Source organism: Ruegeria sp. CDSA221 (assembly GCF_059611825.1).
On record NZ_JBXWPK010000001.1, the window covers coordinates 170821 to 286163 of the forward strand.

The 115343-nt window shown below is 56.0% G+C and carries 100 protein-coding genes and 1 tRNA gene (2 of these 101 only partly in view); 58 read left to right on the plus strand and 43 right to left on the minus strand.

The window, feature by feature from the left end; translation table 11 throughout:
* The 5 genes in view from paaB to AC2FJ5_RS00845 are tightly spaced (at most 13 nt apart) and all read left to right on the plus strand, a layout consistent with a single transcriptional unit that may run on beyond the window.
* On the plus strand, positions 1 to 5 hold the 3' portion of the coding sequence (paaB, locus tag AC2FJ5_RS00825) for a 1,2-phenylacetyl-CoA epoxidase subunit PaaB (protein ID WP_142639870.1). The gene continues 280 nt to the left of window position 1, outside the view; only the last 5 of its 285 coding nucleotides appear in the window; its start codon lies beyond the left edge, outside the window; it ends in the stop codon at positions 3 to 5.
* On the plus strand, positions 5 to 763 hold the full coding sequence (gene paaC / locus AC2FJ5_RS00830; protein ID WP_496792055.1) for a 1,2-phenylacetyl-CoA epoxidase subunit PaaC: 759 nt from the start codon (positions 5 to 7) through the stop codon (positions 761 to 763). The genes paaB and paaC overlap by 1 nt, the downstream gene beginning before the upstream one ends.
* Positions 764 to 768: 5 nt before the next feature.
* Complete coding sequence (gene paaD, locus AC2FJ5_RS00835) at positions 769 to 1230, plus strand: 1,2-phenylacetyl-CoA epoxidase subunit PaaD (protein ID WP_142639942.1); 462 nt, start codon at positions 769 to 771, stop codon at positions 1228 to 1230.
* Between the two features lie 13 nt (positions 1231 to 1243).
* A complete protein-coding gene (locus tag AC2FJ5_RS00840; RefSeq protein ID WP_496792057.1) occupies positions 1244 to 2317 on the plus strand; it encodes a 2Fe-2S iron-sulfur cluster-binding protein in 1074 nt (357 codons plus the stop codon).
* Positions 2318 to 2330: 13 nt separating this feature from the next.
* Positions 2331 to 3092 carry a Phenylacetic acid catabolic protein gene (locus AC2FJ5_RS00845; RefSeq protein WP_271949049.1) on the plus strand — a complete coding sequence of 254 codons (762 nt, stop codon included), beginning with the start codon at positions 2331 to 2333 and terminating at the stop codon, positions 3090 to 3092.
* Between the two features lie 33 nt (positions 3093 to 3125).
* Here AC2FJ5_RS00845 and AC2FJ5_RS00850 read toward each other — a convergent pair whose 3' ends face one another.
* From AC2FJ5_RS00850 to AC2FJ5_RS00865, 4 genes are all read right to left on the minus strand, one after another.
* Positions 3126 to 3866, minus strand: a complete 741-nt coding sequence (locus AC2FJ5_RS00850) for a maleate cis-trans isomerase family protein (RefSeq protein WP_271949047.1) — start codon at positions 3864 to 3866, stop codon at positions 3126 to 3128.
* Between the two features lie 8 nt (positions 3867 to 3874).
* Positions 3875 to 5038: a M24 family metallopeptidase gene (locus tag AC2FJ5_RS00855; protein ID WP_496792058.1), complete on the minus strand. Its 1164-nt coding sequence runs from the start codon at positions 5036 to 5038 to the stop codon at positions 3875 to 3877.
* The gene (locus AC2FJ5_RS00860) at positions 5035 to 6189 is read right to left on the minus strand and encodes an amidohydrolase (RefSeq protein WP_496792059.1); all 1155 of its coding nucleotides are present in this window, start codon (positions 6187 to 6189) and stop codon (positions 5035 to 5037) included. The genes AC2FJ5_RS00855 and AC2FJ5_RS00860 overlap by 4 nt, the downstream gene beginning before the upstream one ends.
* Before the next feature lie 105 nt (positions 6190 to 6294).
* Positions 6295 to 6759, minus strand: a complete 465-nt coding sequence (locus tag AC2FJ5_RS00865; RefSeq protein WP_271949042.1) for an Lrp/AsnC family transcriptional regulator — start codon at positions 6757 to 6759, stop codon at positions 6295 to 6297.
* 101 nt (positions 6760 to 6860) lie between these two features.
* Here AC2FJ5_RS00865 and AC2FJ5_RS00870 point away from each other — a divergent pair, with 101 nt between their 5' ends.
* The 4 genes from AC2FJ5_RS00870 to AC2FJ5_RS00885 all read left to right on the plus strand — a co-directional run bounded on the left by AC2FJ5_RS00870 (position 6861) and on the right by AC2FJ5_RS00885 (position 10984).
* The gene (locus tag AC2FJ5_RS00870) at positions 6861 to 7934 is read left to right on the plus strand and encodes a pyridoxal-phosphate dependent enzyme (protein WP_496792061.1); all 1074 of its coding nucleotides are present in this window, start codon (positions 6861 to 6863) and stop codon (positions 7932 to 7934) included.
* A 23-nt stretch (positions 7935 to 7957) separates the two neighbouring features.
* Entirely contained in the window at positions 7958 to 9010 is a 1053-nt protein-coding gene (locus tag AC2FJ5_RS00875) for a TRAP transporter substrate-binding protein (protein WP_496792062.1), read from the plus strand.
* 92 nt (positions 9011 to 9102) lie between these two features.
* Positions 9103 to 9639 carry a TRAP transporter small permease gene (locus AC2FJ5_RS00880; protein WP_271949035.1) on the plus strand — a complete coding sequence of 179 codons (537 nt, stop codon included), beginning with the start codon at positions 9103 to 9105 and terminating at the stop codon, positions 9637 to 9639.
* A gap of 61 nt (positions 9640 to 9700) precedes the next feature.
* Entirely contained in the window at positions 9701 to 10984 is a 1284-nt protein-coding gene (locus tag AC2FJ5_RS00885; protein ID WP_416383921.1) for a TRAP transporter large permease, read from the plus strand.
* 59 nt (positions 10985 to 11043) lie between these two features.
* Here the strand turns inward: AC2FJ5_RS00885 and AC2FJ5_RS00890 are convergent, their stop codons facing one another.
* Positions 11044 to 12348 (minus strand): UDP-glucose dehydrogenase family protein, encoded by a 1305-nt coding sequence (locus AC2FJ5_RS00890; protein WP_142639848.1) that lies wholly within the window; start codon positions 12346 to 12348, stop codon positions 11044 to 11046.
* Positions 12349 to 12508: 160 nt separating this feature from the next.
* Here AC2FJ5_RS00890 and gmd point away from each other — a divergent pair, with 160 nt between their 5' ends.
* Together gmd and fcl are read left to right on the plus strand one after the other, a co-directional pair.
* Positions 12509 to 13633, plus strand: a complete 1125-nt coding sequence (gene gmd / locus AC2FJ5_RS00895) for a GDP-mannose 4,6-dehydratase (protein ID WP_142639846.1) — start codon at positions 12509 to 12511, stop codon at positions 13631 to 13633.
* 10 nt (positions 13634 to 13643) lie between these two features.
* Entirely contained in the window at positions 13644 to 14621 is a 978-nt protein-coding gene (fcl, locus tag AC2FJ5_RS00900; protein WP_496792063.1) for a GDP-L-fucose synthase, read from the plus strand.
* 32 nt (positions 14622 to 14653) lie between these two features.
* On the opposite strand, the gene AC2FJ5_RS00905 is transcribed toward fcl, so the two are convergent.
* From AC2FJ5_RS00905 to AC2FJ5_RS00940, 8 genes are all read right to left on the minus strand, one after another.
* Positions 14654 to 15730 (minus strand): DUF2793 domain-containing protein, encoded by a 1077-nt coding sequence (locus AC2FJ5_RS00905; RefSeq protein WP_281972868.1) that lies wholly within the window; start codon positions 15728 to 15730, stop codon positions 14654 to 14656.
* Between the two features lie 207 nt (positions 15731 to 15937).
* Positions 15938 to 17374 carry a mannose-1-phosphate guanylyltransferase/mannose-6-phosphate isomerase gene (locus AC2FJ5_RS00910; RefSeq protein WP_281972869.1) on the minus strand — a complete coding sequence of 479 codons (1437 nt, stop codon included), beginning with the start codon at positions 17372 to 17374 and terminating at the stop codon, positions 15938 to 15940.
* Positions 17375 to 17440: 66 nt separating this feature from the next.
* Positions 17441 to 18334 (minus strand): UTP--glucose-1-phosphate uridylyltransferase GalU, encoded by an 894-nt coding sequence (gene galU / locus AC2FJ5_RS00915; RefSeq protein ID WP_142639838.1) that lies wholly within the window; start codon positions 18332 to 18334, stop codon positions 17441 to 17443.
* Positions 18335 to 18645: 311 nt separating this feature from the next.
* Positions 18646 to 20451 carry an ABC transporter ATP-binding protein gene (locus AC2FJ5_RS00920; RefSeq protein WP_496786244.1) on the minus strand — a complete coding sequence of 602 codons (1806 nt, stop codon included), beginning with the start codon at positions 20449 to 20451 and terminating at the stop codon, positions 18646 to 18648.
* A 1-nt stretch (position 20452) separates the two neighbouring features.
* Positions 20453 to 21382, minus strand: coding sequence for an ABC transporter permease subunit (locus AC2FJ5_RS00925; protein ID WP_142639834.1), 930 nt, complete (start codon positions 21380 to 21382; stop codon positions 20453 to 20455).
* Positions 21383 to 21392: 10 nt separating this feature from the next.
* Positions 21393 to 22316, minus strand: a complete 924-nt coding sequence (oppB, locus tag AC2FJ5_RS00930; RefSeq protein ID WP_142639832.1) for an oligopeptide ABC transporter permease OppB — start codon at positions 22314 to 22316, stop codon at positions 21393 to 21395.
* Between the two features lie 65 nt (positions 22317 to 22381).
* Positions 22382 to 24010, minus strand: a complete 1629-nt coding sequence (locus AC2FJ5_RS00935) for a peptide ABC transporter substrate-binding protein (protein ID WP_496676879.1) — start codon at positions 24008 to 24010, stop codon at positions 22382 to 22384.
* A gap of 401 nt (positions 24011 to 24411) precedes the next feature.
* Positions 24412 to 25647 carry a lytic murein transglycosylase gene (locus AC2FJ5_RS00940; RefSeq protein ID WP_496792064.1) on the minus strand — a complete coding sequence of 412 codons (1236 nt, stop codon included), beginning with the start codon at positions 25645 to 25647 and terminating at the stop codon, positions 24412 to 24414.
* Between the two features lie 183 nt (positions 25648 to 25830).
* Here AC2FJ5_RS00940 and AC2FJ5_RS00945 point away from each other — a divergent pair, with 183 nt between their 5' ends.
* From AC2FJ5_RS00945 to AC2FJ5_RS00960, 4 genes are read left to right on the plus strand one after another with little or no spacing between them, the layout of a single operon-like run.
* On the plus strand, positions 25831 to 26793 hold the full coding sequence (locus tag AC2FJ5_RS00945) for a cytochrome ubiquinol oxidase subunit II family protein (protein WP_496749862.1): 963 nt from the start codon (positions 25831 to 25833) through the stop codon (positions 26791 to 26793).
* Positions 26790 to 28880 (plus strand): cbb3-type cytochrome c oxidase subunit I, encoded by a 2091-nt coding sequence (locus AC2FJ5_RS00950; protein ID WP_496792066.1) that lies wholly within the window; start codon positions 26790 to 26792, stop codon positions 28878 to 28880. Before AC2FJ5_RS00945 ends, AC2FJ5_RS00950 begins: the two co-directional genes overlap by 4 nt.
* Positions 28877 to 29509 (plus strand): cytochrome c oxidase subunit 3, encoded by a 633-nt coding sequence (locus tag AC2FJ5_RS00955; protein WP_142639822.1) that lies wholly within the window; start codon positions 28877 to 28879, stop codon positions 29507 to 29509. Before AC2FJ5_RS00950 ends, AC2FJ5_RS00955 begins: the two co-directional genes overlap by 4 nt.
* Positions 29502 to 29828: a cytochrome o ubiquinol oxidase subunit IV gene (locus AC2FJ5_RS00960; RefSeq protein ID WP_496792067.1), complete on the plus strand. Its 327-nt coding sequence runs from the start codon at positions 29502 to 29504 to the stop codon at positions 29826 to 29828. Before AC2FJ5_RS00955 ends, AC2FJ5_RS00960 begins: the two co-directional genes overlap by 8 nt.
* A gap of 16 nt (positions 29829 to 29844) precedes the next feature.
* Here the strand turns inward: AC2FJ5_RS00960 and AC2FJ5_RS00965 are convergent, their stop codons facing one another.
* Together AC2FJ5_RS00965 and AC2FJ5_RS00970 are read right to left on the minus strand one after the other, a co-directional pair.
* Positions 29845 to 30207: a fluoride efflux transporter FluC gene (locus tag AC2FJ5_RS00965; protein WP_496698343.1), complete on the minus strand. Its 363-nt coding sequence runs from the start codon at positions 30205 to 30207 to the stop codon at positions 29845 to 29847.
* Positions 30204 to 30701 (minus strand): fluoride efflux transporter FluC, encoded by a 498-nt coding sequence (locus AC2FJ5_RS00970; protein WP_496792068.1) that lies wholly within the window; start codon positions 30699 to 30701, stop codon positions 30204 to 30206. The genes AC2FJ5_RS00965 and AC2FJ5_RS00970 overlap by 4 nt, the downstream gene beginning before the upstream one ends.
* 87 nt (positions 30702 to 30788) lie before the next feature.
* Here AC2FJ5_RS00970 and AC2FJ5_RS00975 point away from each other — a divergent pair, with 87 nt between their 5' ends.
* From AC2FJ5_RS00975 to AC2FJ5_RS00985, 3 genes are all read left to right on the plus strand, one after another.
* Positions 30789 to 32369, plus strand: coding sequence for an FMN-binding glutamate synthase family protein (locus AC2FJ5_RS00975; protein WP_496792070.1), 1581 nt, complete (start codon positions 30789 to 30791; stop codon positions 32367 to 32369).
* A gap of 61 nt (positions 32370 to 32430) precedes the next feature.
* Complete coding sequence (locus AC2FJ5_RS00980) at positions 32431 to 32970, plus strand: RNA polymerase sigma factor (RefSeq protein ID WP_496702421.1); 540 nt, start codon at positions 32431 to 32433, stop codon at positions 32968 to 32970.
* A complete protein-coding gene (locus AC2FJ5_RS00985; protein ID WP_496705039.1) occupies positions 32967 to 34904 on the plus strand; it encodes a vWA domain-containing protein in 1938 nt (645 codons plus the stop codon). Before AC2FJ5_RS00980 ends, AC2FJ5_RS00985 begins: the two co-directional genes overlap by 4 nt.
* 19 nt (positions 34905 to 34923) lie before the next feature.
* On the opposite strand, the gene AC2FJ5_RS00990 is transcribed toward AC2FJ5_RS00985, so the two are convergent.
* Genes AC2FJ5_RS00990 through AC2FJ5_RS01005 form a run of 4 tightly spaced genes read right to left on the minus strand, consistent with a single transcriptional unit; the run spans position 34924 to position 38834 of the window.
* Entirely contained in the window at positions 34924 to 35556 is a 633-nt protein-coding gene (locus tag AC2FJ5_RS00990) for an ABC-type transport auxiliary lipoprotein family protein (protein ID WP_246097221.1), read from the minus strand.
* Between the two features lie 14 nt (positions 35557 to 35570).
* Positions 35571 to 36887, minus strand: coding sequence for an MlaD family protein (locus AC2FJ5_RS00995; RefSeq protein WP_271949005.1), 1317 nt, complete (start codon positions 36885 to 36887; stop codon positions 35571 to 35573).
* 5 nt (positions 36888 to 36892) lie between these two features.
* Positions 36893 to 37708, minus strand: coding sequence for an ABC transporter ATP-binding protein (locus tag AC2FJ5_RS01000; RefSeq protein WP_271949003.1), 816 nt, complete (start codon positions 37706 to 37708; stop codon positions 36893 to 36895).
* A gap of 1 nt (position 37709) precedes the next feature.
* Positions 37710 to 38834, minus strand: coding sequence for an MlaE family lipid ABC transporter permease subunit (locus AC2FJ5_RS01005; protein WP_496691555.1), 1125 nt, complete (start codon positions 38832 to 38834; stop codon positions 37710 to 37712).
* Positions 38835 to 39025: 191 nt separating this feature from the next.
* Between AC2FJ5_RS01005 and AC2FJ5_RS01010 the strand changes: the two genes are divergently transcribed.
* The 7 genes from AC2FJ5_RS01010 (at position 39026) to AC2FJ5_RS01040 (ending at position 47731) form a co-directional block, all read left to right on the plus strand.
* Entirely contained in the window at positions 39026 to 39430 is a 405-nt protein-coding gene (locus tag AC2FJ5_RS01010; RefSeq protein WP_496792071.1) for an SxtJ family membrane protein, read from the plus strand.
* A 16-nt stretch (positions 39431 to 39446) separates the two neighbouring features.
* Positions 39447 to 39596, plus strand: coding sequence for a DUF5989 family protein (locus AC2FJ5_RS01015; protein ID WP_142636421.1), 150 nt, complete (start codon positions 39447 to 39449; stop codon positions 39594 to 39596).
* Positions 39597 to 39600: 4 nt separating this feature from the next.
* Complete coding sequence (locus tag AC2FJ5_RS01020) at positions 39601 to 41436, plus strand: carbamoyltransferase family protein (protein WP_142636420.1); 1836 nt, start codon at positions 39601 to 39603, stop codon at positions 41434 to 41436.
* A gap of 72 nt (positions 41437 to 41508) precedes the next feature.
* A complete protein-coding gene (locus AC2FJ5_RS01025) occupies positions 41509 to 43041 on the plus strand; it encodes a sulfatase-like hydrolase/transferase (RefSeq protein WP_496792072.1) in 1533 nt (510 codons plus the stop codon).
* 104 nt (positions 43042 to 43145) lie between these two features.
* Positions 43146 to 45011: a PAS-domain containing protein gene (locus AC2FJ5_RS01030; protein WP_496698397.1), complete on the plus strand. Its 1866-nt coding sequence runs from the start codon at positions 43146 to 43148 to the stop codon at positions 45009 to 45011.
* A complete protein-coding gene (locus AC2FJ5_RS01035) occupies positions 45011 to 45712 on the plus strand; it encodes a response regulator transcription factor (RefSeq protein ID WP_142636417.1) in 702 nt (233 codons plus the stop codon). The genes AC2FJ5_RS01030 and AC2FJ5_RS01035 overlap by 1 nt, the downstream gene beginning before the upstream one ends.
* A 252-nt stretch (positions 45713 to 45964) precedes the next feature.
* Complete coding sequence (locus AC2FJ5_RS01040; protein WP_496792074.1) at positions 45965 to 47731, plus strand: ABC transporter ATP-binding protein; 1767 nt, start codon at positions 45965 to 45967, stop codon at positions 47729 to 47731.
* A gap of 77 nt (positions 47732 to 47808) precedes the next feature.
* Here AC2FJ5_RS01040 and AC2FJ5_RS01045 read toward each other — a convergent pair whose 3' ends face one another.
* Genes AC2FJ5_RS01045 through AC2FJ5_RS01065 form a run of 5 tightly spaced genes read right to left on the minus strand, consistent with a single transcriptional unit; the run spans position 47809 to position 57293 of the window.
* Positions 47809 to 49119, minus strand: coding sequence for an HlyD family type I secretion periplasmic adaptor subunit (locus tag AC2FJ5_RS01045; protein ID WP_496792075.1), 1311 nt, complete (start codon positions 49117 to 49119; stop codon positions 47809 to 47811).
* The gene (locus tag AC2FJ5_RS01050; protein ID WP_496749852.1) at positions 49103 to 51250 is read right to left on the minus strand and encodes a type I secretion system permease/ATPase; all 2148 of its coding nucleotides are present in this window, start codon (positions 51248 to 51250) and stop codon (positions 49103 to 49105) included. The genes AC2FJ5_RS01045 and AC2FJ5_RS01050 overlap by 17 nt, the downstream gene beginning before the upstream one ends.
* Entirely contained in the window at positions 51247 to 52569 is a 1323-nt protein-coding gene (locus tag AC2FJ5_RS01055; protein ID WP_496792076.1) for a TolC family protein, read from the minus strand. Before AC2FJ5_RS01055 ends, AC2FJ5_RS01050 begins: the two co-directional genes overlap by 4 nt.
* Before the next feature lie 38 nt (positions 52570 to 52607).
* Positions 52608 to 53402, minus strand: a complete 795-nt coding sequence (locus tag AC2FJ5_RS01060; protein WP_496792077.1) for a SapC family protein — start codon at positions 53400 to 53402, stop codon at positions 52608 to 52610.
* A gap of 60 nt (positions 53403 to 53462) precedes the next feature.
* Positions 53463 to 57293, minus strand: a complete 3831-nt coding sequence (locus AC2FJ5_RS01065; protein ID WP_496792079.1) for a beta strand repeat-containing protein — start codon at positions 57291 to 57293, stop codon at positions 53463 to 53465.
* Between the two features lie 212 nt (positions 57294 to 57505).
* Here AC2FJ5_RS01065 and AC2FJ5_RS01070 point away from each other — a divergent pair, with 212 nt between their 5' ends.
* Positions 57506 to 59557 carry a dockerin type I domain-containing protein gene (locus AC2FJ5_RS01070; RefSeq protein ID WP_496792080.1) on the plus strand — a complete coding sequence of 684 codons (2052 nt, stop codon included), beginning with the start codon at positions 57506 to 57508 and terminating at the stop codon, positions 59555 to 59557.
* A 12-nt stretch (positions 59558 to 59569) separates the two neighbouring features.
* Here AC2FJ5_RS01070 and AC2FJ5_RS01075 read toward each other — a convergent pair whose 3' ends face one another.
* Entirely contained in the window at positions 59570 to 60886 is a 1317-nt protein-coding gene (locus AC2FJ5_RS01075; RefSeq protein ID WP_496792081.1) for an HlyD family type I secretion periplasmic adaptor subunit, read from the minus strand.
* Positions 60886 to 62625, minus strand: coding sequence for a type I secretion system permease/ATPase (locus tag AC2FJ5_RS01080; RefSeq protein WP_416383920.1), 1740 nt, complete (start codon positions 62623 to 62625; stop codon positions 60886 to 60888). Before AC2FJ5_RS01080 ends, AC2FJ5_RS01075 begins: the two co-directional genes overlap by 1 nt.
* A 426-nt stretch (positions 62626 to 63051) precedes the next feature.
* On the opposite strand from AC2FJ5_RS01080, the gene AC2FJ5_RS01085 reads away from it, so the two are divergent.
* From AC2FJ5_RS01085 to AC2FJ5_RS01130, 10 genes are all read left to right on the plus strand, one after another.
* Positions 63052 to 64458 carry a YfcC family protein gene (locus AC2FJ5_RS01085; protein WP_496792083.1) on the plus strand — a complete coding sequence of 469 codons (1407 nt, stop codon included), beginning with the start codon at positions 63052 to 63054 and terminating at the stop codon, positions 64456 to 64458.
* Between the two features lie 9 nt (positions 64459 to 64467).
* Positions 64468 to 65805 carry an amino acid permease gene (locus AC2FJ5_RS01090; protein ID WP_496792084.1) on the plus strand — a complete coding sequence of 446 codons (1338 nt, stop codon included), beginning with the start codon at positions 64468 to 64470 and terminating at the stop codon, positions 65803 to 65805.
* Positions 65802 to 67031, plus strand: coding sequence for an arginine deiminase (locus AC2FJ5_RS01095; protein ID WP_496792085.1), 1230 nt, complete (start codon positions 65802 to 65804; stop codon positions 67029 to 67031). Before AC2FJ5_RS01090 ends, AC2FJ5_RS01095 begins: the two co-directional genes overlap by 4 nt.
* 29 nt (positions 67032 to 67060) lie before the next feature.
* Positions 67061 to 68062, plus strand: coding sequence for an ornithine carbamoyltransferase (gene argF, locus AC2FJ5_RS01100; RefSeq protein ID WP_496792087.1), 1002 nt, complete (start codon positions 67061 to 67063; stop codon positions 68060 to 68062).
* Between the two features lie 3 nt (positions 68063 to 68065).
* On the plus strand, positions 68066 to 68998 hold the full coding sequence (gene arcC, locus AC2FJ5_RS01105) for a carbamate kinase (RefSeq protein WP_496792088.1): 933 nt from the start codon (positions 68066 to 68068) through the stop codon (positions 68996 to 68998).
* A gap of 171 nt (positions 68999 to 69169) precedes the next feature.
* Complete coding sequence (locus tag AC2FJ5_RS01110) at positions 69170 to 69784, plus strand: DUF4178 domain-containing protein (RefSeq protein ID WP_496792089.1); 615 nt, start codon at positions 69170 to 69172, stop codon at positions 69782 to 69784.
* Positions 69781 to 71082 carry a DUF4178 domain-containing protein gene (locus tag AC2FJ5_RS01115; protein WP_496792090.1) on the plus strand — a complete coding sequence of 434 codons (1302 nt, stop codon included), beginning with the start codon at positions 69781 to 69783 and terminating at the stop codon, positions 71080 to 71082. The genes AC2FJ5_RS01110 and AC2FJ5_RS01115 overlap by 4 nt, the downstream gene beginning before the upstream one ends.
* A 1-nt stretch (position 71083) precedes the next feature.
* Complete coding sequence (locus AC2FJ5_RS01120; protein WP_496689284.1) at positions 71084 to 71248, plus strand: hypothetical protein; 165 nt, start codon at positions 71084 to 71086, stop codon at positions 71246 to 71248.
* A gap of 10 nt (positions 71249 to 71258) precedes the next feature.
* The gene (locus tag AC2FJ5_RS01125) at positions 71259 to 71483 is read left to right on the plus strand and encodes a DUF350 domain-containing protein (protein ID WP_142636390.1); all 225 of its coding nucleotides are present in this window, start codon (positions 71259 to 71261) and stop codon (positions 71481 to 71483) included.
* Positions 71480 to 73021, plus strand: a complete 1542-nt coding sequence (locus AC2FJ5_RS01130) for a polyamine aminopropyltransferase (protein ID WP_496792092.1) — start codon at positions 71480 to 71482, stop codon at positions 73019 to 73021. The genes AC2FJ5_RS01125 and AC2FJ5_RS01130 overlap by 4 nt, the downstream gene beginning before the upstream one ends.
* On the opposite strand, the gene speD is transcribed toward AC2FJ5_RS01130, so the two are convergent.
* Positions 72992 to 73393: an adenosylmethionine decarboxylase gene (gene speD / locus AC2FJ5_RS01135; RefSeq protein ID WP_281995110.1), complete on the minus strand. Its 402-nt coding sequence runs from the start codon at positions 73391 to 73393 to the stop codon at positions 72992 to 72994. The genes AC2FJ5_RS01130 and speD overlap by 30 nt on opposite strands.
* Positions 73394 to 73718: 325 nt before the next feature.
* Here speD and AC2FJ5_RS01140 point away from each other — a divergent pair, with 325 nt between their 5' ends.
* A complete protein-coding gene (locus tag AC2FJ5_RS01140; RefSeq protein WP_496792093.1) occupies positions 73719 to 74891 on the plus strand; it encodes an ATP-binding protein in 1173 nt (390 codons plus the stop codon).
* 410 nt (positions 74892 to 75301) lie between these two features.
* Positions 75302 to 77323 carry a DEAD/DEAH box helicase gene (locus AC2FJ5_RS01145; RefSeq protein ID WP_496792094.1) on the plus strand — a complete coding sequence of 674 codons (2022 nt, stop codon included), beginning with the start codon at positions 75302 to 75304 and terminating at the stop codon, positions 77321 to 77323.
* A gap of 382 nt (positions 77324 to 77705) precedes the next feature.
* Here the strand turns inward: AC2FJ5_RS01145 and AC2FJ5_RS01150 are convergent, their stop codons facing one another.
* The gene (locus tag AC2FJ5_RS01150; RefSeq protein WP_496698393.1) at positions 77706 to 79307 is read right to left on the minus strand and encodes a BCCT family transporter; all 1602 of its coding nucleotides are present in this window, start codon (positions 79305 to 79307) and stop codon (positions 77706 to 77708) included.
* Positions 79308 to 79336: 29 nt separating this feature from the next.
* A complete protein-coding gene (locus AC2FJ5_RS01155) occupies positions 79337 to 80416 on the minus strand; it encodes an extracellular solute-binding protein (protein WP_185956670.1) in 1080 nt (359 codons plus the stop codon).
* A gap of 189 nt (positions 80417 to 80605) precedes the next feature.
* Here AC2FJ5_RS01155 and AC2FJ5_RS01160 point away from each other — a divergent pair, with 189 nt between their 5' ends.
* Positions 80606 to 81163, plus strand: a complete 558-nt coding sequence (locus AC2FJ5_RS01160; protein WP_496792096.1) for a hypothetical protein — start codon at positions 80606 to 80608, stop codon at positions 81161 to 81163.
* 190 nt (positions 81164 to 81353) lie between these two features.
* On the opposite strand, the gene AC2FJ5_RS01165 is transcribed toward AC2FJ5_RS01160, so the two are convergent.
* From AC2FJ5_RS01165 to AC2FJ5_RS01175, 3 genes are all read right to left on the minus strand, one after another.
* Complete coding sequence (locus AC2FJ5_RS01165; RefSeq protein ID WP_496792097.1) at positions 81354 to 82076, minus strand: hypothetical protein; 723 nt, start codon at positions 82074 to 82076, stop codon at positions 81354 to 81356.
* Between the two features lie 198 nt (positions 82077 to 82274).
* Positions 82275 to 82351: transfer RNA gene (locus AC2FJ5_RS01170), tRNA-Pro, on the minus strand.
* Positions 82352 to 82466: 115 nt separating this feature from the next.
* Positions 82467 to 83582, minus strand: a complete 1116-nt coding sequence (locus tag AC2FJ5_RS01175; protein WP_496792098.1) for a THUMP domain-containing class I SAM-dependent RNA methyltransferase — start codon at positions 83580 to 83582, stop codon at positions 82467 to 82469.
* Positions 83583 to 83858: 276 nt separating this feature from the next.
* Here AC2FJ5_RS01175 and AC2FJ5_RS01180 point away from each other — a divergent pair, with 276 nt between their 5' ends.
* Genes AC2FJ5_RS01180 through nqrF form a run of 6 tightly spaced genes read left to right on the plus strand, consistent with a single transcriptional unit; the run spans position 83859 to position 89719 of the window.
* A complete protein-coding gene (locus AC2FJ5_RS01180) occupies positions 83859 to 85202 on the plus strand; it encodes a Na(+)-translocating NADH-quinone reductase subunit A (protein WP_496792100.1) in 1344 nt (447 codons plus the stop codon).
* A 5-nt stretch (positions 85203 to 85207) separates the two neighbouring features.
* Positions 85208 to 86416, plus strand: a complete 1209-nt coding sequence (locus AC2FJ5_RS01185; protein WP_496701836.1) for an NADH:ubiquinone reductase (Na(+)-transporting) subunit B — start codon at positions 85208 to 85210, stop codon at positions 86414 to 86416.
* Positions 86409 to 87224 carry a Na(+)-translocating NADH-quinone reductase subunit C gene (locus AC2FJ5_RS01190; RefSeq protein WP_496691579.1) on the plus strand — a complete coding sequence of 272 codons (816 nt, stop codon included), beginning with the start codon at positions 86409 to 86411 and terminating at the stop codon, positions 87222 to 87224. The genes AC2FJ5_RS01185 and AC2FJ5_RS01190 overlap by 8 nt, the downstream gene beginning before the upstream one ends.
* A complete protein-coding gene (locus AC2FJ5_RS01195; RefSeq protein ID WP_142636378.1) occupies positions 87224 to 87877 on the plus strand; it encodes an NADH:ubiquinone reductase (Na(+)-transporting) subunit D in 654 nt (217 codons plus the stop codon). The genes AC2FJ5_RS01190 and AC2FJ5_RS01195 overlap by 1 nt, the downstream gene beginning before the upstream one ends.
* On the plus strand, positions 87877 to 88485 hold the full coding sequence (gene nqrE / locus AC2FJ5_RS01200; RefSeq protein WP_142636377.1) for an NADH:ubiquinone reductase (Na(+)-transporting) subunit E: 609 nt from the start codon (positions 87877 to 87879) through the stop codon (positions 88483 to 88485). The genes AC2FJ5_RS01195 and nqrE overlap by 1 nt, the downstream gene beginning before the upstream one ends.
* 10 nt (positions 88486 to 88495) lie before the next feature.
* The gene (gene nqrF / locus AC2FJ5_RS01205; protein WP_496701842.1) at positions 88496 to 89719 is read left to right on the plus strand and encodes an NADH:ubiquinone reductase (Na(+)-transporting) subunit F; all 1224 of its coding nucleotides are present in this window, start codon (positions 88496 to 88498) and stop codon (positions 89717 to 89719) included.
* 53 nt (positions 89720 to 89772) lie between these two features.
* Here nqrF and tviB read toward each other — a convergent pair whose 3' ends face one another.
* Both tviB and AC2FJ5_RS01215 read right to left on the minus strand, forming a co-directional pair.
* A complete protein-coding gene (tviB, locus tag AC2FJ5_RS01210) occupies positions 89773 to 91056 on the minus strand; it encodes a Vi polysaccharide biosynthesis UDP-N-acetylglucosamine C-6 dehydrogenase TviB (protein ID WP_496701843.1) in 1284 nt (427 codons plus the stop codon).
* Between the two features lie 5 nt (positions 91057 to 91061).
* Entirely contained in the window at positions 91062 to 92075 is a 1014-nt protein-coding gene (locus tag AC2FJ5_RS01215) for a GDP-mannose 4,6-dehydratase (protein ID WP_496792101.1), read from the minus strand.
* Between the two features lie 159 nt (positions 92076 to 92234).
* Here AC2FJ5_RS01215 and AC2FJ5_RS01220 point away from each other — a divergent pair, with 159 nt between their 5' ends.
* On the plus strand, positions 92235 to 93005 hold the full coding sequence (locus tag AC2FJ5_RS01220; protein ID WP_496792103.1) for a metallophosphoesterase family protein: 771 nt from the start codon (positions 92235 to 92237) through the stop codon (positions 93003 to 93005).
* A 3-nt stretch (positions 93006 to 93008) separates the two neighbouring features.
* On the opposite strand, the gene AC2FJ5_RS01225 is transcribed toward AC2FJ5_RS01220, so the two are convergent.
* Entirely contained in the window at positions 93009 to 93533 is a 525-nt protein-coding gene (locus tag AC2FJ5_RS01225; RefSeq protein WP_142636370.1) for a CBS domain-containing protein, read from the minus strand.
* Positions 93534 to 93896: 363 nt separating this feature from the next.
* On the opposite strand from AC2FJ5_RS01225, the gene AC2FJ5_RS01230 reads away from it, so the two are divergent.
* From AC2FJ5_RS01230 to AC2FJ5_RS01255, 6 genes are all read left to right on the plus strand, one after another.
* The gene (locus tag AC2FJ5_RS01230) at positions 93897 to 94922 is read left to right on the plus strand and encodes an FAD:protein FMN transferase (protein WP_496792105.1); all 1026 of its coding nucleotides are present in this window, start codon (positions 93897 to 93899) and stop codon (positions 94920 to 94922) included.
* Between the two features lie 14 nt (positions 94923 to 94936).
* Positions 94937 to 95173 carry a (Na+)-NQR maturation NqrM gene (gene nqrM, locus AC2FJ5_RS01235; protein WP_271948901.1) on the plus strand — a complete coding sequence of 79 codons (237 nt, stop codon included), beginning with the start codon at positions 94937 to 94939 and terminating at the stop codon, positions 95171 to 95173.
* A gap of 66 nt (positions 95174 to 95239) precedes the next feature.
* Complete coding sequence (locus AC2FJ5_RS01240; protein WP_496749828.1) at positions 95240 to 96913, plus strand: sulfatase-like hydrolase/transferase; 1674 nt, start codon at positions 95240 to 95242, stop codon at positions 96911 to 96913.
* A 104-nt stretch (positions 96914 to 97017) separates the two neighbouring features.
* Positions 97018 to 98535 carry a 2,3-bisphosphoglycerate-independent phosphoglycerate mutase gene (gene gpmI, locus AC2FJ5_RS01245; RefSeq protein WP_496792107.1) on the plus strand — a complete coding sequence of 506 codons (1518 nt, stop codon included), beginning with the start codon at positions 97018 to 97020 and terminating at the stop codon, positions 98533 to 98535.
* A complete protein-coding gene (locus AC2FJ5_RS01250) occupies positions 98532 to 99662 on the plus strand; it encodes a murein hydrolase activator EnvC family protein (protein WP_496792109.1) in 1131 nt (376 codons plus the stop codon). Before gpmI ends, AC2FJ5_RS01250 begins: the two co-directional genes overlap by 4 nt.
* Positions 99663 to 99668: 6 nt before the next feature.
* Positions 99669 to 101009: a S41 family peptidase gene (locus AC2FJ5_RS01255; protein WP_142636359.1), complete on the plus strand. Its 1341-nt coding sequence runs from the start codon at positions 99669 to 99671 to the stop codon at positions 101007 to 101009.
* Between the two features lie 125 nt (positions 101010 to 101134).
* Here AC2FJ5_RS01255 and AC2FJ5_RS01260 read toward each other — a convergent pair whose 3' ends face one another.
* Positions 101135 to 101491, minus strand: coding sequence for a VOC family protein (locus AC2FJ5_RS01260; protein WP_496792111.1), 357 nt, complete (start codon positions 101489 to 101491; stop codon positions 101135 to 101137).
* 133 nt (positions 101492 to 101624) lie between these two features.
* Between AC2FJ5_RS01260 and AC2FJ5_RS01265 the strand changes: the two genes are divergently transcribed.
* On the plus strand, positions 101625 to 102323 hold the full coding sequence (locus AC2FJ5_RS01265) for a helix-turn-helix transcriptional regulator (protein WP_496701850.1): 699 nt from the start codon (positions 101625 to 101627) through the stop codon (positions 102321 to 102323).
* A gap of 74 nt (positions 102324 to 102397) precedes the next feature.
* Here AC2FJ5_RS01265 and AC2FJ5_RS01270 read toward each other — a convergent pair whose 3' ends face one another.
* Both AC2FJ5_RS01270 and AC2FJ5_RS01275 read right to left on the minus strand, forming a co-directional pair.
* A complete protein-coding gene (locus AC2FJ5_RS01270; RefSeq protein ID WP_496689313.1) occupies positions 102398 to 102745 on the minus strand; it encodes a hypothetical protein in 348 nt (115 codons plus the stop codon).
* A 10-nt stretch (positions 102746 to 102755) separates the two neighbouring features.
* Positions 102756 to 103517 (minus strand): DUF6478 family protein, encoded by a 762-nt coding sequence (locus AC2FJ5_RS01275; protein ID WP_496701852.1) that lies wholly within the window; start codon positions 103515 to 103517, stop codon positions 102756 to 102758.
* Positions 103518 to 103763: 246 nt separating this feature from the next.
* Between AC2FJ5_RS01275 and AC2FJ5_RS01280 the strand changes: the two genes are divergently transcribed.
* From AC2FJ5_RS01280 to AC2FJ5_RS01295, 4 genes are read left to right on the plus strand one after another with little or no spacing between them, the layout of a single operon-like run.
* Positions 103764 to 106862 (plus strand): ABC transporter transmembrane domain-containing protein, encoded by a 3099-nt coding sequence (locus AC2FJ5_RS01280; protein WP_496792113.1) that lies wholly within the window; start codon positions 103764 to 103766, stop codon positions 106860 to 106862.
* The gene (locus AC2FJ5_RS01285; RefSeq protein ID WP_496701856.1) at positions 106855 to 107751 is read left to right on the plus strand and encodes a CPBP family intramembrane glutamic endopeptidase; all 897 of its coding nucleotides are present in this window, start codon (positions 106855 to 106857) and stop codon (positions 107749 to 107751) included. The genes AC2FJ5_RS01280 and AC2FJ5_RS01285 overlap by 8 nt, the downstream gene beginning before the upstream one ends.
* Positions 107752 to 107810: 59 nt before the next feature.
* On the plus strand, positions 107811 to 108728 hold the full coding sequence (gene accD, locus AC2FJ5_RS01290; RefSeq protein WP_142636339.1) for an acetyl-CoA carboxylase, carboxyltransferase subunit beta: 918 nt from the start codon (positions 107811 to 107813) through the stop codon (positions 108726 to 108728).
* Positions 108725 to 109999: a bifunctional folylpolyglutamate synthase/dihydrofolate synthase gene (locus AC2FJ5_RS01295; protein ID WP_496792115.1), complete on the plus strand. Its 1275-nt coding sequence runs from the start codon at positions 108725 to 108727 to the stop codon at positions 109997 to 109999. The genes accD and AC2FJ5_RS01295 overlap by 4 nt, the downstream gene beginning before the upstream one ends.
* Positions 110000 to 110058: 59 nt before the next feature.
* On the opposite strand, the gene zapE is transcribed toward AC2FJ5_RS01295, so the two are convergent.
* Positions 110059 to 111117 (minus strand): cell division protein ZapE, encoded by a 1059-nt coding sequence (gene zapE / locus AC2FJ5_RS01300; protein ID WP_496703209.1) that lies wholly within the window; start codon positions 111115 to 111117, stop codon positions 110059 to 110061.
* 146 nt (positions 111118 to 111263) lie between these two features.
* On the opposite strand from zapE, the gene AC2FJ5_RS01305 reads away from it, so the two are divergent.
* Positions 111264 to 112502: an MFS transporter gene (locus AC2FJ5_RS01305; protein ID WP_496703207.1), complete on the plus strand. Its 1239-nt coding sequence runs from the start codon at positions 111264 to 111266 to the stop codon at positions 112500 to 112502.
* Position 112503: 1 nt separating this feature from the next.
* Here the strand turns inward: AC2FJ5_RS01305 and AC2FJ5_RS01310 are convergent, their stop codons facing one another.
* From AC2FJ5_RS01310 to fghA, 4 genes are all read right to left on the minus strand, one after another.
* Complete coding sequence (locus tag AC2FJ5_RS01310) at positions 112504 to 113124, minus strand: HAD family hydrolase (protein WP_496703206.1); 621 nt, start codon at positions 113122 to 113124, stop codon at positions 112504 to 112506.
* A gap of 142 nt (positions 113125 to 113266) precedes the next feature.
* Positions 113267 to 113722 (minus strand): YaiI/YqxD family protein, encoded by a 456-nt coding sequence (locus tag AC2FJ5_RS01315; RefSeq protein ID WP_281972917.1) that lies wholly within the window; start codon positions 113720 to 113722, stop codon positions 113267 to 113269.
* The gene (gene sthA / locus AC2FJ5_RS01320) at positions 113719 to 115167 is read right to left on the minus strand and encodes a Si-specific NAD(P)(+) transhydrogenase (RefSeq protein ID WP_142636327.1); all 1449 of its coding nucleotides are present in this window, start codon (positions 115165 to 115167) and stop codon (positions 113719 to 113721) included. Before sthA ends, AC2FJ5_RS01315 begins: the two co-directional genes overlap by 4 nt.
* 3 nt (positions 115168 to 115170) lie before the next feature.
* Positions 115171 to 115343 carry the 3' end of an S-formylglutathione hydrolase gene (fghA, locus tag AC2FJ5_RS01325; protein WP_142636325.1) on the minus strand. It continues 661 nt past the right edge of the window, so the window shows 173 of its 834 coding nt (coding positions 662-834); its start codon lies beyond the right edge, outside the window — the gene reads right to left on this strand; its stop codon occupies positions 115171 to 115173.

Here is a 115343-nt window from a genome sequence, read left to right on the forward strand (position 1 = left end):
TGTGATGGACCGGGACACGGCATTTGTACAATTCCTTCTACGGATGGGCGACAACGACCTGGTCCTTGGCCATCGCGTCAGTGAATGGTGCGGCCATGCGCCGGTGCTGGAAGAGGATATCGCACTGGCCAACACGGCCTTGGACCTGATCGGGCAGACTCAGATGTGGTTGGGTCTGGCGGGGGAAATCCAAGGCGGCAAAACCGCTGACGATCTGGCCTTCCTGCGCGATGCCTGGGATTTCCGCAATGTGCTGCTGGTCGAGGTTCCCAATGGGGATTTTGGCCGGACCCTGATGCGCCAGTTCCTGTTCGATGCATGGCATTCCATCATGCTGGGACGCTTGCTCAACTCTACGGATGACCGTGTCGCGGCCATTGCCGCGAAAGCCAGCAAAGAGGTAGCATATCACCTGGAACGCTCGGGCGACACGGTGGTTGGTCTGGGGGACGGAACAGCGGAAAGCCACGCCCGGATGCAGTCGGCTCTGGACTACCTGTGGCCGTATGTCGGCGAGATGTTCACCAGCGACGAAGTTGACGCCGAGATGGTCGCGGCGGGCATTGCGCCGAACCCCGCGGATCTGCGCGCGGAGTTTGACACTTTGGTGCAGCGGATCCTGACCGAGGCGACCTTGACGATCCCGGAAGGCGGCTTTGCCCATAAAGGTGGGCGTGAGGGGCGGATGCATACGGAACATCTGGGTCATCTGTTGACACAGATGCAGTGGCTGCAACGCGCCTATCCCGAAGCAAGCTGGTAACGCCGATGGATCGGGCATCGACCAAACAAATATGGGAATGGCTGGATGCTGTTCCTGACCCTGAAATTCCGGTGATTTCGGTGGTCGATCTTGGCATTGTGCGCGATGTGCAGTGGCAGGACGAGACGTTGAAGGTGACGGTCACTCCGACCTATTCCGGCTGTCCGGCAACATCTATTATCAGCCTGGATATCGAAACCGCCTTGCACGATCGCGGGATCAGTGACGTGCAGATCGAGACCAGCATCGCCCCGGCTTGGACCACCGACTGGCTCAGTGAAAAGGGCCGGGCACGGCTGGAAGACTATGGCATTGCCCCACCACAACCGGCAGGCGGCCCGGATCGCTGCCCGCGCTGCGGCAGCAAAGCGGTCGAGAAGGTCAGCCAGTTCGGTTCGACCCCTTGCAAGGCGCATTGGCGATGCACCGACTGCCTGGAACCATTTGACTATTTCAAGTGCATCTGAGGAGGACCACCGGATGGCACGTTTCCACGACCTGAAAGTCACAGATATCCACAAAACCATTCGCGATGCGGTGGTGGTGACACTGGAACCTGTGAACGGCGCTGCAGATCAGTTCGATTTCACCGCCGGTCAATATCTGACATTTCGTCGCGAATTTGAGGGCGAAGAACTGCGCCGGTCCTACTCGATCTGCGCGGGCAAGGATGAAGGCGTGCTGCAGGTTGGCATCAAACGTGTTGAAGGCGGCGCCTTTTCCGGATGGGCGAATACTGAACTGAATGTCGGCGACATCGTCGAGGCCATGCCGCCGATGGGCAGCTTTCATACTCCGATAGATGCGGGTGCGGAAAAGCAATATCTGGGCTTTGCCGGGGGCTCGGGGATTACTCCGGTCCTGTCGATCCTCAAAACGACCCTCGCACAGGAACCGCAATCACGCTTTACCCTTATCTATGCCAATAAGGGCATCAACACGATCATGTTCCGCGAGGATCTCGAAGACCTCAAGAACCTCTATATGGGTCGCCTCAACGTGATCCACGTTCTTGAGACGGATTCACAAGAGATCGAGCTGTTCACTGGTTTGGTGACCCAGGAAAAATGCGCAGAGTTGTTCAAACTTTGGGTCGATATCGGCCATGTCGACACCGCATTTATCTGCGGCCCGGAACCGATGATGTTGGGCATTGCCGCCGCATTGCGCGAACACGGACTGGATGACAGCCAGATCAAGTTTGAACTGTTTGCCAGCGCCCAGCCCGGACGGGCCAAGGTTAAGCCAATTTCGGCAGAAACGGGTACGCAGGGCAATCAGAGCAGTGCGTCGATCACGCTGGATGGATCCACCCAGACCGTAACCATACCCAAGGACCAATCCATTCTTGAGGCGGCCCTGGCAAACGCTATGGATGCCCCGTTTGCCTGCAAGGCGGGTGTCTGTTCGACCTGCCGCTGCAAGGTGCTTGAGGGTGAGGTCGAGATGCTCGCCAATCACGCGCTGGAAGATTACGAAGTGGAAAAAGGCTATGTGCTAAGCTGCCAGGCCTATCCGGTAACAGACCGCGTGGTCGTCGATTACGACCGGTAGAAAGGGGGCAGATATGTCCGATTCAATGACACTCGACAGCTATCTGGCCGCAGGCGGTGTTCTGACCAACCCATCGAATGTGCCGCCTCGCTATCGGGCCGAGCTGATGAAGCTGATGGCGACATTTGTCGACAGTGAACTGGCCGGGGCTGCCGGGTTTGCCGACATCATCAATCAGGGGCCGGGGATCAAAGAACGGATCGCCGCCGCAAAGATCGTGCTGGAAAAGTCAGATCACGCAAATTGTGTTCTCAGCATCATGGGCGAATTTGGCGCAGATACCGAACGCTATGCCAATCACCATCCTTGGACCATGCGCTTGTCGCGGGATGCGGATATCGGGGCCACCCGGTCCGAGCATGACATGCGTCTGGCGGTGTTCAACTATCCGCTGTCCGGCTGGACAGACGCTGTGGTCATGAATCTGCTGATGAGCCGCGCGGTGGCCGAACAACTGGCCGAGTATTCCACCATCTCGTATCAGCCTCTGGCCGAAGCCTTCCGATCCATCGCCCCGGTCGAGGCGCATCATGGCGAGCTGGCGTTGGAAGGGGCGGTCAAATTGATCGAGAACGGTGCGGCGGACGACATGCAGAACTCGGTCACTTACTGGTGGCCTCGGGTTGCGGTGTCCTTCGGCGGCGATGACCCGAAACGGTTCGAGCTGTTGAAATCAATGGGCCTGCGTCGCAACACAAACAGCGCATTGCAGGACCGTTGGGGCCAGACAATGGCTGCAACTCTGGCAACGCTTGGCCTCAAATCGCCTGCTTGAACGAAAGCGCCCTAGGCGGACACCCTTCTCGCTCTATCCAAAGAGCCGTCCGAACTGAGGGTTGAGGTCCTCAATGCCGGCCAATCGAAGCATATGCCAGGCAAGCGCCTGATTGCTGGAAATGACTGGAATCCCGATCTTTTCTTCTGCCTGAACAATGACGTCAAGGCATCGCAGGTTCGTGCAAGAGACAATAACAGCATCGCAGGGCGCTTGAGCCGCGACCTTTTCAATAGCGTCAAGGATCGACCCTTCTGTGATCCGCGCAACAACGCGATCATTTCCTTCCTCGAACGACCCGAAACCTGCGATTTCGAAACCGGCCTGTTCCAGCTTTGTGCGCATCCCAGCGGAAACTTCGGGAATATAGGGGGTGACGAAGCCCAATCGTCGGGCTCCTAAATGCTGACCGGCAGCGATGATTGCCGCCAACGGATCTGTCACACGTGCATCCGGGCAGACCGTCTTTATCACCTTGGCCACATTCTCGGACCCGATCACGGTCGAGGCCGAGGTACAGCCAAATCCGATTGCATCAAAGCTGAGCGATGGTGGCAAAAGCCGTGCCGTCGCAGGCAGGTCCTGTTCCATCCGCGCCAGTGTGTCGGGTCGGATTTCGGGCACCATCGGAATCCGGCTGTGATAGAGCGCGACACCAGCTAGGCGCATGATCCGAGAGAATTCGTTCTCTAACGTCTCGTCAGTCTCAAGAACAATCACACCTAGATTGGCGCGGGTGCCAATGCCTTCGTCTGTTTCGAAATCAAGCTTCATGATTGGCCTCAGATGATTGGTAGTTCGGGCGCGGCGCGTTTGGTCAAAAGCTCTGCCCCACTTGCACGTATGACGATGTTCTCTTCGTGCACCATGACCCGACCGTCGCCATAGCCAAGCGATGGTTCAAGGGTCAGTACCATATTTTCGGTGATCTCAGTTGTATCCCAACTGGTGTGCGAGGGCCATTCGGTCAGCTGCATGCCAAGCCCATGACCCAGCCTGCCGACGTCACCACCCTGATCGTCGAGCTCAGCGATCACCTTCTGCATCGCTTGAAACAATTCTCGGCAAGTCGCTCCGGGGCGAGCTGCGGCGATCCCGGCCTCAGTCGCGCGCCAAAGAACATCATATGCACGGCGTGAGGCGTCATCGGCGCGGCCAATGGCCCAATTACGATCGAAGTCGCAAAAATACCCGTCCCAGTTGGCCCCCGTGTCGAGCATCAGCACATCGCCGCGCGCTAGCGGGCGGCGCGACGGGGGCGAGATGACGTCGTGATAGCCACCCGTATCCGCACCGCCGACCAAATACGGAACATCATCGGCACCCTGCGCCAGCCCTTCGCGCCGAAAGGAGCGGAAAACATCCTCAAGCGGCTGCCCTTCGCGGGCGATTTCGGGCACCCGCTCAAATGTGCGCGACCCGATGGCGCAGATATAGGTGAGTTTTTCGATCTCGGCATCGGATTTCACCATTCGCAAGCCTCGGACGATCTCGGTCGCGTCAGTGATCTTTAGCCCATTCAGGCCCGAGATCAGCCGCTCATAATCGCCAAGGGGCATCCGTAAATGGGTTTCGTGGCCCTTCATCAGGCCAACAGTCTCGCCGCGGCTGGCAAGCGGCGCCAGCAGATCGGTCAACAGCCCGATACCGTCATCCTTTGGTGCAGGTGCGCCCCAGGTGCGGATATCTGTGACCCAGGTTCGCCGCATAAGGTCTGCGCCGATCTCAGGGATGATTGCGATGGGCTTGCCGGTTGCCGGGATGAACAGGAACCATGGGCGGGTCGGGCTTTGCCAAAACAGTGTGTGGAACCCGCTGAAATAGCGCACATCCGGTTCAGTTGTCAGCAATATGCCCGCCATACCGGTTTCGGCCATCTTTGTCTGCGCCGCTGCGGTACGCGTTGCGAATTCTTGTTGGTCAAAACCACGTCGTGGGGCGTTCATGACTTTTGATCCTTTCGCAGGGGCAACCGGTCCTGAACCAATCGGACCCAGAATTCAGCTCCGATCGGCAGCAGTTCATCATTGAAATCATAGTCAGAAGCATGAAGCGGTTGGCCATGTGGCCCGGTCTCGCCATTGCCCAGCAAAAGGAAACATCCTGGCACGGCGGCCGAAAACTGGGCGAAATCCTCTGAAAAACTCATCGGTGCCCGATCTTTGATCAGGTCACAACCGGCGGCTTCGGCGGCGCGATATACCGCAAGGGCCGGGGTGGGGGCGTTGATGGTCTCGACGAACTGCGTATCAAAGCTGACCGAGGCCTGAATGCCATGTGCTGCCGCAATCCCTTCGGTGATCTGGCGCATGAAACCTTCGATGGCGTTGCGGTCCTCGGGCGATCTGGCGCGAAAATCTCCTTTGAGAGTGGCGTTGCCCGGCAATACATTTCGCTGGCCGTCCGTCAGGAATTCGGTCACGGACACTACCGCGCCAGAGGCGGGCGCAAGCTTTCGTGCCACCACGGTCTGCAATGCCACCACAATCTCGGACCCTACGGTAATTGCATCAACGCCGGTTTGTGGCATCGAGGCATGACCGCCCTGGCCTTTAACCGTGATCTCGAACAGGGTTTCACTGTTACAGATAATACCGGCGCGGGTCGAAATCTGACCGGTTGGAGCGCCTGGCAAATTGTGGATTGCATAGATTTCTTCGACCGGAAATTGCTCTAGCACACCGTCGTCGATCATCGCGCGCGCGCCCAGGCCGTGCTCTTCGTTTGGCTGGAATAGAAAAACAACCGTACCGTCAAAGGTAGGTTCTTTCGCTAGACGCTCTGCCGCCCCAAGCAGCATGGTTGTATGTCCATCGTGGCCACAAGCATGCATCACACCGGGTGAGGTCGAGACATAGTCATGGGACGAGGTTTCGGTGATTGGAAGCGCATCCATGTCAGCACGCAGGCCAATGGCTTTGTTGCCACCGCCGGATCGAAGCACACCGACAACGCCTGCGCCTTCGTGCACTTCGATCCCAAGGGCGCGCAGCCGTTCAGCGACAACCGACTTGGTCCGCGCCTCTTGAAAGCCCAGTTCCGGGTGCCTGTGCAAATCCCGCCGAAGCGCGATCATACGGTTCTCTAAATCGCTCATTTCTTCATCCGCGTGTGAGTTGCATCGGTTCTACAGGATAGGGCTGCGTGTTTCGCATCAAATTTCCGACCCTAAAGCAGAAAAAATTGCACAAAAGCGCCAAGTTCAGATCGGAAGTTCCAGACCAATCTTTGTACGGTCCATCGCGACGGATGTGCGAAATCTGCGGACATTCGAGTTATCGAAAAACAAGCGATGGGTCAGGTCCTCGAAATCCTCCATGTCCTGCGCGACGCAGATAAGAACAAAGTCGGCATCACCGGTCACATAATAGCATTGCTGAACTTGCGGCTCGTTCCTGGCGCGTTTTCGGAACAGATCGAGTTGCTGAAGCGATTCCCGGTCAAGTTCGACCAGAACGATGAAGGTCATCTTATAGTCAAAGCGCGACGGGTTGAGCACCGCGACCTCTTTCAGGATCAGCCCGGAATCTCGCAGCCGCTTGAGCCGCCGCTGCACCGAGGGAACTGAAAGACTGCATTCTTGCGCCAGCTGTTCCAACCCGATTCGACAATCCCTTTGCAGGGTTCTGAGGATTATCGTGTCTGCATCATCAAGTTGTTGGTTCATGAAAAATCCTCGCGATGGAAGAGGCAGGTTTGAAACATATTATCGAGATTAGGGTCAAATACGATAAATAGAAATAGGTCGGTCATGCACAATCTCTGCACATGGAAAAAGCGGATGAAAAATACATGATAGCGACCGACGACCTAAGCTTCGCCCCGGATTTCGTCCGTGCGCAGGAGTTTTTTCAGGGGCAAGAGACCTATGCTGTATCGCCGCTGATTGAAATCACGGGGCCGGATGGTCAGAGCATTCTGGCCAAGAACGAGACAGAGCGTATGGGGCTTGGCGCCTTCAAAGCTTTGGGGGCACCCTATGCGGTTGCACGCCTTCTCGAGGATGCATGGCACGAGAATACAGGTGAAACGCTCTCCTTCACGCGGATGAAGGATGCCGATTTTCGAGAATTCGCATCTAGCCACACATTCGTCTGCGCAAGTGCAGGCAACCACGGAATGGGCGTTGCGGCGGGGGCGCGGGCGATGGGTGCAAAGGCGCGAATTCATCTGGCGCAGACCGTACCGCAAGGGTTCGGCGACCGTCTTAGAACCTTCGGTGCCGAGGTTGTCCGTTCGGGCGATGTTTATGACGAAAGCGTCGCCGCCGCTATTGCTGACGCCAAAACCACCGGTGCCACGCTTTTGGCCGACGGAACCTGGCCTGGTTACACCGAGATTCCGAAACTGGTGATGGAGGGCTATTGCGTCATCGCCGAAGAGTTGCGCGCGCGGTTCGAGGCCTCGGGGCAGTGGCCTACGCATGTCTATCTGCAGGCCGGTGTCGGTGGGTTGGCCGCTGCAATGTCGCATATGATCCGTCTGAACTGGGCGGAACAACCTGAACTGATCGTTGTCGAACCCGGCGCTGCGTCCTGTTTGCGGGCCAGTCACTTGGCCGGACGGGCCACCCGCAGCGATGGGCCGGATTCGAATATGGGTCGGCTTGACTGCAAGGCACCGTCGATCGTGGCCTGGGATGTGCTCGAGCGCTGCGGCGTGAGCTACGAAACCCTTTCCGAAGAAGAAGGCCAGGCAGCCGCAGAAGCTGTCACAGCACTTGGAATCGCGACCACGCCGTCAGGCGCGGCCGGTTACGGCGCCCTGTGCAAGAGAACCAACCAACAGGCGAGGACGCAGGAATTACGTCCTCTTGTCATCATCTCAGAAGGGCTCGCATGAGCGGGCAAGAAAGGACTAACAGAATGACATCCATTTTTAGCAAGCTGATAACCTCGGCGGTTTTCGCGGCAGGTCTGTCGACTGCTGCCTTTGCGGACACCTGGAAATTCGCCTCGGAAGAGGACAAAGGCGACGTACAGGATATCTTTGCACAGGCCTTCGCCGAAAGTGTCAAAGAGCAGTCCGATGGCGACATCAAAGTGCGTATCTACTACTACGGTCAGTTGGGTACCGAGAACGATATTGTCGAGCTGACATCTAAGGGTACGGTCCAGTTCGTATCTGTTGGCACCGGTCATCTTGGATCTTATGTGCCCGAGGCACAGGTTCTTGATCTGCCCTATGTTCTGGGCGGTGATATCGACGTGATCCGCGAGGTTCTGACCACCAGCCCGACCATCTATGAAGACCTCAGCGAGAAATTCGAGAAGGTGAACCTCAAGCTGCTCACTATGATCTCGGAAGGCGACATGGCCTGGGGCGCCAACAAGGCGATCCGCAGCCCGGCGGATTTTGAAGGCCAGAAAATCCGTACCTTCACCTCGACCATTCCGGTGGAAACCTTCAAGGCGTTTGGCGCTAACCCGACTCCTTTGTCCTGGGGCGAGGTCTATGGCGCGCTGCAGTTGAAGACCGTCGATGGCATGGTGAACCCGATCTATTTCATCTACAACGCCAAGTGGCATGAGGTTCAGGATTACCTGATCTTCCCGGGCCAGCTTCCTTACGTCGGCACCGTTTCCACCAACAGTGAATGGTTCAACGGTCTGCCCGCGGATCAGCAAGAGATGGTCAAGAACGCCATCGCCGAGGGCGAGCAGGCTGCGCATGATTATCAGATCAAGATCAATCTGGAAAACATGGACAAGATCAAGGCCGAGCGCCCCGATCTGCAGGTCATCGTCTTGACTGAGGACGAGCGCGCTGTCTTTGAAGCCCAAAGCGCCACATTGCATAAAACATTCTTCGATGTGGTCGAAAACGCCTATGACGACGCCGAGAAACCTGCGGCCCGCGCGCAAGCCCAGAAGATCCTCGACGGCCTGCTTAACGAGGTGAGCGATGCGTCGCAATAAGAGCTGACATCACTGAAAGGCGCGGCGTCTCATTCAGGCGTCGCGTCTTTCATTTACGGAACGCTGACTGGCGGGCCGAGGGAGGGAAAATCATGAAAAGCGCATTGGTCGCCCTGAGTAGGGGCACCGAGTTCATCGAGAAATTCGTTATCATTCTGGCCATATTGTTGATGATGGTGAATTCGACCGCTAACGCCATTGGCCGCTACGCCTTTGGCAAAAGCCTGTTCTTCTCGGAAGAGCTGAACCAGTTTCTGATTGTCAGCGTGACCTTTTTTGGATTTGCCTATGCGGTTCGGAAAGGTCGGAACATTCGGATGACGGCGGTTTATGACACGCTGTCCCGCCGGTCCAAGAAAGTGATCCTGACGCTGATTTCGATCACGACCAGCATGCTGCTGGCCTTTTTGGCCTATAAGTCCGTGTTCTACGTGCTTGAGATCAAAGAGCTGAACCGTCTGAGCCCGGCGCTGCAGTTTCCGGTCTATATCATCTACTCGGTGATCCCGGTCGGCCTGTTTATGGCCAGCCTGCAATATCTGATCGCATTCATCATGAATGTCACTCATGTCGGCATCTGGCACTCGTACGAGGTCGAGGACAATGACGCAGTGGATGTAGGAGTCTGAGATGCCCGGATTCCTTGATTTCTTTGGCGATGTCATAGCTGGTGAGCTGGATATCTATGTAATCACCTTTGCTCTGGTCGTGGCGATGGTGGTTCTGCTGTTCCTCAGCTACCCGATGGTTGTTCCGCTAGCGGTTGCCACGCTGATTGGCCTTGTTCATTTCTCGCAAAGCGATACTGGCGTCATCATCCAGCAGATGGTCACCGGCATTTCGCCAAACGCGCTGATCGCTGTGCCGATGTTCATATTCGCCGCCGATATCATGGCGAGAGGTCATACGGCCAACAATCTGCTGGGGCTGATCGAAGCCTTTGTCGGTCACCGCCGGGCCGGATTGCCGATCACGGCCTGCATCAGTTGCACATTGTTCGGCTCGGTTTCGGGTTCGACTCAGGCTACCGTGGTTTCGATTGGTCAGATCATGCGGCCAAAGCTGCTGAAGGCCGGTTACAAGGACAGTTTTGTCATGGCGTTGATCATCAATGCCAGCGACATCGCCTTCCTTATCCCTCCAAGCATCGGGATGATCCTATATGGCACGCTGGCCAATACCAGCGTGGGCGAACTGTTCATTGCAGGAATTGGTCCGGGCGTTGTTCTGGCGCTGATGTTTTCGGTCTATTGCTATTTCTACAGCGTCCTGCAGGGCGATCTGATCGCGCGGGTGCCAAAGAAATCCGGGGCCGAGCGGCGCGCAGCGTTTCGCAAGGCCATACTGCCGCTTGGTTTCCCGGTCCTGATCGTCGGCGGTATCTACACCGGCGCAGTGACCCCGACCGAAGCAGCCTCGTTTTCGGTGCTTTATGCGCTGATCGTCGAATGCGTGATTTATCGGGAACTGAAACTCAACGACGTTTTGGATTCCGCTCTCAGCACAGGATTGATTACGGCGGTTGTGTTCATCCTTGTCGGGATCGGTCAGGCGTTCTCCTGGTATATTTCCTTCGAACAGATCCCACAGGGCTTGTTAGAGCCGCTGAACCTGGAAGGCGCGTCGCAGGAATACATCCTGTTCATCATCGCGCTGTGCTTCTTCGTGGGATGTATGTTCGTCGACTCGCTGGTCGTGCTTGTCATCCTTACGCCAATCTTCGTTCCGATCGTGGATGCCTCGGGGATTGATCCGGTTCTTGTCGGGGTTATGGTGACGCTGCAGATGGCCATCGGATCAGCAACACCGCCGTTTGGCTGCGATATCTTCACCGCAATCGCGATTTTCAACAGACCTTATCTTGAGGTGATCCGGGGCACTTTGCCGTTCTTCGCGATCCTGGCGCTGATGACGGCTATGCTGATCTACTTCCCGGGTATCGCGCTGTTCCTCAGGGATCTGGCGGCGTTTTGACAAAATGAATGACGGATGGCCGGTTGTTTTGAATCGGCCATCCAAACTTGATCCGAAGATCAGCGCCCAATACCGACGTAACTATCGAAGCCGGATTTCTTGACGGCGGGTTCGGAATAGATATTGCGCAGATCGACCATTCGGGGGGATTTCATCGTGCCAGCTAGTTCGCTCAGATTGAGCGCACGGAACTCGTTCCATTCGGTCAACAGCACAACGACATCCGCATCAGCAGCAGCAGCATAGGGGTCTTCGCACCATTCGACGCCGGGCAGCAGGGCCTCACCTTCGGAACGCCCCTGAGGGTCGACAACCCGCACCGTTGCCCCACCACCGATCAGTGCAGGCACGATAGTTAACGAGGGCGCATCACGCATATCGTCGGTATTGGGTTTGAAGGTCACGCCCAGAACAGCGATCGTTTTTCCATTGAAACTGTCGTCGCAGACATCTCGGATTTTCTGGATCATCCGTTTCTTGACCTCGTCATTCACCCGGATGACGGTTTCGGTGATCTGCATCGGGTGGGCATGTTCCTGACCGATCCGGGCCAGAGCGGCGGTGTCTTTTGGAAAGCACGATCCGCCATATCCCGGACCTGCATGTAGGAATTTATTGCCAATGCGTCCATCCAGACCGATGCCTCGGGCGACCTCTTTCACGTCGCCGCCAACACGTTCGCACAGGCCTGCGATCTCATTTATAAAGGTGATCTTGGTCGCAAGAAACGCGTTAGCGGCGTATTTGATCATCTCTGCGCTTTCCAGATCGGTGGTCAGGATCGGGAAGTCCCGCAGGTAAAGCGGGCGGTATATTTCCGCCATGACATCGGCGGCGCGGTCTGATTCAACGCCGACAACCACACGATCCGGGCGCATGAAATCATCAATGGCGGCCCCTTCGCGCAAGAATTCAGGGTTCGAGGCGACGTCGAATTCGGCCTTCGGGTTGGCGGCAGAAATGACCTGATGCACCTTGCGATTGGTGCCAACTGGAACGGTCGATTTGGTTACCACCACAGTGTAGCCCGTAATCGCATGCGCAATTTCTTCTGCGGCGGCCATCACATAAGTCAGATCGGCGTGACCGTCCCCGCGACGTGTGGGCGTGCCCACGGCAATAAAAACAGCATCCGCACCATCCACTGCTGCGGCCAGGTCCGTGGAAAAGCTGAGCCGACCAGCGGCTACGTTTTTGGCCATCAGGACGTCAAGCCCGGGCTCATATATCGGGACTTCGCCAGCCTGCAGCATCTCAATTTTCTGTTCGGCCTTGTCGACGCAAATGACATCATGGCCGAAATCGGAAAAACATACCCCGGACACCAAACCTACATAGCCGGTTCCGATCATCGCAATACGCATACTAAAATACCCTTCTTAACAAATACCGCCTTTGGCGCGCACACATTCGAAGAAAGTTCCGCCGGTTTCAATGCCTGTCAGCGTGCTTGGGTTGCATTCCGGGGATTCTTGCTGTTTTTGGGTCGGCAATCATACACATTTGTTTTCGTAGGGCGGAACTATGACAAAAACGGCATTAATCACCGGGATTACCGGACAAGACGGATCGTATCTAGCCGAGTTTTTGTTGGAAAAAGGTTATGAAGTTCACGGTATTAAGCGCCGCGCGTCCTCATTCAACACGCAACGCATCGACCACATCTATCAGGATCCACACGTTCCCAATCCCAAACTGCACCTGCACTATGGAGATCTGAGCGATACGTCTAACCTGACGCGAATCATTCGCGAAGTGCAGCCGGACGAGGTCTATAACCTTGGCGCACAGTCCCATGTGGCCGTCAGTTTTGAATCCCCGGAATACACTGCGGATGTGGATGCCATTGGTACTTTGCGTTTGCTGGAAGCGATACGTTTTCTCGGGCTCGAGAAAAAGACACGCTTCTATCAGGCCTCGACCTCGGAACTCTACGGTCTGGTGCAAGAGACCCCGCAACGCGAAACCACCCCGTTCCACCCACGGTCACCTTATGCGGTTGCCAAACTTTATTCGTACTGGATCACGGTCAATTACCGTGAGGCCTATGGCATGTATGCCTGTAACGGGATCCTGTTTAACCACGAAAGCCCGCGCCGGGGCGAAACTTTTGTTACCCGCAAGATCACACGCGGTTTGGCAAATATTGCGCAAGGGCTGGAAAGCTGCCTGTACATGGGCAATATCGACAGTCTGCGGGATTGGGGCCACGCGAAGGACTATGTGCGGATGCAATGGCTGATGCTGCAGCAGGACAATCCTGAGGATTTCGTGATTGCGACCGGGGTTCAGTATTCGGTACGTCAGTTCATTGAATGGTCGGCAGCCGAGCTTGGCGTTTCACTGGAATTCACCGGGTCAGGCGTTGACGAAACCGCGACTGTCGTCTCGATCGAGGGGGACAAAGCCCCGGGATTGAAACCCGGTGACGTCGTGATGCGGATAGACCCGCAATATTTTCGCCCGGCCGAGGTCGAGACCCTTCTGGGCGATCCCTCAAACGCCAAGAACAAACTGGGTTGGGTACCAGAACTGACCGTGCAGGAAATGTGCGCTGAGATGGTGACCGAAGACCTGAAGACGGCCAAACGTCACGCGCTTTTGAAAGAGCACGGGTTTGAGCTGCCAATGAGCCTGGAAAACGGCTGAGGAGGCCCTCATGCGTAAGATCTATGTTGCCGGGCATCGTGGTATGGTTGGCGGCGCAATCCTGCGCCGTTTGCAAAACCGCAAGGACGAAGGCGAAGCGCTGGAGTTGATCACGCGCAGGCATTCCGAACTGGATCTGACCAATCAATCCGCCGTGCGTGATTTTATGCAGACCGAGCGTCCGGATATGGTGATCCTAGCCGCGGCCAAGGTTGGTGGGATTCACGCAAATAACACCTACCCCGCAGATTTCATTTACGAAAACCTGATGATTGAATGCAACGTGATCCATCAGGCTTTTGCAGCGGGGGTAAAGCATTTGCTGCAACTGGGCAGCTCGTGCATTTACCCACGGGCTGTGCCTCAGCCCATGCGTGAAGACGCTTTGCTGACCGGCGTGCTGGAACCCACCAACGAACCCTATGCCGTTGCAAAGATCGCCGGGATCAAGCTGTGTGAAAGCTATAATCGCCAACATGGCGTCGATTACCGGTCGGTTATGCCAACCAATCTTTACGGACCCGGAGACAATTTTCACCCCGAAAACAGCCATGTCCTGCCGGCCCTGATCCGCAGATTCCACGAGGCACAGCGCGACGGGCTGGAAGAAGTGGTGATTTGGGGCACAGGAAAACCGCGGCGCGAGTTTTTGCATGTCGATGATATGGCCGAGGCGTCCTTGTTTGTGCTCGACTTACCGCGCGATATCTACGACGCGAATACCCAGCCGATGCTGAGCCATATCAATGTGGGATGCGGCGAAGATATCTCAATCGCTGAGCTGGCGGCCCTGGTGGCCGGAACAACCGGATTCACGGGTAAGATCACTCAGGATGTCAGCAAGCCTGACGGGACACTGCGCAAGTTGATGGATGTGTCCCGACTGGCAGATATGGGGTGGCGCGCACGCGTTGGACTCGAAGATGGTATCCGCGAGACCTATGCGTGGTTTCTGGAGCAGGCAGACACCGATTTGCGCGCCAAATGACCGCCTGGGCATAGCTCCGGACGGTCTAAAGCTCAGAACCAGCGACCGGTTGCGATTACCGTTGGGGACAGGCTGCTTGTGTCCGAGGATGCCGATAGAACCTTAAAGGGCACTTGTGTTTCAGTGGCCGCGCCCAAACCTATAAACCGGCTTGTCGCGCCGCCACTGCCACCGACCGAGGGTGAGGTTCCGGACGCAAAGGCTGCGGGAAAGCTCCAGGCGGTCTCGGCGCTGGAATACAGCGATCCTTCGGCGTTCACGCAATCGGTGGCCGTCAGAACGCCCGTGCAGATTTGTGTACCATCCGCAAACCGGACGTATTCGCCATTGGCGGTTGATCCGCGTTCGACGACCGCGCCGGTTGGCACCCCGGCGGTTTCTGACACAGAGCCCAGCAGGTTTCCGGGGCAGTAGCCATAGTCGGCCCGCATCAGGCGACCTGCGGTGATGTCTTCGGCATCGTTTTGAATGGCAGAGCCTGAGGCTGTTCCGGTGGCTGGGTCAAAGCTCAGCGCCTCGGTCCAGGATCCGCCATCAGCCGAGACTTTGATGGAAAAACCGGTGTTGCCGGACAATCCCATCTCCGCATGACCGACCCAGTTTGACTGGAACAAAAGCGAGGCGGTATTCCCGGCCGCTGCCTTGTTGATCTTCAACTGGTGCCCCGCCCCGTCATGGCTGAGCAACGTCGCAGGCGACCGGACCGATAGCCGATTGGTGCCGTCATACCCGGTTGCGATGCCCAACCCGTCCAGGTTCTGGGTCGCGACCTGAGGTTCGGACCAGTCTGCGCCGTCCCAGATCTTCAACCGGTTGGCCTGTTCATCCCAGGTCCGCCAGCCGATTCCCGGGGTCACAAAATGCCAGGCGTCATCCAACCAGGCCGCAAGGGCGCCCGGCTGCGCGGCCCAATCCCCGGTAGGGTTGGCGCCAAGCGCGTGAATCTCGCCCTGTTCCGGCACCGCAGGCGGGACCGAGGCGTTTGTCGACGCTACGCTCAGCTGGACAATCAGGTCCAGAGCACGCAGCGCCTCGTTATGGGTGACGTGTTTCTGGGCCTGCGAAGGTTGCAGGAAAGGTAAATCCAATCTGGGTGAGTTTTGTGACACGGGCGGCGTCCTCCTGTAGCTGTCGGTCCGACTATTGCATTGCGCGCTACATTGCCGTGCCCAGGATGAATCCGGTCTGATCTGACCGAACGTTCGAATAATCATTTGCTAACGTTTGGAGGATTCCATGGGGCGTAGCCAAAGGTCTGGATTCAACGAAAAAGGACAGCCGAAGCTGCCCTTAAGTTTACCAATCGCCGCTAAAGGTTAGCTGCGGGCGTACACATCCTCGTACCGGATGATGTCGTCCTCACCCAGATAAGACCCGGTCTGGACCTCGATCAGAACCATCGGCACCTTGCCCGGATTCTCCATCCGATGAACGGCGCCGAGCGGGATGTAGACAGACTGGTTTTCAGAGATCAGGCGCACATCTTCGTCGATCGTTACTTTTGCCGTGCCCTGAACAACGATCCAGTGTTCAGACCGGTGGTGATGGGATTGCAGGCTTAGTGAGGCGCCGGGGTGAACGTGTATGCGTTTGACCTGGAACCGATCCCCGATGACCAGGCTTTCGAACCAGCCCCAAGGGCGATGATCGACCGGCAGCGATTCCGCTTGTTTGGCGCCTTTGGCCTTCAGGGCCGCAACCGCCTGTTTGACGTCCTGAGCCTTGTCCATGCTGGCCACCAAAACCGCATCAGGCATGGCGACCGCAATCATGTTTTCCAGACCCATCGCAACAACTTCTTGCGTGGGGGTTTCTGAACGCACCAATACGTTCCGGCAGTCAATGGTGGTAACCTGGCCCGTGGTGGCAACGCCATCGGCGTCTGGATTGCTCAGCTCTTGAACTGCCGACCAGCTGCCGACATCCGACCAGCCAGAGGCGTAAGGAACAACGCTCAGATTGCGGGCTTTCTCCATGACCGCGTAGTCGATCGAGATATCCTCGACCGTGCCCCAGGCTCGGGGATCGAGGCGCAGAAACCCGAGGTCGGCCTTTGCCTCACGGACGGCCTTGCCGACCGGGTCCAGCAGTGCGGACGCATGTTCTTTGAATGCAGCGATTATGTCTTTGACCGCGAAAAGAAATATCCCCGAATTCCAAAGATAGCTGCCATCGGCGATCATGGCTTGGGCATTCCGCAGATCAGGCTTTTCGACAAAACGGTCCAACGCAATGGCGGTGTTGCCCGTATCTGGGGCATGGCTGAGCTTGAGATATCCATAGCCGGTTTCCGGCCGGTCCGGAGTGATCCCGAAAGTGACGAGATCCCCACGATCCGAAATCGCGCGCGCGCCTTCGGTAACTGCCTGATGAAAAGCAGCTTTGTCCGGGATGACATGGTCCGATGGGGCGACAAGCATGATCGCATCCGGGTTGCTGGCGGCCAGATACAACGCGGCGGCCAGAACCGCTGGTGCTGTGTTGCGCCCTTCGGGTTCGATCAGAATGGGGCCCGGATCTATGCCAATCGCGCCCAGTTGTTCCGGAACCACAAAACGGAATGCATCATTGGTAAGGATCAGCGGCTTGGCATAAGGCGCGTCCTTGGGTCCCTGCATTCGTTCAGCACAATCCTGAAGCAGGCTTGAATCACCGATCAGAGGGACGAACTGCTTGGGGTAACTTTTGCGCGACAGGGGCCACAGTCGGGTGCCGGACCCTCCGCAGAGTATGATGGGATGGATGGTGGTCATTGCGGCTTGCCTCGAAGGTTCTTGGACTTTGTCACTTTAGAAACGACATGCTGAAGGTTGCGGGCGCTATTGAGCGGCCTTCCCGGCGGCGGCTATCTCGTTCAGATACTGGCTCAGGTCATCACGCAGATCACTACGGGCCAACGCAAAGGCAACAGTTGCCTGAAGGAACCCGGCTTTCGAGCCGCAATCAAACCGCTGACCGTCGAATTTATAGCCAAACACAGGCACACCGTTACAGATGTCTTCTGCGATAGCATCGGTCAGCTGAATCTCACCGCCACTGCCCGTTTTCTTTTGGTTGAGATTGTACAGCACTGACGGCCCCAGAATATACCGACCGATAACGGCTAGGTTCGAGGGGGCTTCTTCCGGCTTGGGCTTTTCAACCATTCCTCTGGCGCGAACCACTGAGCCGACGTTTTCGCCTACATCGAGAACGCCATAGGAACTGGTTTTTTCGTTTGGCACTTCCATCGTTGCGACCATATTGCCGCCGGTTTCCTCATAGGCTTCGACCATCTGCTGCAGACAGGGTTTATCAGCAGCAATGACGTCATCAGGCAACATTACTGCAAATGGCTCGTCGCCGATCAGACGGCGGGCACACCAGACTGCGTGGCCCAGACCAAGCGCCTTGTGCTGGCGGATATAGGCGATGGCGCCGCTTTCCATATTCGTTGCATTCAGCGCTTCAAGCAGGTCATCCTTGCCCTTGGCCTTGAGCTCCTGTTCCAGAACGAGGTTGTGATCAAAGTAATCTTCCAGCGCAGATTTGCCACGCGAAGTTACAAAGATGAATTCGGTAATACCTGCGGCGCGGGCTTCGTCGATTGCGTATTGAACCAAAGGACGGTCAACCAGTGTCATGATCTCTTTGGGGACGGATTTTGTCGCTGGGAGAAAACGCGTGCCCAATCCCGCAACGGGGAAAATCGCCTTGGTGACCTTGCGTACCATGTTACCTCTCAAATTCAATTCTTGCCCGACCGCGTAGGGCAGGCCGGGGTTTCCTATTAGGCTGCGCAGTCAGAACAATCAATGACATCGCGGCCGCAGTCTAAAATCTGACAGGAAGGTGCCATCGGGGGTAGGGGAAGTCAAAACGAACCGCCGTTTGATGCCTTTGAAACCCGTCATTTACCGGTGTTTTGTTGTACAATCCGGCCCTTCGCCCATTCATTGGCAAGAATACGCCAAGAATCGTCATGAAGTCGTGCAAAGCCGAACCTGTCCCCGAGGCTGTTCATGCGGCCTCGGGGACAGGGGATTTAAGTGTTCGCCAGGATTGTCTCAAGCGGATCATGCTCGGCCACGAAATGGTTCGGTGCGACCTCGTTGAGCTGTGGAACATAATCGTTCTGACCGGCCGATAGCCGGCTGGGCAAAAACCTGAGCGCCGCTTTCGGGTCCATCGGCGAAGGCAGCTCTCCCGGCAATTTGAGGCGCTGGCGTTGCCGTTCCACATCCGGATCGGGGATCGGGACCGCCGAGATCAGCGATTTGGTATAGGGGTGCAGAGGCTGCGAACAGATCACCTCTCCATCTCCCAATTCGACGATGCGCCCCAGATACAGTACCATGATCCGGTTTGACACTGTCCGTACCACGGACAGGTCGTGGCTGATGAAAATCATCGACAGCCCGAATTCCTGCTGCAGCTCTTTCAAAAGCTCTACGATCTGGGCCTGGATCGACACGTCCAAAGCCGAGACCGCCTCGTCACAAATGATCAGCTTGGGCTTGTTGATCATCGCCCGCGCGATCCCGACCCGCTGGTTCTGCCCACCGGACAGTTCGTGCGGATAGCGGTTGATCATGTTGGCCTGCAGGCCGACCCGCTCCATCATTTCGCCGACCATTTTCTTGCGCTCACGCTCTGTCAGATCCGGGCGATAGGTTTTCAGCGGTTCAGCGATAGAGGCCGAGATAGTCATCCGCGGATCGAGGCTGGCCAGCGGATCCTGGAACACAATCTGCAGGTCCTTGCGGTACTTGTTCAGCTCGGCCCGCTTTAGCCCGACTATCGGATGGCCCAACCAGCTGACATTGCCACCGCTGGGTTCGATCAGCTGCAGAACCGCCCGCGCCAGTGTGGATTTGCCACAGCCGGATTCACCCACAACGCCCAGCGTCTCGCCCTTACGGATGTCAAAGCTGACACCGTCCACGGCCTTCAGCGGCACCTTGCGCCCGAACAGCCCGCCCGAGACATGGATCGGGAAATGCACTTTGACGTCATCGACCCGCAGCAGAGGTTCATCGGTTTCTGCCAGCGCTTTTGGCGCGTCACCGGCATCAATGCGCGGCATCGCTTCAAGCAGGGTGCGGGTGTATTCATGCTGCGGCGCGCGGAAGATCTCGCGTGTGTCCCCGGCCTCAACAAACTGACCCAGACGCATGACCTGAATGCGGTCACACATCCGTGCCACCACGCCCATGTCATGCGTGATCAGCGCAATGGCAGTGCCTTCGTCTTTTTGCAGGTGCACCATCAAGTCCAGAATGTCGGCCTGGACCGTCACATCCAGCGCCGTGGTCGGTTCATCGGCGATCAGCAGCTTTGGGCTGCACAACATCGACATGGCGATCATGACACGCTGGCGCATGCCCCCCGACAATTCGTGCGGGTATTGATCCAGACGACGGTTTGCCTCGGGGATGCGGACCCGATCCAACCACTCCAGACAGCGCGCCCGAGCGGCCGAACCCTGCAACCCTTCGTGAACCTGCAGAACCTCACGCATTTGCTGCCCGACGCGCAGGTGCGGGGTCAGGGCGGTCAGCGGATCCTGAAAGATCATGCCGACGTCATCGCCCCGGATCTGGTTCAGCTTGTTGATCGGCAGATTCAGGATTTCTTTGCCGTTCAGCGTGGCCGATCCGATTGCACGACCCGCTGAAGGCAACAGCCCCATTGCGGCCATGAAAGTCTGGCTTTTACCGGACCCGCTTTCGCCCACAATACCAAGGCATTCGCCCGGATTAATGTCAAAGCTGATGCCTTTGACGGCCTCGACCACACCATCGGGGGTGTCGAACTGGACGCTTAGGTCCTTAACAGAGAACAAGCTCATATCAGCGATCCTTTGGGTCCAGAGCGTCACGCAGCCCATCGCCGATGAAGAACATCGTGATGATAATGGCGACATAGAATGTCAGAGGGAACATCAGCTGCCAGAGGGTTCCGTACCCCATTGTGCCTGCCCCTTCAGCGATCAGACGGCCTAGCGAGGTATAGGGCTCCGAGATGCCAAGTCCGAGGAACGAGATAAAGCTTTCGGTCAGGATCATCTCGGGCACCAGAAGCGAAGCATAGACGATTACCACGCCCAGCAGGTTGGGCAGGATATGGCGATACATGATGGTGAATTCGCTGACACCGGCGGCACGCGCGGCCTCGATGAATTCGCGGTTTTTCAGGGCCAGAGTCTGCCCTCTGACGATCCGTGACATGGTCAACCAACCAACCGCGCCCAACGCGATGAACAGGGTAAAGAACGACCGACCGGCCACCACAAGCAACAGAATGATGATCAGAGTCGTCGGAATGGCCAGAAGGATATCGACGAACCGCATCATCGCGCCGTCAAGGCGCCCGCCAATATACCCGGCGGCGATGCCATAGCAGGTGCCAACAATCAACGCGGTGGCCGCCCCGACGAGCCCCACCAACAACGATGTTGTTGTGGCCTGAATGACCCGGCTGTAAAGGTCGCGCCCCAGATCGTCGACGCCAAAGAAGTGCCCGGTCTCGATCGACGGCATTCCCATGCCACGGATGTCACCCATAACGTTCCAATCGATTTCCTCATTGCTCCAAACGGCGAAATAGGGGCCGAAGATTGTGAACAGAACGATCATCAGCAATATGAATACGCTCGCCATTGCGGCTTTGTTGCGGACAAACCGCATCCGCGCATCCTGCCAAAGGGAACGCCCCTGAACGGCCGTGAAATCGGTGATGTCCTCGGCCAGATGGGCGGCTTTTTGTGATTTTCCTAGCATTTTGTGCCCCTCAGTACCGGATTTTCGGATCGAACCAGGCATATGCCAGGTCGGTCAGCAGGTTCACGATCACTGTCAGCGTGCCGTACAGGATCGTGACCCCCAGCAGCACCGCATAGTCACGCGACAGGGCCGAGCCGACATAAGCCTGCCCCAGACCACCGGTCGAGAAATAGATGTCGACGAAAACCGATCCGGTCAGAACATAGACAAAGACCGGCCCCAAATAGGACACCACCGGCAGCAGCGTGGGCTTCAACGCATGGCGCCAGATTACGGTCCTGGTAGGCAAACCCTTGGCCCGGGCCGTGCGGATAAAGTTCGAGTTCAGAACTTCCAGCATCGACGAACGGGTAATCCGCGCGATCGACCCCATATAGGACGTGGCCAATGCGATGACAGGCATGATCAGGTATTGCCACTGACCGCCGTTCCAGCCACCACCCGGCAACCATCCCAGCCACAAAGTGAAGGTCAGGATCAGGATCGGGCCCATGATGAAGTTCGGCAGAGCCTGCGCAGCGATACCCAGACCTACGGCAAAATAGTCGATCCAGCTGTTGTGTCGGATGGCTGCGGCGATCCCAAGGCCAATACCTACGACACTCGCCAGCAGGAATGACAATGACCCGTAAGTCAGCGAGATCGGGAAGCCTTGCGAAATGATATCATTGACGTCCCGGTCCTTGAACTTGAAGGACGGGCCGAAATCGAAATGCACGACAATGTTGTACAGATAGTCCCAAAGCTGTTTCCACAGCGGCTGGTCCAGACCATAGCGCGCCTCGATATTGGCCAGTACCTGCGGCGGCAATGGCCGTTCCGAGGTAAACGGCCCGCCGGGCGCGTAGTGCATCAGAAAGAAACAGGCAACGATCAGCAACAGGATCGTTGGAACGGCGATCAGCAATCGCCGGATGATATAGGCAAGCATTTCATGCCCCCATTATTGGCTTTGCCCCGGGGTGATCCTCGGGGCAAAGCGTGGTCTAAGGAAGGTTATTCGGCGATCTTGTAGAGGTTCTTGGAGTACCAGTTCTGCTCTACGTTCTTGACCGGCCAGTTGCCGACATCGCTGTCCATCATGTAGACGCCAGCATAGTGATAGATCGGGATAACCGGAGTCTCTTGTGCAATGATCCGCTCAACCTCGGTATACAGTGGTGCTGCGTCATCTGCTGTCTTGGCCTGGGTCAGCAAATCGTCAACCTTGGAGTTGTTGTACTTGCCGTCGTTATAGCCGGAATCCGACTGCAGCAGGTCCAGGAAGGTCGAGGCTTCGTTATAGTCGCCACACCAGGCGCCACGGGCCAGATCGAAGTTCTGGTTGCCGCGCTCTTCCAGGAACACTTTCCATTCCATGTTGGCCAACTCGACCTGTACGCCCAGTTTCTGTTTCCACATCTGGCTCAGTGCCACTGCGACTTTCTTATGGGCCTCTGATGTGTTGTAGACCATGTCAAAGCTCAGCGGGTTGTCGGGGCCAAATCCGGCCTCGGCCAGCAGCTCCTTGGCCAGCTCATCACGCTCGGCTTGCGTCATCGAAGCCATTTCGACTTCAGGGACGGTGAACCCAGCGGTTGCTTCGGGTGCGAACGTATATGCGGGTGGCTCACCACCGGCTTTAACGTTCTTGGTGATGATGTCGCGGTCAACTGCAAGAGACAGGGCTTGACGTACATTTGGGTTCTTGAATTCTTCCGGTCCGCTGTCAGACAGGTTGAATGTATAGTAATAGTTGCACAGGCGCGGGAAGCTGATGGCCTCTTCGGGGTGCTCTTTCTGTAGGCGCGGGAACTGACCAGCAGGTACTTCAGTGCGGTCCAGCTCGCCTGCAAGGTAACGGGTCAGGGCTACGTTTTCGTCGTTGATGACAAGGGCCACGACTTTTTCGACAATCGTATTGTCGTTGTCCCAATACATCTCGTTGCGCTCACGGACCGAGCGTTCCTGTGGCAGGTGTTCGGTCAGAACATAGGCGCCGTTCGAGACGATGTTTTCCGGCTTAGTCCAGGCGTCGCCGAACTCTTCGATCACCTTCTGCGGGGCAGGGAAGGTGGTAGAATGGGTGGTCATTTGCGCGAAATAAGGCAGTGCTGCGCTCAGCTTAACCTCAAGTGTGTGGTCGTCGATGGCGGTTACGCCCAGTTCGTCCACGGGCTTCTCACCAGCAATGATTTCGGCCGCATTTTCGATCGACATCAGCTCCATGAACCACGCATAGGGCGAGGACAGAGCGGGATCGACGGCACGTTTCCATGCAAAGACGAAATCGCCTGCCGTGACCGGATCACCATTGGACCATTTGGCGTTATCACGCAGTGTAAATGTGTAAACGTCCTTGGTATCGTTTGTGGTATAGCCGGTTGCGACGCCGGGCACCAAATTGCCGTCTTCGTCCTGGTTCATCAGACCTTCGAACAGGTCGCGGACAATTTCCGCACCGGTAACGTCTTCAACAACCTGCGGGTCAACCGAACTGTGCTCATCCAGAACGCGATAGGTGAAGGTTTGATCATCCGCCAGCGCCTCGCCGGTTTCGGGATGGGTGCCGGCGGCAAATGCAGCGCCGGTGATCATGGTCGAGGTCAGTAGCCCCGCCAGAGATGTCCGAATGTATTTGTTCATATCTTTCTACTCCCATTTGTGTGGTGGCAAGGTACGCACATCCGTTCAGGATGGTCGCTGACCACCATGATTGTCCGACTCAGATAGACCGGGACTTGTTCGAATTTTGCTTTTTCAGATCGCAATGAACACCGCGTCGCAGTCTTTCGGTTTGCTGTCGGAAACGTAGTTGCGAAAGTCGCCTTTCACTGATGCAGAACGTGGCACTATTTCAAAAAAGGTTAAAGCCTTTGCGTGCAAAATGGCCAAGTGCGGCCGAAATCTAAAAAATTCCAAGGGAGAATGGAAATATTATAATGATACGCGATGGTTTCTTGACATTTTTGTGAAGCTCTTGATTAAGCGGTTGAGCGTTGACGCAAGGTCCGCTTTTGCGGCTTTCCAAAAATTGGCGCGAATCGCTATTGGGTCAGTGCCCGGACCATATGGGTCTGAGGAAAGCATGTGGCGGACTGATTGGTGGCCTCTTGCCAGCGCCCGATAGAGCGGCGTGTTCGAAAGCCCGGCAGGCCGTCAGCGCCGCCGACGTCATGGCCCATCTGTTCCAATGCGCGCTGCATGGCTGCTATATCCGATCGGTAAAGACCGCCGACTTTGTCCCACCGGCCGCGGAAATCCTGGACGCCATATTCTATCCTATCCCCAACATGGCCGACGAACAGGGCGTAGAGATCGCTTTTGTTGTATTCTTTCAGGACATAAAAATTGGGGGTGACAATGAAGGCCGGGCCATTGCGCCCGGCGGGCATCATCAAAAACCCTTGCCCCTGCATTTCTTGTTTTGGAAACGGCTTGCCAGATACACGGGTGATCCCTAACCCGGCCCAGTCGCGAATAGGACGGCCCTGATCCGGCCCTTCAAGGGTGCAGGAAACCGAAGACGGGACAGTTACTTCGAACCCCCAATCACGACCCGAGACCCAGCCATGTTGGTCGAGGTAGTTTCCGATCGATGAAATTGTGTCCTCGGCCGAGGTCCAGATATCCGCGCGCCCGTCGCCATTTCCATCGGCCGCATAAGTCAGGTAGTTCGATGGCATGAACTGCGGTTGCCCAAGCGCACCGGCCCAACTGCTTTTCATTTGATCCGGCGGTATGTGGCCAGCATCGGCAATCTTGAGCGCGGCGATAAGCTCTGACGTGAAATATTCTGAGCGGGTGCTCATGAAACCTTTGGTGCCCAGAACCTGAAACGCATTATGCCGGATAGCCACCTGCCCATATCCGCTTTCGCGGCCCCAGATCGCCAGAATGACGCGCGCTGGTACACCGGTATCGGATTCTACCTGTTTCAGTGTCGTGTTATAGCGCCGGGCCATCTTGCGTCCGACAGAAGTGGCCCCCTGAACCGAACCAGCGTTGAAATAGCGCCCGGGTGATCCGAACTCGGCCTGCTTTTGTTCCTTGGGAACTGTTGTTGCCGTACCTGGAGGAACCAGGTCTGGCAGTTTCCAGTTCAGCGTGACGCCGTTGAAAGCCCTGTTCATCGTGCGTTTTGAAACACCCTCGGATTTCGCCCGCGCCCAGACCGTGTGTTTCAGCCATGACTGAAACTGAGCCTCGATCGCCGCACGATCCTGTGCTGTCGCACTTGTCGACAGGTAGCAAAGTCCAAGAGTAAGGATTAACCAACGCATTATCCTATGATCTCACCTGCGATCTGCTTTAAGTCAACCTACCAGAATGGCGTTTCTGCCGCTGTGATCGGGGTGGCAAGATCAAATCTCGGGAAACTGGCAGAGCTGCGTAAAAATCCTTGTGAAAATTCAGGACTCTGCCGATAGTTGTCCCAATCAATTTTGAAATGAGGATGAACAGGCGTGACATATTCCAGACCGTCTTTTGCATCCTTGGTTGTCCTGTCTGCCGCCATCGCAGGTCTTGGCTTTGTGCCGGTTGCCGAAGCCAGCAACAATTTCTTGGACCCTCAGGGACCCGTCGCCGCCCTTCAGAAAAGCCACCTTTTACGGGCAACTGTTCTGATACTGGTTGCAGTTGTTCCGGTTCTGATCCTGGTGCCTTTGATTGCCATACGGTATCGAAGGCGAAAGGAGGGGCAGGCAGACTATCGACCGGAATGGGATTTTTCCGCCCGGTTGGAGTTTCTCATGTGGGGTATCCCGGTTGTTATTGTGGCCATCCTTTCATTCTATTTGTGGAAAGCCACCCACCGGCTGGACCCTTACGAGACCTCATTCGGAGAAGAACCGGCGCTGAAAGTGCAGGTTGTTGGTCTCGACTGGAAGTGGCTGTTCATCTACCCCGATCTTGGCATCGCCAGCGTCGGTGAGATGGGGCTCCCGGTCAACCAACAGGTGGCTGTCACACTGACAACAGATACGGTGATGCAGTCCTTTATGATCCCGGCACTGGCCGGGCAAATCTATGCCATGCCGGGGATGACGACCAAATTGCACCTTGTCGCCGATAGGCCCGAAACAATGCAGGGCGAAAATACGCAGTATAACGGACGTGGCTTTACCAAACAGAAATTCAAAGCCATTGCCATGTCGTCTCAGGAGTTCAATGACTGGGCCGAGAATGTCCGGGCAAACGGGGTTCCGTTGAGCGCTGAAACATACCGAACGCTTGCCATGCGAACGGACCGGGACGAGGTGCAGGCCATGTTGGGCAATGATCAGATGCCGACTGATGCGCTATATTTCACGCTAGCCGATGGTGATCTGTTTCAGTCGATCCTGCACCGCTATCACGGGGCCACACCCTTGCCTGCCGATCAGCAACCGGGCACTGCCGAATATGGTCAGGAGAAAACACAATGACCAATGTCGAGACTGGTTTTTTTGGCCGTCTAAACTGGGATGCTTTTCCGATCACCGGGTTGATCCAGTCGCCCAACGCAAATGAGATCGTGGCAAATGCTGCCGCTGGGATCGTGATTGTGGGCGTCATTGCCGTTGTGGGGCTGCTGACATGGTTTCGTCTGTGGGGGCCGCTGTGGCGTGACTGGCTGACCAGCGCCGACCACAAGAAGATCGGCATCATGTATATCGTCTTTGCCATCGTGATGCTGGCGCGGGGAGTTCTGGAAGGCGTTGTCATGCGCGCCCAGCAAGCCGCAGGGCCGGGCGAAGGCTTTTTGGAAGCCGAGCATTTCGCCGAGCTTTTCAGTACCCATGGCACGATCATGATCTTCTTCGTGGCCGTGCCGTTTGTGTTCGGTGCCGCCAATTTCCTGATCCCGCTGATGATCGGCGCCCGCGACGTGGCATTCCCGGTGATGAACCAGATCAGCCTAGGCCTGACCGTGTCCTCGGGCATGATGCTGATGGTTTCCCTGGTGGTCGGAGAGTTCTCGACCGGGGGCTGGACGGCCTACCCACCCTTTACCGGTGCGGCCTTCAATCCCGGCGTTGGGCCGGATTACTGGATTTGGGCCATCGTAGTATCGGGGATCGGAACGACACTGACCGGGATCAACTTTGCCGTCACGATCTACAAGATGCGCGCGCCGGGGATGCAGTTCATGCGGTTGCCGATGTATTGCTGGACGATCATCTGCAGCTCGATCCTGATTGTCTTTGCCATGCCGCCGCTGGGTGTTGCGGCGCTGATGCTGGCCGCAGACCGGTACCTGGATTTCCACTTTTTCACCAATGACCTTGGCGGCAACATGATGAACTATGCCAACCTGTTCTGGCTGTTCGGTCACCCCGAGGTCTATCTGTTGGTCCTGCCCGCCTATGGTATCTATTCAGAGGTTTTTGCGACCTTCTCGGCCAAGCGCCTGTACGGGTACAACTCCTTGGTGATTGCAACGATGTCGATTGCGGTGCTGTCCTTCACGGTCTGGCTGCACCACTTTTTCACTATGGGCCAAAGCGCGCTGATCAATGCGGTGTTTGGGATTGCCACGATGCTGATCGCCATACCGACTGGCGTGAAAGTCTATGATTGGATGGCCACGCTGTTTCGCGGGCGTATCCGGTTCTCGGTCCCGATGCTCTATGGGTTGTCTTTCCTGATGCTGTTCGTGATCGGAGGGTTGTCGGGCGTCATCCTGGCCAATCCGACCATCGACTATCAGGTGCATAACACCCTGTTCCTGGTCGCGCATTTTCACAATGTGCTGTTGCCTGGCGTCCTGTTTGGCCTGCTTGCGGGATACAACTATTGGTTCCCCAAAGCCTTTGGTTTCCGCCTGAATGAAGGCTGGGGACGGATATCTGTCGCGTTGTGGACCGTTGGGTTTATGTTGACCTTCCTGCCGCTTTATTTTGTCGGCCTGATGGGGATGCCGCGTCGATCTTACAGTTGGGAAGACCCCAGCTTTCACCCCTATATGATCGTCGCCGTGCTTGGGTCTATGGTCATTCTCGCAGCGCTTCTGTCGATCATTGTCCAGCTTTGGGTCAGCATTCGAGACCGGGAAAAAACCCGCGTGCCGGTTGGCGACCCTTGGGATGGGCGCACGCTGGAATGGTCAATTCCGGCACCGCCGCCTCCGTATAACTTTGCAATCATTCCGCATGTGACCGACCGGGATGATTTTGCCGCCGCAAAAGAGCGCGGCAACGCCTATCCGTCCCTTGATGCCTATGAAGATATCCTCATGCCACGCAATACGGCGATCGGGTTCGGTCTGTGCGTGCTCAGCGGTATCTGGATGTTTGCCCTGGTCTGGTGGATCTGGTGGCTGGCTATTGCGACGACAGCCGCGATGTTGGCGGCTTTCATCGCCTGGACTTTCAGAACCGACACCGAAGAGGTTATTCCGGCCGAGCAGGTCCGCAAAGAGCATGAAGCCTGGCTTGATCTCGTGCGCGCATCGATTCCGGTCAATCGCGATCATGAATACGCGCCCGAGAACCGCGGCCTGGCCCGTCCCGATCTGGAGGCCACTACATGAAACGCGCGCCGACACACAGCTATCCGGGCCTAAACTTGGGCCGACGGCATCCGGGTGCCGACAAGGCCAGCGAAGTGGTCACCTTTGGGTTCTGGGTCTTTCTGATGAGCGATCTGGTCTATTTCGGCCTGATGTTCGCGATCTATATCACCATGATCGACGCGCAGGCGGGTGGGCCCGGTCCGCATGAGCTGTTCGACCTGACCAGCATTTTTGCCCAGACCCTGATCCTGTTGACCAGCAGCCTTACAGTGGGCCTTGCGATGCTGGCGTTGAAATACAACCTGCCACGGCCCCGTATCGTGCTTTGGTTCGCGGTAACTCTGGTTCTGGGTCTCAGCTTTCTGGTACTTGAGATACGTGACTTTCTGGCTATGGCGGAAAAGGGTGGCATTCCACAGCGCAGCGGGTTTCTGTCAGCGTTTTACGGGCTTGTGCCGCTGCACGGGCTGCATGTCGCTGCGGGGTGTCTGTGGTTGATCGTTCTGGGTATTCAGCTGCGTGTGTTTGGTCTAACCGACGTTCTGATGTCACGGGTGGTTCGTCTGGCCCTGTTCTGGCATTTTCTCGACCTCATCTGGATCGGCATAATCACGATCGTCTATTTCGGAGGGCTGACCTATGGATAGGCGCAGCGAAATGCACCGACGTGAACGCCGCCGATATGTGATTGGCTATGGCGGATCGCTGCTGCTGACACTTGCGGTCTTTAACATTGCATATACGTTCGGGATCGAGACCAAGGGCGTTTATTTGTCGATCGGTTTGTTGGGGCTGGCGCAGTTGATTGTTCAACTGGTGTATTTCCTGCATATCGACCGTCGACGCAGCAGCCGCGAGGACCTGGACCTGGTCCTGTTTTCCACGATGGTTCTATTGATCATCATTGTTGGGACGGTCTGGATAATGGGGAATCTGGCGGTGCGGATGCATACCTATCCGATGTAGGTCCGGCTGCACCGGATCAGCGCATCGCCATCAGCCCAAGCCAAAGCGCGCCCCAACACAGCAAAAGGCTCAGCGCGATATTCCCCGCCGCCGTAGCGATTGTGCGTTCGCGCCGCAGTTCCAGTGACTGGTAGGCAAAGCTGGAGAAAGTGGTGAAGCCGCCACAAAAGCCGAACACCAGGCGCTGTTCCTCCTGGCTGACGCCCGTCGGTCCGCCCAGATACCCGACCCAAAGCCCAAGCAACAGACTGCCAAAGACGTTCACGATCAGCGTTGCAACGGGCAGGTCATGGCGAATTCGAATGGCGATCCAGTGCCGCAGAACCGCGCCCAGACCTCCGCCTAAACCAAACATTGCATGCAGGTAGAGATCGCTCACTCTGACGACCTCCGCGGGGAAAAGCGACGCCCGGCGGTTTCACCCAAAATCGCCGCAAAAAGACCCGCCACAATTTCCAAACCCGCTGCGGATAGGGCAAGCCCGAAGCTGACCTCTGCCAGACGTTCCAATTCCGCGACAAATGAGGAAAACGTAGATAACCCGCCACAAAACCCAACCGCGCCCAAATGCAGGACGTGGGCATGCACCCGGTGCCGGATGGCGTATAACCAGCCAAGCACAAAGCATGCGGCTATATTGATGCCAAAGGTCTCGGTCAGGATCGGCAGGCCCGAGATCCCGAGCGACAACGCTTCTCTGACCAGTGACCCAGTCGCGCCACCCGTGAAAACGGCGCAGAACATGAGAGCCGTGGCCCATGCTGTTTGCGATTTTTTCACAGCCAATGATCCTGCCCGCGTTGCCCTGCCATCCGGGATACCGATTGGCGCGGCCGGGATCAACTGCGCATGGCGGATCACAAGTTTCACCATTTACGTGATTTCGGGCGTAAAGGCTTGCGTGCAATCGCGAATTTGTACCACGGTGACTCAGCTAACAGCCACAGTGGGAGAGCACGAATGATTATACGCAGACTCTATTACGTGTTGAGCCTCGTGTGCCTGCCACTGACAATCATGGCCGGGTTTTTCTGGCCCCCGGCCCATTGGCTGCTGCTTTTCCTGATCCCATACGCGGTGGTCGGGCTATATGATATCCTGACCACAAGGCATAACGTGCTGAACAACTATCCGGTTCTGGGGCATTTCCGGTACATGCTGGAATTCGTCAGCCCAGAGATACGGCAATATTTTGTTGAAACCAACGAAAACGGCCGTCCCTATAATCGCATCATTCGCAGCCTGGTTTATTCCCGTGCCAAAGGGCAGGTTGATACCCAGGCATTTGGAACCCAATACGACATCCAAACCGTTGGATACCACAGGGCCAATCACTCGCTTGCGCCCAAACAGGTGCCGGAAAGCGAAGAACGGGTGATGCTGGGCGGGCCGCAATGTTCCCAACCCTATAGTGCCTCGCGCCTGAACGTTTCAGCGATGAGCTTTGGGGCCCTCAGCGCCAATGCAATCCGAGCATTGAATGGTGGGGCAAAGGATGGAGGTTTTGCGCATAATACGGGTGAGGGTGGTCTGTCGCCGCACCATCTGGCCGAAGGTGGCGATATCATCTGGCAGATTGGCACTGGGTATTTCGGATGCCGCGCACCGGATGGCGGGTTCGACAAAGACAAATTCACCGAAAGAGCCAGGAACGAGGTCGTCAAGGCGATTGAAATCAAGCTGTCGCAAGGGGCCAAGCCCTCGCACGGGGGGGTGTTGCCTGCGGCCAAGGTGGATGAAGAGATTGCGCAGATACGCGGTGTTCCCCTGCATCAGGACGTGATCTCTCCGCCAATTCATTCCGCATTTGACGGACCTACCGGCTTGATGAATTTCGTTCAGAATCTGCGCGAGATGTCGGGTGGCAAACCTATTGGGTTTAAGTTGTGCATTGGTCGTCCGTCCGAGTTCTTAGCGATATGCAAAGCCATGCTGGAAACAGGCATCCTGCCTGATTTCATCACCATTGATGGTGCCGAAGGCGGCACGGGCGCGGCCCCTGTAGAATTCACCAACCGGTTGGGCATGCCTTTGAACGAGGCGTTGATTTTCGTGAATAACTGTCTACGCGGTGTGGGTTTGCGCGATAAGATTCGCATAATTTGCTCGGGCAAAGTCGCCACAGGCTATGACATCATCGAGAAATGCGCGCTTGGGGCCGATATGTGTAATGCGGCAAGGGCAATGATGTTTGCAGTGGGATGCATTCAGGCGCTTCACTGCAACACAAACCGATGCCCGTCCGGCGTGGCCACACAGGATCCGGTACGAGGCCGCGCTGTGAATGTTCCGCAAAAAAGACAACGGGTACATCGCTATCACGACGCGACATTAGAGAGCTTTCGCGAGTTGCTGGGCGCCATGGGCAAGGAAAAGGTCTCCGAACTTCACCCTTCGGACATCCTTCGGCGTACTGCAGATGAAAGAGATCGCTCTTATGCTGAACTCTATTTGCATCTTGAAGAAGGCGCTTTGCTGAAGGCTCCGCTTCCGGATGAATATGCAGAGGACTGGAATCGCGCATCGGCGGATCATTTCTGATTTTTTTGTGTGCATTGCCAAGGATTGATGTTTTTGGTTCGTCTTACCCATTGTGATGCGCATGAAAACATCGGATGAGAATCTGGCAAAGGCCGCTGCTGCAGGGGACGCTGATGCGTTTGCCACGCTATTGGCACGCCACTACGACACGGTCTTTCGGTTGGCTTTTCGACTGACAGGACGCGCGGATCAGGCCGAAGATCTGACGCAGGATATATGCGCCGCCTTGCCGTCAAAGATCGTAGGTTTTCGTGCCGAAGCCCGGTTTACGACATGGTTGTACCGTGTTGTTGTCAATGCAGCCGAGGATGCACGCCGTCGCGCGACCCGTTACACGCGGGCGGCCCACGGCTGGGGGTATGTGGAACAGATGCGCCGGGCCGAGGTGCAGGAAACGGCCGAGGCTGTCGATTGGTTGCAACGGGCCATGCGGTCCCTGCCGCAGGACTTGCAAGACACTCTGGCCCTGACCCTCGAGGATGAGATGACTCATGCAGAAGCTGCAGAGGTGCTGGGTGTTTCCGAAGGGACAGTGTCCTGGAGGATGTCAGATATCCGCAAACGGCTGCGCGCCTTGCGGCAAGAGGAACTGGCACAATGACCGATGAACTGGACAAGCTAAAGATGCTGATGGACGCCGCCACGCCGACCCCGGATGCGTCGCGGCGGATTGAAAATCTGAGCCAGGCGCAAAAAAAATTCGATAATATCCAAGGATCGACCTCTGCGCGACGTCCCACTGTCAAGCGCGGCCTCATAGCCCGCCTGACAGAAGGAGCGAAAGCCATGTTGAATGCCCTCTCTTATCGCGGTGTCCTGACCGCTACCACCGCAGTTGCTGCTGTGGCTCTGATTGTGATCTTGCCGCAGACGCGCGACGAGGTTGTTGCGCCACTGCCCTGGTCCGAGGACCGCGCCGACGCACGGCAGGAGTCTGACCTATTGGTGGCGGATATGCCCGAGGCCAATCTCGAAGAACCAGTTGTTGAGGCGCCTGTTGTGATTGAAGAAACAATCGAACCTTCCGCCAAGAGGCAGGGGGCCGTTGCGCAGCTGGGGGCTGCGGACCTTTTACAGCGCGCGCCGGCATCGGCGGTCGGGAAATTTGACCTTCAACATGAGACTGTTCCCGCGCCGGAACAGAATACCGAAACTTTCGCCAACGCGGACAGCAACTCGCTGAAGATCACGACGGACGAACCGGTTTCGACTTTTTCGATTGATGTAGATACCGCCTCTTACGCCATTGTTCGGTCGTCTTTGATGAATGGCCATCTGCCGCCCAAGGATGCGGTGCGGGTTGAAGAGATGGTGAACTATTTCCCCTATTCCTACCCGGCGCCTGATGGGGCGGAACCGTTCCGTTCTACGATCACCGTGACACCGACGCCTTGGAATGAGGGGACGCAGCTTGTTCATGTCGGCATCCAAGGGGTCATGCCCCAGATCGAAGACCGTCCTCCATTGAACCTGGTTTTCCTGATCGACACATCGGGCTCAATGCAGGATGCTAACAAATTGCCGCTGCTGAAACAGTCTTTCAGGTTGATGCTGTCTGAACTCAGTCCGGAAGATCAGGTTTCGATCGTCACCTATGCGGGAAGTGCCGGGCAGGTTTTGCCACCGACCGCGGCAGCCGAAAAGACGACCATTCTCTCAGCCCTCGACAGGCTCGAAGCCGGTGGCTCGACAGCGGGGCAGGCCGGGTTGCAGCAAGCCTATCAAGTGGCAGAAGGTATGGCTGCGGACGGTGAGGTGACCCGCGTAATTCTGGCCACCGATGGCGATTTCAATGTGGGTCTGTCAGACCCTGATGCCCTGAAGGATTTTATCGCCCGCAAGCGCGACAGTGGTACATTCCTAAGCGTTCTGGGTTTTGGCCGAGGCAATCTGGACGATGCCACCATGCAGGCTCTGGCCCAGAACGGAAACGGGCAGGCGGCATATATCGATACGCTGGTTGAGGCGCAAAAAGTATTGGTCGATCAACTTACCGGGGCGCTTTTTCCCATCGCCAACGACGTCAAAATCCAGGTCGAGTTCAACCCGTTACAGATCGCTGAATACCGTCTGATCGGTTATGAAACCCGATCCCTGCAGCGCGAGGACTTTTCAAATGACAAAGTGGATGCTGGTGATATTGGAGCAGGTCACACTGTAACGGCGATCTACGAGGTCACGCCAGTTGGTTCCGATGCGATCAGAAACGGCCCGTTGCGGTATGCTGAACAATCCATATCGGATGATTCAGCGGAAATTGGTTTCTTCAAAATGCGTTACAAGCTTCCTGGTGAAGATCAAAGCAATCTGATGGAGCAGCCTATTTTACCCGGACAAGGGACAGTCACGGATGACATCCGCTTTTCCTATGCGATTGCAGGATTTGGTCAGTTGCTCCGGGGCGGAGAATATCTTGGCGGCTGGTCCTATGCGGATGCCATTGATCTGGCCACGCTGTCCCGAGGTGAGGATTCTTTCGGATATCGGGCTGAAGCTGTCACCTTGATGCGTCTGGCCCAGACGCTGGCTGAGTAAGGCCCGGGCTTGGGAGAAACTAGAATGACCTAGGGTTGTTGGCTGTATGGGTACTAATTCTACGAATGCTCCATTCGACAGCATCCCGCATGGTTTTACCCAGAGCAACGTCAAAGGCAGTAACCAGATCTTCGGTCTGGTTACTTTTGGCAATTACGTTCTCTTGGAACGAATTCGATGCGATGATTTTGTCGTCGAACTCGTCCACGATCTTGATATTCATGCGAACTTCGACGCGTACGGTCGAGCTTTCACCATCCTGGTTAACGACAATGCCCTGAAACTCGCGTAGATCGGGAACAATCACATAATCCGGACGAAGCCCCACGGTCGAACGACCCACGGCGGATACCCGTCCGCTGTTTTCATAGCTTTCGACCAAAAGAGCCTGGACGATCAGCGGCGCGCGATCCACCCATCTGGCACGCGGCAGATATTGAACCTGCAAAGGTGTCGGCTGAACTGCAATTTGATCGGTATTTACCGCGGCAGTCGCGGTTGGCTCTTGGACCACGATCTGTTTCTGGATGCGCGGCAGCGAAGAAGAAAACGTGCTTTTGGGTGTCAGCAGATAGAGATCATTGGGTTCTGAGGCCTGCCGCAGCGTTTCCAGTCCGGTACACGCCCCCAAAGACGCCAAAACTGCGGTCATTATCAAATGCCTGATCATTGACGATACTCCGAGGCTTGGGTCCCAAGAAGGAAACGGGCGGGGTCGCGTTCAACTTTGTCCACCAGACGATCGAGGCTGATCACCAGTCGTTGGGATTCTTCTATGAAACGCGTGAATTGTGGCAGGCCAACCCGCATGAAATCGGACAGTTGACGGCGATTGTCCTGAACGATGCCGTCGATCGTTCCCAAAAGTTCCGAGGCCGATTTGGACGCGCTGAGGATATCGGCTGAAATATCATCAAGCCTGTCTGTCACTTTCGTCACCGTGGACGCCACTTGGTTGGCGGCATTGCGGACATCATCCATGACGACGCCGATATCTTTGTTGATCACCTCATTGGCCGAGTCAAATGCGCGTTCAGCTGAGGTCAAAGTGCCCTTTGCTGTTTCCATCGCACCAGTGACGGAGCCAAGCGTTTTGTTTGCGTTCACGAAAGTCTCGGAAACCGTGGCCAGCGCGACGCGCCCATCTTCGGTCAGGACCGTAAGGTGGTCTGCCAGGGTCGAGGCCCGTTCGATGAAGGGCTGCAGATCCTGCTGCATGATGCGATCTGCTGCGTCAAAAGTATCTTTTGCGCTGTCTAGGGCCGATACAGCCGTGTCGGATGCGGTTTTCAGGCTATTTAATGTATTTGTTCCGGCTTCCAGCGTTGTTTCTGCGGTGTCTGCCAATTTTTCGAGGCGTTTTGAGAAGGCTGAAATTTCTTTAGCTGCGCCACCCAAATCTGAGGACAAGTTTTCGAAATCTGCAAGGGTTTTGTCCAACCTTCCGGTGGCCGAAGATACGTTCTCCAGAATCTGAGATACCTGCTGGCGGTTCTTGTCATCCACCACCTTGTCGATATCCTCGATCAGCGTAATCGCCTTTTCCAACAGTTTAGGGGCACCTTCGAACAAGGACTGGATGGTGCTGCGTTTGCTTTTGATAAGGCTGTCCTGCTCTAGTCGTTTGGCCGATGCCGAACCTCCGGTCAGTTCCACATAGCTGACCCCGGTGACCCCAAGCGATTGTAACTGGGCGACGGTATCCTCGGTCACCGGGATACTTGCGTCTACTTCAATGCGGACGCGCACTTTGGATGGGTGCTCGTCATCCAAGTTAAGGGAGATTACCTGCCCGACTGGCAGTCCGTTGTAACTGACGCCACCTGCCGCAGACAGGCCGGAAACATTGTCGAACAGTACATTGTAATAGGCGTATTGCCGGGAAACCTCGAATTTGGCCAGCCATAGAAAAAAGCCAAACGCACCCAGTATTCCAGCCAGGGTGAATGCACCGATCAGGATATAATTTGCTCGGGTTTCCATGGGTGTTACCTGTCCTGACCCTTTTTTTGTGCTGCGCGCGCCCGGGGGCCGGTGAAATATTCTTGGACCCAAGGATGATCGACTTTGGTCATCTCTTCAATCGGACCATCAACCAGAACACGTTTTTCTGCAAGAACTGCGATCCTGTTGCAAATCGCATAAAGGCTATCCAGATCGTGCGTGACCATAAACACAGTCAGACCCAGCGCTTGCTGGAGCTCGCCAATCAGGTCGTCATAAGCAGCGGCGCCGATGGGATCCAAACCGGCCGTTGGTTCATCAAGAAATACGATCTCAGGGTCCAGCGCCAGCGCGCGCGCCAAAGCGGCACGTTTGCGCATCCCGCCCGACAGTTCGGACGGGAATTTTCCACAGCTCAGCTGCGGCAATCCGACCAAGCTGATTTTCAGCCCGCCAAGCGCCGACATAAGGCTTTCACTTATTCCTGTATGCTCGCGCAGAGGGGCTACGACATTCTGCAACACGGTGAGCGACGAGAAAAGCGCGCCGTCCTGAAAGGCGACGCCCCAGCGGCGTTCGATGCGCCGCCTCTCTTGTTCGGGGCCGTTCAGGACGTCGACGCCCAGAACTTCGATGCTTCCCGCAGCCGGCTTGTTCAGGCCGACGATGGTGCGGAGCAAGACGGATTTGCCCGTGCCCGAGCCGCCGACAATGCCCAGTACTTCGCCCCGCCAGACATCCAAATTCAGATCCTGGTGCACGATCTGCGGTCCGAACCGGTTGGTCAGATTGCGGACCCGTATCACCGCCTCGCGCTGGGTGTCGCCAATCGGCATCTGTTCGCGGGTTACACCGTCCATTTCAGACCCCCAGTACCGAGAAAAAGATCGAGAACATGGCATCCAGTGCGATCACCAAGAAGATCGCCTGGACCACGGACGCGGTGGTTCTTTGCCCAACACTTTGTGCCGATCCTTTAACCTGTAAGGCCTGCCAACAGGCGATGATACCGATGACCAGCGCAAAGAAAGGTGCCTTGATCATACCGATGGCAAATTGCCAGATGCCGGTGTTTTCCTTGAGGCGGGTCACGAACATTCCGGGGCTGACTCCAAGGTCGATCCAGCTCATAAGTCCGCCGCCAATCAAGGCGGCGATATCGGCGATGAACCCTAGGATTGGCAGCATGATCAGCAACGCCACAACGCGTGGAATGACCAGAACCTCGATCGGATCCAGGCCCAGCGTCCGCATGGCATCTATTTCTTCTTGCACCTTCATCGAGCCGATGGAAGCTGTAAAGGCAGATCCCGAGCGACCCGCAACAATGATTGCCGTCAACAAAATGCCCAGCTCACGGAGCACAGAGATCGAGATCAATTCGACCACGAATATCTCGGCCCCGAACTGTTTGAGCTGCGTGGCCCCCTGAAATGCTAGTACAACGCCGATCAGAAAACCCATAAGGGCAACGATCGGAATCGCTTTCAAACCGGTTTCTTCCATCTGCGATACCAGCGCAGCCCGCCGCAGACGCCGCGGCATCAAGATTGTGCGGACCAGCCGATGTAGCGTCAGGCCCAGAAACTCAAGCAACGACAAGCTGTCTTTCCAGCCACCAACTGTACGCTCGCCGACACGTGCCACCCAATCCAGAAAATCTGGCTTTCCGGGATCAGGGGCGGATTCGTCCGGCATGTTGCGGGAAACCGTTTCGATCAGCGCGGAATGCGCGGCGGTTGCACCGTGCAGCTCGACCTGCCCGCCGCTGGACTTCACCTTGCGGACAAGGCTGGCAATCAGCCAAGCCCCGCCAGTGTCGAGTGCCTTAACGCCTGTCAAATCAACTATGACCGTTCCGCCGTTGGGATGGAAATTCGCGAATTCACGCTCAACCATATCCAGAGATTGGGTGTGAAGATCACCCGATATCTGCAGGTGAACCTGATCCGTATCCAGGTCAGTTGTGAATGTAGGCGGGGTCATGGGGGTATCTGATGTGAATCTGCATGGTGCTGCAACGGGTTTTTGTCACGCTTCAAGTATTTAGCCATCAGGCGATGCAAGATGGCATTCATCGCAAGAATGATGGTGTGAGCTTGCAAAAGGCTTGTTTCGGCAACCAGTAGTGTTATTCTTTGCGCAGGTTTTTTGTTTGGTTATTATGGTTGTGTTCAATGTCTGATCATCACGCGAAGGTAGAAGTCGAAATTGGGTCCGAACGGGGCTTTGGTTACGTCTTCACCGCAGTCTTCTTAATTATCGCTTTTTGGCCCTTGTGGGGCGGAGGGTCGGTGCGCCTGATCCCAATGGTTATCGCTGGGGTTATTCTGGCTTTGACAGTTTTTGCACCCGCTACTCTGAAGGTGCCGAACCGGCTTTGGTTCAAACTCGGCATGCTTTTGGGTGCGATTGTGGCCCCAATCGTCATGTTTTTGGTGTTTATCACTACGTTTGTCCCGTTTGGGCTGGTTACGCGCCTGTTGGGAAAAGACCTGCTGTCACAGAAACTGGACAGTTCATCAGATAGCTACTGGATTGTTCGTGAAGAGCAGCCCGGCAGCATGAAACAGCAATTTTAACAAGGGAGTACCAGGCGTGACATTCGTATCCGAGCTCTGGTCATTTATGAAAGTCAGAAAGAAATTCTGGCTGTTGCCCATTCTGATCGTTTTGGGTGTGTTTGGTGGATTGATCGTGTTGAGCCAAGGCTCGGCGATTGCACCTTTCGTCTACACGTTGTTCTGATCACATGGCATACATTTTAGGTATTTCGGCGCTGTATCACGACAGCGCAGCGGCGTTGCTTTGCGACGGCAAGATCGTTGCGGCCGCGCAGGAAGAGCGTTTTACACGGCGCAAACACGACCCCGGATTTCCGGTAGAAGCCATCAATTACGTGCTGGCCGAATCGGGGGTTGCGCTTGAAGACGTCGACAATGTGGTTTTCTACGACAAACCGTTTCTAAAATTCGAACGGTTGATCGAGACTTACATTGCGGTGGCGCCACGCGGGTTCAATTCCTTCCGCATGGCAATGCCGGTCTGGCTGCGAGAGAAGCTGTTTCTCAAGGATCTGCTTGCAAAGCAGCTTCGCAAAATCGACCCGGAATTCGATCTCGAAAAACTGCTGTTCGCCGAGCACCACATCAGTCACGCGGCCAGTGCGTTCTATCCTTCGCCTTTCGAAGACGCGGTCGTGCTGACTGTCGATGGAGTCGGAGAATGGGCAACCACCACCGTGGGTATTGGTCGCGGCAATGAGCTGACCATGGTGAAAGAGCTGCATTTCCCGCATTCGCTGGGTCTGCTGTATTCTGCATTCACCTATTACACCGGGTTCAAGGTGAATTCTGGTGAATACAAGGTCATGGGCTTGGCGCCCTATGGCGACCCCAAATACAAGGATCTGATCCTTGAGCATCTTGTCGACCTGAAAGAGGACGGTTCGTTCCGCCTGAACCAGAAGTATTTCAATTATACAGCTGGTCTGACCATGACGAGCAAAGCGATGGAAGAGCTGTTCGACCAACCGGTTCGAAAAGCCGAAACCGACCAGCTGACGCAGTTCCACATGGATATTGCCGCCTCGGTTCAGGCCGTGACCGAAGAGATCATGCTGCGGATCACTCGGGACCTGGCGAAAGAGCATGGTATACGCAACCTCTGCATGGCCGGAGGCGTTGCTCTGAACTGTGTCGCGAATGGCAAAATCCTTCGCGATGGCGCCTTCGACAATGTTTGGGTGCAGCCCGCAGCGGGTGATGCGGGCGGGGCGCTGGGTGCTGCCTATGCGGCCTGGCATCAAGAGCTAGCGCAGCCGCGGCAAGTGACCTCGGGTGATCAGATGCTGGGGGCCTATCTTGGTCCGCGTTATGAAGATGACGACATAGCGCAAGAACTGGCGGCGGCCGGTGCGAAGTTTTCCACCTATGAAAATGGTGAGTTGATTGACCAGACGGCGCAGGCGCTGGCTGACGGTAAGGCCGTTGGTTGGTTCCAGGGGCGGATGGAATTCGGGCCGCGTGCGTTGGGTGCCCGCTCCATTCTGGGCGATCCACGGTCAGCTTCGATGCAGAAAACGCTTAACCTGAAGGTCAAGTATCGCGAAAGCTTCCGCCCATTTGCCCCATCCGTTCTGCGCGAAGACGTAGCCGATTGGTTCGAACTGGATGGCGATAGCCCTTACATGTTGATCGTGGCGGATGTGCAGGAAAAAATCCGGCGCAAGATGACCGAGGAAGAAGACGCTCTGTTCGGGATTGAAAAACTGAACGTCAAACGATCTGACATCCCTGCTGTGACCCATGTTGATTATTCTGCCCGTATCCAGACAGTCCACCAAGAGACCAACCCAGCCTATCACGCGCTGATTTCAAAGTTCAAAGAACTGACCGGATGCTCTTTGGTGGTGAACACTTCATTCAATGTGCGCGGCGAACCGATTGTGTGCACGCCCACCGATGCGTTCCGCTGTTTCATGGGAACGGATATCGAGGTCCTGTCCATCGGGAACTGCCTGTTGCGTAAGGAAGATCAGGATCCCGCACTTAGGGAGAATTACGAGACAAAATACGAGCTGGACTAATCTGTTGCGCAAGCGGCGGAACCGCGACACAGTCTGCCCCTGAGACCTATTTGGTGGAATCGGGGGCAGGGAATGCGGCAGCGCGGAAATGTCTTGTTTGTCGTGATTGACCAGCTTCGGGCAGATTGTCTGACCGGCGCGCTGGCCGAGCATGTCAATTTGCCTAATTTGCGCGCTTTTATGGACGAGGCCGTAACGTTTCAGCGCCATTTCTCGGTTACTAACCCTTGTGGCCCGTCGCGTGCGTCCATCCTGACCGGGCAATATGCGATGAATCATAGATCGGTTCGCAATGGAACGCCTTTGCGGCACGACACGCCAAACATCGCAAGCGAGATGCGTAAGGCGGGATATCTGCCCTTGCTCTACGGGTATACCGACACCTCGGCTGACCCACGGGTTTACGATGCCAATGACCCGATCCTGAAATCTTACGAACGTCCCATGGAGGGGTTTGAAGAAGTCGTGGAAATGCGGCTTGAAGAATCTTATCCCTGGCGCGCCGACTTGCTGAAAAAAGGTTATAGGTTCGACACATACTGGGATCTGCACAAACCTGTTTCAACCTCAGGTGAGCCGTCCAAATTGAACGACCCGGCGGTGTACCGCGCCGAAGACAGCGACACCGCCTTTTTGACCAATGCTTTTCTGGACAGTATCGCGGCCTTCGGCGACCAAAGCTGGTTTGCGCATCTGACCTATATCCGGCCTCATCCTCCTTTGGTCGCACCCGCTCCCTATAACGATATGTACGATCCCGTCGCGTTGCCGGGGCCGGTTGGTCATGTCAGCCCAGAAGATGAACAGGCAATACACCCGTTTTTTGGACCAACGATGGCGCGGTATTCGGCTTCGGATTTCGTTTTGGGTTTTGATGAGGTGCAACCCTCCACGGCCAATATTCAGGCGCTGCGCTCTGTTTATCTGGGCCTTGCAACAGAGGTCGATTATCATATCGGCCGCGTTGTCCAGTTTCTCAAGGACAGCAATCAATATGATGAGACATTGATCGTAATCACAGCTGACCACGGTGAAATGCTGGGTGATCGACATAGCTGGGGTAAGATGACCGTCTATGACGCAGCTTATCACACGCCTTTGCTGATCCGGATGCCAGGCAATCAGGCGCAGGCCGGAGCCGTGGTGACGGCACCGACCGAGTCGATTGACATCACGCCAACCATTTTGGATTGGGTGGGCCAGAGTATCCCGAATTCTATGGATGGGCGGTCTTTGATGCCGTTTCTGCAGGGGCAGGGACCCAAGGATTGGCGAAGCTTTTCTTTCAGCGAGCTTGATTTTGCCGAGCCGGAAAATCCAACCCTTTGGCAACAGGAATTGGGAACGGGTAGTAGCGATTCATGCCTGTCCATCTTGCGTGACGAACGGTTTACGCTGGTCGAGTTTGCGGCAAACCTGCCACCGCTTTTGTTTGACCACCTGCGTCGCGGCGAAATGGAAAACGTGGCGAGCAACCCGGAATACGCAACAGACCTGGCCAGGTTGGGGCGTGAGATGCTGCGGCACCGTATGCGAAATATGGACCATACGCTTTCCCTGCATTCCATCACCAAAGAGGGGCCAAAATCCAAGCTCAGGCATTAGTCGGGAATGTTGCCCTGTCTCTGCTACACCTGCGATCAATCTGATGTTACGCATAGCTTCAGAGAGGGGGCAGATTGAACATCACAGATAACCAGATAAAGGCAATGACGACAGCTGGGCTGAATCTGATCGGTCAGGCGTTGTCGATCTACGACAGTCAGTTGCGGCTGGTGCTTTGCAACCGGCCTTTTCAGGTGATGTTCGACCTTCCGGATGATCTGGTCCGGCCGGGTGCGTTGTTCCGTGACACAATACATTTTCTGGCGAGCATCGGCGAGTATGGCCATGATGAGGTTGTCGAGGACATCGTCGCACATAGGGTCAGTCAGGCCCTCACTTTTGAACCGCACTATATTGAGCGCGTCAGGGCGAATGGGCAGGTGATCTCGGTCGAGGGTGCACCGCTGCCCAACGGCGGATGGGTAACGGTCTATACCGACATCACAGATACCAAACAGGCCGAAGCGCTATTGCGGGCGCGTTCCGAAGAATTGTCGGACGAATTGTTGACCCGGGCCGAGGAAATGGCGGCGACCAACCGAAAGCTAGCGTCGACCATTTCGGCTTTGGAAGAGGCAAAACGTCAGTTAACCGAAATCGAAGCCCGCACCCGGATGACAACCGAAATGATGCCAGCGCATATTGCGCATCTGGATGCCGATGGGCGGTACGATTATTCCAATCGCAAGCTCAGTTCGGTTTTGCCCGGCCGACCCTCTGAGATTCTTGGGATGCATATTTCTGACGCTTTGGGACCGGCCGCATTTGCGCGGATCGAACAGAACCTGAACCGTGCCTATGACGGGGAAGCCACGGTATTTGAATTCACAGAGGGTCAGGATTCACGTCGAATCCGTGTTTCGTTCACGCCCGACAGCGAAGGCGGTGTCTATGTGATGTCAGTCGACATCACTGAAGAAACGCAAGCCCGTGTGGCCCTGCAACAAACACGCCGCCGGGAAATGGCGGCGCAAATGACGAGCGGTCTTGCGCATGATTTCTCAAACTTGCTGACAATTATACTGGGGATGCAGGCCAAGCTTGATAAAATGGACCTGCCGGAAGGCGCACAAAAGCTGGTGGCCGCCACGCGCCAGACTGCTAAACGCGGCGGGCAGTTGCTGAACCGCATAGCAGGCATGACCGGCAACCGAACGCCGCAACCCAAAGCCACGGATATGCGTGCTCTCCTCGAGGATTTGCGTATTCTCGCCACGCCGTCACTGCCGCGTGGCATGGGGCTTTCGGTCGTGAATACATTGCCGGATGTGGCACTTATGTTGGATCAGGGGATGATGCAGGACGCCATCCTGAATCTGGTGCTGAATGCGCGAGATGCCTGCGGAGAAACAGGTCAGATCACGATCAGCGCGCATACGATTGGTGGAACCTGGGTCGAGATTTCGGTCTCGGACACAGGGCCGGGCTTTTCGGAAGAAGCGCTTGGCAAGGCACTCAATCCTTTCTTCACCACAAAGGGTGACAAGGGATCGGGTTTGGGTTTGCCCATGGTTTACGATACAGTCAAACTGACCGGTGGAAATCTGAGCCTGCGCAATACACCAAGCGGCGCCATGGTGGTTCTTCGGTTACCATACCGCGCCGCGCCGCCTGCGCTGGAAGGGCTGGTTCTGTTGGTTGAAGACAGCAGCCAACTTCGTCGGAATTTCCGTGATATGCTTGTGGAGATGGGGTTCACCGTGATTGAGGCGACCTCAACCGATGAGGCGCTTTCATTGGTGAACCAGATCGAAGACATCGCATTGATATTGTCCGACATTCGGCTGGAAGGACCAGAGACAGGGCTTGACCTTTTGCAGAAAGTGAACCCTTCCTTGCCGTGTATTCTAATGACATCGCTGCCTTATTCCGACCCGCTGCATCGTCAGGCACTGGCTTTGGCACCAGTTCTGCGCAAACCGTTCACACAAGCGCAGCTTACTGCCTTAATCCGAAATGAGGCCGCATGATGAACCAACCGCTGGTAACCATCTTAGATGATGAGCCTGAGATACGTCGTATCCTGACCGACACACTGGAAGAGGCGGGGTTCCGCACTCAAAGTTTTTCCCGTGCTCGTGAATTTGAAGCATCGTTGAAAAGAGTGGTGCCCGATGTGTGTCTGGTCGACCTGTCTTTGCCGGATACAGACGGCTTGGCACTTGTTCATCGCCTGGCTTTGGAACAAGGTGCCGCAGTCATCATTATTTCGGGGCGGGCACAGGTACAGGATCGTGTCACCGGATTGGAGCTTGGCGCGGATGATTACATCACCAAACCCTTTGATCCAGCCGAAGTGGTCGCTCGTATCCGGGCGCGGCTTCGATCATCGCGGGCACCAGCTCCTCAGTCAGAGATCGCAGAATTCAACGGCTGGACCGCGTATTTCGACCGCTATGTTCTTGAAGATGGTTCCGGATCAGAAACGCCGTTCAGCCACGCCGAGGCCGAGGTGTTACGTCTGTTTCTAGATAGTCCTAAACGATTGATCAGCCGGTCGCAGATGCAAGAAGCGCTCGGGGGAGGCGCGGGCGACAGCTTTGACCGGGCCATGGACGTGCGAATATCCCGATTGCGAACAAAACTGGGCGAGGACCCCAAGAACCCGCGATTGATTAAAACCATCTATGGGGCAGGGTACATCTTTTTGGGCGACGTCGCCTGGCGATGATGATGACGAAGCTGGGTGCATCTGGCGTTCGGTGTGAAACGGGCTCATAAGCTGTCGGAACGTAGGGGCGTTAAAGTAGATATTGCGGTCGCCACCCCGTTATTGTCGGTCGCGTATTGATAATCTGTCGGCAGGCACTGGATTCTCGGCACAGTCAGGCATAACTAACACAACCGCGCGGTTCTTTGGCTAAGGCTAACTTGGGTTGAAACGTGATCAGATATCGAATTCGAAAAGGTTTTGGAGCGTAAAATGATCAAAGAGACCTTAGCGAACTGGCGATCCAGCCATCTCGGTCGACTTTTGAGTGAAAGTCTCCGAAAGCAGGGTTGGTTGTACGGTGTTGCCATGGTGGCAATGATTTTCGTCGCAGCAACAACGGCCGGAACCGCTTGGATGATGGAGAACATCGTCAATGCGATGACCACGCCTGAGATGAAATCGAAAGTCTACCTGATTGCCGCCGCGGTGGTGGGTTTGTTTTTGGGTAAGGCGGTCGCCTCTTATATCCAGTCGATCTTTCTGGCGCGTGCAGGCAATCGGATCATCGCTGTGCAACAGGAAAAGTTGTACAATAAACTGCTGAAACGCGGTGTTGGTTTCTTTGCGGAAACAGAATCGTCCAACCTTCTTATGCGTGTGACCCATGGGGCTCAGGCCGCGCGGCGGCTTATCGACGTTATGGTGACCAGTTTCGTGCGCGATGCTCTGACTCTGGTTGGGCTGGTTTTCGTGATGATTTACCAAGAGCCTATGCTGTCTATTCTGTTCTTCTTTGTGGGTCCCGTTGCGCTTTTGAGCGTGCGTTACATTCTCAAAGGTGTACGGTCGATCATGCAGTCAGAAATGAAGGCGTTGTCCGAAATCATCAAGGTTCTTCAGGAAACATCCGCTGGCATACGGGTCATCAAGGTCTTTGCTTTGGAAGACAACATGACCGATCGTATGAACGCAGCGATCAGGTCGGTTGAAAAGCGGGCAAACTCGATTTCCAGATTGCAGTCGATTGCCAGCCCATTGATGGAGCTTCTGGCCGGTGTCGCGATTGCCGGTATTCTTATCATCAGCACCCTTGATGTTACCGGCAGCGAGCCGACTTCGGCGGGCCAGCTGATGTCATTTATCACAGCCCTTCTGATGGCTTATGAACCGGCCAAACGTTTGTCAAAAACGCGTGTCGTGATTGAAACTGCCCTGGTGCCTGTGGGGATGATGTTCGAACTGCTTGATCAGGAAGATCCGATGGTCGAAAGCTTGAACCCCGAGAAGCTGAAATCCGGCCCGGGTGAAATACGCCTGAACAACGTGACCTTTGGCTATCAAGGCGAGCAAAAAGTAATCAAGGATATGAACCTGACTTTCGAGGCGGGCAAGACCACAGCTTTGGTTGGTCAATCCGGGGGGGGCAAGTCCACGATATTCGGATTGATCATGCGGTTTTATGATCCCGACCAGGGCAAGGTGGAAATTGATGGCCAAAACCTTGTCGATGTGAGTTTTGCGTCTTTGCGTCGCAAGATTTCCTATGTGGGCCAGGACACATTCCTGTTCTCGACAACTGTGATGGAAAACCTTCGCTATGCACGACCTGGTGCCACCGATGAAGAGGTGATTGAGGCTGCAAAAGCTGCCCATGCCGATGTGTTTATCTCACAGTTGTCAAATGGGTACGATACGCAGGTAGGCGAAAACGGCGCGTTTCTTTCTGGAGGTCAAAAACAGCGTCTGGCGATCGCGCGGGCAATTCTGCGCAATGCCGAGATTTTGCTTTTGGATGAAGCTACCAGTGCTTTGGATGCGGAATCTGAGGCGCTTGTTAAGGCTGCTCTGGACAAGTTGACCGAGAATGTAACAACCATTGTAATCGCACACCGGCTTTCGACTGTGCTTCAGGCAGATACCATTATGGTTGTTCAAGACGGTGAAGTTATCGAACAGGGCAACCTTGATGCGCTAATCGAACATAACGGGACGTTCCGCCAACTGTTTGACCAGCAATTCAAGCTTCCGGGATCCTAAGCTCAGTCCGAATGGGCGGGGCTCCACATAGATTCTGAACGGCATCGAGAAGTAATGGGCGTTGGCCCGGTCAATTACTACTCACGAAGGGCCTGATCTTTGACTTTGACAATCGGCTGCAGAAGGTAGTCCAAAACGGTTTTCTTGCCCGCAAGAATATCCACTTCGGCAATCATGCCGGGAATAATTTCAACCGCTACTCCGTTCCCATCCAACATCGAGTGGTTGGTCCGGATTTCCACGACAAAAACTTCTTCATCGTCCCGCTCAGATCGCGTCACGGTATCAGCCCCGATACGGATAATTTGCCCGTCCAAGGCCCCGTATCGAGCAAAATCATAGGCAGTAATCTTGATCCGAACCAACTGTTCAGGGTGCAGAAATGCGATGTCTTCGGGGCGGACATAGGCTTCGACCAACAAAGACTCATCCAGCGGTACAATTTCGATCAGTTCCTCACCGCTCCGTGCCATACCGCCTATGGTCGTGCGGTGAATGCGATTTACGATGCCGCGTACCGGCGACCTGATCTGCGCCTGTTCCGCTCTGTTTCGTAAGGCTGGCAGCGATGGTTCCAGAGTAGCCAGTTCCGCAGTTGCCAATGCAAGTTCGGTCAAAGCCGCGCTTCGAAACCTGCTTTGTGTCGCCCGAACCCGATCATCAATTTCCTCCAATCCTGTCTTCAGACGGTTGGTAGCGGCTTCAGCCCTGGTCCGGCGGCCTTGCCACTCAGCCTCGCTGCGTCGCAAAGACAATAGTGTCGTGGCGGGTTCCATCTGCTGTTCTACTAGGGGGGTAATGATTGCCCGTTCCTCGGCCAGAACTTTCAAAGTCTCGGACGCGGTCACCGTATCGACAAGCCCTTCTTCGTATTCTCTTAACCGCTGTTCCCGTTGGCTCATCAGAATTGAGATTTCTGCCTGCAACTCTGATCGCCGGCCTTGAAACAGAGCTGTCTCAGACTGAACAACAGTCGGCGCACCTTGGACCAGGATCGTATCAAAAGTCAGCTCGGTCCCGTCTATCTCAGCTTGCAGGCGCTGGGATCGGGCTCTCAAGCCATATGCACGCTGTTCCTCTTGGCTGAGCTTGCTGTCGATTTGGGTGGTATCGAACTCCATCAGCAACTTCCCCTTTTCAACAACCTCGCCTTCTCGGACATTCAATGACTGCAGAATGCCGGACTCCGTAGCTTCAATCATCTGAACATCCGCCGACGGCACGATGCGGCCTTCTACACGGGTGACATCATCAAGTTCAGTGAAATGGGCCCAAAGCGCTGCTGTCGCCAGGAAAGTCAGGATTACCAAGAGAAGCAATGAACTCCTGACCGGTGACCCGCCTCGCATTTCCCGGGCAAGCGAGGCTAGGTCATGATGCTGCGACATTCAGATGCCTCCGTTGCTTTCCGGAATGCTGTGACAGTATGCTTTTTGGTCCATCTACCCGTACTTTGCCGCCCTCTATGACGATAACCCTATCGACAAGTTCCAATAGGCTGGTTCGATGGGTTACGATCAGCATAGTTGTGTCGGGGGTCGCCTTTTTGAGCCGCTGTATGACCTCAGCTTCGGTTTTGACGTCCATGGCACTTGTTGGCTCGTCCAGAAGAAGAACCGGAGGTTTACCAATCAAGGCTCTGGCCAAGGCGATGGCCTGCCGTTGTCCCCCTGACAATCCCTCACCGCGCTCTGCCAGATTTTGGTCATAGCCTCCGGGATGGCGAGAGACAAAATCCTCGACCCCAGCGACTTGCCCCGCCCAAATCAGGTCCTCATCCCTTGGCCTGATTGCGCCGCTTTTGATATTGTCGCGGATTGACCCGGAAAACAGCCAAATATCTTGCAGAACAGAGCCGATATTGCGCCGCAAATCACCTGGATCAATTTGTCTGATATCGACCCCATCCAATTGAACAGACCCGGCGTCTGGATCGTACAAGCCAAGCATTAGCCGCGCGACCGTGCTTTTCCCCGAGCCGATCGGACCAAGGATTGCAACCTTCTCTCCGGGCGAGATGGTGAATGAAACACCGGACAAGACGTTGTCGTGTTTTTCGGGATAAGCAAACTGGATATTTTCGAAGGTTAATCTCCCTTCAAAGCGATCGCGACTGATCCAGCTCCGCCCTTCGGGGCGTTCACTGTCGGCCTGCATTAAGGCATTAAGGTTTTGATAGGCATTTCGGGCCTGATTAACCCGTGTCAGGGTTTGTGCCAGTTGCCCAAGTGGCGCAAGAGCCCGCCCGGTCAACATGACCGAAGCAACAAGCGCGCCCATGCTTGCCTGACCATCCATCACAAGAAAAACACCGTAGAAAACGATAAGGACCTGGGCGGCCTGTTGGGTAAATCCGGTCAGATTCAAGGCAAATTGAGTCACTGCCCTGCTGCGCGCGCCATGTGATGACTGAAGCTGTATGGCAGCCTCCCACCGCGACCTCATGGGCCGGGCCGCCGCTGTCGTTTTTATGGTCTCCAACCCGGATACAGTTTCGACCAGAACCGATTGCTTGGATTGACCATCGATGAAGCTTTTCTCGGCAAGGTGAGAAAGTATAGGTTGCACGATGATGCCTGCTAGCAAAACGACAGGCACAGCCAGAGCTGGAACAAGTGCAAGTGGGCCACCGACCAAGTAAATGACAAAGACAAACAATGCTATGAAGGGTAGATCCACGACTGCCACCAAGGTGGCGGATGTGAAAAACTCACGGAGTGTCTCAAATTCACGAATGGTGCTGGCCATGGCCCCTGTCGAACCTGTGCGCGCCTTCATGCGAATGTTGAGGACCTGGTCAAAGACTCTACGGCCCATCGAAATATCTGCTTTCTGGCCAGCCCGATCTATGAATCCTGCCCGCAGGAGTTTGAGCACGAAATCAAAAAGCAGCGCGATCCCAACACCTGCTGTCAAAGCAATCAGAGATTCTGTGGCTTCGTTTGGCAAAACACGGTCATAGACGACCATGATAAAGACCGAGGTAGATAGACCAAGCAGATTTGCCAACGCCGCCGCAAGCGCAACCTGAGTGTAAGACCAACGATTTGCCGCCATAGCGGACCAAAACCAGTGGCCCGAAGCAGAACTGGACCCCGTGGCTAAATCCTCACGGTGATTGCGCCGCAGCAGGATCGCAAACCCTGTATAGACTTCTGATAGATCGGTTTGCTGAATTTGACCTATTTCCGTGCCAACCTCCGGATCATAGATCAGAACCCGACCATTTGAGGTTCGGCCATGAAACACAACGGATTTTCCCCCTTCAAGAATCAACAACGCAGGAATCAAAGTGTTGTCAAAAGCTGACAAAGCCCTTCTTCCGTATCCCGCCTGGACCCCAACACGCCGTGCCAGTTCCAATGAATCGCGGATTGTAAGCTCTCCGTTCGAGCCTGTTTGAGCCGCGAGAATCCCGGCAAAAGTGATTGGACAGTCAAGATGGGCCGCAGCGTGCATCAGGCATTTTTCAAAGCACGATAACTCGGGCGTTGCGAAGGCAGGTGTCAATTGTTTCATTGAGAACCCTCAACGGAACTGATTGAAATACCAAGGAGATCCAGGATGTCACCAGTCAAACTAAGGATTGCGTAGTCTGTCAGGAAATAGTTCTGTTCGGCTAGGATAAGTCTTTCCTGTGCATTCACATAGTCGCGCTGTGCGTCAAGGATTTCGATCAGACTGCGTCGTCCGATTGTGAATTGCGCTCGCGCCGCTGCAACACTGTCAGCATTCGCCTGCGCAGCTATTCGCGCCTCTCTAAGCCGTTGTGCTCCAGCAATTTGGTCAGCGCGAATTGTGTCCAGCTCTCTTTGTATTTCTCGCGTTAGGGATTGATGAACGAATTCCGCTTCGCGAACTTTGGCTTCAGCCGCGGTGATGGCGGCACGGCGCTGTCCAGTAGAGTCCAGCTCATAATTAAAGGACAGGTCGACCCCGAAATTTGCGTCATTGCTATCATCGCGATCCGCAAATGCCGAAACATTCACGCCGGGTTGACGGCGCGCCAAAGCGGCAGCACGTTCTGCCTTGGCGGCAAGCAGGGCCGCTTCTGAGCGTCGAATCTGCAGGCTTCCCGTTACGATACTATGATCCGATTGTGAGATCGTCGGCGCTTTGACTGGGGGTTGCAGATCACCTGACGGGCTGCCAAAAACTTCACGAAAACGGGCATCGGCGAGGTCCACTCTGGCTTTTGCATCCGCCAGTCGCGTCCGTGCATCGGCCATCCGCGACCGCGCTGTCAATACATCGGCGTTCGAACCAGCGCCTAATGCAGCCCTCTCGGAAATTTGTTGAACGAGCTGTTGGTGGACTTCCACATTTTTCACCGAAATATCCAGGATTTTCCGTAAATCCAAGACCACTATATAGGCCTCAATCGCAGCCAGAGCGGTTGCCGAGGCTGTTGATAACTGGCCGCCGCGACTTTCAAAAACCCGTGCTTTTGCAGCAGTCAAATCACCGGATGCGGCCCCCCCGTCATAAACGAGCTGTGAGATCCGCAGATAAGGGGTCACGTCGGCTTTGTCCGAGTCTACTCGCTCGGATCTGGCGTTGATTCCAAGTGAAACCTGCGGAAGAAAGGCCCCTTTTGCCGCGTCATGGTTGGCTACTGCCACATCCAGCGCGGACATAGATCGCGCCAGGTTGGGGCTGGTCTCGACGGCGTGCCGTACGCGCTTGCCAAAAGAGCTTGTGGTCAGTTTCTGAGACGGTTCCGGCGCGCGGAAACCCACGGCCCCGGTCGAAAAAGAAGCCTCGACCCCGGCAATGTCAGGTGGCTGGGTACAGGCCGATACTATGCTGAAAGAGAGAGCAGAAATCAGAAAACTCAAAAAGCGACCGCATGTGGGCATTTGTCATTCACACTTCATTAGGACCAGATTATGTCATCGGTTTGGGCTTGGGCGAATGCATTCATGAAACCGGTAAGTTCTGAATTTTCGGTGTATTTTACAGATGTACCGGCCTGGGAAATCTGCTTTTGCACCTGAAAAAGCCATCTGAGATTGGATAATGAAGCCTGATGGCCATAGATCAGGCGTAAGCCTTTTGTTTCGACCAGTTCCAATTTGCGTTTTGCCGATAGCTGTTCCAGGCGTGCAGAGTTGATTTGCAACCAGTTATGTGCAGAGCCGAATTCCAAATTATCGCTCAGGGGCTCAAACAGCCCAAAGGCGTCTATCATTTTGCAAATTTCGGTAGTTCTAATCTGAGAGGTTGCGCGCGCTTTCAGGAAGTTTTGAACTTCTTTCAATTCAGTGCCGAGCGTATCCGGAGCTGAAAAAAAGGGATTGTCAGAACACTCTTCGGTCAACAGGCCCGAACCTTCATCTACGACCAGCTGAAAGGTGCTGCCGCTATCCAGCCGGCGGCACGAAAAGGGATGACTACGCAGTTCGGACGGAATATAGCTGGCCAGCCAACGCCCTTCTGTTGAAACAAATGGCGAGGGTTCACCAGCAAGAAGTGAATATACCGCAATCGGTTCAATTTCTGGGCCGGTTCTGCGAAACACAATCGGAAAAGTGGCTGCAATCTGGAGCACCTCTTCTTCCACGATCACGCTCTCGGTGCGTTCAGCTGCAAAGTCATAAGATGTGAAACGCTTCCAATACCGATGACTGTGACGGTTGAAATTGATCGGAACTAGGCCATTCTGTGCCATTTCTACCTCTTGAAAATCGAGAGTACTGCCACCCGCGTAGGGTGGCAGCGTAGTCGAGCGTCAGGCACTGGCCCCGGTTGGATCGGTATGCAGAATATTGTCAGCAGTAAGCCCGCTGAGGTCATCCAATCCGGTGAAATGGGCCACCGTTTCGACTGTCGCCGCATCGGATGCGGAATAGTCGACCTTGACCAGCACACTGTCAGTTCCATCCGTAGCCAGGACATAGATCTCGTCACCTGCTTCGGCGCCGGTAAGGCTTTCGACCGCTGTCTCGATGGTTTGAGCCGTCAGATCGCTCAGCTCTGTCGTCAAACCAACCACTCCGGTGTCCGCGCCTAGTGCATCCCCTACTGAAAGCGTTTCCACACCGGTTCCGTCGCCGCGCAGGCTGCCGACATCCAATCCACTGAACATGATCGCATCAGCGGTGTCAGTCGCGGGTCCAGTCGTGAAGCCAGTGATCGTATCAACGCCATTTGCTGTTGGGGCCGGCTCGAACACGACAATGTCCCGACCAGCACCTGAGACATCCACTGTGTCATCGCCGTCCTGGCCACGAATGACGTTGTCGATGTCGGTTGCAATTAATGTGTCGTCGCCTGACGTCCCGATCTGCAGCACCGATGGACCACCATCCGGAGTCGTCAACGTCAGAACAATCGGTTCAGAGGCATCTAGAACTGTCATCGTGAATGTGACGATGGGTTGGGACAGGTCGGAATAGGTGGTCGCCGCGCCAGCAAAACTGACGGCTGATCCACTCACCGGGTTCGTCAGGAACAAATCGAATGCCCCATTCTCGACATCTGATCCGGTGTCAAACGTCACCACTGAGGGATCGAAACCCAGTTCGGCTGTGATGGCCATGCCGCTGGACAGATCCGTATCAGGATCTGCGTAGATTTCAAATATGACCGTTGATCCACTTTGTCCGGCTTCAGTGATCACATAGGCTGCAGGTTCATGGGCCGTGTTTTCATCCGTAACTGGCAAAGGGTCGGGTCCACCTGCCACAGATACCGTTGCGCCAAAGTCCAGATCATCTCCCGCCTCGACCGATGCAAAGGTGGCCGCACTTACCGCCAGTGTCCAGGTTCCGTCGGCGCCGACCGTAGCGGTTCCAACTGACACGGAATTCAACGTCACATCTACAGCCTCGCCTGCGGCAAGGCCTATTGACGTGCCAGAGACAACGACTCCTGAGTTTTGGGCGTCATCCAATGAAACGGCACCGTTTGTTCCGGTGTCATTGATTGTCAGGACAGGCCGGAAATCCGTGGTTAACGGGGTGGCGGCGGCGGTAGAGATGTTGCCGGCGGAATCCGTAACCGTCGCTGAAACCTGGAAGGTTGTGCTGTCTGCCAACGCTCCCAAGTCACCTGACGGAACGGTTGCTGACCAGGTGCCACTTGAGGCGGTGCCGGTATAGGATTGCCCGTTCAGTGTGACTGTAACCGTTTCCCCATCGGCGGCATCTGTTGTGCCGGTGATCGTCAGGTCACTATCTTTTTCGGATACATCCAGCTCTGACCCGACCGAAAGAGGGTCGATCGTGACCGATGGCGCGGTAAAGTCTGTGTCAAAACTGGTTGATGTCGCTGTTGTGTTCCCAGCCGCATCCGAAGCAGATGCCTCGACATCGTAGGTTTCGCTATCCTGAAGTCCGGCCAAATCCGCGGCTGAGGCGGTATAGGTCCAGGACCCGCCCGTTACGGTCGCCGTGCCGGTGACGTCAACTGTGCCGTCCTGCCGAACGATTTCTACGGTCACAACCGTGCCATCTGCCGCATCAGAGGTTCCGGACACTGTAAGGTCGGTTCCTTGTTCCGCGGCGTTCATGACAGCCCCATCCGACAACCCGGTGATAGAGACCGCCGGTGCTGTGAAATCCGTTGTGAAACTGCCGCTGGCCTGCAGGGCAGGGTTTCCAGCCGCGTCCGAGACATCTGCGGTAACATTGACGGTTGCTGCATCGGACAGGGCAGCAAGATCTATCGCCGGGACGGTCGCCGACCAAGTACCGCCAGAGGCGGTTGCGGTGTAGTCCTGCCCATTCATGGAAACGGTTACGGTTTGACCATCCTCAGCGTTCGTTGTTCCAGAGATTGTCGGATCAGTGCCCTGTTCGGCTGCATTCATGACAGCGCCGTCGGAAAAGTTGTCGATGCTTACAGTCGGCGCGGTGGCATCTTTCGAAAGCGGGACACTTGCCTGCGGTGCAGATAGGCCGTCTGTGTCAAGCACATCCGCCGTGATCGTGAAATCGCCCCCATCTGCCAGCGATGCAAGATCGCTTGCAGGGACGGTGACGCTCCAACTGCCGCCGCTGACTGTACCGGTGTAGGTTTGTCCATCCAGGGTGACTGTCACCACCTGGCCGTCCTGAACGTTTCCTGTTGTGCCAGAGATTGTCAGATCAGACCCGGTTTCGGCAGCGTTGAGGACCGCACCAACGGACAATGGCGCGATATTCACCGAAGGCCCCGTCAGATCGACCGGTACCGAAGCCGTGGCCGGGACCGATGGGTTGCCTGCCACATCGTCAACGACAACATTTACCGAGGCCGGATTTCCGGTGGAGAGCGAGCCGAGATCGCCGCTGGGGATGGTAACACTCCAAGTGCCACCCGATGCGGTGCCGGTATATGTCTGGCCATCGAAAGTCACGGTGACCGTCTGCCCGTCTGCGGCGGATGTCGACCCGGTGACAATCAGGTCAGAGCCGATGTCCCCCAGGCCAATCGAACCGCCAGAGACCGGATCAAGCGTGATCGTTGGAGCGCTAAAATCTGTGTCAAAGCTTGCGCTTGTCTGTATCGCCGGATTTCCTGCGCGGTCGTCGACATCGGCAGTCACTGAAACGGTCACCCCGTCAGGCAGGGCGGCCAGGTCTGTGGCCGGCACGGTAACACTCCAGTGGCCGCCGCCATTCACTGTCCCAGTATAAGTCTGCCCGTTTACAGATACCGTTACTGTTTGACCTCTCTCGGCGTCAGAAGTGCCCGAGATTGTAAGATCAGTCGCTTGCTCGGCGGCATTCAGAATGGCCCCGTCCGAAAAGCCCGTAATGCTGACCGTCGGTGGAAGAGTGTCCACATCGAATCTTACCGTTTCGACCGATACTTCCTCACCCGTTCCATCCAGGTTGCGAACGGTGACTGTTGTCACACCTTGAGGAAGGCTAGCCGCCTCAACCGCCGTAAGGGAAATACTCCAACTGCCATCTGGATTGGGCGTTGCCGTCTTGGTCAGTGATCCGATTGTCACCTCGACCGTTGTGGTTCCGGTCGGTGCCATCAGGTTTGCGCTGGCGCTGTTCAATGCGTTCGCTTGCAGACCAGCAAGGTTCAGGCTTTGGAAATCCGGCGCAGGCGACGGAGCCTCGTCATCTCCACCGCCACCGCCACCACCTCCTCCTGCTGCGGCTGCACCCGCCAGACCAAGGCCCCCCAAAACAGCACCGGCGCCGCTAACGCCGCCAGCGGCTGCTGCGGCTCCCCCGGCTTCGGCGGCCAGTGCGAATTGCGCGACTTCCGCCGCCGCATCTTCGGCAATCATGATGGAGCCGCCGTCCAGGATATGAACATTCTCTGCCGAGACCAAAATCGTGCGCCCATCTTCCAGTTTGAGAAGAACATCGCCATTTGCCAGTAGCTTTGCGCTGTTAACGCCGGGAATCGCATCAGCGAATTGGAAGGTGTCCAGTTCTTCGGTCGTGGCCTGTGCCAACGCAGGAAGGGCAAGCAAGGCCGAACTTAGGCTGCCTGCGATGCCGCGCCCGACCCAGCGGCGCATTTTGTTGTCGATCCACTTGCGTATCTGTTGCCGCTGACCCGCATCGGGCCGGGTACTTGCAGGATTGCGTGTCATATCAGGTGTTTTGGTCATCTTGCCCTCACATGCTGTTTCCGCGCTGAAATCATGGGCAGCGACGTTTTGTTCATGTGTGTTGCCCATCGGATGTTCATGCGGTCGGACCAGAAAAAATTGTGTTAAACTGAAACCGAACTCCTCGTTTTCACCACAATCCCGCTTTGGTATTGGACCGGGCATCAGATCATCCTGTTCAAGAGCCAGATTTTGGCGTGGGGTGATTTGGTATGATGCTTCAGTTCGGCGGAGTAGTTGCAACAGGGAGCGCAGCGCTCGATTCAGGTATCGGCGATACGGCTTTAGAAACGTTTAACGGGGAAACGTATCTGTACAGCCTGACCGGACAGGGAGGGGGCATTGTCGTATGGCACCTCGTCGAAGGTGCGGTTCCCCAGCAGCAAGATATAGAATATTTCAGCGGTACAATCTCGGGCACCGTTGGACGTTCCGGGGTAATGGTTTCTCTGTTTGGGGGCGATCAGATCGTTCTGGATGTCAGGTCCGCAACCGGCCTTGTCAGCTACGAAATCCTTCCAGACGGATCTATCGGAGAATTGCAGGAAACCGGGTCCCTGAACGGTGGGGGTGGCTATTCGGCCTTAGTGCAGGTTTCCTTTGGATCGGTCGACATTCTGGCCGTGGCGCAAGAGGACAGCGGGTTGATTTCGACCTATACGGTCGGCTCAGACGGCTTACTGACCTTTGCGGGGGCCGTTGCAGGTCAGGCCGACTCAATCAAGACCGCTCAGTCCGGGTCGGATCAATTTGTCGTCGCAACCGACGCCACCAGCAATTCGATAACGACCTATTTGGTGGACAGCAGCGCGGGAACCTTGAGCCTCGCAGATTCCGGCGATGGGGTCTCGACCTTGGGCATTGGCGCCCCAACGGCCGTCGAAATTGTGCAGGCGCATGGCCATTCCTGGGTCATCGTTGCTGGCAGCGAAAGCAACACGATCAGCGTCATGGAGCTGTCTGGTGATGGCCGGTTGATACCCACCGATCATGTGCTGGATACACTGAATACCCGCTTTGAATCGGCTCAGGACCTGGCCGTGGTCGAAGTGAATGGTCAGGTGTTTGTCGTGGCCGGGGGAGGCGATGATGGGGTGACACTGTTTACCCTGACACCGGATGGTCAACTGGTCTATCTGGACAGTTTTGCCGATACGTTGAGCACCGGGCTGCAAAATGTCGAATCGCTCAGCGTGGCCCATGTCGGGGACGAAATTCAGATCTTTGCCGCCTCACAAGAAGAGGCCGGGTTGACGCAGCTTACTTTTTCGGTCGCTGACCTGGGTATCGCCGCGGACGGTTATGGGACAGTCACTGGCACCGCGCAGAACGATATGCTCAGTGGCAGCATCCTTGATGCCTCTCTACTTGGCGGCGGCGGCGATGACATCCTGATAGCGGGGATTGGGGCCACTACGATGACCGGCGGTTCCGGGTCTGATATCTTTGTGATGCAGACCGGAACCGCGATGACAACGATTACCGATTTTGAAGTCGGATCGGACAGGCTGGATCTGTTTGACTATCCATTTCTGCGCTCACCTGGACAGCTCACTTTTACGTCCACCGCGCAAGGTGCGCAGATCGAGTATCTGGATAATGTGGTTCAGGTGTTTTCGGCGTCAGGTGCTCCGCTGACCAGTTCAGATGTCTTCGGCGCCGGATTTGGCGGGCCAGACCATATTCCGGTGGATTTGAACGGTTTGGGCGGGCTCGACCCGGACAGTTCGGCAGGCATTCAAGGGAATATTACCATTGATTCACAAGTTGCAAATCCCGGTCTGTCAAACGCTGAAATACGTTTCACCCCGGAAGGGGGCGGCACGGTTAGTGTCCAAGCCGACGATGAAGGGAGGTTCGATCTGGATCTGCCTTCGGGCACATTTATCGGTGAACTGGATATCATAAAGTCCTATTCGGCTGGGACCGGCGAGATCACCGCTCTGGACGCATTGCAGGTCTTGCGACTTTCCGTGGGACTGGACCCGACATGGGGGCAGGCAGCACCGGAAAACCTGATTGCGGCCGATATAAATCAAGATGGCCTCATCAACGCTCTGGATGCGCTGGCTATCTTGCAGATCGCCGTCGGATTGCCCACAGCGCATGAGGCAGAGTGGGTGTTTCTGGACGCAGATGCCGATTTGTCGGGGATCACAAGTTCAAACGTGACCTACGAAACCGGTGTCGATGTCGTCGCGGTAGACGGAGTGATCACGACTGAAATGACTTCGATCCTGTTGGGCAATCTCGAAGCGGTTTAAAGTCTACGGAATCTATTCCCGGAAGGCCCTGTTAAAGTAATCGGCCATCGGTTTTATCAGATATGAAAACGGGGATCGCTCGTCCGTCTTGATCATCGCTTCGACTGGCATGCCGGGTACAAGGCGTTGTCCGTTCAGGCGCTCGATCTGGTTGGCATCAGGTAACATTTCAGCGCGATAAAATGTGTGTCCGGTGTTCTCATCAGTGAACGTATCGGCAGAAATCGTGACAACATGCCCTTCGATTTCGGGGGTTTCGCGTTGGTTGAAGGCGGGAAATCGCAGGAGGGCGGGCTGCCCAATATACACTTGGTCCACATGAATCGCATCTACGCGAGCGGCAATCAGCAGAGGAATTTCCTGTGGTACGACATACATCATCGGTTCTGCCGGTTGTACAACCGAATGCAGTGCAAACACCTGGCTTCCATAGACTGTACCGGAAACCGGCGCCCTAATATCCAGCCGCGATAGACGAACAGCCAGCGAGAGCCTGCGTTCAGACAGTTCCGCGATTTTCGATTGCGCATCGCGTAAGGCGGTGATTGCTTCTTCGCGGCGTGTCGCCTGCAGTTCTACAATCTTGATCTCGGTTGCCGCGATTTGGCCTTTGAGCCGCGCGGCAGCCGCTTCGAGCCTGCCTATTTCACCTGTCAGGCTGGCTTCTTCGCGTTGCAAGGCGGAGACCCGACTGGCTTGTGTCAGACCGCGTTGAAGCAGGCTTTGCTGGTCCTGCAGCTCCTCCTGTATCAGATCGACCTGACGGCGTAGCGAGACCAGTTGCGCCAAGGTGCCCTCGATCTCGCTTTCAATCTGAATGCGTTGCTTGCTCAACTGCTGAGTCTGCTGATTTAGGGTATTCAGACGTGCCTCGAACAGGCGTTGCTGGCCGGCGATCAGCTCAGGGTCAATGTCTTCTTGTTTCTGTACGTCGTTCAGCGCGGATGTCAAAACAATCAGATCAGTGCCATCGCGTTCGGCCTGAAGCCGCGCCTTTCGGACGAGTAATTCAAACAGCTGCGCCTCAACGATGGTCTTTTCCGAGGTCAGAAACGTGTCATCCAGACGTAACAGAATGTCGCCGCCGGTGACGGAATCACCGTCGCGCACAAAAATCTCGCCGACCACGCCACCGTCTGGATGCTCGACTACCTGGCGGTTGCTTTGAACTTCGATGACGCCCTGCGATACAATGGCGCCTGCCAGCCTGGTCTGCACCGCCCAAAAGCCCAACCCGCCGATTAAAATAGCCAGTGCGAGAAACCCGACCAGAGCAGGAAATGTAATGCGCCAAACAGGGCGCGTGTCATTATGATTGGGCTTTTGCATTACTCACCCACCCGTGCCAGACCTTTTTTGATCGCATTTGCGTTCTGAACCATGGCGCTTAGCACCTCATCGCGGCTGCCGGATTTCACGACCTGGCCATTTTCAACAACAGCAAGATCGTCGCATTCCGAAATGGCCTGTGGTCGGTGCGTCATGATGATGGCTGATTTACCCGCGGCCTTCAGTTCTCGGATCGCGGTGTTCAATGCCTCAGTGCCATCAGCATCCAGAGCCGAGTTCGGCTCGTCCAGGATCAGTAGGACAGGATCTCCATACAAAGCGCGCGCCAGAGCAATACGTTGCTTTTGGCCACCCGACAGTTGACTGTCATTGCCTTCCAGAAACGTGTCGTACCCCTTTTCCAATGTCAGGATCAGGTCATGAGCCTTGGCTTTCTTGGCTGCAGCGATGACCGCTTCCGAATCCGGGTTTTGGGACATCCGGGCGATGTTTTCGGTCACTGTTCCGTTGAACAAAGTGACTTCCTGCGGCAGATAGCCGATGTGTTGGCCCAAATCATCAGTCCCGTATTGATCCAGTGTAGCGCCTCCAAGCCTGATTTCGCCAACGGCCGGTTTCCACAATCCTAACAGGGCCTTGGCAAGCGTGGATTTTCCTGACCCGCTTTTGCCGATCACGCCCAAAGCTTTGCCCGGTTCTAGTTTCAGTGAAACGTTCCTGAGTGTCGGTAAATCGGCGCCGGGTGGTACAACGGTCAGTCCTTTGGCGATCAGGCGCGCATCTGGTACAGGCAATTTGGTCCGGTCCGGCTCGGGCGGGGTGGTGTCCAGGAATCGGTTCAGTGAAATCCACGCAGATCGCGCACGCTCCACCAATGCCCATTGGCCCACCGCCTGCTCGACCGGGGCCAATGCGCGCCCAAGCAGGATGGACCCTGCAATCATTGCCCCAGGGGACAGTTCGTTTCTTAAAACCAGCAAAGCTCCCAATGCCAGCATGGCAGATTGCAAGAACAGCCGCATCGACTTGGTTAATGAGGTAAAGCTTCCGGTCCAATCGCTGGCCGAGATGGTCTGTCTCAGCGCATCGGTCCTCTGGGTCAGCCAGCGTTGCGAGATGTCGTGCTGCATTCCTTGCGAGCGGACAACTTCTGCGGCTTGTCTGGCATGTTCCGAGAATGAGCCTGCCCGCGCCGAGGCCTGCTGCGCAGCGGCAACCTTTCTATGAGTGAGCGCCTGATTAAGCAGAGCGATGACAATCAGGATCGCGCCACCCGCAACCGCAAGCCATCCAAGCATCGGGTGGAATAGGAAGATTGCTGCCAGAAAAACCGGTGTCCAGGGGATATCCATTACGGCCAGCAAAACAGGTGAGGAACACAGGTTCTGGATTGCCTCAAGGTCGCGCAAGGCAGTGGCTGGGGCTGCACGGGCCTGCGGAACAAGAGATTTTCGCAGCGTTGCCTCGAACACCCGCTCGTCCAGTTGCGACTGGAACCTCGCTCCGAACCGCGCAACGATACGTCCTCGCGCAAAATCCAGCATGGCCATAAGGCTATATAATAGAGCGACAATCAGAAACAGCGCCGTGAGGGTTTCAACCGCCCGAGAGGCAAGGACCCGGTCATAAACCTGCAGCATGAATAAAGGCCCCGTCAGCATCAGCAGGTTGACAAAGATGCTGAACAGGAAGGCCAGTGCCAGAAATGACAGCCCCTTGTTGCGCACCTTGCGCAACTCATGTCTGGCAGGCAGGGACCTGGGAATTTCAGAGCTCACGTTGTTAGCCTTGGGTTACTGTTCGATACGGGCATTTGCGCCTTAATTTCTTGCACATTAGCCTTTGGTAAGCCTAATGCAAATGTGCGACTTCCCGGTTCAGGGAAATGGGCTGATATGTCAACATGATCACCACAGTCTCAAGCGGGTTTCTGCCAGACTGGGGCGATGGATCGCAAGGTGCTAAACGTTGCACTCAAATGAGCAACTTACGATCTGTAGGAAAGCAAAAACTGACCAACCTGAATCCGGCGTCAGCCTGAATTCTATTGATGCAGGTCAATGCGCAGCGCCAGCGAATGGCGTTCATGTAGAACCGTTCAGGTCGCCTCGGGGTCATTCATCCTTTGTAATCTCATATTGAGACTGTATGAAGAGACCGGAAGTTTCGAAACCCAATCTCAGCTCTTTTAGGAGTTTGATGACATGAAGCTCAAGTTTCCAACTGCATATACAATTCTGTTTGCGTTGATAGCACTGGTCGCCATTGCAACCTGGTTTGTTCCCGCTGGCCAATATGACCGCGTCGCTAACGAAGCCCTGGGACGCGATGTTCCGGTACCGGGCAGCTATCAGGTTGTCGAGCCCAATCCGCAGGGGTTCTATGATGTCGTACTGGCCCCTATCGGGGGGTTCTATGACCCTGTCAGTTATGAAGCGCGGGCGATTGATGTTGCACTTTTTGTGCTGGTGATTGGCGGTTTTTTGGGAGTTGTAACGCGAACCGGGGCGATTGACGCCGGGATTGCGCGCGCAATGGTGCGTCTGAAGGGGCGCGAGAAATGGATGATCCCCATCTTGATGGCCTTCTTTGCTGCGGGGGGCACAATCTATGGCATGGCCGAAGAGTCACTGGCTTTTTACGCGCTGATCATCCCAGTGATGATTGCCGCGCGCTATGACGCGGTAGTGGGTGTGGCCATCATCATGCTGGGGGCGGGGGTTGGCACGCTGGGATCGACGATTAACCCGTTTGCCACAGTCATCGCCTCGGATGCGGCGGGGGTGCCCTTCACCAATGGCATAATGCTGCGCTTTGCGCTGTTGCTGGCATGCTGGTTGGCCTGTGTGGTTTTTGTCATGCGATATGCAGCCAAGGTCAAAGCCGATCCGGATCTGTCCATCGTTGCCGACAAGCGCGAAAGCAATGAGGCGCATTTCCTCAAAGGTGGCCGCACGGGCGGTGAAGCTCCGACCTTTACGAGTATGCATGGGCTGATCCTTTTGATCTTTGCGGCCAGCTTTGGCGTGATGATCTGGGGTGTCGCGGCAGGAGGCTGGTGGATGGCCGAGATGTCCGGCCTGTTCATTGTGTCCTCGATAGTCGTGGGATTGATCGCACGGATCGGGGAAGAGGAATTCACCTCGACCTTCGTTGACGGTGCCCGGGATTTGCTGGGCGTTGCGCTGGTGATCGGGATCGCACGCGGGATCGTAGTGGTCATGGACGCAGGAAACATCACCGATACCATTTTGTATTGGGCAGAAGGTGCCGTGGATGGTTTAGGCAAAGTGGCCTTTATCAATGCGATGTTCGCCTTGCAGGGGCTGTTGTCCTTCCTCGTCCCGTCATCTTCGGGCTTGGCGGTTCTGACGATGCCGATCATGGCGCCGCTAGCAGACTTTTCCGGCGTAGAACGGTCTTTGGTCGTGACGGCCTATCAGTCAGCCAGCGGTTTGGTGAACCTGATAAACCCGACCTTTGCGGTGGTCATGGGCGGGCTGGCGCTGGGGCGGGTGCCGTATGAACGCTGGCTCCGGTTCATGTGGCCGCTTTTGCTGATCCTGATCGTGATCATCATGGCCGGGCTCAGCCTTTCCGCCTTGGCATGAGGTCGCATTATGCCCACCGACACCCGACCTAAACCCAAAGGAACCCTTGGGTTCTGGATGTGCACCGCGCTGGTGGTGGGCAATATGATCGGGTCCGGTATTTTCCTGCTGCCGTCTTCTCTGGCCGAGTTCGGGCCAATCTCGATGGCGGGATGGGTTCTGACCGCAGGAGGCGCGATTGTTCTGGCGTTAATCTTTGGACGGCTGGCGCGATTGTCTTCCAATACCGGCGGGCCATACGCTTATGCGCGCGAGGGCTTTGGTGATTTTGCCGGTTTCCTGATTGCTTGGGGCTATTGGATCGCGCTGTGGTCTGGGAATGCCGCCGTTGCCGTCGCCTTTGCTGGCTATCTCAGCTTTATGGTACCCGCCATCGGGGAAACTGCGCTCGCGGGATTGGCGGTCTCACTTGGTGCGATTTGGCTGCTCACCTGGGTCAATCTGCGCGGCGTTCGGCAGGCCGGGATTGTGCAAGTGGTGACCACGGTGATGAAGCTGGCCCCGCTGCTGGTGCTGATCCTGCTGGGACTGGCTCATGTCCAACCTGAAAACTTCCGGCCGGTTAACCTCAGCGGTATGTCGAACATATCGGCGATCTCGGCCTGCGCGGCGTTGACGCTTTGGGCCTTTGTGGGGCTCGAATCCGCAACGGTTCCGGCGGACGATGTCAGGAACCCTACCAAAACGATCCCTCTTGCGACGATTGTCGGAACCTGTGTTGCCGCATTGGTCTATATCGCTACGACCTATGTGGCGCTTGGGGTAGTGCCATCCGGCACGCTGTCCGGAAGCAACGCACCGCTGGCGGATGTTGCGCATGTGATGTGGGGGTTTGGCGGTGCGGTATTCATCGCGGTCGGGGCCTGCGTTTCGACCTTCGGCACGCTCAACGGATTTGTGCTGCTGACCGGACAAGTTCCACTGGGCGCTGCCCGCGACGGGTTGTTCCCGGCCGGTTTTGCCCGGGTGTCACGGACCGGTACGCCGGCATTTGGCCTGATCTCCTCAAGCCTGCTAGCCAGCGCTCTGATCGCTATGAACTATACCCGATCCCTGGCTGAACAGTTTGAATTCATCATTCTGTTGGCCACCCTATCCACGCTGGTTCCCTACCTGCTGTGCGCAGGTGCCGAGATTATGATCCGCGCAAAACGCAAAGAACGCACCCGCCTGCCACCGCAGGCCTTTGTGCTGGCGGGTCTCGGTTTTGTCTATTCATTCTGGGCAATTTTCGGCGCTGGAAAAGACGTCGTTTTTTGGGGCGTCCTGTTGCTGTTGGCTGGGTTGCCCATCCATGTCTGGCTGCGTTGGCAGTCCGGCGCGATTACATCAAAGGAGATATCATGACTGGATTTGGCGCACATTCCGAGATTGGGAAACTTCGAAAGGTGATGGTCTGCGAACCGGGTCTGGCCCATTCCCGCCTGACCCCCGGCAATGCGGCAGAGTTGCTTTATGACGATGTCCTTTGGGTGCACAAAGCCCGCTCTGACCATGCCGATTTCCGCATGAAGATGGAGGATCGCGGGGTTCAGGTTTTAGAATTCCAGACGCTGCTTGCAGAAACGCTGAAGGACAAGGGAGCCCGTAATTGGGTTCTGGACCGCCGCATTACCGAAAATCAGGTGGGCGTCGGTATGCTGAATGAGCTGCGCGGCTGGTTGGATGAGATGGCGGCCAAGGATCTGGCCAGATATCTGATCGGCGGCATCGCGGTCGAAGATATGCCGTTCAAACCCTCAGGTATGTTCGGCAGCTATCTGGGGCCATTGGGCTTTGTGATTCCACCGATTCCAAATACGCAGTTCACTCGTGACAACAGTTGCTGGATCTATGGCGGCGTTACGGTCAACCCGATGTACTGGCCGGCGCGGCGCCCCGAAACCCTGTTGGTGACCGCGATCTACAAGTTCCACCCCGAGTTCCGCGACGCGGATTTTGAGATCTGGTGGGGCGACCCCGACAAGGATCACGGTGCTGCCACGGTCGAAGGCGGCGATGTCATGCCCTGGGGCAATGGCAGCGTGCTGATCGGCATGGGTGAACGGACCAGCCCGCAGGCCGTGGGTCAGGTCGCCCGCGCTCTGTTCGCCAAAGGCGCGGCGGAACGGGTCGTGGCTTGTCAAATGCCCCGTAGCCGCGCGGCTATGCATTTGGATACGGTGTTCAGCCATTGCGACCGCGAGACCGCGACTGCCTATGTTGATGTCTGTAACGATATCCAATGCATCAGCCTGCGCCCCGGAAACAAAGAGGACACGATCGACTTCCGGCGCGATGAAAAACATCTATTTGATGTGGCCGCCGAATGCCTGGGGATCAAGTCTCTGAACATCGTTCAGACAGGCGGAGACGCATTTAATCAGGAACGCGAGCAATGGGACGACGGCAACAACGTGGTGGCGTTAGAGCCCGGCGTGGTCGTTGCCTATGACCGCAACACCTATACCAACACGCTGCTGCGGAAGGCGGGGGTCGAAGTGATCACGATCTCGGGCTCGGAACTGGGGCGCGGACGCGGCGGCGGGCATTGCATGACCTGCCCGATCTGGCGTGACCCCGTTGATTATTGAACCGGATTACTGAAAAAGGAGATTGACCAATGGCATTTAATATCAAGGGCCGCAGCTTTCTGAAACTGCTCGATTTTGATCAGCGTGAGCTGCGTTATCTGCTGGACCTGTCGCGCGATCTGAAGCGCGCAAAATATGCGGGGTCTGAAATCCAGCATCTAAAAGGCAAGAACATCTGCCTGATCTTCGAAAAATCCTCGACCCGGACCATGTGCGCCTTTGAAGTGGCCGCGATGGATCAGGGTGCCGGTGTCACCTATCTTGGGCCCTCGGGGTCACAGATCGGGCATAAGGAAAGCATGAAGGACACTGCCCGCGTGCTGGGCCGCATGTTCGACGGCATTGAATATCGCGGTTTTGGGCAGGAACTGGCGGAAACTCTGGCCGCCAATGCGGGCGTGCCGGTCTATAACGGGCTGACCGATGAGTTCCACCCGACCCAGATGCTGGCCGATCTGCTGACCATGCAGGAATATGGAGAAAAGCCCCTGCATGACATCAAATACGCCTACGTGGGCGACGGGCGGTCCAATATGGGCCATTCGCTGATGATCGCGGGCTGCATGATGGGGATGGACGTCCGCATCGCCGCCCCACGTGATCTGTGGCCGTCCGACGAATTCCGCGGTCCGGCAGAAGAAGCCGCCGCGCGTTACGGCGCGACGCTGACCATCACCGATGATCCTGCGGCCGCCGTGGATGGCGTGGATTTCATCCACACCGATGTCTGGGTCTCGATGGGCGAAGCACCAGAGGTCTGGGACAGCCGGATCAAGCAGCTGACCCCCTATCAGGTCAATAGCGCGCTAATGACGGCGGCAAACAATCCAAACGTCAAATTCATGCATTGCCTGCCCGCCTTCCACAATACCGAGACTAAAGTGGGCGAAGATATCCACGAGAAATTTGGCATCACCGAAATGGAGGTCACCGAAGAGGTATTCGAAAGCCCCGCCGGTATTCAGTTCGAACAGGCCGAAAACCGAATGCACACAATCAAGGCCGTTCTGGTCGCCACATTGGGGGCCTGAGCCATGCGGATCGTCGTCGCCCTAGGGGGCAATGCGCTGCTGCGGCGCGGTCAGGCCCTGACCGCCGAGAACCAGCGTGAAAACACGGCCATCGCCGCGCAGGCGTTGGCCACCATTGCCGAGGGGAACGAGTTGATTGTGACCCACGGGAATGGCCCTCAGGTGGGATTACTGGCCCTACAGGGCAACGCCTATAAACCGGATGAGGCCTATCCGCTGGACGTGCTTGGGGCGGAAACCGAGGGCATGATCGGGTACATGATCGAGCAAGAGCTGGGCAACCGTCTGCCGCCCGAGACGCCTCTGGCCACGCTGCTGACCATGATTGAGGTCGATGCCAAGGATCCCGCCTTTGACGACCCCACAAAATTCATCGGTCCGGTATATGACAAACCCGAGGCTGAACGATTGGCCACCGACAAGGGCTGGCAAATTCGTGCGGATGGTGACAAATGGCGACGGGTTGTTGCCTCTCCGCTGCCGAAACGGATTTTTCAAATCAGGCCGATTAAATGGCTGCTGGAACGGCAAACCGTGGTGATCTGTGCCGGTGGCGGGGGCATTCCCACGGCCTATACTTCTCCGGGTTATCTGGAGGGGATAGAAGCGGTGATCGACAAAGATCTGGCCTCAGAGCTGCTGGCCCGAGAGGTCGGGGCCGATCTGTTCATTTCGGCAACGGATGCTGATTGTGCCTATCTGGACTGGGGTACCGATACTCAGCGTGGCATAAAAGCCGCCTCACCAGATGCCATGGCCAAGTTCAATTTCGCCGCCGGTTCGATGGGCCCAAAGGTCGAGGCCGCCGCCCAGTTTGCGCGGCTTACCAGCAAATCCGCAGCCATCGGCGCACTGGCCGATCTGGCGGATATCGTTGCGGGCAGGAAGGGCACAACCATAAGCAAAGACGCAGCTGAAACCCTATTTCACGACTAACTCAGATGATTGCTGGGGCTGACGGCACCTCTAACAGAACCGCCAGCATGTTCAGTTCCACCTAAGTGGTTCTGTTTGAATTCTGGCAACAAGGGCAAGGCGGCACCGGACGTGTATTCTCCAGAACCAATAACGGCTTGAACTTTCATTTTCTTTGCGCGACTTGAAAGCATGAAGACTTTGAACTGTCCAAACTGCGGTGCGCAAACCTCGATTGCGCTGAAAGGGATAAAGGTTGCCACCTGTGCGTCCTGCGGTACGACGTTGATGATCAATGATGTCCAGGTTCAATCGGCGGGCCAGCAGGGTGAGATGCACGATGCCCCGCTTTTGTTCGGGATAGGCGATCAAGTGCAACTGGGTCGAACGTCGACATTGATTCTTGGTCATGCGCGCTATTCCTACGGGCGGGGGTTCTGGGATGAGTTCTGCGGTGTCGATGGTGATGGCCGCACCTGCTGGATATCGCTCGATGAGGGAGATGTCGTTCGGCAGAAACGCTTGACCGAAAAGGACAGGCCGAAATTCATGCCTCCGTTCAAGCTGGGCGAAACGCTGGATTTCGACGCGGCCACATTCACGGTTACCGAAGTTGAACATGCCGAATGTATCGCCCTGCGCGGACAGTTCGATGAGGTGCTAAAGGTCGGGGAAAGCCATGAATTCGTGAACGCTTCCGCCGGGGACGAGGCTTTGTTGTCCGGCGAATTCTGGCCCGGTCATGCGATCTGGTTTTACGGTCGGTGGTATGACGCATTTGATGTGAAGGTTCAGCGGCAGTCATGACCCGGGATCCAAGTCTTCTTTCGATCAACTGCACCTGCTGCGGCGCCGGTCTGGATGTGTTGGGCGGTGGCCGGGTGATTGTGCAGATCTGTTCCTATTGCGGGGCCGAACTGGATGCACAGAACAACTACCGGACATTGCGTCAGTTCAAGGATCAGAAACGCCCGGAAACCCCGCTTTCGATTGGGATGAGCGGGTCGTTGTATGGTGCCGAGTTCACCATAATTGGTCTGATCGAACATGCCGAGCGCTGGGGCGGACGGGTCTACCAATGGATAGACCATCAGCTCTATTCGCCAACTCACGGCTATGCCTGGCTGACGCTTGAGGCGGGGCATCTGGTGTTTTCCAGACGCTATCGCGGATCGGCCTGGATGTCGGAGCGGTGGGTTGAGACAGCGGAATCCCCTCCCTCTGTGACGACCGAGGATGGGCGCTTTGTGTATTACGAGACCACCACAAGCGCGGTCACCTATGTTGAGGGTGAATTCACCTGGCCGCCGTCACTGGGGGAAAAGACAACCACGATTTCGGCGATGTCTGATACGGCGATGCTGGGGTTTTCGACCACCGGGTCCGAGCGTGAGACCTATCGCTCGTTCTATGTTTCGAAACAGCAGGCCGAAGCAGCTTTTGGGGTTTCATTGAACCTGAACCCACATCGGGTGCATCCGCTGCAACCTTTCATCGAGGGCCCAAACTATAGATTTTTGCTGGTCGTATCATTCGTGTTTATGATCCTTTGTCTTGTGATGGCGGTCTCCTTCTCTCAACGATCAGGAGAGAGGGCGATAGAGCGTCAGGCGCTAAAACGTGGCGACTTCCCGGCCGAGATCACAATCCCGCTTGAAGCCAATAGCCAACTGACGAAGGTTTCCTTTTCGGGCAATGTTGAAAACAGTTGGATCTATCTGGACATCGAGCTGCTTGATCCGGACGGAGAGCCGGTGTTCCAGGCGGGTCGGACGATCGAATATTACACCGGCCGCGACTCGGACGGCACATGGCGTGAAGGCAGCAAATTTGCGAGCCTGACGTTTCGGCCAGATCGCACGGGTGACTACACATTGGCACTGGACGTGCCAGAGCAGGGGCTTTGGAACGGGTCGGGCGTAGGCCATGTACCGGGGCAGCCGTTCAGCCAGTTGCAAGTCAGAGTTATAACCGGACTGTCCAGTGGTCTTTGGTCATTCGCGCTGGCCGGGGTTTTTGGAGCGCTGTTCCTGTTTCAGTTCGGGCGCAAATGGTTGCATCAACGCGCCCGGTGGTCGGGAACTGATTGGGTAGATGAGGATTAAAGTGACAGCTTTCAGGATCATTTTCATCGTCATTTCGACCCTGGCCGTGGCCGCCACGGGTTATGTCTCGTGGCATGGGTATTGGGCTGAAAGCCGTGACTTGGACACTTCGGTTCGGGTCGGCAGCGGTGGCGGCGGGTACTATCGGTCAAATCGGATAAAATAGTGAGGGATCAATGGATTATATAGCAGCAATTCAGATTGCAGAAATCATCAGCACAATCTTTTACACCCTTCTGGGTGTGACGCTGATGTGGGTCGTGTGGAAGGTGATCGACTGGATGACACCCTTCTCGGTCGTGCACGAGATCGAAAAAGATCAGAACATCGCGTTGGCGATCCTGATCGGGCTGCTGTTTGTAGCAGTTTCCATCATCATCGCGGCCGTCATCCTGTCATGACCCAGCCCCGCGCGGTTGAGGCGCGTGCCGCGTGGTTGTTGCTGGCCACCTTTCTGGTGGCCGTAGCCGGGCTGATCTACGAGCTGATTGCCGCCACCTTGTCCAGTTATTTGCTGGGGGATTCCGTCCGCCAGTTTTCACTGGTAATTGGCATCTTTCTGTCGGCGATGGGAGTAGGTGCTTGGCTGTCGCGCTTTGTCTCGGATGCGTTTTCCGGTTTTGTCTGGGCGCAGATCCTACTGGGCATCGTTGGCGGTTTTTTGGCGCCGGTGCTGTTTCTGCATTATGCGTGGTTGGGGCAGGTGGCCTTGCCGCTTTACGGCGCTTTGATTGCCATTGGCATCCTGTCCGGGATGGAGATCCCATTAATTGCCCGTGTGCTTGAACAGATCGGGGCGCTGAAGTTCCGATTTGAGAACGTGCTGAGCGTCGACTACATCGGAGCGCTGGTCGCCTCATTGGCTTTTCCACTATTGGTGATCCCGTATCTGGGGCTGATGTCGGCGAGTCTGGCTTTTGGCGGTCTAAACCTTGCCGTGGCTGGCCTGTCTCTGCTGGTGTTTCGGGAATGGGCTACGCGGGTCCAGGTGGCAGTCTGGGCGGTGGCCTTTGTGGCAACGCTGGGCGCACTGTGGCAGTCCGAACGGCTGGTCTCGGTCGCCGAGGCCGAACTGTTCGAAGATGATGTCATCCTGTCCGAGGCCACGTCGTATCAGCAGATCACCGTCACCCGGTACCGCGACCGGGTGCGCCTGTTTCTGGATCATTCGATCCAGTTCGATTCCCTTGACGAACACCGCTATCACGAGCCGCTGGTGCACCCGGCCATGGCCCTTGCGCCGCGCGCGCGTGACATTCTGATCCTGGGGGGTGGAGACGGCATGGCCGCGCGCGAGGTGCTGCGCTATCCCGAGGTGCAGTCCGTGACGCTGGTGGATCTTGATCCGCGTGTGACGCAGTTGTTTCGCGACCATCCAGATCTGTCCAAGCTGAACGACAATGCTCTCAGCGACCCGCGCGTGACGGTTGTCAATGAAGACGCCTGGAGATTTCTGGAGCGGAAAACCCAGATTTACGACGTGGTGATCATTGATCTGCCAGACCCCAAATCCATCGCCTTGTCCAGACTATACACCAAGCAATTCTACGGCTTGCTGGCCGAACGGCTAAGCGGGCAGGGGGTCTTCGTCACTCAGGCCGGATCACCGTTCTTTGCCCGACAGGCCTATTGGTCGGTGGCCGAAACGATTGAGAGCAGCCGCAATCCGCAAAGACCCGGGCGGGGACTGCAGGCGGTTCCCTATCACAGCTACGTGCCGAGCTTCGGCGAATGGGGGTTTGTTCTGGCTACATTTGAACCATTGACCGACCGTAGAATCGAACTGCCGGATGGGCTGAGCTATCTCGACGATGATGTTTGGCGCGCGGCACAGATTTTTGGCGGTGATACCGACCGGATCGATGCCGAACCTAATACACTGCAATCGCACGCTCTGATGGGATATTACTTAGACGGTTGGGACTACTGGTTCCGGTAAACCGCGGTTGACGCGCGTAATTTCAACTCGGGCAGGGCGCAGGTGCTTCTCAAGATATGCGACCGCTTTGTCCGGTTGCGTTGTGCCACACATGAAGATGTCGATGGCGGCATAATCATTTTCCGGCCAAGTGTGGATCGAGATATGGGATTCTGCCAGCAACAACACTCCGGTCACACCGCCATGCCCGCCAAATTTGTGGAACTTGCCCGACAGTATCGTTGCGCCAGCCTCCCGCGCCGCGCGGGTCAGTGCCTCTTCGATGCGCATTACGTCGGTTAGGTATAGGCTGCCGTAATGATCGACCAGAATATGCATTCCCGAGCCAGCCAGCGTGCCTGTGTCAGCGTTTTTGATTGCCGGTATGGTCATGATCCTGGTCCTTTCTGCGATTTGACTTTTCGCAGATTCTTAGGGGTTTGTGCGCGGCAAGTACCTAGTTGGCTTCGCCCTTCAGGGCAATGGAAATGAAATTGAGGGACGCAAAGAGGACTTTTCGAATTTAATAGTTAAGAACGAAGAACGTACTCAGGTTAAGTTTTCTCTTGATCAAATGGGACGCAGCTTTCCACGATTATGCTCGACCTAAGGTCCAGACTTGCGTGTCATGGTTCTGGGGTGATGGGCCGAGACGATAGGTTTCACTGGATAGTAATTTGGAATTTTATCCTTGTAAATCTTCCACCAAATGGAATAAATGCAAGGTATGATCAAGCGCGGCGATAGAAAGTCAGTTGAAGACTCTCTCGAGAACCAGGCGGGCGTAGTCCTGCTTGGGCCGCGGCAAGTTGGGAAGACAACCCTCGCGCAGGATATCGCTGAAAGCCGTGACGCTGTCTATCTTGATATGGAGAGATCTGCTGATCGCCAGGTGCTCGAAGAGCCAGACCTCTATCTCGACGAGCAGGTTGGGCGCCTGGTGGTGATCGATGAAGTTCAGCTTATGCCGGGCCTGTTTAAGGCATTACGCGGTCAGATTGACCGACGACGAAGACAAGGGTATCGGACTGGGCAATTCCTGCTGCTGGGGTCGGCCTCGAACACGCTTCTGCACCAAAGCGCAGAATCCTTGGCTGGCCGGGTCAGCTATCACGAGCTGACGCCTTTCATTTTGTCGGAAACCGGAGTGGACTCGATCTCTGCGCTGTGGTTGCGGGGTGGGTTTCCAGATAGCTTCCTTACCAAGAACGACAAAACCAGCCTGGCATGGCGCGAGGATTTCATCCGCACTTATCTGGAACGCGATGTTCCGGCTTTTGGGTTGCGCATTCCAGCGGAAACACTGCGCCGGTTTTGGACGATGCTTGCCCATGAACAGGGCGGGCTACTCAACGCGGCAAAACTCGCGGGAAACCTTGGCGTATCGGGCCAGAGCGTTGCGCGCTATCTTGATTTGCTGGTCGACCTGATGCTGGTGCGCCGTTTGCAGCCATGGCATTCCAATGCCGGAAAACGTTTGGTCAAATCTCCCAAGGTTTATATTCGCGATTCCGGGCTGGCCCATGCACTTCTTGGGATCGAAACACCGGAAGACCTGCTTGGGCATCCGGTTGTCGGCGGCAGTTGGGAAGGGTTCTGCATCGAAAACCTGATCGCCGCGGCACCGCGCGGAACAGAAGCAAGCTTCTATCGCTCTTCAGCAGGGGCTGAGGTGGATTTGATGTTGAAACTTCCCCGCGGCGGCCTCTGGGCCATAGAGATCAAGCGGACGACATCAGCGAAGGTCACGCGTGGGTTTCACATCGCGACAGAAGAATTGGACGTCTCAGAGCGCATCCTTGTCTATGCCAACGACAAGGAAGTGCCGGGGCAGGGAGGTGTGCGAGCTATGCCTCTCATGAGCGCAATGAAACGGCTGGCGTCTGCATAGACGCAAGAGGGACCGCGCCATTGGCTCAACGTCATGCCCTAAATTCGAAGAAAACGTGGTCGTAGAAGCTATCGAATCCGACTGCTTGTAGTAGATTTCCCGAAGGAGTAGTCACGTTGACCGCCAGCCCGACAGGGACAGCTGGTTTACAGACGGTTGAAAGCTCTACAGAAAAACGCCTGTTTTGATTATTCCAAGCCTGCGCTTCTGCCGCGTCTCAACAAATTGAACCGAAAGCGGCGAGGGTCTCAAGCCGCTACTGAAAGGGAGCAGTATGGGCAGGATACGGGATTTTCAGCGCATCTGCCCCGGTTCGTGGCTATACAATAGTCAAGACACTCGTTAAGGGGCTGTCTTTACCCATGGATGATGCATTGATTGCAATACCGCACAATCCCATCTCCTGACCGATGAAAAGAACCACCGCTGTGAAACAAACCATTGCAAATGCGCTGGCTCGCAAGGGCTATGACACCTTAACCCAAGTTCAGCAGGCTGTAACCCGGCCCGAACTGGAGGGGAAGGATATGCTGGTTTCGGCCCAAACCGGATCGGGTAAAACCATCGGATTCGGTCTGGCGATTGCGCCGCGACTTCTGGGTGACGCTGAGACTTTCGAAACCTCGGGCGCACCGCTGGCACTTGTTGTAGCACCAACAAGGGAACTGGCGCTGCAGGTCAAGCGTGAACTGAGCTGGTTGTTCGCCGATGCGGGCGCGTTTCTGGCGTCCTGCGTGGGAGGCATGGATATTCGGGATGAACGCCGTGCGTTGGCGCGTGGCGCGCATATTGTTGTCGCCACTCCGGGACGGCTGCGGGATCATATCATGCGGGGCTCGATCGACCTGACGGCCATTCGCGCCGTGGTTCTTGATGAGGCCGACGAGATGTTGGATCTCGGGTTCCGAGAGGATCTGGAATTCATTCTGGATGAAACACCATCAGACCGTCAGACTTTGCTGTTTTCTGCCACTGTCCCACGTGCGATTGCCAATCTGGCGACACGGTATCAGCGCGATGCAGAACGTGTGAGCACCGTCAGCGAAAAGACGCAGCACGCCGATATTGATTATCGTGCTATGTTGGTCGGTCCGCGCGACGGCGAGAATGCAATTATCAATGTGTTGCGCTATTATGAGGCGCCGAACGCCATCGTGTTCTGCAATACCCGCGCGATGGTGTCACGTCTGACCGCGCGCCTGTCAAACCGGGGCTTTTCGGTCGTCGCCCTATCCGGAGAATTGACCCAGAGCGAACGCTCGAACGCCTTGCAAGCCATGCGCGATGGGCGTGCCAGGGTCTGTGTGGCAACGGATGTTGCCGCCCGCGGTATTGATTTGCCTAACCTTGATTTGGTGGTCCATGCGGAACTTCCAAACAGCCATGAAACACTGCTGCACCGCTCGGGTCGAACAGGCCGGGCCGGACGCAAGGGCGTTAGCGCACTAGTGGTTGCACCCGCGTCGCGGAAAAAGGCGGAACGTATTCTGAAATTCGCCAAGCTGACCGCCGATTGGGGGACAGCCCCGTCAGCAGAAGAGGTGACCGAACGCGATCAGGTGAGGATGTTCGCATCGGATGACTGGCAAGCAGAGATCACGGAAAGTGAACGCGCAGCAGTTCAGAAAATGGTAGAAAGCTTTACCCCTGAGCAGATTGCAGCAGCTTACCTGCGGCAGTACAAGCTGCGTCATTCCGCGCCAGAAGAGTTGTCGACGGTCGATCAGCAAAGCCAGAAACCGCGCGCGGCCTTTGGCCCCAGCGTCTGGTTTTCGCTGTCCGAGGGGCGCAATCAAAATGCGTCGCCGCGTTATATGCTGCCGATGATCTGCAAGTCAGGCAATCTGACGAAGGATGACATTGGGGCCATCCGGATTGCCGATGATGTGACCTATTTCGAGATCCGTGAGCCCAGCGTCGAAGGGTTTCTGACAGCCGTTGGGCCCGAGATGAAGATCGAAAAGGTCAAGGATCTCGTGCGTCTGGACACGGCACCGGACTTTGCTGCAACTGGCCGGACCAAGCCCATCGGAAAGCAAAAAGGCAAACCGATTACGAGCAAACGAGATACGACTCCGATCGAACGGAGCGGCACTGCAACCTATGGACGTCGCAAGCCTGAACCCGAGGGCCGGGCACCTTCCAGCCCTGCAGAACGTTCCACAAGGGCCGTCAAATCAGCCAAAGTAGAACGCCAGCGTGCTTCGAAAGACGAGGCAGATGCCTTGTTCAAACCGGTTGGTGCAAAGCCAAAGGCACGTAAGGGCGGTAAATCTGAAGCCAAAGGCGGCGATATCAAATCTGCCCGAACAGCATCAAAGGGTCCACCTCCACCCAAAGGTAAGTCAAGCAGCAAGAAGAACCGAGCGCGAGTCGCAGCGGCCAAATCTACAAAAGGTGGCGATTCTGTCCCGAAACGGCGGAAGACTTAGCCTGCATTCCATTCCGAACCTGGTTTTTTGGCTTTGGGCATTACCTTTAAGGGACAATGGAAGGCATGGGCGAAAGAAACCGCTCCATCACGACCAGGATCGGACTATCCCCCACAATGTACCTTTGGTTCACGGGTCGAGATTGTGTGAGAGGCTCACCATGGAGAGCCGACAAGCCTATCCAGTAGCTGTACCACGCGGGTAGCAGAGATGCTGGTGGAAACCATTAGGCAGAGGTTCTTTCGTATTCGTTTGCTCCAAGAAAGTTTGGCAAACTTCACATCAGAACGAGGAAAGCTTCGCGGACAGGTCGAAACCCAGGTCTGCAATTGTCGAGAGGCAGATGTAACTGCCTCTCGACAAATTGAACCACAATGGCTGCCTATCTGTTGAGGAACTCCATTTCGTACTTATCCTCAACATCGGGCACTGGATGCTCAGCGTGAAGCGACGAGACAATACCATAGATCATGAATAACAAGATCACAGCGATTGGTAGCCCTGCGACGATGGACGCTGTCTGTAGCGCGCTCAACCCACCGGCCAGCATTAGGACACCGGCAACAACGCCTGCGGTAATACCCCAAAACACACGGAACTTGATTGGCGGATGCTCGTCACCCATCGACAGCATTGTGCACATCACCAGTGTCCCCGAGTCAGAAGACGTGACAAACCACGAAATTAGCAGAACCGTAATCAACACTGTGATCGGGTACACCAACCATGTGTAGCCAAATCCTTTGACCGTTTGGAATACGCCAGCGGCGTAGTCATTGTTGACCGCCTCGACGACACCTGCGTCGTAGAACAGATCAACCCCGGCTGCTGCGCCACCAAAGACACCCATCCAGAGCATCACGACTGAGGTTGGGATAAGAAGAACGCAATAGCAGAATTGCTTGATCGTCCGCCCCTTTGAAACCCGCGCAATGAACAGTCCAACAAACGGGCACCATGCGATCCACCAGCCCCAGTAAAAGATCGTCCACCAGCTCTGCCATTGGTTTTCGGGCTCACCGTTGATCCAGAAACCCATGGGTATCACCGTCCAGAGGTAATCTCCAAATCCGGATATGGTTATGCCCAACAGGAATGCCGTGGGTCCCAGAATGATGAACAGGAGCAGCAGGCCAACACTTGCCATAACGTTGGCTTCAGACAAGATACGCACGCCTTTGCCAACACCCGATGCAGCAGAAGCCGTGCCAAGACAGGTGATGATTGCGACGAGGATCAACTGATTTGTCTGGGTGTTTGCCATCCAGCCAAGATCCTCAAGACCGGCGGCGATTGGTGTGACGCCCAACCCCAATGAGGTTGCGAGGCCAAAGATTGTACCAAATACGCCAATCAGATCGACGAGATGACCCCAGGGACCATAGATCCGTTCCTTCAGCACAGGATAAAGAGCGGTGCGCAAAGTCAGAGGAAGCCCATGGCGGTACGAGAAATATGCAAGGCAGAGGCCAACCAGCACATAAAGGGCCCAACCGTGGAAACCCCAGTGGAAATTCGTGATCGTTACCGCAGAAACCGCGGCGTCAACCGAACCTGGTTCAATTCCCGCCCGCTCAAGGAATGGGCTGCCTTGGATATGGAACATTGGCTCTGCAACACCCCAATAGATCAGACCAGATCCCAAGCCCGCACTAAACAGCATGCAAATCCATGAAAACGTTGAAAAATCTGGCTCGTCATCATCCTTGCCCAGCTTCACGTGTCCGAACCGGCTGATCATAAGCCAAATTACGAAAAACAGTGCCGCGTTAACGACCAGTACATAGAACCAGTCCAGGCTACCGATGATGAAGTTTTTACCTGTCGCAAAGATCGCACTTGAAGCTTCAACATCACGGATCGTGAAAAACACAAATCCCAATATCATCACCATCGAAGCGATACCCATCGTCGGATTCATACCTTTGAACAAGCCGCTCTTTGCTACAAGATTGTCAGGTTTCTGTGTTGATTGATCACTCATTTTGCACCTCTTAGACCTGTTGTTTCGGCTTACCGTGTTGAACCCGCAGCGCCCTGACGGGCGGAGGTTGCGAGCCAGGACTGGAACGCCTCTTCCAGGCGCCCGTGGTTGGTGGCCCACCACTCGGCGTCCGACAGAATGTAAAGATTGTCTTCATACGCCGGACCGTTCGGGATGCGCTCCAAAACGTCATCTGACAGGAGTGTCATCGAAGATTTTCGGGTTGGACCATTTGGCAGGTGCCCGACCATATCGGCCAGCGAATTTGAGCTGCTAGCAAAGCGAATAAAATCAATGGCCTCTTCTTTATTCTGGCTTCCTTTTGGAATGCCGAACAGATCCAGCTCAATCACACGGCCGTCCATGTTGACCGTAAAATCGGAACCGTCTTCCTGGGCGGCCGTTGCACCGGTAGTGGCCCAGATCGATGACATCGCAATGTCGCCAGAGTTCAGCAGACGTACGGGTTCACGCCCGGTTTCCCAGATTTGCAGGCCGGTTTTTATGTCGTCCATCTTTTTCAGCGCGCGCTCAACACCTTCTTCGGTTTCGAGCGTTGGATACACATCATCGCGGGCTACGCCGTCGGCCATAAGGGCCCATTCCATGATCACTGTCGGATCATTTCGGATGGCACGTGGCCCAGGATAGGTTTCTGTGTCGAAGAAATCCGAAATGGTTGATGGAGGCGTTTCTGCGAATTGAGAATTGTTATACGCATATGCGGTGCCCCATACGATGACTCCTACGCCACAATCATTCAGGGCACCTTCGACAAAATCCTCTCGAAATGGTGTGCCATCGACGCCATCAGGCAGTTCTATGTCAGATATGTTCTCCAGCAAGCCCTCTTCGCAGGCGCGAAGTGAATCTGCTTGCGTAAGGTCGACCACATCCCAAATCACATTTGCGCTTTCGACCTGATCGCGGATTTCCGAGATGCCACCATTGTAATGTGCAACATGCACATCGGCGTTTTTGGCTTGCTCATAAGGGCGCACAAACCCAAGCATCTGACTTCGCATGTAAGGGCCGGTCCAGGATGTGAAGGTGATGGACGGCCCGGGCTCTGGGATTGTGGTTTCGCTCTCAGAGTTACTTTGCGCCATCGCATTACTCAAAGAGAGAGTGGAAAACAGCGCAGCTATCATTATCCGACAGCCCCTGACCGCCTTTAGCCTATAGTACATCATCAAATTCCTCCCTAGTCGCTTCTAATTTTGTATAAGCGCTTTGTTTGGGTCGTCCTCCTGGTCAATTCCCAGCACATTCAGCAAGAATACATCAAATTCACCCTGATGATCAGCAATAATCAAAAATTGCGAAAGCTAAATACGACTATTCCGCCAGACAGAGCGACAGATTTGGCAGAGCCACCAAGAAACAAGGCTTGCGGTTACAGGCTGTTTTCCAGAAGCCAGCGATACAGAGAAACCGGTTCCTGTTCATCGACCACAGTTAATTACGGACCTGATCTTGGGGCCTATCTCACCTTCGGCGAAAGAGCCTCAGGGGCGTGCGCAGGCGCTGGAATGACGACGCCCACGGGCGTAAAATTGATGTTTTTTCTCAAAACCTTGATGTGTCATCGCAATAAATCTGACCGACAGATCGCCAAATTGAATGCACACACAGCGTTTCAAACACGCTCAACCGAAAGGGACCAAGAAATGAAAAAGGCACTGATTTCCTTCGTCACCGCGTTCGCCATTGTTCTGAGTGCTGGAATGTCCATGGCGCACCCGTTGGATGGCTACGACCACCAAACTTCCAAAGCGGCTGGCCCTGGCTTCCATTTGAACTCAGAACTATCGAGTTCCGACCCTTGTGATTCATGCACTGATGCATGGGGATGACCTTTAACAGAGGATGCTTTTGAGTTTTACCTTCTCCCTCACGTTGCTTTGTCGCGAGAACCTATGACCCGTGGCGGTGCCGACGAGACGTCAGGTTTCGGATTCCCGGTTTGTTGGCCCCACTTTACACTAATCTCGACACGAAAAAGCCGTCCTTAATTGCGACGACGCGAGCACTATGCGCTAAGTTTCAATAGCTGGGCGTGGTGAACGCTCGAATCATGTCGGCAAAACCATATCGGAAGTTTCGCCACCGATCTGCGAGAGTTGTTTTTACCCGCACTTGAACGTTAAAGCCGTCCGCGTGGTTGCGTTGTTCTTTCGCCGAAATTTTAAAAGGGATTTTGTATTTACGCTGCAGCTTGTCTACGATGTGAATTTCCAGCTTTCTGGTGTCACCGATCTCCAGAAGTGTCTCGCTGTGTTCGACATTATGGATAGTCGTTCCGGCATAATGATGAATTCGCCCTTTGTGAGCGCCGTAGACAAAAAGCTGTGCACTTTCACCAGCGTCGATGTCTTTGTTGAATGGCTTATTGTCCGGTTCGCCCTGCCAACGCATCAAATGACCTTCATACCGGCGTGTCGCAGGATCATAAATATGCGCCGATGCAACGGAGAGTGTGTCGCGCTTCACTGGGTACCCAAAGAAACTCGGTACGTTAATGATGTTCAAGCGTGACGAACTGAATTTATCGCCGTTATCCAAATTGCCACTGCCACTGCCACTGCCAGTGACCCGAACCTTGGGGAGCTTTATCCTATGCCGTACGAATAGCAAAATGAACGATGTGAGAATTCCGAGCCAGTAGTCAGCTGTAGAGATGACGCCTCCTGCGGCTCCAAGTACATCGAAAATGGCACTCAACAAACCGTCTTCACTGCCGCCAGTCGGAACAGGATCAGTCGCCACGTTGCTTCTCTCGCATATATGTACCTTCGTCAATCTTTGATCGCTCAAAATATAGTGTGTAAGTGTCCGGGAATACACCCCACCACTGGCATTGCGCCGAAAGAATCTAACGAAAACCGAAGCTATTTGAACACTCGCCCCAAAAAACACCCCACAAATTTAAACGGAGCGACACCTTTTTTAGGTCATTGCAATCATTGGTCGGAGTGAGAGGATTCGAACCTCCGACCCCTGCCTCCCGAAGACAGTGCTCTACCAGGCTGAGCTACACTCCGACCGTGGCGGGTGATCTATACCTGAGGGTTTGGATGTGCAAGAGGGATTCTGGGTCTGGTTTGTGATTAATAACAGGCTTTGGACAGGCTCAAAATCCCTGTGATTAGCCCCATGTCAGATCAGGCGGTCAGTGCGATAAAGTCGGATTTTTGTGCCGCCGTGATCCACTACCGGCCCTGCCGGAAGCAAAGGAAGGCGCGTGGCATGGGCCAGGGATGGGGTGCTTGTTACGATGCCAACGCGCCAGCCTTTGAAGCGTGACATCAGAACCTTGCCGAAACTCCCATACAAGGATCGCAGACGTTTTTCATCGCCTATCCTGGCGCCATAAGGGGGGTTTACGACCACTAACCCCTCAGCACCTTGCGGGGGCTTCAGATCGCTGACGGAGTGGCAATGAAATGTTGTATTGGTCGAAACACCGGCTTGTTCCGCATTGGCTTTTGCGGCCTCGATCGCGCCTGCATTCCTGTCGGAGCCGAAGAACTGAACCTCGGGGGCAGGGGGTTTTGACCCGGCGCGCATGTCGGACCAGATGTCGGGATCAAAACTCCTTAGGCTTTCGAATGCAAAATTACGCGTGCGACCGGGAAGCAGGCCCAACGAGATCTCGGCAGCCTCGATGACGAAAGTGCCCGACCCGCACATGGGATCCAGCACCGGTTCGGTCCCGTGATAGCCACATTCGCGCAGGAACATGGCCGCCATTGTCTCGCGCATGGGGGCCTTGGCGACGGAAGTCTTGTGACCTCGCTTGTGCAGGGGATCTCCGGAGGTGTCGATCGAGAATGTGCAGATGTCTTTCTCAATCCGCAAAAGCACGCGCAGGGCTGCATCTGTCGAGATTGGAGTCCCCAGTGTCTCGGCCAGCGCTCGTTCGATCCTTTGGCGCGCGGCACCCGCATGATAGATGCGCGATTTGCGGCTTGTCGCCTCGACTTTTACCGGCACTTCCGGGCGCAGGAAATCTGACCACGGAAATTTTCTGGCGCGTTTGTCCAGTTGTGCAAGATGGACAGCGGGAAAGCTGCCAATCCGAACCAGAACTTTATTTGCGCCCCGAAGGCAAAGGTTGGCACGCCAGACTTCGGGCCACCCGCCCCGACAAACCACGCCACCAGCAATGACCTTGGCATCGGCGAATCCCTGTTCGGTGGCCTCGGCATGCAGCGGCGCCTCTAGTCCGGGCGTTGCTACCAGAAAAATTTCCAGATCGTTCGTTTGTTCCATCAAGGGTGCTTACACCGGACATGATCGGGGCGCGACAGGCAATTTCAGCGAAAGTGATACAAGAAAGTGAATACCGTGAGGGAATTTTGACGGTTACAGGTTTGCTTTTGGTATCATCCCCGCGTAAAGGGGCCACAATCAGAGGGACGGCCGCGGATTTCAGTCGCAATTCGACGCTTTTGCGACGACTGCTTGGAATTCTCGCGTTATTGTCTGACACTAGATAGGTGTTGGCTCAGCCGGCACAGGTAAAGAGGCTTGGAAGACCGTAGCGACATGCAAACTTTCAAACTGAAAAAAGGGTTGGAGTTGCCGGTGCAAGGCGCACCGGAGCAAACCATCCATCCGGGTCCAGAATTCAAGACTGTTGGGGTTTTGGGGGGCGATTACCTTGGCTTGAAACCGCGAATGCTGGTTCAGGAGGGGGATGACGTTCAACGTGGCACTCCGCTATTCTGTCACAAGGACGCACCCGAGGCGATGATGGTCGCCCCGCTAAGTGGTAAGATCGTTGCCATCAACCGTGGTGCGCGCCGGGTTTTGCAGAGCGTTGTGATTGAGGTTGCGGATGCCAACGACACGGGTATCGATTTCTCGGGTGTTGGTGATGCGGACAGCACCGAGGGTGTCACCGCCAAGCTATGCGCCGCGGGGTTGTGGACCGCTTTCCGTACGCGTCCCTATTCCAAGATGCCAGTTCCGGGCACCAAGCCAGCAGCGATTTTCGTCACCGCCATGGATAGCGAGCCACTGGCCGGAGATGCAGAACTCATCATCAATGACGCGGGCAAAGCATTTGCGGATGGTCTGGTAGCCGTATCCAAGCTGTCCGAGGGCAAAACCTATTTGTGCCAGCAGGACGGTGCTTCGGTTCCGGGTAGCGATCTGCCAGACGTTGAGGCGGCGGCATTCTCTGGTCCGCATCCTGCGGGTTTGGCCGGAACCCACATCCATTTCCTCGAACCGCTTGCGGGCGAAAAGCAGGTCTGGACCATCGCGTATCAGGATGTCATCGCCATTGGCCGCCTGATGCAGACGGGCCATCTGGACCCTAATCTGGTGATCGCCCTGACTGGCCCGGGTGCCCGTCAGCCGCGCCTGATCCGTACGGTGATGGGAGCGTCGACCGAAGACCTGACCCGGGATGAGGTTGATGTGGACGGCACGGCACGGATCATTTCGGGCTCGATCCTATCTGGTCAGCATGCGGATGGCCCAACGGCTTATCTGGGGCGTTTTGCAAGGCAGATGACCATCATCCGTGAGGACCACGACCAGATTCCGATGGGCTGGATCCGCCCGATGCCTTCGAAATTTGCGGTTCAGCCGGTGCTGGGTTCTGCTTTCGCCAAAAAGCTGTACGCGCTCAGCTCGAATCTGAATGGGGGGCGCCGCGCCATGGTGCCCACGGGTACGTTCGAAGAGCTGATGCCGCAGGACTATCTGCCGACGCAACTGCTGCGGGCACTACTGGTGATGGACACCGATACCGCGCAAGCTCTGGGCGCGCTCGAGCTGGACGAAGAGGATCTGGGCCTTGTCGGCTTTGCCTGTCCGGCAAAATATGAATACGGGCTGGCGTTGCGCGACTGCCTGAACAAGATTGAAAAGGAGGGCTGATCCAAATGGGTTTGCGCAGCTTCTTCGATCGGATCGAGCCGAACTTTACCAAGGGCGGCAAGTACGAAAAGTATTTCCCCATCTACGAGATGGTCGAAAGCTTTATCTACACTCCGAAAACCGTGACCTCTGTGGCCCCGCATGCGCGGTCTTACGTGGATATGAAGCGGATCATGACCTATGTCGTGATCGCGACCATTCCCTGTATCCTTTGGGGGATGTGGAACACCGGCTATCAGGCCAACTCGGCTATCGCCAGCCTCGGGCCGGACTCTGCCGCCGGTTGGCGCATCGCTCTGCTGCAGATGTTTGGTATCTCGCTGGACCCCAGCAGTGTCTTTGCAAATGTGATGCACGGGTTGATGTATTTTCTGCCTATCTACATCGTCACACTGGTCGCAGGCGGCATATTCGAGGTCATCTTTGCCACCGTGCGCGGCCATGAGGTGAACGAAGGTTTCCTTGTAACATCAATGCTTTATACACTGATTATGCCGGCCACTACACCCTTGTGGCAGGTGGCTTTGGGCATCATCTTCGGTGTGGTGATCGGCAAAGAGGTATTTGGCGGCACTGGCAAGAACTTCCTTAACCCCGCGCTGGTTGGTCGTGCGTTCCTGTACTTCGCTTATCCTGCGCAGATGTCGGGGGACTCGGTCTGGACCCCGGTTGACGGGTTCTCGGGTGCAACCGCGCTGGCGGTGTCAGCGGCCGAGGGCGTACAGGCTCTTGCTGCCGAAGGGATCACATGGTCCAGCGCTTTTTACGGCACCATTCAGGGCAGCTTTGGCGAGACCTCGACCTTGGCCTGCTTGATCGGTATGGCCTTCCTGCTGATGACCAAGATTGCCAATTACCGCCTGATCGTTGGCTGTCTGACCGGGACCATCGGATTTACTCTGCTGCTGAACCTGATCGGGTCGGATACCAACCCGATGTTCGCGATGCCGTGGTATTGGCATGTGGTTCTGGGTGGGTATGCATTTGGCCTGGCCTTCATGGTGACCGAACCGGTTTCCGCCAGCCACACCAACCTGGGCCGCTATATCTATGGCGCCTTGATCGGTGTGATGGTTGTGATGATACGCGTGATTAATCCGGCCTTCCCCGAAGGCATGATGCTGGCCATCCTGTTCGGCAATGTCTTTGCACCGCTGATCGACTATTTCGTCGTGCAGGCCAATATCAAACGGAGGGCGCGTCGCCATGTCTGATCCGCAACCTCAAGAACCCAAGGGCGCATTGGCTCGCTTTCTGGCCGCCTCGCCGGATTCGGTTGGCAAGACGATCTTCGTCGCCGTTGCCGTCTGTCTTGTTGCCTCGATGGTGGTCTCCGCCGCTGCGGTCAGCCTGCGCCCGGTGCAAGAAGCCAACGCGCTGAAGGACAAACAGGTTAACGTTTTGCAGGTGGCTGGTGTCTTCGAGCCGGGCATAGATGTGACCGAAGCCTTCGCTGCGTTCGAGCCGCATGTGCTCGAGCTTGCCACCGGCGAATTTGTCGACGATCAGTTCGATCCGGCAACCTTTGATGACCAGGCTGCTGCAAGTGATCCTGAACTCAGCGTAGCATTGGACACTGACCCGGCGGGTATTGGTCGTCAGGCCAAGTACCGAGTGATCTATCTGTTGCGCGATGATGCGGGCGATTTAGACAAAGTGATCCTGCCGCTGCATGGTTATGGCCTGTGGTCGACGCTCTATGGTTTTATCGCTCTAGAAAATAACGGCAACGACATCTACGGCCTGCAGTTCTATCAGCATGGTGAGACCCCCGGCCTTGGCGCCGAGGTGGACAACCCGCGATGGAAAGGTCTGTGGAATGGCAAGAAATTGCGCGACGATGCAGGCGAGCTGCAGATTACCGTCGCCAAGTCGCAACCCGCCGCCGGTCCCGATTTCTATGTCGACGCGCTTGCTGGGGCTACTCTGACCTCAGTTGGTGTCGATAACCTGGTGAAATTCTGGATGGGTGACGCGGGCTACGCCCGGTTCCTGGCCAAACTGCAAGCAGGAGAGTTTTGATGTCTCAGACCAAGAAAGAGATGCTGGTCGACCCGCTTGTCGACAATAACCCGATCACGCTGCAGGTCCTGGGCATCTGTTCCGCGCTGGCCGTGACTTCCTCGTTGCAGGTGGCCTTTGTAATGGCGCTGGCTGTGACCTTCGTGACCGCCTTCTCGTCGATGTTCATTTCGATGCTGCGCAACCAGATACCCGGCTCGATCCGGATTATCGTTCAGATGGTGATCATCGCGTCGCTGGTGATCCTGGTTGATCAGGTTCTCAAGGCCTATGCTTTCCAGATTTCGAAAACCCTGTCGGTTTTCGTCGGGCTGATTATCACAAACTGTATCGTGATGGGCCGTGCCGAGGCATTTGCGATGAAGAACCCCCCGATCGCATCTTTTATCGACGGTGTTGGCAACGGCATGGGCTATGGGCTGATCCTGTTGCTAGTCGGCTTTATCCGCGAGCTGTTGGGGGCCGGGTCGCTGTTCGGTGTCACCATCTTGCAGACTGTGAACAATGGCGGCTGGTACGTACCCAACGGTATGCTGCTGTTGCCACCTTCGGCGTTCTTCATCATCGGCCTGATCATCTGGGCCTTCCGTACATGGAAGCCGAACCAGGTCGAAGAACGTGAATACAAAATCCAGCAGGTAGAGGCGCACTGATGGAAGGGCTTATCTCACTGGCCGTAAAGGCCATCTTTGTCGAAAACCTTGCGCTCAGCTTTTTTCTTGGCATGTGTACCTTCATCGCCGTGTCCAAGAAAATCTCGACCGCGCTGGGTCTGGGGATCTCGGTCATGGTCGTGCAGGCGATCACCGTTCCCGCCAACAACCTGTTGCTGACCTATCTGCTGAAACCGGGCGCGCTGGCCTGGGCCGGGTTCCCGGATGTGGACCTGACCTTCCTTGGCCTGATCTCATATATCGGCGTGATCGCGGCGATGGTTCAGATCCTCGAGATGGTCTTGGACAAGTATTTCCCGCCGCTCTACAACGCGCTGGGTATTTTCCTGCCGCTGATCACGGTGAATTGCGCCATTCTGGGTGGGTCGCTGTTCATGGTCGAGCGGGATTACAACTTTGCCGAGGCGACAACCTATGGTCTGTCTTCCGGCTTTGGCTGGGCGCTGGCGATTACCGCAATGGCGGGCGTACGCGAAAAGCTGAAATATTCGGACATTCCCGATGGCCTACAGGGTCTGGGGATCACCTTTATCACCGCGGGTCTGATGGCGATGGCCTTCATGTCCTTCTCGGGCGTGAAACTGTAAGGGGGCGGCAATGGAAACCTTTAGCCTTGGCGTCGTTCTTTTCACGCTGATCGTTCTGGCGCTTGTCGCCCTTATCATGGCCGCTCGGTCACGGCTGGTGTCGACGGGCAATGTCAACATCACCATCAATGGTGAGAAAACCGTGTCCGTGCCCGCCGGTGGCAAGCTGCTGCAAACGCTGGCGGCTGAGAAACTGTTCGTACCGTCCGCCTGTGGCGGCGGTGGCACCTGTGCGCAATGCCGCGTGCGCGTGCATTCCGGCGGTGGCTCGATCCTGCCTACCGAGGAAAGCCATATCACCAAGCGCGAGGCCGCTTGCGGTGACCGCCTGTCCTGTCAGGTTGCGGTCAAGCAGGACATGGATATCGAAGTCCCTGAAGAGGTCTTTGGCGTCAAGAAATGGGAATGCACCGTCCGATCGAACGAGAACGTTGCCACCTTTATCAAGGCGCTGACGCTGGACCTGCCCGAAGGCGAGGATGTGAACTTCCGCGCCGGTGGCTACATTCAGATCGAGGCCCCGGCGCACCAGTTGAAATACACTGATTTCGATGTCGAAGACGAGTACCGCGAAGATTGGGATCGCTTCAATCTGTGGCAGTACGACTCGGTCGTTGCCGAGCCCATCGAACGCGCCTATTCCATGGCCAACTACCCGGACGAAAAGGGCATGATCATGCTGAACGTCCGGGTTGCCTCACCGCCTCCGGGTTCCGAAGGGATACCGGCGGGCCAGATGTCGTCGTATATCTTCAACCTGAAACCGGGTGACAAGGTCACGATCTCGGGTCCATTCGGTGAATTCTTCGCCCGCGAGACCGGAAGAGAGATGGTGTTCATCGGTGGTGGTGCTGGTATGGCGCCCATGCGCAGCCATATTTTCGACCAGCTCAAACGGCTTGAGAATCGCGACCGCAAGATCACCTTCTGGTACGGTGCCCGGTCCAAGAAAGAGATGTTCTTTGTCGAGGATTTCGACAGCCTCGCGGAAGAGTTCGACAATTTCGAATGGCATGTCGCCCTGTCGGATGCCCAGCCCGAGGACGACTGGAAAGGCTATACCGGCTTTATCCATAACGTGCTGTTCGACGAATACCTCAAGAACCACCCGGCACCCGAGGATTGCGAGTTCTACATGTGCGGACCGCCGATCATGAACCAGTCGGTCATCAACATGCTGCTGGATCTGGGTGTGGACCGCGAAGATATCATGCTCGACGATTTCGGCGGGTAATCAGTTATCCGGCGCCCTGTGGCGCCGGTTTCATTTTAGGTCCTTTGGTTCGATTACAGGCGCAGGTCGCTTGCCTCGCGTGGCAGGCAGGATTTGATGTCGAAGACTACGCTGTTTTCTTTGCCATAGGCTCGAAACTGCAAAGGATCGAGTGCCCGATATTCCGCATGCGCGACGGCCAGGACGACCCCGTCATAGAGCCCTGGCTCAGGTTGGTCGATCAGGTCCAGGTCGTATTCTTCTTGCGCAGCTTTGGGGTCGGCATGAGGGTCGTGGACATCGACGCTGATGCCATAGCTTTGCAATTCTTCGATAATGTCGAAGACACGGGTGTTGCGCAGGTCGGGGCAGTTTTCCTTGAACGTCAGGCCCATCACCAGAACACGGGCGGCGCCAACATTGATACCGCAACGGGTCATACGTTTGACCAGTTGCGACACCACATAGCTGCCCATCCTGTCATTCAGGCGCCGCCCTGCAAGGATGATCTGCGGGTGATGGCCCACGGCCTCGGCCTTGTGCGTCAGGTAGTAAGGATCCACGCCGATGCAATGCCCGCCGACCAGACCGGGGCGGAAGGGCAGGAAGTTCCACTTGGTTCCGGCTGCGCGCAGCACAGCCTCGGTATCGATGCCCATGCGACCGAAGATCATCGCCAACTCGTTCACCAGAGCGATATTCAGGTCGCGCTGGGTGTTTTCGATCACCTTCGCGGCCTCAGCCACGCGGATGCTTTCAGCCTTGTAGGTTCCAGCGGTGATGATCCGGGCATAGAGCGCGTCAACCAGATCAGCGACCTGCGGGGTTGAACCAGCGGTGACTTTGCAGATGTCCGCGATGCGGTGGGTCTTGTCACCGGGGTTGATCCGCTCGGGGCTGTAGCCTGCAAAGAAATCCGTGTTGAAGGTCAGGCCCGAGGCGCGTTCCAGCACCGGAACGCAATCTTCTTCGGTTGCGCCGGGATAGACGGTGGATTCGTAGATCACCAAATCACCGGGTTTCAATACGTGGCCAACTGTTTCCGACGCGGCCAGAAGGGGGGCTAAATCAGGCTGCTTACCTGCGGTGATCGGCGTGGGGACGGTTACGACATAGGTATCGCAATCGGCAATCTCCGAGGGGTTGGTTGTGAATTTCAGGCCGCCCGCCGCGCTCAGGTCATGTGGCTCAACCTCATGCGTTGCATCTACGCCAGCGCGTAGTGCCTCGACCCGCGCCGCATTGATGTCAAATCCGATCACCTTGCCAATTTTGCCGAAGGCCACGGCCAGGGGCAGGCCGACATAACCCAGCCCGATCACAGCAATCTTTCGGGAATTGGGGTCGGTTTCAAGCATATGCGTCACTTACCATGATAGTCGCGGAACCATTCGACAAACTGGGCGATTCCATCTTTGAAATTTGTCTGCGGACGATAGCCGGTCAGCTTTTGCAGCAGATCACTATTCGCCCAAGTGGCAGGAACATCACCCATCTGCATAGGCATGTAATTGCGGATGGCTTTCTTGCCGATAGCTTCCTCAATGGCTTCGATAAAATCCATCAGCCGCACTTTGTCGCCATTGCCGATATTCACCACGCGCCAGGGCGCCGCCGGCGACAGGCTGTCACCTTCTTCAATTTCATCTGCGCTGTCCGGCCGCACCGGAGGGACGTCGATCAGCAGTCGGATACCGCGGACAAGGTCTTCGACATTGGTGAAATCCCGATACATGTCGCCGTGGTTAAAGATATCGATCGGGCGGTCATCCAGGATGGCGTCCACAAATTTGTAGAGCGCAAGATCGGGTCGCCCCCAGGTTCCATACACGGTGAAGAACCGAAACATGGTCGTGGGCAGGTTCCACAAATGAGCATAGGAATGGCCCATCGCCTCGTTTGCCTTTTTGGTTGCGGCGTAAATCGTCAGCGGTGTGTCGGCCTTTTCGACCTCAGTAAAGGGCATGACCTCGTTGGCGCCATAAACCGAGGATGTCGAAGCCATCAGAAGGTGGTCTACCTTATGCTCGCGCGCGATTTCCATGACGTTGAACGTGCCGACCACGTTGGAATTGATATAGCTGCGCGGGTCCTCAAGGCTATAGCGGACACCAGCCTGCGCCGCGAGATGCACGATCACTTCGGGCTGGAACTCCTCAGCGACCTTTGCAAGCTGGTCGTAGTTTTCCAAAAGATCCTCGGTTGCGGAAAACCCAGGGGATTGCAAGAGCATCTGATGGCGGCGCTGCTTGAGCGAGACGTCGTAATAATCCGTCATCCCATCGTAGCCGTGAACCTGAAACCCCTCGGCCAGTAGCAGTTTTGCCAGGTGAAAACCGATGAACCCTGCTGTGCCTGTGACTAATACGCGCTTCATTTAACCCTCGACCCAAACCAAAACCGTTTGAAACATCAGGGATACTTTCAGCCCCTCAAGGTCAAGGGGATTTTCCCACAATCCGCGCCATTGGGGCAATCCAGAACCCGAATTCACTTGCGGATTGTTGTTGCCCGCCAGTCAGGGTAGGAAATTGCGATGGTGTGGGATTGGATCAAAACCAGGTGGAAAAAACCTCAGGCGGCGCAGAATTCAGTTTCTGACATCGCGCCTGACCAGAGGTTTTATGCCGTGGGAGATATCCACGGGCGATTGGATCTGTTGCAAACTTTGCTGGCAAGGCTGGATCCAGATTGCCCCACGATCTTTGTCGGGGACTACATTGATCGTGGCAATTACAGCGCCCAGGTGCTGCACCAGTTACGGCACCTTAGCCGGGTCCGGGGCAATGATTTCATTTGCCTGCTGGGTAATCACGAGGAGATGCTGTTGCGGTTCACCGATGACCCAAAACGGGTCGGCAGGCTTTGGCTGCAAAACGGTGGCCTGCAGACGCTCGCCTCATTTGGGATAACCGGTGTGGATGAAGACACGGTCGGCACGGATGCCATCTCGGTGGCTGACAGATTGCAACGCGCGATGGGCGATGATTTGCTGTCTTGGCTGCACGACCGTCCCCTGACCTGGACCAGCGGCAATGTCACCGTGGTGCATGCAGGGCTGGACCCGGGCAAGCCATTGGATGAGCAGACACGCCAAGTCCGCCTGTGGGGCCATCCGAATTTCTCACGGCAGATGCGGGAAGATGGCCAGTGGGTTGTCCATGGTCATACGATCACGTCAGAGCCCCGCGCTGAGAATGGCGTTGTTTCGATCGACACCGGCGCCTTCTTCAGTGGCAGGTTGACCGCCACTGATATTCGCGCCGGCGAGGTCCGGTTCATCGCAACCGACGAGCAGCCGGAATAGCTGTCAACCGACGATCATCTGCTTCATGCGAAGGGCTTCATACTCCAGCTCTTTGAGGCGGAAATGCACGACATCACCGATCGTGATCACGCCACGAAGATGGCCATCGCTGAGGACGGGCATGTGGCGAAAGCGCCCCTCTGTCATGGTTTTCAGCACATCGTTCAACAGATCCTCGGGCGCGCAGGTCTGTACACTGCGGGTCATCAGATCTTCGACAGATTGGGGCAGGGTCTGGCCCGGAGTATCGGCCATACGGCGCACAATATCACGCTCGGACAGGATACCCTGAAGCGTACCGTTCTGATCTGTCACCACCACAGCGCCAATCCGCTTTTCCTTGAGGATATTCACCACCGAATGAATTGTGTCTTTCGGGCGCACGGAAAAAACCGCGTCCCCTTTGCCAACAAGCAGCTTTTCGACTGTTGTCTGTGTATGAGAAAGGTTCGATTCAACCGACTGGCTATGCGAGGCAGCCGCGGCCTTGTCGCCGCGTGTCGGTGGCTGGTAAGAGCTTGGGGCCATGGGCAATCTCCTCTTGCTTTGCTTTTCACCTTACCGCAGCCATATGACCTGTATAGGGTACAAATGCCCAAACCGGGGAAAACTGCCAAAAACCAAGGAAATCCGGCCCGTTGTCCAACTTTTATCTGACCCCCCCTGTTGCCGCGCTGATATTTTTTGCGGTTGTCGTTTGTGGCCATAATTTTCGCATGACCTGGAAACAGCAGGCTCCGGGATGGCAGAAGAAAGCATGGCTGTTCGGGGTGCCCGCCGGAATCGGTTTGTTGGCGCTAGGCTTCCTGCCGCTGAAAGCCTGATGCAGGTTTGACTCTGATTGGGGCCGCTGTCATACGCCGGGCACGCTTTTCCTCAGGAGGGACCCACATGCGTTTCTTGCCAGTCCTGGCTGTCGCCACACTTATTTCCGGCTGCTTGTTCGACGAAGAGCCCGAGGTGGTACGCCTGTCAGGCGAAACGATGGGGACGTCCTTCAACATCACGGCCATCGGTGTCGATGTTGATGAAGAAGCGCTGGCGGGTGCGGTCGAACAGACACTGGCCGAAGTTAACGCAAAGATGTCGAACTGGGACCCGAATTCCGAGGTTTCGACCTTCTCGGACTCGGGCAGCACTGAACCTGTAGCCGTTTCGGATGAATTTGCGCTGGTGCTTGATGCCGCGAATGATGTGCACGAGAAATCCGGGGGTACATTCGACGTGACTCTCGGCCCGCTGATCGAGCTGTGGGGCTTTGGTCCGCGCAAACCGGAAGATCCGGTGCCCGCAGATTCTGACATCCAGGCGGCTTTGGGCAGGGTCGGACAGGCCAGATTGCTGCAACTGGATCGCGATGCCGGAACTTTGGCGAAGGCCGATGCCGGAGTCGGCATTAACCTGTCCGCCATTGCCAAGGGGTATGGCATCGACGCCGTGGCCGAAACGCTGCGCACGGCTGGGATTGAGGACTATATGGTCGAGATCGGCGGCGATCTGGTCACAAGAGGCGATAACGACAAGGGTGAAACTTGGCGGATAGGGATCGAAAAACCCCAGGCCGATGCGCAGAATCTGCAGTTGATCGTACAGCTTGATGATCTGGGTATGGCGACATCCGGCGATTACAAGAATTTCTTTGAACAAGATGGTGTGCGGTATTCGCATATCATTGACCCAACTACTGGCCGCCCGATCACGCATCGGACCACTTCGGTCACGGTACTGGCCGAAAATGCTATGATGGCAGATGCTTGGGCGACAGCGATGTTGGCCTTGGGTCAGGAAAAGGGTTTGAAACTTGCCGAGACGCATAAACTTGCCGTGTATTTCATCTCGCGGGATGTGACAGGCGGTGAGGATGCCTATATCACGGTACACAGCACAGCGTTCAAAGAGGCGTTGGGCACCAACTGACGGGTTGAGCTGAGATGAGCACTTTTATTCTGGCCTTCATTCTGCTGCTGATCATCATGGTTGGCATGTCGCTGGGTGTAATGTTGATGGGTAAGACCATCAAGGGCAGCTGCGGTGGCCTGAATGCGATCTCGGGTGCGGATAAATGTGTGGTCTGCCAAAAGGACGTGGACCCTAACAGCCCCTTGCGCGACAAGCTTCAGTGCAAACGCGCCCAAAAGATGCTTGAGCAGATGGAACGGCAGGCCTAATAACTTAGCGCTTCGTTTGGCGGTTGGAATTGGCTAAGCAGGTCCCTGAATAACGGGGGCGCAGATTTGGCCAAAGCAAGAAACATCCTGTTCATCATGTTCGACCAGCTGCGCTGGGACTATCTGAGCTGTTACGGACATCCGCATCTGCACACCCCCAACATAGACCGCCTGGCAGCGCGTGGTGTGCGGTTCGACAGGGCCTATATCCAGTCTCCTATTTGCGGTTCCTCCCGTATGTCGACCTATACCGGGCGCTATGTGCATTCGCATGGGGCTTCTTGGAATGGAATCCCGCTGAAAGTGGGTGAGATGACCATGGGTGATCATCTGCGCAAGGCTGGGATGGACTGTTGGCTGGTGGGCAAGACCCATATGCGCGCGGATGCCGAAGGCATGGCGCGGTTGGGGCTGGAACCGGACAGTCTGATCGGTGCCCGCGTGGCCGAATGCGGGTTCGACGTGTTCGAGCGTGATGACGGAATGCTGCCCGAAGGGCCGGATGGGTATTATGACCCGGACGGGGCCAAGGAATACAACAAATACCTATCGGCCAAAGGATATGACAGTGACAACCCCTGGCATGACTTCGCCAATTCAGGTCTCGACGCTGAGGGCAATGTTCTGTCGGGCTGGTTTCTCAAGAACTCGTCCCAACCGGCGAATATTGCCGAGGAAGACAGCGAAACGCCCTATCTGACTGGGCGGGGGATCGAATTCGTGGAAACCCATGACGGCCCCTGGTGTTGCCACCTGAGCTTTATCAAACCGCACTGGCCCTATGTCGTGCCGGAACCCTATGCCTCAATGTACGGACCGAAACATATCCTGCCCGTGGTCCGGTCTGAGGCGGAACGCCAGAAAGCGCATCCGGTGCTCCGGGCATTCATGGACACCAAGGTTGGCGAGGCGTTCTCGCGGCAGGATGTGCGCGACGCCGTGATCCCCGCTTATATGGGTCTGATCAAGCAGGCCGACGACCAGATGGGCCGGCTGTTCGCATGGCTGGAAAAGACGGGCCGAATGGAGGACACGATGATCGTGTTAACCTCGGACCACGGGGATTTTCTGGGCGATCACTGGATGGGTGAGAAGACCTTTTTTCAGGACGCATCGGTCAAGGTGCCGTTGATCATCTATGACCCATCCCCCGAGGCTGAGGCGACCCGTGGCACTGTCAGCGACGCGCTGGTCGAGTCCATCGACCTCGCCCCAACATTCTTGGAAATAGCCGGAGGCGAAGCGTCGGGTCACATTCTGGAAGGTCACTCCTTGTTGCCGATCTTGCGTGGCCATCAGGTCGAGACACCTCGGGATGTGGTAGTCAGTGAGTATGACTATTCCGCCTCGCCCATGGCGGAAAAGCTGAATGCCTCGGTTCGGGATGCAGTGATGTTCATGGTGGCCAACAAGAATTGGAAGCTGATCCATTGCGAAGGCGGGCATAGGCCACTGCTGTTCGATCTTGAAAACGACCCGAATGAACTAACCGACCTTGGCAACAGTGCTGAACACGCGGATATCATCGCCAAGATGTATGACCATCTGTTCACTTGGGCGCGTCGCCCGTCGCAGCGCACAACACGTTCCGAACAGCAACTGATCGAAATGCGCACCAATAGTCGGGGCAGAGGGGTGGTTATTGGAATCTATGACGAAAACGACGCGCCACTGGATTTGACCGTGAAATACAGAGGCCGCAAAGCGCGCCCCTATCTGGACCATACCGGCAAGGAATAGCCTTTGTAACATGAATTCTGACCTGATCAGGGCAAAAGGCGGTTCACCCTGCGCGGGGCAGGCGATACAAGACCAACCAAGAGCAGCAAACCCGGAGAGCCGAAATGACCGCCCCGAAACCCGTCGTCCTGTGTATTCTTGATGGCTGGGGCCTGTCCGAGGACACCGGAGCCAATGCGCCTTACCTTGCCGATACGCCGACATTCGATGCGATCATGGCAAACGGTCCGCATGCCAAGCTGATCACGCATGGTCCGGATGTTGGTCTGCCAAGTGGTCAGATGGGCAATTCCGAAGTCGGTCACACAAATATTGGGGCTGGCCGCGTTGTTGCGATGGATTTGGGACAGATTGATCTGGCGATTGAGGACGGTTCTTTCTTTGCCAACTCCGCGCTGCAGGACTTTATCGGTAAGGTAAAGGCTGCAGGTGGCACCGCACATCTGTTGGGGGTGGTCTCGGACGGGGGAGTGCATGGCCACCTGAGCCATATCATTGCTGCGGCAAAGGCGATAACGGATGCTGGTGTGCCCGTTGCCTTGCACGCGGTTACGGATGGCCGGGATGTGGCCCCGAAATCAGCGCCGACCTATATCACAGAGCTTGAGGAACGCTTGCCCGACGGCGCCCGTGTTGCCTCGGTCTGCGGGCGCTATTTTGCCATGGACCGCGACAACCGATGGGAACGTGTCAGCGAAGCCTATGGTGCAATGATCAAAGGGCAGGGGCGCAGCGCTGTTTCGGCGCGCAATGCCGTGGATCAGGCCTATCAGCAGTCGGAAACGGACGAATTTATCGTCCCGACAGTTCTCACCGGGTATGACGGCATATCAGACGGAGACGGTTTCTTCTGCCTCAACTTTCGCGCCGACCGGGCTCGTGAAATCCTGCGGGCGATTGGCGAACCCGGCTTTGACGATTTCGACACCGGCCCGCGCCCGCAGCTTTCAGCCCTGCTGGGCATGGTCGAATACTCCGACGGGCACAGCGCCTATATGACCACGGTGTTCCCCAAGCGCGAAATCGTGAATACCCTGGGTGAATGGGTGGCGAAACATGGGCTCAGCCAATTCCGTCTCGCCGAGACCGAGAAGTACCCGCATGTGACCTTCTTCCTCAATGGCGGCAAGGAAGTGCCTGAGGCGAACGAAGACCGCTTTATGCCTAAATCACCCAAAGTGGCGACCTACGACCTACAACCCGAGATGTCATCGGCCGAAGTAACCGCAAAATTCGTCGAAGCCATCGGGGCGGGCTATGATCTGATCATAACCAATTATGCCAATCCGGATATGGTTGGGCATACCGGCGATCTGCAGGCGGCAATCCGCGCCTGCGAGGCTGTGGATCAAGGGCTGGCGCAAGTGGTTGCCGCGTTGGAAAACGCAGGCGGCGCAATGATCATTACCGCCGATCACGGAAATTGCGAGATGATGGTCGACCCCGAAACCGGCGGGCCGCATACGGCCCATACGCTGAACCCCGTGCCCGTCGCCTTGGTAGGGGGACCCGCTGGGGCATCCCTGCACGATGGGCGCCTGTCTGATCTGGCACCCACATTGCTGGACCTGATGGGGCTGGATCAGCCCCCTGAAATGACTGGAAAGAGCCTGCTTTCATGACGCTTCGTGCGCTGCTTCTGGCGATCTTCTTTGCATCCAGGGCGGTTGCCCAGACCGACCCCGCGACCGCCGCATTGAATGCAGCGCAGATGCTTGAGCAGGCATCAGTATCGTTGACCGAGGCCGAAAGCGCCCGCGACCGGGTCCGTGCCCTGACCGAAACCATACAGGCGTATGAGGCGGGTCTGTCGGCCATGCGCGATGGCCTACGACGGGCGGCAACACGCGAAGCCCAGCTAACAGCCGAATTGCGCAGTCGGGAAAAGGATGTGGCACAGCTGTTGGGCGTATTGCAAACGATCGAAACCACGGCGCCTCCGGTTCTGATGCTACACCCGTCAGGGCCGTTGGGCTCGGCCCGGGCCGGTATGATGCTGTCCGAAGTTACGCCGGGCCTGAACGCAAAAGCGCAGGCTCTTGCGCGTGATCTTCAGGAAGTGCGCACGCTGCGATTGCTGCAGCAAAGCGCCTCGGAAACCTTGGTCGAGGGCTTGACCGGCGTTCAGAATGCCCGCACCCAGCTCAGCACCGCCATCGCAGACCGAACGGATTTGCCGCGGCGCTTTGTCGAGGACCCGATCCGCACAGCTATCCTGATCTCATCGACTGAAACGCTTGACGGTTTTGCCAGCGGGCTTTCCCAGATCTCCGAAGGGCAAATCGCCGAAACGGATGCGGATATATCAAGTATCAAGGGTCAGATTGCGCTGCCGACGCAGGGCATCATCCTGCACCGGGCAAATGAAACCGATGCGGCCGGTGTCAAACGCCCTGGTATCGTATTGGGCACCCGACCGCGCGCAATAGTCACCTCGCCAACGGCGGCCACGATACGGTATCGCGGGCCACTACTGGAGTTGGGGAATCTGGTGATCCTCGAGCCGCAACCGGGGCTTCTATTTGTCTTTTCCGGGCTACAAGAGGTCTACGGAGAAGCCGGTCAGGTGATTCCCCGGGGGACGCCAGTCGGATTGATGCCTGCAGAATCGAAGGAAATCGGCGCAATTTTGTCAACAAGCGGTGATGGCACTGGAACTGACCGATCAGAAACGCTCTATATAGAGGTAAGACAGGATAACAGCCCCGTGGACCCGGAATCGTGGTTTCGGACCGACAAGGATGGATAAACGAGTATGAAGAAATTTGTGATGGCCGGTTTGGCTGGAACTATAGCAGGCCTGATTGTAACGACGCAGATCGCCGGTCCGTTGCTTGCCCAAGAAGCCGAAAACAAGGCCAGTGTCTATGAACAGCTGGATCTGTTTGGCGATATTTTCGAACGCATCCGCGCGCAATATGTCGAAGAGGTTGAGCCCGAAGACCTGATTGAGGCGGCCATTGACGGTATGCTGACCTCGCTGGATCCGCATTCCAGCTATCTGTCCCCGGATGATGCCGAACAGATGCGGGTCCAGACCCGTGGCGAGTTTGGCGGTCTGGGTATCGAAGTCACGCAGGAAGAGGGCTTTGTCAAAGTTGTCTCGCCGATCGATGATACGCCTGCGGATGAGGCCGGGATCGAAGCCGGAGATTTCATCACCCATGTCGATGGCGAAAGCATACTGGGCCTGACCCTGGACAAGGCGGTCGATCTGATGCGCGGGCCGGTGGGCTCGGAAATCGTGATCACCGTTGTCCGCGAGGGTGAACAGGAACCTTTTGACGTGCCTATCATCCGCGACACGATCAAACTGACGGCAGTACGCGCGCGCACCGAAGGGACCAGTGTGGTTCTGCGTGTGACCACCTTTAACGACCAAACCTATCCCAACTTGCAGGAAGGCCTGGCCGAGCAGATCGAAGAGGCCGGAGGGATCGACAAGGTGAATGGTGTCGTTCTGGACCTGCGCAACAATCCCGGTGGTCTGCTGACACAGGCAATCAAGGTTTCGGACGCATTCTTAAACGAGGGTGAGATCGTATCAACCCGTGGCCGCGATCCAAGCGATGGTGAGCGTTTCAACGCAACTGTGGGTGATCTGGCAGAAGGAAAGCCGATTGTGGTGCTGATCAATGGCGGGTCCGCCTCAGCATCCGAGATTGTAGCCGGCGCGCTGCAGGATCATCGCCGCGCAATCGTTGTGGGAACCAAAAGTTTCGGCAAAGGCTCGGTCCAGACTGTCATGCCACTGCGGAGCGATGGCGCGATGCGTTTGACCACGTCGCGCTACTACACGCCGTCGGGCCGGTCTATTCAGGCGCTTGGTGTCAGCCCCGACATCATCGTTGAACAGCCCCGCCCAGCCCCGGAGACCGAGGAAGAAGAGGCCAATGGGAACACCCGTTCCGAGGCTGATCTGCGTGGCAGTCTGAACAATGACAGCCTGAGCGAGGATGAAATCCGCCAGATCGAAGAAGATAGGGCCAAGGCCGAAGCCACCGCCGAATTGCGGGAAGAGGATTACCAGCTGGCCTATGCCATCGACATCCTCAAGGGGCTGTCAGCCTTCAACCCGGACGGGCCATCGCAATAAAGAAACCGGGCCGCCTAACAGGCGGCCCTTTTCCTGATGGGGCCGCTGCCGATCGAGATAGGGTGGCTGTTTAGAGCCCGATGCCACCTATGTTGTCTCCCAACCAACGTCCGCTCTGTGAAAAGCTAGTCAGAAAAACACATCTTGTTTCCATCCAGGTCTCGAACGTATGCAGAGAACTTTGGCCCTCGTTGGTTGGGGGCCCCCTCACAATCACCCCCGAGATCTGTGGCTAAAGCGTGCAGCCTTCTGACTTCTGCTTCGCTACCAACGCAAAATCCAACCATCGTTCCATTACCGTTAGTGGCCGGCAACGTGTCGAAGGGTTTGGCCACGGCGAAGGCAAAATCCTTTCCAAGCCAGTAAGTCATTCTTTCTGAAGGCGACATGCTTTGGAGACCCGATTGCGAAAACAGTGTGTCGTAGAAGGTTCTTGCAGCTGCCATGTCATTCGTTCCGACAACAAAGTAATTCATTTTCATCGATTTAGCTCCTGCAAGTGAGTGGCCTGCGTCAGGCAATGGTTTCAGTGACCCAAGCTATATCGACTAATGTGCCATTTTATGTCTTATTTGATTCATGGCACGAGCTAATACACACAACAGACTGAGGCGATTGGAATTGCTTGCGGTTCAACTCAAGCAAGATGCCCATTGTACGGTTAGAGACTTGGCGCAACAGCATGGTGTCAGTATGCGCACGATAGCCCGCGACCTTGTGCTTATGCGGGACCAAGGCATGCAGATAGACGCTGATCGCGGTCGTGGAGGAGGTGTGCGCCTCGACCGCAACTGGGGCGTTGGTCGCATGAACCTGACATACGCTGAGGCGGTCGATCTGCTAATCAGCATTGCTGTCGCAGAGCAGATGAAATCACCAATGTTGCTTGCGAACTTGGCTTCGGTAAGGCGGCAGCTTGTGGCCTCGTTTTCACCCGAGAAACGCAACAAGGTGAACCAGCTCAAGTCCCGTATTATCATAGGCGTCACGGCTTCGACTTATGTTCAAGCCAGCGCGAGCGCCCCACCAAAAAGGATTGTGCAAGCGGTTCATCAGGCTTTCGTCGATCAGAAGGTCTTGGAGCTGCGATATCAAAGAGAAGACGGTGTTATTTCCAACCGGCAAATTGAGCCTCAGTATCTCTTGTTGAAGTATCCCATTTGGTACGTCGTTGCGATCGACCGTCTGAGAAACGAACCAAGGACATTTCGGTGCGACCGGATGCTTGGGGCCTCAATGGGCGAAATGCGCTTCAAGCTCCTGCCGAAAGAAAAATTTCAACCCTCATTGGTAATTGATGATTCTTCGATGTGATCGGGTCATGGCCAACAGTAAGCGGACAATGACACCTGAATTATAGGCACGCACTTCGTCCGCCCTTCTACCGCCTACTGAGACCGGCGAAAGACTCGTTTTAGCATATCAAGCTCTGCTCGCATCAGGTCCAGTTCGGCGCGCAGGTCATCGGCGGCGGCGTTTCCTGCAATGATCGAGAACCCGCCCAGTTTAAGCCCTGAAACGGAATCTGAGATTACAAAACTGTGGACCCCGTCAGACAGGGCCACATCAGGCACCTGTACACGAAGCTCCCATCCGGTGTCGGCTGGTGACAGGTGAACCTCATCCAGCGCGTCACCACGGTAGGACACGCTGATCTCGGGCTGCGTATCGGCCTGCAGGTGGCCCATCCAGGTACCATTTTCCAGGCCCAGAGATGTGAGTATCAGATCGGTCATGGCAGGGTTCTCATAAATCGGCGCGATGGTGACGACAGACGGTCAGGTCCTGCAACACTATCCGGTTCATCCAAGGATTATCCAGAATGATATCCAGCCAGACTTTGTCCATGCGGCGTTCATTCAGTGGTAAATGTGCAAGATCAAAATCCACGCTGTTTGAAGGACCAGTAGGATCAAGTTTGCGCAGAACCTGTTCGGCGTTTGGGCCGTGTCGAATATTGAGCCGCGCGAACAATTCCTGTGGGCGTTCGGCCTCAATATGGCAATCGACTCGGATCAGATGCTGCCGCGTCAGCTCTTGCACAGCCTCTTGTGGAAGCTCGATAGAGAGAGAGAGAAATGATCCCTCGAACCCGAAAACCTCGACCGCCAAGCTGAACGGTGACAGATCATGCTTGCGCGTGTTCCTGATCTGGCGCGTGCTGATTTCCTGGCGCGGACAGTCGTGAAACAGCGTTGCCTCATCGTTGATACGTGCCTTACGCGGGGCCGAGGCGACACCGGGGCGGGGCTGAGGATAGCGCCACAGCTCGGGCCTCCAGCTCCAGTCGGTGCCCAACGGTTTCGGGAAATGGGTTGATCCCGCCACAGGCCGTGTAAGGCGGCTGTTAGCCTGCAGGATCAGCGCATCCAGCTCGGATCGCAAGCGACGTGCATCATCACGCTGCAGCCGCAATTCAGAAAGCACAGCTTCGGGCGCTGCCCGGGCGTCCCGCTGCCAGCGCGTAAGTGCTTTGCGGTGAATATAGCGATCCAGTAGCTTGCCCATGATCCCAATCTATTGCTCCACACATCTTTTGTCGGATATCCACCCGAGGATAAAGCCGATTTGCATCATAGCGTCGGTAAATTACCGAAAATGTGAACACGCTTTTGGCTAGGCAGCAAAGTTGTGACCTGTTACGGAGGGCGCCGTTCTTGCAATCGACCCGGTCAGTGCGTACCGTCTGACACCTGATTGCAGTGGACCATCCGTTACAACCCTATAGCAATATTTCCGAGGCAAAGACGGGGCATGGAACCCACTCTATTCGCATTCATCTGGAAGCATTCCAAGAAACAGCAACTGGTTTTGTTGCTGCTGACATTGTTTTCTTTTCCCTTCCTCTATGCATCACTGGAGCTGCCCAAGCAGATCATTAACGATGCGATTGGTGCACCAGGCAGCTCGGTAACTTTCTTAGGAGTTACGGTGACGCAGGTGCAGTATTTGTTGATTCTGTGTCTGGCCTTTCTGGCGACGGTCATCGCCAGCGGTCTGATGAAAATGCGGATCAACACCATGAAAGGTGTGTTGGCCGAACGCATGTTACGCCGACTGAGGTACACGCTGATCCACCGAACTCTGCGGTTCCCGAAATCCTATTTTGCCACCACCAGTCAGGGCGAGTTGGTGTCGATGATCACGTCCGAAGCTGAACCGATGGGCGGCCTGATGGGGGATGCGATCGCACAACCCGTATTCCAGTTTGGTCAAATGATGACCATTGTGACGTTTCTGTTCATGCAAAGCGTGTGGTTTGGTCTTGCAAGTATTGCGCTGATCCCGCTGCAGGCTTGGTTGATTCCAAAATTGCAGCGCCAGATCAACCTGTTGAACAAAGACCGAATTCAAGAAGTTAGGCGCTTGAGCTCAGAAATCGGCGAAAGCGCAGCCGGGATCAGTGATCTGCGCACCAACGGAGGCTGGCGGCACAGATTGGCCCAGTTCAGCCATCGTTTGGGAACTTTGTTCGAGATCCGATTCAAGATCTATAACAAAAAGTTCTTCATGAAGTTTCTCAACAATCTGATCACTCAGATGACCCCGTTTCTGTTTTATTCGGTGGGCGGATACCTGGCGATCACGGGCGAAGTAACAGTGGGCGCACTGGTGGCGGCACTGGGAGCATATAAGGATCTTAGCGGACCTTGGAAGGATCTGCTGACCTATTACAATCAGGTTCAGGACATGTCGTTGCGGTGGGAAATCGTGACCGAACGCTTCGCACCCGACAACATGGTGCCCGAAGAGCTGTTCGAGGGCGAGCCTGATTCCATTCCGCATCTGACTGGCGAGATCAAGCTGCAGAATATTACCGTTCGGGATAACGATGGGAAAACTGTTCTCGAGGATATAGACCTCGTCATACCCAAAGGGGCCCGCGTGGCCATCAAATCCTCGAATGCGGCCGAAAGAGGGGCATTGGCTCAGCTGCTGACCCGCGAATTGCTGCCGGTTCAGGGCGACGTCACGATTGCCGGACTTGACATCCAATCTTTGCACCAATCCGTCATCGCGGCGCGGATCGGATATGCCTATTCTCGACCATATCTGTTTGATGGGTCGATTGGGGACAACTTGATGATGCCCCTGAAAACACGCCCTCAGCATGAAGCCGACGCCGCCAGGGCCCCTAGCCGCCGCCAGGTCGAGGCCGCGCGAGCGGGGAACTCGGTGGATTCGCTGTCAGATGAATGGATTGATCCCGGTCTGGCCGGGCTCAACAACACTGACGACATCCAGGATTGGTGGTTCAAGCTGGTCGAGGCGATGGGAACGGATGAATTCATGTTCCGCCGCACCCTGCGCAGCCAGTTGAATCCGGATCAGCATCCCGAGTTTGTGCAAAATATCATCGACCTCCGTGGCCCCATCCATGACAAGTTGGTGGAAAAAGATCTGGACCGCTTTGTCTACCGGTTCGATCCGGACAGGTTCAACCCAACTGTGCCTTTGGGCGGCAACCTTCTTTATGCAGCACCGTCGCAGGAAATCTCGCCGGACATTCTGGCCGGCGATAATCGGTTCATGCAAATGCTGCGTACACATGAGCTTGATGACGACGCGCTGAGTATCTCAAGCGCTGTTCTGGAAACGCTGAGCCATGCTTTTGGGCGGGACGGAACCGACCATCCGCTGTTCCTGCGCCTGGGCTTGAGCAAGGAAATGTTCCATCGGCTGCTGGCAATCGAAGACAAGCGCAAGGCAAAAGGAGTGGACGAGCTGTCGCAGCGCGAACACGCCTTTCTTCTGACCGTTCCGTTCCTGCTGACCGCCGAACAGATTGGCCCTGATTTCCCGGATGAATACAAACAGAAGATTCTGAAAATCCGCACTGAACAGGGCGAGAGGCTACGCAGAAGCCTGCAAGAGATATTTGTACCGGTCACACCGGACACATACATCGCGCGTATGACAGTTATGGAAAATGCGCTTTTCGGGCGGGTGTCTGTGACGGCGGGTGCTCATGCTGACGAGATAGAGGATGTGGTTGCCGAAGTGATCAATGCCGCAGGTCTGCGCAGACAGGCAGCGGCCATCGTCTATGATCTGTCCGCAGGGCTGGGTGGGAACAATCTGACAACCGTCTTTCAGGAACGAATTGCCTTCTCGCGCGCCGGGATTAAACGGCCGGATTTGCTAATCCTGGATAAAGCGTTGGCCAGCCATGACTCTGAGAGCCGTTTACGCACCCGGTTGAAACTGCGCGAACTGCTGCCCGATTCTATCATGATTTTCATGGAGGACAGTTTCGCCCATCCCGAGGCCTATGATCTGTTTGTTGAAATCAAGGATGGCCGCATTGACGGTGTCTCGAAAACGCAGCTCGAACAAGAATCCGGCACCACCGCTGACCTCAGCCGCAAGCTGAAGATTATCTCGTCAACTCCGCTTTTTGCCAATATCGACGGTCGCAACCAGAGATTGCTGGCGTTTTCGGCGCAGTGGTATGATGCTGCCGCTGGTCAGGTCATTTTCTCTCGTGGGCAGGCGCCGGATGCGGCCTATCTGTGCATTTCGGGTCATGCGAAGCTGATGTGGCACGAAGAAGACGGTTCGACCCGGTCCATATCTGTCATTGAACCCGGGCGCCTGATCGGTGACCTGTCTGTTATCACCGGTGAGACCAGGCAGTTGGATCTTGTGGCAGGCGAAAACTGTTCATTCCTGCGGATTGGTGCAGTGGAACTGCGCGCGGTGATCGAAAGCGATGCAAGCGTTGCGGTTCAGTTGCTTGAAACAGTTGCCGGATACCTGACAACCATTTCGGAAAAGATCAACGCCACCAAAGCATCGACCTTGTTCTTCGATGATGAGGACCAGACCGAAAGTTCCCACCAGAATGTCTGAAATCCGCGCGCCCTCTTACGCCCCGCATGAGCAACTGGTCGCCGACGCACGCGACAAACCACAGCTGTGGCGTCTGCTGGCCGGCCTGGCAACAATCGTGGTCGTTGCAACCGTCTTCAATCTGATCCTGTTTGCAGTCGTAACCGTGGCCGGACCGCAGGAATGGGCCAGCGGGTTGATGAACGGCTCGACCCCGATCTCGATGGTGATCCTGCTGTCAAGCTTTGGGTTTGTCACATTTGGTGTGTGGACCGCAGCGCGACAGTTTCAGAAGCGGTCCCTGGGTTCTATTTTAGGGACTAGGGGCAAAGCGGCCAGACAGTTCTGGCTTGTGCTGCGCGCCCTGATGGTGCTTGGCGTGGTTATTGTAACCGTGCCGCACGTCATTATGGGCGCGCAGCTTGTTCAAAACCTGTCCTTTTCGGTTTGGCTGGTATTCCTGCCTCTCTCGCTATTGGCTGTGTTTGTCCAAATCAGTGCGGAGGAGCTGCTTTTCCGCGGATATATGCAGCAAAGCCTGGCGGCGCGATTCCGTTCTCCGATCATCTGGATGGGGGTACCGTCGCTTCTATTCGCGGTGGGGCACTATTCGCCCGATGCGGCGGGCGGCAATGCAGAGTTGCTGGTGCTGTGGACTGGTCTGTTTGGACTTTTGGCTGCGGATTTGACCGCGCGGGCGGGAACCCTGGGCCCGGCCATAGCGCTGCATTTTTTCAACAATGTCATAGCGCTCTTGTTTGTCTCGCTCCCTGACACCCTCAGCGGTCTTGCCTTATTTGTACTGCCCTTTGATATGACCGATACTCTGACATTGCGGCAATGGTTATATGTGGATTTTGCCGTGATGATTGTCAGCTGGTTTATCGCGCGCCTTGCGCTCAGGCGCTGATTGCAATTCTTTCCGTAGCGTCTTATGTGACGTCAACGCCGTACTAGCAAGGTTCCGACATGAACTGGATCACAAACTACGTCCGTCCCCGGATTAATTCGATCTTCTCGCGCCGGGAAGTCCCGGAAAACCTTTGGCACAAGTGTGACGAATGCGGCACGATGCTGTTCCACCGCGAATTGGCGGAAAACCAGAATGTCTGCACCCAATGTGATCATCATATGGCGATCACTCCGCGCGACCGGTTCGGGCACCTGTTTGACGGTGGTATATTTACCGAGGTCGATGTTCCCGCTCCCAAAGATGATCCGCTACAGTTCCGGGACCAGAAGAGATACCCCGACCGGATGAAAGCAGCGCAGAAGAAAACTGGCGAGCAAGAGGCGATGCTGGTCGCCAAAGGTGATATCGGACGTACGCCGATCGTGGCAGCAGCCCAGGATTTCTCGTTCATGGGCGGCTCGATGGGTATGTATGTCGGCAATGCCATCATTGCGGCGGCGCAAGAGGCAGTTAAGTTGAAACGCCCGCTGATCCTGTTCTCGGCAGCGGGTGGCGCGCGAATGCAGGAAGGCATCCTGAGCTTGATGCAGATGCCGCGAACCACCGTGGCGGTTGAGATGCTGAAAGAGGCAAAACTGCCCTATATCGTTGTACTCACCCATCCTACCACCGGAGGCGTGACCGCTTCTTATGCGATGCTGGGCGACGTCCATATCTCGGAACCCAATGCGCTAATCTGCTTTGCAGGCCCGCGCGTGATCGAACAGACCATTCGGGAAAAGCTGCCCGAAGGATTTCAGCGCGCAGAATACTTGCTGGACCACGGAATGCTGGACCGGGTAACGAAGCGTACCGAAATGCGTGACGAATTGATCACGATTACCCGCATGCTGATGAATCAGCCTCCTGCGGTCAAAGGTGATTTGCCCGCGCCCACCCCCGAAGCCCCAGAGAAAGACGCGGATCAGGAATGACTTCGCCATCGTCAGACGTCATCCTTGATCGGATGATGGCGCTGCATCCCAAGATCATTGACCTGACGCTGGATCGGGTGTGGCGTTTGCTTGCCGCACTGGAAAGCCCTCAGACCAAATTGCCTCCGGTCGTTCATATCGCAGGGACAAATGGCAAGGGGTCTACGCAGGCTATGATCCGCGCCGGTATGAAAGGGGCGGGGAAAACGGTTCACGCCTATACCTCTCCGCATCTTGCCCGGTTTCACGAGCGTATTCGGCTGGCAGGTGAGTTGATTTCGGAAGCCGAACTGACAAACGTCCTTGATGAGTGCTATGCCGCCAATGGTGGTGAGAACATCACCTATTTCGAGATTACGACCTGTGCGGCCCTCCTGGCCTTTGCCCGCAAACAGGCTGATTATACCTTGCTTGAGGTCGGCCTTGGCGGGCGCCTGGATGCAACAAACGTGGTGCACGAACCCGCCGTGACGGTTATCACGCCGGTTTCCATCGACCATGAACAGTTTCTAGGCGACACGTTGGGCAAGATCGCTGCCGAAAAAGCCGGGATCATCAAGCCGGGCGTCCCTTGTATCGTCGGCCCACAGCAGGACGAAGCGCTTGAGGTCATCGAATATACAGCGGCCCGTCTGGGTGCCCCATTGCTGGTACACGGTCAGCACTGGCATGTGACCGAGGAAAACGGACGTCTTGTGTATCAGGACGAAATCGGGCTGCGGGATCTGTCGCTGCCCAACTTGCTTGGCGCACATCAAATTCAGAATGCGGGTGCGGCAATAGCGGTATTGCGCCATCTCGAACTTGGTGATCAGGCCTATGAGGCCGCCGTTACCAAGGCCGAGTGGCCAGCACGGATGCAGCGTCTGAAATCCGGCCCGCTTGTTGAACAGGCCGCACAGGCCGAGCTGTGGCTGGATGGTGGGCACAATGCCGCCGCGGGAATTGCGCTTGCTGAAGTGCTGAGAAAATTACCGCAATCTCCGACACATTTGATCTGCGGAATGCTCAACACCAAAGATGTCGCTGGCTATCTTGCACCGCTTGCCACGCAGGCTCAAAGCTTGACCGCAGTGTCGATACCGGGTGAGGCCGCGACGCTTAGCGCTGAAGATACGGCGCAGGCTGCTGACCAGGTTGGCATGAAAGCCGACACAGCAGAGAGTGTATCCGCGGCCCTGCAGAAAATCACAGACCAAGACCCTCAGGCCCGTATCCTGATTTGCGGATCACTCTATTTGGCGGGCAACATCCTACGCGAAAACGGATAGGTCTTCACCCGGCGGAAATACCCTGGGGGAGGCGCGCAAAACGTGACAGGGCAGCGCCCCTATGCCCCCCAATCCTCAGCCTGCATCTCGCGCAGTCGCGAGGCAGTGCGTTCGAACTCGAACGTCCCTTCACCCTCGACATACAACATCTCGGGCTCTGCTGCCGCCGAACAGATCAGGCGAACCCGCGCCTCGTACAAGGCGTCAATCAACGTCACAAAGCGCTTGGCCTCATTGAAATTATTCCGGGAAAGGCGCGGGATGTCCTCCAGAACCAGAACTTTGACTGCCTCGGCAACGGCCAGATAATCTGCAGGGCCCAGCATCCGTCCGCACAGGTCATAAAAGCTTGCTCGGGCTATCCCGTTCCGAAAGGCCGGCAATTCGACAGCACGGCCATTCACCTGCAACATCAGCGGTTCCGCCGCACCGCCCGCGAGATCGTTCCAGACGGATCGGATATTCTGTCGAGCCTCGGGGCCGATCGGCGTGAAATAGACTGGCGCACCTTCAAGACGGTTCTGTCGGTAATCAGTGGGCGAGACCAGTTCCCATATCTGAAGTTGTTCCTTGATATGCGCGATGAATGGCAAAAAGAGCTGGCGGTTCAAGCCGTTCTTGTACAATTCGTCCGGGTGCCGGTTGGATGTGGTGATGACCACGACCCCGCCAGCATGCAAAAGATCAAACAACCGCCCGACGATCATCGCATCGGTGATATCGGTGATCTGCATCTCGTCAAATGCCAGCAGTTTTACGGATTTGACAACCGAGTCCGCGACCGGTGCAAGCGCATCCTCAACTCCGTCCTTACGAGCTTTGTGCATCCCCGCGTGGATTTCCTGCATGAAAGCATGAAAATGGACGCGACGGGCAGGGATGTCGCCAAGCGCGTCGACAAACATATCCATCAACATCGACTTGCCACGACCAACTCCGCCCCACAGATAAAGTCCCTGGGGCGGCGGGGGTGCCTTGCGAAAGAAACCACGCCTGACCGGGGTAGCCAAGGCCGCGCGAATGCGTTCGAAATGCGGAAGGACAGCCTCTTGCGCATCGTCCCGCGTCAAAGTGCCATCGGCGATGCGTGCCTCGTAAAGCGATATCAAATCTGACATATCCCGAGGGATACCTTCACCTCAGGGCGTTGAAAAGAAGGCATTTGGAAGATGCATCAATTTTGCTTATCCGCGGCGCCAAAACTCCTGAATTGACCACGGTACAAATTTGCGTACCGTCGCGGCTCGGCCATTCCGAGGATTCAATGCCCCAACACGCGCGCCTGCTAAACCCGATCTTGATCGTCGGCTGCATAATTATCGCCGTCAGTTTTGCCGTGCGGGCATCCTTTGGCGTGTTCCAGATCCCCATTGCGACTGAATTCGGCTGGCTGCGCACCGATTTTTCGATGGCGATTGCGATCCAGAATCTCGCTTGGGGAATTGGACAACCCATTTTTGCCGCCATCGCCGAGAAGGTGGGGGATCGCTGTGCGATTGTGCTCGGGGCATTGACCTATGCAGCGGGCATGGTGTTGTCGGCGTGGTCCGTTACCCCGTTCGAGCATCAGATGTACGCCTGGCTTGTGGGCTTTGGGATTGCCGGCACGGGGTTTGGTGTCGTGCTTGCCGTAGTTGGGCGGGCGTCCTCTGATCATAACCGCTCTATGTCTCTGGCCGTCGTGACAGCGGCAGGAAGCTTTGGCCAGGTTTTGGGTGCTCCAACGGCGGAATGGCTTTTGTCTTTTATGCCCTGGCAACAGGTTTTCATCGTGTTTGCCGTTGCCATCCTGGCACTGGTCATGACTCTGCCCTTCATGCGCGCGCCCCAAGCCGCAACCAAAGCCGAAATCGAAGAAAGCATGGGGCAAATTCTGGGCAAGGCCTTCCGGGACCCGTCTTATACCCTGATTTTCCTGGGATTTTTCAGCTGTGGTTATCAGCTTGGCTTTATCACAGCGCATTTTCCCGCTTTCGTTACCGAAATGTGCGGCCCGATTCAGCCGGGTGGAATACTGGATTCCATTGGTATAACGACAACTTCCGCATTAGGGGCTGTGTCGATTTCATTGATCGGGTTGGCCAATATCGGAGGGACATTGCTGGCGGGGTGGGCCGGAATGCACTTTCCCAAGAAATACCTTCTGGCCTCTATTTATGCCGCCCGCACGCTTACAGCGGCGGCTTTCATAATCCTGCCGATCACGCCAATCACGGTCGTTGTATTCTCATTGGTCATGGGTTCGCTCTGGCTTGCAACGGTTCCACTGACCTCGGGGCTCGTCGCACATTTGTATGGGTTGCGCTACATGGGTACGCTTTACGGCATCATCTTCTTCAGCCATCAGGTCGGCAGTTTTCTTGGCGTCTGGCTTGGCGGCCGCATGTATGACCAGTACGGAGATTACACCTTTGTCTGGTGGATCGGCGTGGCCATCGGCGCCTTCAGCGCCATCGTTCACCTTCCCATCCGCGAGAACCGGCCGCTACCCGTCGCAGCCTAATCTAGCGGGCCTCTTCGCGGGTCAAAAGCCCCTCTGCCACCAACCGGTCTGCCCATCCTAGCGGGCCCTCAAAATGATGCGTTTGCCAGCCTCGCGCCTGCGCCGTTTCGATATTGTCGATCCGGTCGTCGGTGAACAACAACGTCTCGGGCGCCAGACCACAATCGGCTTCGACCATCTCGTAAATCGGGACATGCGGTTTCACTGTCTGCATGCGACCTGAAACATACAGCCGGTCGAACTCGTTGAGGAATGGATAGACCGTGGTTGCATACTCAAAATTCTGCACCCCGAAATTTGTGAGCGCAAAGACCGAGATGCCTTTGGCGCGCAGCGCACGTTGCAGTCGTACCGAGTGGGGAATTTCTGGCGTGGCCAATTCGATCCATTTGTCGTGCCACATCCGAATTTCATCCCGCCATTGGGGATATTTATCAGCCCAGCCATAGATGGTGTCCGTGAAGTGATGCCCCTGATCAACCAGATCATTCATTCCATGCAGGTCAACCTCGGCAAACATGGCCCGGCGACGGTCTTCACCAATAACCGCGTCGTAGTACCGTTCTGGCTGCCATTCTATCAGGACATTCCCGATGTCGAAAACCACCGCTTCTATTGGCATGAACAAACCTTCTTAGAATCTCTGCTGGGGCTGACTGAATCAATCCTTGCTGCGCTTTTCAAGACAGGAACTGCAGCGCGCAGCGCTGCCCGGCCCAACCGGAGGGGACGCATCTCTGATGCGTCTGTGACGGGCGGGAGGGTCACGCCCTTAGTGCCGCCCGCAATTCCCGTTCCAACGCATCCAAAAACCGGGACCTATCGGCCTTGCCAAAAGGCTTGCCACCGCCCCCGGCGCCCAGAGGGTTTGCCGAACGCAGGTCTGCCATCAGGTCGCGCATCGCCAGTTGCTGACCAATATTGGCGGCGGTAAAGGCCTCGCCGTTGTGACGTAATACACGCGCACCTGCTTCAACACATTTCGCGGCTAAAGGAATGTCTGAGGTCACAACCACGTCCCCTGTACCACAACGCTCTGCGATCCATTTATCGGCCTCATCCGCACCTGCGGACACGATCACAACCTGTACCAGAGGATTGGCCGAAGGCCTCAGGCCACCGTTCGAAACCAGAGCCATCGGAATCTTATGTCGGGTCGCTACACGCTCGGCCTCGGCCTTCACTGGACAGGCATCTGCGTCTATGTACAGGGTTGTCACGCTTTCTTTGCCTGTTTCTCGGCAGGCTTCTTCTTGACCTTGAATTCCTCGGGGATGGGCATCCGGTTGAACGCATCCAGACCAGCGATCTTATAAGCCTCGGCCAAGGTCGGGTAGTTGAATGTGTTTTGAACGAAATAATCCACTGTGCCTTTCAGGTTCAATACAGCCTGTGCGATATGGATCAGCTCAGTCGCGCCTTCGCCTACGATCTGCACACCAAGAACCCGGCGGGTTTTCAGCGAAAACAGCATCTTCAACATGCCATGTTCCAACCCCATGATATGCCCGCGAGAAGTTTCGCGGAATCGCGCGACGCCAACCTCATAAGGGATATCGCGCTCCTGTAGTTCCTCTTCGGACATGCCGCAGGTGGATATCTCGGGCACCGAATAGATGCCGTAAGGGTACCAGGGGCTTTCCGGCAGGGTCGGGGTCTCCAACGCGTGACATGCCGCCACGCGCCCCTGCTGCAGCGAGGTTGATGCCAGCGAGGGATGTCCGATTACATCTCCGGTCGCATAGATATGCGGTACCGCTGTCTGATAGGTCTTGCGATCGACCTCAATCCGGTTGCGGTGATCGGTTGTCAGCCCGACAGCATCCAGATTCAAGGCCGAGGTCGCGCCCATCCGCCCGGCGGCAAACAGCAACATCTCGGCCCGGACATGCCGTCCATTCTCGAGCGTCACTTCTACGTGGCTACCTCCATCTTCGATCTTTTCAACGGCAGAGCCCAGCCGCAAATCCACGCCGTTTTCGCGGATTTGGTGGGTAAAGTCGTGGATCAGCCGGCTGTCGATGAAATCCAGAAACGTCTCGCGGGGTTCAATCAGGGTGACACGTACATCAAGCGCGGAAAACATCGTGGCATATTCCACACCGATTACACCGGCCCCGATCACGCATAGCGAGCGCGGTATCTCGGCCATCTCCAGAAAATCATCGCCATCGACGATAGTCTTCCCGTTGAAGGGCACATAATCGGGACGATAGGTCTTGGTTCCGGTGGCGATCAGGAACTTTGCGGCGGACAGACGTGTGGTTTCGCCTGCGTCGGTTGCAACCTCAATCTCGTGGGGACCGACAAATCTTGCCAGACCATTTAAGGTTTCCACGTGGTTCCGGTTGAACTGATGTTCCAGCACGTCGACCTCATGGTCCAGCGTCATGTGCAACCGAGCCTTGAGGTCTTCGGCCCGGATCTGATCCTTTACCCGGTACGAGCGCCCGTAAAAGCTGCGCTCGCGCCAGCCAGACAGGTTCAGCACTGTCTCGCGGAGAGTTTTTGACGGGATGGTCCCGGTATGGACCGAGACCCCACCCAATCGATCCTTGCGGTCGATAACCAGCACCCGGCGTTTCAACTTGCCTGCCTGAATCGCCGCCGAACGACCGGAAGGGCCGGACCCGACAATGATCAGGTCATAGTCGTATTTGCTCATGCCTCAGTCTCCATACAGTGCTTCGGCGTGGAAAGTGATGTGGTCTTCCATGAAGGTCGACACAAAGAAGTAAGAATGGTCATAGCCGGGCTGCAGACGGAAAACTGCCTGTTGGCGACGTTCGGCTATCGCCTGGGCCAGCGCCTCGGGGCGCAACAGGTCGATGAACTGGTCAT

Coding starts and splice junctions, on each gene's coding strand:
- nqrM (WP_271948901.1), top strand. CDS start 94,937: ATGAGCACTTTTATTCTGGCCTTCATTCTGCTGCTGATCATCATGGTT.
- AC2FJ5_RS01145 (WP_496792094.1), top strand. CDS start 75,302: ATGAAAAGAACCACCGCTGTGAAACAAACCATTGCAAATGCGCTGGCT.
- AC2FJ5_RS01220 (WP_496792103.1), top strand. CDS start 92,235: ATGGTGTGGGATTGGATCAAAACCAGGTGGAAAAAACCTCAGGCGGCG.
- AC2FJ5_RS01295 (WP_496792115.1), top strand. CDS start 108,725: ATGACTTCGCCATCGTCAGACGTCATCCTTGATCGGATGATGGCGCTG.
- AC2FJ5_RS01060 (WP_496792077.1), bottom strand. CDS start 53,402: ATGGCACAGAATGGCCTAGTTCCGATCAATTTCAACCGTCACAGTCAT.
- AC2FJ5_RS00990 (WP_246097221.1), bottom strand. CDS start 35,556: ATGACCGCAGTTTTGGCGTCTTTGGGGGCGTGTACCGGACTGGAAACG.
- AC2FJ5_RS00970 (WP_496792068.1), bottom strand. CDS start 30,701: ATGGTGAAACTTGTGATCCGCCATGCGCAGTTGATCCCGGCCGCGCCA.
- AC2FJ5_RS01280 (WP_496792113.1), top strand. CDS start 103,764: ATGGAACCCACTCTATTCGCATTCATCTGGAAGCATTCCAAGAAACAG.
- gpmI (WP_496792107.1), top strand. CDS start 97,018: ATGACCGCCCCGAAACCCGTCGTCCTGTGTATTCTTGATGGCTGGGGC.
- accD (WP_142636339.1), top strand. CDS start 107,811: ATGAACTGGATCACAAACTACGTCCGTCCCCGGATTAATTCGATCTTC.
- AC2FJ5_RS00845 (WP_271949049.1), top strand. CDS start 2,331: ATGTCCGATTCAATGACACTCGACAGCTATCTGGCCGCAGGCGGTGTT.
- arcC (WP_496792088.1), top strand. CDS start 68,066: ATGCGGATCGTCGTCGCCCTAGGGGGCAATGCGCTGCTGCGGCGCGGT.
- AC2FJ5_RS01250 (WP_496792109.1), top strand. CDS start 98,532: ATGACGCTTCGTGCGCTGCTTCTGGCGATCTTCTTTGCATCCAGGGCG.
- nqrE (WP_142636377.1), top strand. CDS start 87,877: ATGGAAGGGCTTATCTCACTGGCCGTAAAGGCCATCTTTGTCGAAAAC.
- AC2FJ5_RS01085 (WP_496792083.1), top strand. CDS start 63,052: ATGAAGCTCAAGTTTCCAACTGCATATACAATTCTGTTTGCGTTGATA.
- AC2FJ5_RS01225 (WP_142636370.1), bottom strand. CDS start 93,533: ATGGCCCCAAGCTCTTACCAGCCACCGACACGCGGCGACAAGGCCGCG.
- AC2FJ5_RS01095 (WP_496792085.1), top strand. CDS start 65,802: ATGACTGGATTTGGCGCACATTCCGAGATTGGGAAACTTCGAAAGGTG.
- AC2FJ5_RS01310 (WP_496703206.1), bottom strand. CDS start 113,124: ATGCCAATAGAAGCGGTGGTTTTCGACATCGGGAATGTCCTGATAGAA.
- speD (WP_281995110.1), bottom strand. CDS start 73,393: ATGACCATACCGGCAATCAAAAACGCTGACACAGGCACGCTGGCTGGC.
- AC2FJ5_RS01160 (WP_496792096.1), top strand. CDS start 80,606: ATGATCAGCAATAATCAAAAATTGCGAAAGCTAAATACGACTATTCCG.
- nqrF (WP_496701842.1), top strand. CDS start 88,496: ATGGAAACCTTTAGCCTTGGCGTCGTTCTTTTCACGCTGATCGTTCTG.
- AC2FJ5_RS01025 (WP_496792072.1), top strand. CDS start 41,509: ATGCGGCAGCGCGGAAATGTCTTGTTTGTCGTGATTGACCAGCTTCGG.
- AC2FJ5_RS01020 (WP_142636420.1), top strand. CDS start 39,601: ATGGCATACATTTTAGGTATTTCGGCGCTGTATCACGACAGCGCAGCG.
- AC2FJ5_RS00850 (WP_271949047.1), bottom strand. CDS start 3,866: ATGAAGCTTGATTTCGAAACAGACGAAGGCATTGGCACCCGCGCCAAT.
- AC2FJ5_RS01180 (WP_496792100.1), top strand. CDS start 83,859: ATGCAAACTTTCAAACTGAAAAAAGGGTTGGAGTTGCCGGTGCAAGGC.
- oppB (WP_142639832.1), bottom strand. CDS start 22,316: ATGCTTGCCTATATCATCCGGCGATTGCTGATCGCCGTTCCAACGATC.
- AC2FJ5_RS01090 (WP_496792084.1), top strand. CDS start 64,468: ATGCCCACCGACACCCGACCTAAACCCAAAGGAACCCTTGGGTTCTGG.
- AC2FJ5_RS00995 (WP_271949005.1), bottom strand. CDS start 36,887: ATGGAAACCCGAGCAAATTATATCCTGATCGGTGCATTCACCCTGGCT.
- paaD (WP_142639942.1), top strand. CDS start 769: ATGGATCGGGCATCGACCAAACAAATATGGGAATGGCTGGATGCTGTT.
- AC2FJ5_RS01185 (WP_496701836.1), top strand. CDS start 85,208: ATGGGTTTGCGCAGCTTCTTCGATCGGATCGAGCCGAACTTTACCAAG.
- AC2FJ5_RS01000 (WP_271949003.1), bottom strand. CDS start 37,708: ATGGACGGTGTAACCCGCGAACAGATGCCGATTGGCGACACCCAGCGC.
- AC2FJ5_RS01215 (WP_496792101.1), bottom strand. CDS start 92,075: ATGAAGCGCGTATTAGTCACAGGCACAGCAGGGTTCATCGGTTTTCAC.
- AC2FJ5_RS01115 (WP_496792090.1), top strand. CDS start 69,781: ATGACCCGGGATCCAAGTCTTCTTTCGATCAACTGCACCTGCTGCGGC.
- AC2FJ5_RS01190 (WP_496691579.1), top strand. CDS start 86,409: ATGTCTGATCCGCAACCTCAAGAACCCAAGGGCGCATTGGCTCGCTTT.
- AC2FJ5_RS00935 (WP_496676879.1), bottom strand. CDS start 24,010: ATGAACAAATACATTCGGACATCTCTGGCGGGGCTACTGACCTCGACC.
- AC2FJ5_RS01125 (WP_142636390.1), top strand. CDS start 71,259: ATGGATTATATAGCAGCAATTCAGATTGCAGAAATCATCAGCACAATC.
- AC2FJ5_RS00910 (WP_281972869.1), bottom strand. CDS start 17,374: ATGACCACCATCCATCCCATCATACTCTGCGGAGGGTCCGGCACCCGA.
- AC2FJ5_RS01285 (WP_496701856.1), top strand. CDS start 106,855: ATGTCTGAAATCCGCGCGCCCTCTTACGCCCCGCATGAGCAACTGGTC.
- AC2FJ5_RS00870 (WP_496792061.1), top strand. CDS start 6,861: ATGGAAAAAGCGGATGAAAAATACATGATAGCGACCGACGACCTAAGC.
- AC2FJ5_RS00865 (WP_271949042.1), bottom strand. CDS start 6,759: ATGAACCAACAACTTGATGATGCAGACACGATAATCCTCAGAACCCTG.
- AC2FJ5_RS00985 (WP_496705039.1), top strand. CDS start 32,967: ATGACCGATGAACTGGACAAGCTAAAGATGCTGATGGACGCCGCCACG.
- AC2FJ5_RS00880 (WP_271949035.1), top strand. CDS start 9,103: ATGAAAAGCGCATTGGTCGCCCTGAGTAGGGGCACCGAGTTCATCGAG.
- AC2FJ5_RS01175 (WP_496792098.1), bottom strand. CDS start 83,582: ATGGAACAAACGAACGATCTGGAAATTTTTCTGGTAGCAACGCCCGGA.
- AC2FJ5_RS00890 (WP_142639848.1), bottom strand. CDS start 12,348: ATGCGTATTGCGATGATCGGAACCGGCTATGTAGGTTTGGTGTCCGGG.
- AC2FJ5_RS00875 (WP_496792062.1), top strand. CDS start 7,958: ATGACATCCATTTTTAGCAAGCTGATAACCTCGGCGGTTTTCGCGGCA.
- AC2FJ5_RS00925 (WP_142639834.1), bottom strand. CDS start 21,382: ATGCTAGGAAAATCACAAAAAGCCGCCCATCTGGCCGAGGACATCACC.
- AC2FJ5_RS01045 (WP_496792075.1), bottom strand. CDS start 49,119: ATGTCGCAGCATCATGACCTAGCCTCGCTTGCCCGGGAAATGCGAGGC.
- AC2FJ5_RS01040 (WP_496792074.1), top strand. CDS start 45,965: ATGATCAAAGAGACCTTAGCGAACTGGCGATCCAGCCATCTCGGTCGA.
- AC2FJ5_RS01005 (WP_496691555.1), bottom strand. CDS start 38,834: ATGACCCCGCCTACATTCACAACTGACCTGGATACGGATCAGGTTCAC.
- AC2FJ5_RS01130 (WP_496792092.1), top strand. CDS start 71,480: ATGACCCAGCCCCGCGCGGTTGAGGCGCGTGCCGCGTGGTTGTTGCTG.
- AC2FJ5_RS01155 (WP_185956670.1), bottom strand. CDS start 80,416: ATGGCGCAAAGTAACTCTGAGAGCGAAACCACAATCCCAGAGCCCGGG.
- argF (WP_496792087.1), top strand. CDS start 67,061: ATGGCATTTAATATCAAGGGCCGCAGCTTTCTGAAACTGCTCGATTTT.
- AC2FJ5_RS01230 (WP_496792105.1), top strand. CDS start 93,897: ATGCGTTTCTTGCCAGTCCTGGCTGTCGCCACACTTATTTCCGGCTGC.
- galU (WP_142639838.1), bottom strand. CDS start 18,334: ATGGTACGCAAGGTCACCAAGGCGATTTTCCCCGTTGCGGGATTGGGC.
- zapE (WP_496703209.1), bottom strand. CDS start 111,117: ATGTCAGATTTGATATCGCTTTACGAGGCACGCATCGCCGATGGCACT.
- AC2FJ5_RS00980 (WP_496702421.1), top strand. CDS start 32,431: ATGAAAACATCGGATGAGAATCTGGCAAAGGCCGCTGCTGCAGGGGAC.
- AC2FJ5_RS00975 (WP_496792070.1), top strand. CDS start 30,789: ATGATTATACGCAGACTCTATTACGTGTTGAGCCTCGTGTGCCTGCCA.
- AC2FJ5_RS00955 (WP_142639822.1), top strand. CDS start 28,877: ATGAAACGCGCGCCGACACACAGCTATCCGGGCCTAAACTTGGGCCGA.
- AC2FJ5_RS00860 (WP_496792059.1), bottom strand. CDS start 6,189: ATGAGCGATTTAGAGAACCGTATGATCGCGCTTCGGCGGGATTTGCAC.
- AC2FJ5_RS00840 (WP_496792057.1), top strand. CDS start 1,244: ATGGCACGTTTCCACGACCTGAAAGTCACAGATATCCACAAAACCATT.
- sthA (WP_142636327.1), bottom strand. CDS start 115,167: ATGAGCAAATACGACTATGACCTGATCATTGTCGGGTCCGGCCCTTCC.
- AC2FJ5_RS01140 (WP_496792093.1), top strand. CDS start 73,719: ATGCAAGGTATGATCAAGCGCGGCGATAGAAAGTCAGTTGAAGACTCT.
- AC2FJ5_RS00950 (WP_496792066.1), top strand. CDS start 26,790: ATGACCAATGTCGAGACTGGTTTTTTTGGCCGTCTAAACTGGGATGCT.
- AC2FJ5_RS01075 (WP_496792081.1), bottom strand. CDS start 60,886: ATGCAAAAGCCCAATCATAATGACACGCGCCCTGTTTGGCGCATTACA.
- AC2FJ5_RS01255 (WP_142636359.1), top strand. CDS start 99,669: ATGAAGAAATTTGTGATGGCCGGTTTGGCTGGAACTATAGCAGGCCTG.
- gmd (WP_142639846.1), top strand. CDS start 12,509: ATGACAAAAACGGCATTAATCACCGGGATTACCGGACAAGACGGATCG.
- AC2FJ5_RS01275 (WP_496701852.1), bottom strand. CDS start 103,517: ATGGGCAAGCTACTGGATCGCTATATTCACCGCAAAGCACTTACGCGC.
- AC2FJ5_RS01270 (WP_496689313.1), bottom strand. CDS start 102,745: ATGACCGATCTGATACTCACATCTCTGGGCCTGGAAAATGGTACCTGG.
- AC2FJ5_RS01195 (WP_142636378.1), top strand. CDS start 87,224: ATGTCTCAGACCAAGAAAGAGATGCTGGTCGACCCGCTTGTCGACAAT.
- AC2FJ5_RS01070 (WP_496792080.1), top strand. CDS start 57,506: ATGATGCTTCAGTTCGGCGGAGTAGTTGCAACAGGGAGCGCAGCGCTC.
- AC2FJ5_RS01150 (WP_496698393.1), bottom strand. CDS start 79,307: ATGAGTGATCAATCAACACAGAAACCTGACAATCTTGTAGCAAAGAGC.
- AC2FJ5_RS01010 (WP_496792071.1), top strand. CDS start 39,026: ATGTCTGATCATCACGCGAAGGTAGAAGTCGAAATTGGGTCCGAACGG.
- AC2FJ5_RS00940 (WP_496792064.1), bottom strand. CDS start 25,647: ATGCGTTGGTTAATCCTTACTCTTGGACTTTGCTACCTGTCGACAAGT.
- AC2FJ5_RS01030 (WP_496698397.1), top strand. CDS start 43,146: ATGACGACAGCTGGGCTGAATCTGATCGGTCAGGCGTTGTCGATCTAC.
- fcl (WP_496792063.1), top strand. CDS start 13,644: ATGCGTAAGATCTATGTTGCCGGGCATCGTGGTATGGTTGGCGGCGCA.
- AC2FJ5_RS00855 (WP_496792058.1), bottom strand. CDS start 5,038: ATGAACGCCCCACGACGTGGTTTTGACCAACAAGAATTCGCAACGCGT.
- tviB (WP_496701843.1), bottom strand. CDS start 91,056: ATGCTTGAAACCGACCCCAATTCCCGAAAGATTGCTGTGATCGGGCTG.
- AC2FJ5_RS01065 (WP_496792079.1), bottom strand. CDS start 57,293: ATGACCAAAACACCTGATATGACACGCAATCCTGCAAGTACCCGGCCC.
- AC2FJ5_RS01050 (WP_496749852.1), bottom strand. CDS start 51,250: ATGAAACAATTGACACCTGCCTTCGCAACGCCCGAGTTATCGTGCTTT.
- AC2FJ5_RS01260 (WP_496792111.1), bottom strand. CDS start 101,491: ATGAAAATGAATTACTTTGTTGTCGGAACGAATGACATGGCAGCTGCA.
- AC2FJ5_RS01035 (WP_142636417.1), top strand. CDS start 45,011: ATGAACCAACCGCTGGTAACCATCTTAGATGATGAGCCTGAGATACGT.
- AC2FJ5_RS00960 (WP_496792067.1), top strand. CDS start 29,502: ATGGATAGGCGCAGCGAAATGCACCGACGTGAACGCCGCCGATATGTG.
- AC2FJ5_RS00920 (WP_496786244.1), bottom strand. CDS start 20,451: ATGAGCTTGTTCTCTGTTAAGGACCTAAGCGTCCAGTTCGACACCCCC.
- AC2FJ5_RS01305 (WP_496703207.1), top strand. CDS start 111,264: ATGCCCCAACACGCGCGCCTGCTAAACCCGATCTTGATCGTCGGCTGC.
- AC2FJ5_RS01110 (WP_496792089.1), top strand. CDS start 69,170: ATGAAGACTTTGAACTGTCCAAACTGCGGTGCGCAAACCTCGATTGCG.
- paaC (WP_496792055.1), top strand. CDS start 5: ATGGACCGGGACACGGCATTTGTACAATTCCTTCTACGGATGGGCGAC.